Source organism: Halomonas sp. AOP25-F1-15 (genome assembly GCF_052378675.1).
GTDB classification, from domain to species: domain Bacteria; phylum Pseudomonadota; class Gammaproteobacteria; order Pseudomonadales; family Halomonadaceae; genus Vreelandella; species Vreelandella casei.
Window position 1 is genome coordinate 55,926 of record NZ_JBQSXV010000001.1, and the last position, 115,343, is coordinate 171,268.

Here is a 115,343-nt window from a genome sequence, read left to right on the forward strand (position 1 = left end):
CCGCGTTGCGAGACGAAGTCGTCAAAATGCGTCAGAAAATGCGCGATCATCTGGGCAGTAAAGCCACCAGCGATACGTTCAATGTTAAGCACGATGCGGGCGGGATGGTCGACATCGAGTTTCTTTGCCAGTACGCGGTGTTAGCGCTTGCTAACCAAACTCCGGCGCTGCTGACCTACAGTGATAATATTCGGATTTTAGAGAGTCTGACAGAGAGTGGGTACTTACCTCTCGATGAAGCAGAGCGTCTTCGAGAAGCCTACCTTGCCTATCGTAGCGCTACTCATCGTGCAGCGCTGACCGGTGAAAAAACGCGTAGCGATGGTGAGGAATTTAGCCGTCAGCGTGAAATAGTGACGGCCCTTTGGCAGCGTTTTCTTGAGCCGCCCATGGCTAACGATCTCTAGCCAGCCGTCGCTATCAACATAATCTGGAAGAATAAATGATGCTAAGGCGCAAGGCAGGGCGAGCCACATGATTGGGCATATTCTGGGCACGCTGCTGCCGGTGTTTTTGATCGCCGGCTGTGGCGCTGTTTACGGGCGCTACCGCACGCCAGATATTCGCAGCCTCAATACGCTAAACATGGAGCTGTTCGTCCCTCTACTAGTGTTTGCCGTGCTGGCCGACCGCCAGGCGCCGCTAGCCGAATACGCTTGGCTCGCCACGGCGGCAGTTGCGGTGGTGCTAGGGTCGGGGCTGGTACTGTGGCCACTGGCTAAATGGCTATCGTTAGACATCAAAACCTTCCTGCCTCCGATGATGTTTAATAATGCAGGCAATATGGGCGTGCCGCTATTGGTGCTGGCCTTTGGTCCTGAGGCGCTGCCCGCGGCGGTCGTGGTATTTATTGTCGAAATGCTGCTGCATTTTTCGATAGGGATTTACATGCTCAATCCGCGCACGTCGCTGTGGCGCATGCTGCGCATGCCGATTGTCTTGGCGAGTGTGGCGGGCTTAGCCGTGAATATTGGTGATTTAGCGCTGCCGGGCTGGCTGCTAGAGGCCATGCATATGCTGGGCGGGGTATGTATTCCGCTCATGCTGTTTGCATTAGGGGTCCGGCTGCTGGAAATCGACTTTAGCGATTGGCGCACGGGCATGCTGGGGGCGGTGCTGTGTCCGCTTTCCGGATTAGTGATTGCCTTGCCGTTAATGTGGCTGCTGCCACTGAATGCGCTGCAAACGGCCGTGCTGCTAGTGTTTGCAACGTTGCCACCTGCAGTATTGAATTACTTGGTTGCAGAGCAATACCAGCTGGCACCGCAAAAGGTAGCTTCGCTGGTGCTGATTGGTAATTTAGGGAGTTTGGTCGTAATGCCGCTAACGTTAGCCGCGGCATTTACCTGGATATACGCACCCGTATCATAAGGCCTATCTCATAAGCCCCGTGTCATAAAGCATCGCTGCAAGCACGATAACCAATAACAGCGATGCCTGACGCTTAGATGCTTAAAGTGACAGGCTAATTAGCGATCATCTTTTACTTCATAACTACCGTCTAATGCGTCCTGGTGGCCTGGGCGCTGTGATGGCGCATGTGGGTTAGCATAGCCGCCACCGATGTCTTGCGCTTGTTCTGCGCGCATTTGCTCCATACGCTTTTTCATCTTATGGCGCATAAACGGCATCATCGCCCAGCCAATCAATAAGAAAAACAGACCAAGCACCACGCCGACGATCATTAGCGCGCCAAACGCCAACCATGTAAAGAGCAGCTTTAAGCTGCCGGCTAAACCGGTGGGCTGAGTTTGCGTTGCGCGAGCACGCCATTGGTTAGCCGCTTGCCATGCAGCATTACGTTGGTCACGATTCATCTGTGGCATTAGAGCCTCCATCATTGACTTGCACAATTGAGTGCACAGTACGCTTTGGAGGCCAGCTTAGCGAATAAGTTCACCTCGGTATGTTGGGCGTATACACAGAGACGTTGCGTTTTACTGAGAGCGCAATTTTGCCAAAAGTTAGCCATTGCTATGTTTGTTTCCATGTGTGAATATAAATTGCTTGAGCTTATCTTGTTGCGAGTTGTTGACTAGCCTCAACGTTCTGGTTTCAGCATCGAGAGCTTTATCGATGTGTTGTGAACATAAGATTTGGACATTCTTGGGGGAAGAGAGCGATGAAGCGAGTAGTAGCTTTACTGGGGATGATGTCCTTTGCACCCTTAATTTCAGCCAATGAGTCACCGCTAAACGTGGTGACAACTATTGGCATGATTGCCGATGTTGCCCAAGAAGTGGGTGGCCAATGCGTTGAAGTAGAAGCGATGATGGGCCCTGGCGTTGATCCCCATCTGTATCAAGCGAATGCCAGCGATGTCGCCATGCTGAGACAAGCAGAGCAAATTCTCTATGCAGGCTATTCCTTGGAAGGCCAGTTAGGCGCTGTGCTGGAAAACTTTTCGCACAGTAAACCGACGCTAGCGGTAGGGCCCTCAGGTATTGATCCCGCTGAGCTTATGACGTCTCAAGATGTGTACGGCATTGACCCCCACTTGTGGATGGACGTTTCGCTTTGGGCGCAAACAATACCTGCAATCAGCGACGCTTTTACGACGGCAAGGCCTGAGTGCCAAGCATCTATCGAAGCCAATGCCACGAAATACGAAGAGCAGTTGAACGCGCTGCACGCGTGGGTGGCTGAAAGTATTGAAAGCATTCCAGAGCGTCGGCGCATTTTGGTAACCGCCCACGATGCCTTTGGCTATTATGGGCGCGCTTACGGTATTGAGGTGGAAGGCATTCAGGGGATTAGCACTGAAACCGAAACCGGTATCGCAGATATTCGGAGCATGACCGATGTGGTGGTGGAGCGTGAAGTCCCCGCTATCTTTGTAGAAAGCACGATTAATCCGCGTACCATTCAAGCGGTCATTGATGCAGCTCGCCAGCGCGGGCATGAGGTTGCTATCGGCGGCGAGCTGTATTCCGATGCAATGGGCGATGCCAATACCGCAGACGGTACTTATATCGGCATGATCTACGCCAACACTCGGCATATTGTAGAGGCGCTGGGAGGCACCTTAGCGCCCATGCCAGACGCGCTTTCTGAATGGGCAGAGCGTTGGGAGATAGCCGAGTGAAGGCACGCAACAGTTTAGCTGCGGAGAGCGTTTATGGTGCGTGATGAGCGTGTCGCGTTAAGTGTTAATGATTTGACTGTTAGCTATCACAGCCAGCCCGTGCTGTGGGATATCAATATCGATATTCCATCAGGTGTTATGGCCGGTATTGTCGGTCCTAACGGTGCGGGCAAAAGCACACTGATTAAAAGCCTGCTGGGATTGGTGCCTTCGCTTTCCGGGGAGGCCTTTATAGATGGAAAATCGTATAAGTCGCAGCGCAAGCGCGTGGGCTATGTGCCCCAGCGTTCAAGCGTTGACTGGGATTTTCCGACCACCGCACTCGATGTAGTGACGATGGGCCTATATGGTCGGCTGGGGTGGTTTAAACGGCCCGGACGCAAGGAACGCGAAGAGTCGCTTGAGGCGCTCGATATGGTGGGGATGCGCGCGTTAGCAGATCGTCAAATCAGTCAGCTATCCGGTGGCCAGCAGCAGCGGGTTTTTCTCGCTCGCGCCCTGGTTCAGAAGGCTGATGTTTATTTTCTTGATGAGCCAATGGCCGGCGTTGATGCGACCACCGAGCGTGCCATTATCGATATCTTGCGGCGTTTACGTGATGAAGGTAAGACCTTGATTGTGGTTCATCACGACCTGCAGACAGTGCGCCGTTATTTTGACTGGCTGCTGCTGTTAAATGTTAGCGTTGTGGCGATGGGTAATGTTGATGACGTCTTTACCGCCGATAACTTACGCAAAGCCTATGGCGGGCAGATTGCCCTGCTAGATGACAGCAATTCACTGATGTTTGCTGCCTCAAAAAGGGATAATTGACAGTGCAGTGGCTAAGCATTTTGCACGACTATACGTTTCAAAACGTGGTGATTGGGGCTGCGTTGTTAGGCCTGATTAGCGGACCGCTGGGAAGTTTTGCAGTGCTGCGACGCCAAAGCCTGCTAGGCGATGCTATTTCTCACGCGGCACTGCCGGGGGTTTGCCTGGGTTTTATTATCGCGGGCAGCCGCGAGATGGGCAGCATTATTGTAGGCGCAATGGTGACGGGCGCGTTAGCCGCGCTATTGATGCTCGTTTTAACGCGTATGAGCAGGCTTAAAACGGATGCCAGTATCGGTATCTGTTTGAGCATTTTTTTTGCGATCGGTCTGGTGCTGCTTACCTATATTCAGGGCAGCAATAACGCATCGCAAGGCGGGTTAGAGTCCTTTCTTTTTGGCCAGGCTGCCGCGACGCTGCGCTCAGATTTATGGCTGATGGGGGGCATTACGTTGTTTTCATTGACGCTGCTTGGCGCTCTATGGAAACAAGCCAAGCTGGTGACGTTTGACCCTGAGTTTGCGCATACCGTAGGGCTGCCAGTGTCGTTGATAGAAGTGCTACTGACCACCATGGTGACGTTGGCCGTGGTGGTCGGGCTACAAATGGTAGGCGTGGTGCTAATGGCCGCCATGATTGTGGCGCCAGCCGTTGCTGCTCGTCAGTGGAGTCGTCATTTGGGAGCCATGGTGTTTATTGCCGCCGGTGTCGGCGTGGTAAGCGGTGTTTCTGGGGCATCGATTAGCGCGCTGTCTCGCGGGCTAGCAACAGGGCCGCTAATTATCCTATCGGCGTCTATTATTGTGCTAATTTCGCTGGCGATAGCGCCACAGCGTGGATTGTTATGGGGGCTGCTTCAGCATCTTCGCCAAGTGTCTCAGCTGCGTCGGCGCCAAATTCTTTATACCCTCTATAAAACCCAGTCAACGCGTGATCAAGAGGTTCACAACTTGCCGTTTAGGCTGAATTTTTCCGCCGCGATAGCGCTTTGGCAGTTACGTCGAAAGGGGTTTTTGGTTAGTCAAAAAACGCCCTGCCTGCCAATGTCGGCAGGGAATCGGTGGCTGTTAACGTCATTGGGCGTTCGCGAAGCACAAAGCGTGATGGCTGAATTGAATGGGAAGACCACCTGATGCTGGACGTGTTTTTCAGTAGCATTGAGCTACAGATAATGGCCGTTGGCGCACTGGTGGGCATTGCATCATCCGCCGTTGGAACGTTTTTAGTGCTCCGCGGGAATAGCATGCTAACCGATGCGATCAGTCATTCCATTGTCTTTGGGATCGTCATTGTGTGGCTGCTGACGCATCAGCAAAGTGGCTGGTTTCAACTGGTGGGAGCTGCGCTGACAGGCCTACTCACGGTGTTTTTAACGGAACTTTTGGCCAATACTAAGCGCGTTAAACAAGATGCGGCCATTGGCCTTGTCTTTCCTGCGCTATTTTCGATCGGCGTGCTGCTGTTAAATCTGTATGCCAACGATGTTCATATCGATACCCACACGGTTTTGCTCGGTGAGATAGGCTTCATATGGCTGGATACCACCACGATAGCTGGCTACAACGTGCCGCAAGCCTTGGTGTCGATGGGTATAGTGACGGCTATTAATTACCTGTTTATTATATTGTTTTATAAAGAGCTAAAGCTGGCAACGTTTGACTCTGCATTGGCTAAAACACTGGGCTTTGCCCCGAGTATTCTTTTTTACGTTCTACTGATGCTGACCAGTACCACCGCCGTCGCTGCTTTTGATGCGGTAGGTGCCGTGCTCTTTATTGCCTTTGCCATCGTTCCACCTTCTGCCGCATATCTTCTAACCGACCGTCTGTGGCTAATGTTTCTAATCGGAGCCTTTATCTCGATTGCCTCGAGCGTTACCGGCTACTATCTCGCGGTGCGCTGGAACGTTTCGATTGGAGGCATGATGGCGGTAATGACCGGTGCTTTCTTTGTGTTGGCGTTTATTGGCGGCCCACGCTACGGCATTGTGAGTCAAAAAATTCGCCGCATGCACGCACGTCGCGCGAATGCTCTTTGATACAGGGCGTATCGCGTTACTAAGAAAATAGTGGAGCACGCCTCTTATAGAATGATTTCAGCTTGCCTTGCCTTGAAATGCGCCTGCCATCCTAAAATGTTAGCATTTAACTGTACAAGCACTCTCTTTGTGCACAATGCTTATCTAACAGGAAGGTTATATGGCCAATCATGGAGGCAAGTCGGTTTTCATCGCATCAGTGGTGATTATCTTGGGCTTGGTAATTGTGGGAGCGTCGTTTCCTGAAGGTTTTGCAAGCCTCGCAGAAAGGGCGTTATCCAAGGTTACCGAGATTTTTGGTTGGTTTTATTTATTTTCTGTCTTCGGTTTTGTGATTTTTTTGTTCGGCTTGGCGCTGAGTAAATATGGCAAGGTCCGCTTAGGGCCTCAGGACAGTCGACCCAGCTATAGCTTTTTCTCATGGATTAGCATGCTGCTGGCCGCGGGGTTTGGCGTAGGTTTGGTTTTTTATGGTATGGCCGAGCCAATGTCTCACTACATTGAGCCACCTTATGGTGATGTCACTGCGGAGACTGAAGCAGCGGCACGTTACGCCATCCAGTACAGCTACTTTAACTGGGGGATCCACCAGTGGGCGGCGTTCTCGATCGTGGGGCTAATCATCGCCTACTTTCAGTTTCGTAAAGGCCAGGCTGGGCTTGTTTCTTCAGTACTTTCGTCGGTCACCGCCAAAAATCCTAAGATACGCCCCTATGCCTCATGGCTAGACGTATTTGCGGTAGTTGCCACGGTAATGGGCGTTGCTACCTCACTGGGGCTAGGCGTGCTGCAGATGAACGGTGGCTTAAACGCCGTATTTGGCTTGCCTGAAAACGGCTTATGGCAGTTTGTTATTCTCTTCGTTATGTTCTGCGCCTATATGGCATCCACTTGGTCGGGTTTGGATAAGGGCATTAAGCGTCTATCTAACCTCAATATGATCTTGTGCATCGGGTTGATGCTGTATGTGCTCATTACTGGCCCTACGCTTGCGATATTGGAAACGATTACCGTCGGTATCGGCGATTATCTGCAGAATTTTATCGGCATGAGCCTGCGTATTTCTCCCTATAGCGATAATGAGTGGGCGAGCTCTTGGACAATTTTCTATTGGGCATGGGTTATCGCCTGGTCGCCCTTTGTGGGAACCTTTGTCGCCCGTGTATCCCGTGGTCGTACTATCAAAGAGTATGTGTTTGGGGTGTTGCTAGTACCGCCGCTGCTTGCCTGTTTATGGATTGGCGTATTTGGCGGTGCGGCGCTGCATATGGAACTTAATGGTACTAATATCGGCCTAGCCGCCGCGACGCAGAATAATATCACCGCCGCACTGTTTGAAATGTTTGATTTAATGCCATTTTCCGGCGTGCTTTCCGTTGTGGCAATGATGCTGATCTTTATTTTCTTGGTGACATCCGCTGATTCGGCCTCGTATATTGTGGCGCAAATGACGGATAATGGTTCCATTAATCCGCCGTTGTACAAGCGCGTGGTTTGGGGTGTATTGATTGCCGCTATCTGTTTCACCTTGATTGCGTCGGGAGGGTTAGCCGGGCTTCAGTCTGCTGCGGTGCTGTCAGCGCTGCCGTTTACCTTTATTTTGTATATGATGATCTTTGTATTGGTGAAAGAGCTGCGAGCAGATCGTAAAGCCATGTTGATGCAACTATACCGTCGCCATGGAGATACGCCAGTGGGTGCCGATGCCTTTGAAGCGGAGCTATTAGGTGAAGAGGAGCGGCTGCGTCGCGCGCCCAATGTGGTCAATCGGCGCATTAAATAGTCAGCATCAATAGAGATAAGAAAGCTTTCTATTGCGGGAGCTAGCGTTTAAAGCGCTAGCTATTCTAGGAGCAAACCCACATGCGGCAAAGATGCTAATGGCTCGGCAAGGACGCCACGGGGCGACTAGAAGGCAGCCTAAAGGGGCTGCCTTCTCTAAAGGAATAGCCTTTGATCGCTGGCTTGATCGAGTAGTGACCATTGCGGTCGTTACGGCGATGGCCATTGGTTTTGCCGCGGTTATTGCGCACTGGTTGCTCTAACGTTAGCGATAGAGCTTGTTCTCTTTGCCCATGCTTTTCGTGACGCCCAGCGATGCTGGGCGTTTGCGTAGCGCTGAAGAATGTTAATCAAACACCTGCTAGGCTTACGATTCCCCCTGCGAGAGAGACCCAATGCTGTCAGCTAACACTGCTAAGGTGACCGGTGCCTATGCGTCGCGCCGAGAAATATTCGGCTGGGCGATGTTTGATTTTGCTAACCAGGCCTACACGCTGCTGATTATTACGGTGGTATTTGGCGAGCTTTTTACCACCGTGATTGTCGGGGATCGTGGCGACAACTTCAGGCTGGCTAATTTTTTATGGAGTCTTGGCCTGGCGATCAGCTATTTAATGGTAGTGGTGACGGCACCACTGTGCGGCGCGATTATGGACTATCGGGCGGAGAAAAAGCGTTTTCTGCTGGTGAGCTACCTAGCCACCGTGGTGACCACGGCGATGCTTTACTTCGTTGAGCCAGGCTACGTCATTATGGGGCTGCTATTAATTGTGCTGTCTAACTACGCCTATTCTATGGGCGAATCATTTATTGCCGCCTTTTTGCCCGAATTAGGGCCACCTGAAGCGCTGGGCAAAATTTCCGGATTTGGCTGGTCGTTAGGGTACATTGGCGGGCTATTTGCCGCGGGATTTACGTTGGTGGTACTGGGTGAGGCCAGCGCAGAGAACTTTGAGCGCATCCGCTGGGTGGGTCCCTTTGCTGCAGGGTTTTTTCTGATTACCGCAATTCCTACCTTCCTCTGGCTGAAAGAGCGCGGCACGCCTCAGCCGCGTGGCGTGTCTTATCGCCACATTGCCCTGAACCGCGTGACGGTGACGTTTCACGAGTTACGCCATTTTAAAGACCTGACGACCTTTTTGATTTCACTGCTTTTCTCAATGGCCGGTGTGTACATCATCATTGCGTTCGCTTTCATCTATGGCGCTCAAGTGATTGGTTGGGAAGAAAGCGTGCGCAACATCATGTTCATTATTGTTCAGATCACCGCCGCCGCAGGGGCATTAGGGTTTGGCTGGCTGCAGGATCGGCTAGGCGCCAAGCGCACCTATCAAATCACGCTGGCGCTGTGGGTGCTGGCGATTATTGCTATTTGGGCAACGCCTGAGGTAACGCAATGGGTGAACGGGCATTTTGAGGTGCAGTGGCAGGCTCAATACGTCTTCCTGGTCGTCGGTTGCTTAGCGGGAGCGAGTCTAGGCTCTAGCCAATCGGCAAGTCGGGCGCTGGTAGGCTTATTTTCACCGCTGGAAAAGTCAGCGGAATTCTTTGGATTTTGGGGGCTGGCGAATAAATTAGCGGGCGTGCTGGGCATCGTAATGCTGGGCGTGCTGCAAGCGCTGATTGGCCTACAGGCATCTATTTTATTATGCGTTGCCTTGTTCGTTATCGCGATGTTGATTTGTGCCAGAGTCAACGAGCGCCGTGGCCGTGAAGCTGCGCTGGCTTGGGGAAAATAGCGGTAATGCCCATAACGACCAGCCTATAAAGGAGCCCTTCTTTCAGTGAGGAGGCATATGGTCTCGCAGTCGGCACAGCGCGGCGGCATTGGAATGATGCTGCTCTTTTGGATACTGTTAATGGCGGTTGGCACCTGGTGGATACACGGTGGTCTGGATGCAATGATGCGTCCTAATGCCAACATTGTGCACACGCTGCCTGCGGGTGAGCCTGTCACGTTAAAGCGAAATCGCGCAGGGCATTTCGAGTCCCCTGGGCGCATTAACGGCTCGCCCGTCACTTTTTTACTTGATACTGGTGCCACTTACGTAGCAGTGCCCGCCGACTTAGCGGCAGAGCTAGGTTTGGAGCCAGGGCGTAGCGCTTGGTTTAATACCGCCAATGGCAGAGTTGAAGGAGCGTTAACGGAGTTGGGCGAGGTGTCGCTGGGAGGGCTCACCGTACAAAATGTTCAAGGCTCGATTAGCTCGGGTATGGAGCGCGATACTGTATTGTTGGGCATGAGTTTTTTGAACCTTTTCTCGATTGAAATGCATGCAGGTGAGATGAGGCTGAGCCTTCCAGAGTAGTAATTTCCGCTTTATTAGGTAACGTTAATATGCGCTATAGTGTTACTATTTTTCCCGATGGTTGGCTTAATCTCGTGACTAAGTAAAAAGGCAGGCCTGTGATGGCCTGCCTTTTTAGTATTATGAGTATTCGTTACTCAATGGCGTCGCTTGCATCGCCCGGTGGTGATTTGTAATGCCCGGGAGTTTTTAATTTTTCCCCGTTGGGCAGATCGCGTACCTGGGCAGGCACATACACACGCTTAATGACACTTTTCGTATTATTACTTTTCATGGCAGGATCCTCCTGTCAGATTGTCGACAGTTAGCGCTTCTACATTAGCCCTCGTGGGTAGGGGAATCAAGTGCCCGGCCGCACGCATTCGCCAATAAGCGTAATGATTATGACATTAGAGGGCATTTTCATGGTTTTGAGTTATCCTTAGAGCCAACAATATATTATCTGTGCTGATGCTGGGTTAACCGGTGAAAACAGACAGCCTAAGTAGAGTGAGTAAAGAGGATGATTGATCACCTGGAACAGCAGTTCCAGGCGCTTGAGTCCCAAGCGCCTGTCGTGCCTGATTACCCCGATCAAGATCATGTTCTGATCATTGAAGATGATAAGCGCCTTGCCGAGCTAACCCGCGAATATCTGCAAGCGAACGGCTTCCAGGTCTCGTTGGAAGCCGACGGTGCTAAAGCGGTTGATCGTATTTTAACCTTGCAGCCAGACCTAGTTATTTTAGATTTAATGCTGCCTGGCGAAGATGGTTTAGCGATTTGTCGCCGCGTCAGGCCCAACTTTTATGGCCCTATCATGATGTTGACGGCACGCACCGATGACCTAGATCAAGTCTTGGGGCTTGAAATGGGAGCCGACGATTACGTACCCAAGCCCGTTCAGCCCAGGGTGCTGCTTGCCCGCATGCGGGCATTGCTACGCCGCGCTGAAGGCCCTGCGCCCAATGGCGAAATACGGCTACGTTTCGAAAATCTGGAAATAGACAATGCGACGCGTGAAGCGTGGCTCTCCGGTGAACGTATTGATTTAACCAGCGCTGAGTTTGATCTACTTTGGCTGCTAGGCCGCAACGCAGGTCGTGTCCTTACCCGCGAAGAGATATTCAGCGATTTGCGGGGAATTAAGTACGACGGCCAAGATCGGTCGATTGATGTGCGTGTATCACGAATCCGGCCCAAAATTGGCGATGATCCTCACCATCCACATCGCATCAAAACGGTACGCAGTAAAGGCTATCTCTTCGTTAAAGACAGTTAATTTTAGAGGCGGTGTCATGCGGCGGGTGTTCAGCAGCGGGTCGTTTTTGCGCTTCTATGTGCTGCTGGGCCTCGCGCTACTGGTGATGTTGGCGATGGTATTGGCCGGGTGCTCGTTTATCGAACAGGTGCGCCGCGAGGACTATCGCGAGCAGCTCGCCGCGCTGCCGATGTCACTGATGACGCGCCGGCTGGCCGACACGCCTGTAGAGCAACGCGGTGGCCTGCTGGATCGCTTTTCAGAGCGGCTGGATTTACAGCTTACGCTATTGCCCATCGCCGATGCTGATCTTGGCTACTTTGAACGCTCCCGCTTAGAACAGGGCAAAATACTGGTTGCAGAGGATCCTTGGCGGTTGCAGCAGCGTTTGCCGGAAAGTAACCAGCTGTTACAGGCTTGGCTGGCGGACGACTGGAGCGAGCACCAGTGGCACGGCAGCATTTCATTGCTAGGCGACTGGCTTGCGGTAACCCCCTTGAATGAGCGTGAAAGTCTTATAGAAGAGCTGCGTTCGGGGAGCTGGCCGCTGCAGCTACTGGCCACCGTGCCGGACCGGCTAACTGCTGAGCAGAAAACGCTGTTGGTTAGCGGTGGTATCGTGACGCAATTAGTGTCCGACAAGCTATCGATTACGCTGCTTTATCAACTGCCCGGTGAATCGGCGTGGCTACAGGCGGGCCCCATTTCCCGTGGCGATACCTTACCGCTGAATTTACACCTTCCCCTATTAGTTGGGCTGATGATCGTACTCAGCCTTATCATCTATTTAATTATGCGTAGCATTGAAGAGCGCATGGCAAGGCTTGAGCTGGCCGCTACACGGATTGCTAGCGGGCGTTTAGAAACCCGAGTAAAAGTTGAAAGCGGTGATTTTCTAGGCCGGTTGGGAATGGCCTTTAATGGCATGGCTAGTCAGGTGCAGAGCCTGCTGCGGGGGCAGCAAGAAATGATTCGCGCGGTTTCTCATGAGCTGCGCACCCCGGTGGCGCGCATTCGTTTTGCCGTCCAAATGGTCGAAGATATGACTGACCAGCCCGCTATCCGGCGCCAACTACAGGGTATTGATGCTGATATTACGGAGCTTGATGAGCTGGTCGATGAAATTCTGACCTATGCAAGATTAGGCGGCGAAACGATTAACGGCGCCGAGCTTGAAACCGGGCTGGTCGAGTGCCGGGCCATGGCAGAGCGCGTGATTGATACACTCTCGCCATTGCACGAAGGCTTAACATTCACACTACTGCAAGGTGACGAAGTCGAGCTTCTGGCGGAGCCTCGCTATTTACAGCGTGCGCTGCAAAACTTAGTGGGTAATGCCTGCCGTCATGCCACGGCTCAGGTGGTCGTCCGGCTATGGGATGAGCCCAGGCTCGTCCGCATTGATGTAGAGGATGACGGTCCGGGTATTCCACCTGAAGCGCGTGCCGATATTTTCAAGCCATTTGCCCGGTTGGATGACAGCAGGGCCAGGAGCTCCGGCGGCTACGGGCTGGGGCTTTCGATTGTGCAGAAAGTTATGGCTAGCCACGGCGGTAGCGTTACCGTCGATAATAGCCCCCACTTGGGCGGGGCGCGTTTTACGCTGCTGATTCCGCGTCGAGATCCGCCGGCTTAATCCCTGAGAGCACCGCAAAAGATGTCTCGCGAGCAGTGCGTAAGAAATCCTGCATCCAGGGTGCTTCCCGCGTTTCTTCGCGAATCGCCGCGTAAAGTGTGCTCCATACTCCGTGCTCGCCCAGTTTCACCGCGCTAACATAATCACGCTCCAGGTACTCGGTTAGCGCCCAGCTAGGCAGTGCGCATACGCCGCGTCCGCTCGCAACCAGCTGCATCATCATAATGGTTAATTCTGCTGTACGGATTTCACGCGGGCGGACGTTGGCTGGATGTAAAAATTGGCTGAAAATATCCAGACGCGACTGCTCGACGGGATACGTGATCAGCGTTTCATCCGCGAGCGCCTGAGGTTCAATAAACCCTTGGCCCGCAAAAGCATGCTGTCGAGCGATAGCCAGTAATCCTTCATAGCGGAACAGCGGGGCATAGTGAATGCCGTCAAGCGGCTGAGGATCAGCGGTGATGACGAGGTCTAGCTGCTCTCGGGCGAGCGCCGGTAGCGGGTCGAAATGATGGCCACTGGGGATGTCGATTTCAACTTCTGGCCAATGGTTGCGAAAGTAGTCCACCGTCGGCATCAGCCATTGGAAACAGCTGTGGCACTCGATTGCCATATGCAGCCGGCCCTGCTCGGTACCCGCTAAGCGCGCTAAGTCCCGTTCTGCCTTACGTACCTCAGGCAATAACTGATCAGCCAAGGCGAGCAGGCGCAGTCCCGCGCGCGTAAATTCCACCGGGCGCGTTTTTCGTATAAATAACGCGCTGTCGACACGGCCCTCTAAATCTTTGAGCTGGTGAGACAGCGCCGATTGAGTCAGATGGACGCGTTCGGCAGCATCGACCAGCGAGCCAGTTTCGCGCAGAGCAAGCAGCGTGCGAAGGTGGCGCAGTTCAATCATGGCTTAACCTGTTTGTGTGAATAGATTTCATCTTTGTCATTAAAAGCGTTAGTTTAGTTCATTTTTGTCTGGCGACCAGACTTTGTGAAATAATTCACGTTGGCAGATATCATCATGACAGTTTCTCATGTTCTCGGCTATCCCCGCATGGGGGCCTAGCGGCGAGCCCGCTGCGGCTGGGTGCAAAGCTATGGGGCACGGTGCGTAAGGCCGCCGGTTATCTTTGATGATGTGCCACGCACTACGCCAATGCGTTCGTTATCTAGCTTTTGACGCATAGGCGTAAAGCAGCGTTTCTTGAGCACTGATGGGGTTACTCTCGCCAGGGTTTTGGAGCTGGTAGCTGCCGTCGGTTTGTAGTAGCCAGCTCTGGCAGTTGTCGACCAGATAGGTTTCAAGGTCTTTGCGCACGCGGATAGCGAGTTTTTTATCTAGCAGCGGAAAGCAGGTTTCCACTCGATGAAACATGTTGCGTGACATAAAGTCGGCGCTTGAACACCATGTTTCTGATTTGCCGTCATTGTGAAAATGAAATACGCGGGTGTGTTCCAGCAACCGGCCAATAATGGATCGCACGCGGATATTGTCTGACACGCCGGGCACGCCGGGTTTCAGGCAGCACATGCCACGAATAATCAGGTCGCACTCTACGCCCGCTTGGGAGGCGCGATAGAGTGCTTTAATTAATTTAGGCTCGGTTAACGAGTTGCATTTGATAATGATGTGTCCGCGTTCTCCTTGACGCGCAATGTGCGCTTCACGGTCAATCATTTCGACTAACCGCTCGTGCAGCGTAAAGGGGGCGTGGAGCAGCGTATCAATTTTACGCGCGCGGCCCATTCCCGAAAGCTGCTGGAACACTTTATGTACGTCAGCGCACAGCAATTTGTTCGCGGTCAGCAGGCTATAGTCGGTATAGAGCTTGGCCGTTTTGGAGTGATAGTTGCCGGTGCCAAGGTGCGCGTAGTAGCACAGTTCGCCCTTTTCACGGCGCACGATATGCAGCATTTTAGCGTGGGTTTTATAGGCCATAATGCCGTAAACGACGATGGCGCCGGCTTCTTGAAGGCGTGAAGCAAGCTGCAGGTTGTCGGCTTCATCAAAGCGTGCGCGCAGCTCAATCACCACGGTGACCTCTTTACCTTGGCTGGCCGCCTCCACTAGTGCACTCACAATAGGCGAGTCTGCCCCGGTGCGGTAAAGGGTCTGCTTTACCGCCAACACATGGGGGTCGCGAGCCGCTTCGCGCAGCAGGTCTTCAATCGGTGAAAATGACTGAAAGGGATGATGCAGCAGAATGTCGTTCTTCGCGATGGCATCAAAAAGACTGCCTGCCTTGAGTGCTTTGGGAATGCTGGGAATGAACGGGCGATAAAGCAGCTCAGGGCGGTCAACGTCGCCTAAGGCTGACATCATGCGCGTTAAGTTGACCGGACCTTTAACGCGGTACAAATCATCATTTTCAAGCTCAAACTGGCGCAGCAGAAAATTGGCTAAGCCATCCGGACAGTTGTCGGCTACTTCCAGCCGTACGCCACTGCCATAGCGCCGCGCTAGCAGCTCACCGCGCAGCGCTGAGGCTAAGTCAGACACTTCTTCGGGGTCGACGCTCATATCGGCATTGCGGGTCAGGCGGAATTGATAGCAGCCGCGTACGCGCATGCCGGGAAATAGCTCATCGGCGTGGGCATGAATCATCGATGATAAAAACACATACTCTGAAAAGCCTTCTTCGCATAGCTCCTTGGGCAGTGCCATTAGCCTTGGTAGCGAGCGCGGAGCAGGCAAAATCGCCATGCCGCCTACGCGGCCAAAGGCATCCTTGCCTTCCAGTTCAACAATGAAGTTGAGGCTTTTATTTACCAGCCGTGGGAAAGGGTGCGACGGGTCAAGGCCAATCGGGCTGATGACCGGCATAATCTCGTTATCAAAAAAGGCTCTGCCCCAGGCTTGTTGCGCACTGGTCCACTGATCTCGCCGGCGAAAACGTAGCCCCTGAGCTTCCAGTGCGGGCAGCAGCATTTCGTTGAGAATTTGATATTGTCGGACAATTTGCGCATGGGCTAGCTGGGATATTTCCGCTAGCACTGCTTTGGGCAACCGGCCGTCGGCTGCCGTGGTTGTATCGCCCAAGGCAATTTGATGTTTGAGGCCTGCGACGCGAATTTCGAAGAACTCATCCATATTAGAGGAAAAAATAAGCAGGAACATCAGCCGGTTGAGTAACGGATGCGCATCGTCTAGCGCCTGTTCCAATACGCGGATATTAAACTGTAAATGCGACAGCTCGCGGTTGAAGTAGAGCTGGGTGTCGTCAAGATCGGTTTCAGGCAGCGCTTCACGCGCCTGGATACCGATGGGCGTACGATTTATACGTAGCGGTGTATCGCCGTCGCTGCTGGTTTGATCGGTAGATAATAATGGTGGACTGGAAACGTGCTCGTCCATGGTGGATCTCCCCGCGTCGATGGCTCGAACGTATCATAGCCTGATACTGATAGATCAGCGCAGTATGCGGGGAGAAGATGACAAATACGTGTCACTGGATTGTCATCTTGTTAAAAGCGGCACAAATAAGCAGCTTAGCGCCGCTTTACTTCATTAGCGTTGCTGCAATAGCCGCGCCGCCTCAAGCGCGAAGTAGGTCAAAATGCCGTCTGCCCCAGCGCGCTTAAAGCACATCAGTGATTCTAGTATGACGGGCTCTGCCTCCAGCCAACCGTTATCGAAGGCTGCGCGATGCATGGCGTACTCACCGCTGACTTGATAAGCAAAGGTGGGAACGTTGAGCTCCTCTTTTACCCGGCGCACCACGTCTAAATAGGGCATGCCTGGTTTGACCATGACCATGTCGGCGCCTTCGCTGATGTCCATGGCCACTTCATGCAGCGCTTCATCGCTATTGGCGGGGTCCATTTGATAGGTGCGCTTGTCCGCTTTGCCCAGATTAGTGGCCGACCCGACCGCATCCCGAAATGGCCCATAGTAGTGCGATGCATACTTCGCGCTGTACGCCATGATCCGCACGTTGTGTAAGTTTTCTTGCTCCAGTACTTGGCGAATTGCGCCAATGCGTCCATCCATCATGTCAGAGGGCGCCACCACGTCGGCACCGGCTTCTGCATGGGAAAGCGCCTGTTTCAACAGCGTTTCTACGGTGCGGTCGTTTTGCACGTAGCCTTGCTCATCTAAAATGCCGTCTTGACCATGAATGGTATAGGGATCAAGCGCCACATCCGTAATAATACCAAGCTCAGGCAGCGCTTCTTTTAGCGCGCGCACGCTACGCTGCACCAGTCCGCTGGCGCTATAGGCCTCTTCGGCTAGCTCACTTTTTTGCTCAGGGCCGACGACCGGAAACAGTGCCAGAGCGGGAATGCCCAATGCAAACGCTTCGCGAGCTTGCTCAATGAGTAGGTCGATTGAAAGCCGTTCCACGCCGGGCATCGAAGCTATGGGTTCACGCTGATTTTTACCTTCAAGAACAAAGACCGGCAGTATGAGATCGGAGGGCGTCAGCGTTTTTTCTTGCATTAAGCGGCGTGAAAAATCATCACGGCGCATGCGGCGCATGCGCGTGGCAGGAAAGTGGCGGGGAGTAAGTGCACTCAAAGGTTGTCTCCATTAAGGATCGCAAATGAGGGTGTTAAATAAGAGTGCCCGAAGGCCTGCCGGCAGTATATCAGCCATACCCTGCGGCGAAAGACGCCTTGTGGCAAACAACCACACTGACTAAAGTGGGCAACAGCTTTGCGGTAGTGCGTTCGGCAAACTCTACGTGGTTTCGGATAATAAGGAGATAGGCATGGCCAAACAGGTGGCAGTCATTTTAGCCGGATGCGGCGTTTACGATGGTTCTGAAATTTATGAGACCACGCTGACGCTGCTGCGCTTAGACCAGTTGGGTATTGAGTATCGCTGCTTTGCCCCCGATATCGATCAGCAGCATGTTGTTAATCATCTTACGCAAGAGGTTGTTGAAGGCGAGCAGCGTAACGTGCTGCTAGAGTCTGCTCGCCTAGCGCGGGGGGAAATAAGCCCCCTAGAGGCGTTGGATGCGGATAACTTCGATGCGGTGATTGTGCCCGGTGGTTTTGGCGTCGCCAAAAATCTTTCAGACTTTGCCAGTGCCAGCGATAATATGCAGGTGCTAGACGCGCTGAAAGAGGCGCTGGCGGGCTTTCGTCAAGAAGCCAAGCCTATCGGCCTGATGTGTATTGCTCCGGTACTGGTGCCCCGCCTGCTGGGGGATGGTATTGCCGTCACGGTGGGGAATGACCCGGCGGTATCCGGTGCTATTAGCGCCATGGGCGGGCTGCACCGCACCTGTAGCGTAGAAGATATCGTGGTTGATTTTGAGCACAGCGTGGTAACGACACCCGCGTACATGCTGGCAACGCGCATCAGTGAAGCTGCCACCGGCATCTTTAAGCTCGTCGATCGTATCGCAGAAATGATGGATTAAGGACTATTGCGAGGTTGTTAACGGTAGATATAAAAAGCCGCCGCCATGATTAATGGCGGCGGCTTTTCGATATCTACGTCATTAGTGCCTTCGCTATAGCATGTCTTCTTGCTCTTCCGCCGCCTCTTTCTCCGCTTTGCGCTTGCGTACTAGGCGACCAAACAGCAGACCAACCTCGTAAAGCAGGTACATCGGAATCGCCAGCAGGCTCTGTGAAATAACATCCGGTGGCGTAAGCAGCATGCCCACCACGAAGCAGCCCAGCAGGATATAAGGACGCTTCTTGGACAGGCTTTCTACTGTGGTGGCGCCAGAAAGAATTAGCAAAAAAGTCGCGATAGGAATTTCAAACGCTACGCCGAAGGCAAAAAATAGTTTAAGAACGAAGTTCAAATACTGGTTGATATCGGTCATCACTGCGACGTTTTCCGGCCCTGTCTGGGTGAAAAACTCAAACAGCAGCGGGAACACCACGTAATAAGCAAACGCCGCACCGCCATAGAAGAGCGCAATGCTTGAGACCAGGATAGGAATAGCGAGGGCTTTCTCATTATCGTAAAGCCCCGGTGCAATAAACGCCCACGCCTGATGCAGTACAAAAGGAATGGCAATAAACACGGCCACGACTAAGGTCAGCTTAAACGGTGCTAAGAAGGGTGAAGCCACTTCAGTCGCGATCATCTGCGAGCCTTCGGGCAGCAGCGCCATCAATGGCTCAGCGACAAAGGTATAAATGTCGTTGGCAAAGGCATAGAGGCCCAAAAAAATCACCAAAATAAGAGCCACGGCGCGTATTAAGCGTGAACGTAGTTCGATTAGATGCTCAATAAGAGGGGCTTGTGGTTGATCTTGCTGAGGCTCCTTTGAATCGCCAAACATACTCATTGGTGATTACTATCCTTATTAAATGCAGCCCGCTCAGCTTCAGTGGCGTCTGTTTTGACTGAGGATGCGGCCGGGGGAGGCGCTGGGGAGGATGCAGGTGCCTCTTCGCGCACCGTTTCCAGCGCGTCATCTAAGTGAGAGTTGGCCTGGGCAGCGCGCTGCTGCATCTCGCTCTGCGGTGTTTCAGGCTGTGATGTTTCGCGTGGCGTTGCTGCGCTAGTCGGTTTAGCCCGGGTTGTCGTGGGTTTATCGACAATGCTTTCTACATCCAGCTTCGCTTTGTGCAAGCTGTCGTTGAGCTTTTTCTGCTGATCGTTAAGCTTTTGACGCAGCTCTTCCGCTTCCAACTGGGCGCTGATTTCGCGCTGCATACCAGATACCGTGCGCTTGATTCTGCCGATCCATAGACCCGTCGTACGGGCAGCGCGTGGCAGGCGCTCTGGGCCAAGCACCAGCAGCGCAACAATGCCAATAAGCATGAGCTCAAGAAAGCCGATATCTAGCATGTGTTACTTGCGCTCTTCGTTGCGTTCAGCGGCACGCTTCTCTTCAGCCTGCACATCGTACGTATTGCCAGGCTCTTCGTGGCTGACTTTGGCATTCGGCTGATGGGGATCTTCGCTATCAGCCTCTTTGTTTTTTTCTTCGTCGTGCATGGCTTTCTTGAAGCCTTTGACCGCCCCGCCGAGGTCGGTGCCTACATTGCGCAGCTTTTTGGTGCCGAAAATTAGGATGATGATGCCCAGAACAATCAGCAACTGCCAAATACTGATACCACCTAACATATGCGTTTCCTCATGGGTACAGGTTAACTTTCTTAGTCACTATATGCTTAGGCGACTGAATGCTCAGTAGCTACATGCTTCCTGACTACTGGTGCCGGTAAGCTAAGCCTACGCCAAGCGTAGCCATAACGTCGATATTATTGCTAGCGAGAGGCTTTTTCATCGTGGCCTGAAATGCCAAAGCGTCGTGCCAACTCGTCTAAAACGGCTTGATGATCAAGATCCAAATGAGACAGCATCACCAGGCTATGAAACCACAGGTCGGCCGTTTCAGAAATCAGCGCTTGGCGCTCAGCCTCACCGCCGTGCTCTGCATCTTTGGCCGCCAGCACAGTTTCAGTGGCTTCTTCGCCCACTTTTTCAAGTATCTTGTTCAAACCCTTGTGATGCAAGGACGCAACATAAGATTCTTCTGCTGCTGCATAACGTCGCTGCTTGAGTACCCCATTGAGAGTATCCAGCACATACGCATTGCTAGTCGATGATGCGTCGGTGTCCATGAAAATCCTTATAATCGTTGAGTCACGCCGCTTTATTGCCAGACTAACAGCAATAGGCCGATACCGGCGGCGGCCAAGATCGGCCACTCCTGGAGCTCAATCCAGCCGCTTAACGGCTGCCAGGCGAGCGCCAGCGCCAGCACTATTAAACCTAACCGTAAGCGATACAGGCGCTTGCCTTGACGAGCCATGTGCTGGCGCATGGCGCTAATGGCATCGACCTGCTGATGCCGCTGGCGATGCTCATGCTCCATGCGGCTGAGCGCCTGATGGGCGAGTACGGGTAATTCAGGTAGCTGGCGCGAAAGCTCCGGCGCCTGGCGCTTTAACGACTCCCACAAGCCGCCGACGCCCGCGCGCTCTTTCATCCACTGCTCTAAATAAGGCTTAGCGGTGCTCCATAAATCTAAGTCAGGATAAAGTTGGCGACCTAGTCCTTCAATATTCAGCAAGGTTTTCTGCAGTAGGACGAGTTGCGGCTGCACTTCCATATTGAAGCGACGCGCGGTTTGAAACAGCCCTAGCAGCACCTGGCCGAAAGAAATATCTTTTAGCGGTTTCTCTAAAATAGGTTCACACACCGTCCGAATCGCGGCGGCAAACTCATTAGCACGCGTGTTTTCGCCCACCCAGCCAGACTCAATATGCAGGGCAGCGACTTCGTAATAATCCTGATGAAAAAACGCCAGCAGATTGCGCGCCAAATAGTCTTGATCTTCGCGTGTTAGGCTGCCGACAATGCCGCAGTCGATGGCGATGTACTGGGGGTCTTCGGGATTGTCACAATTAACAAAAATATTGCCCGGATGCATGTCTGCATGAAAGAAGTTATCGCGAAATACTTGCGTGAAGAACAGCTCAACGCCACGCTCGGCCAGCTTTTTCAAGTTGGTGCCGCGGGCGATTAGGCTGTCCAGGTCGGCGACCGGAATGCCACGAATGCGTTCTTGTACCATGACGTGTCGGCGCGTAAAAGGCCAATAAATGGTCGGTACAAACAGCAATGGTGAGTCTTTAAAATTACGCTTCAATTGCGAGGTGTTGGCGGCTTCTTTATACAGGTCAAGCTCATCAAACAGCGTCGCTTCGTAGTCACGAATGACTTCTACCGGACGCAAGCGGCGCGCATCAGGCACCTTGGACAGCAGTTTGGCGACTTGATACATCAGCGCCATATCTTGGCGCATCACGCGGTCTATGCTCGGCCGAATGATTTTAACCACCACGTCTTCGCCGCTATGCAGCCGGGCAGCATGCACTTGAGCAATAGATGCTGAGGCCAGCGGCACATGGTCAAATTCAGCAAACGCTTCCGCCAGCGACATTTCCAGCTCTTTCTCGACGCGAGCAGCAGCCTGGTCACCCGGGAAGGGGGGCACCTGATCCTGAAGGCGTTTGAGCTCATCGGCGATATCCGCCGGCAGTAAATCGCGGCGGGTCGAGAGCATTTGCCCAAATTTAATGAAAATTGGCCCTAAGGCTTCTAAAGCGAGGCGTAAACGCTCGCCGCGTGAGCGTTTGCCGATAGGCACTAAGCGTAGCGGCGAAAACCAAAGCAGCGCCCGCAGCCACCAAGGGAGACGCTCTAGCGGGAGTAATGTATCTAGCCGATGACGGCTTATCACCCAGCTAATTCGCAGCAGGCGCAGGCTCATGGGTGCGGCTCCTGCATCAGTGTCTGGTGGTGCTGTGTCAGTATCCGTTCTAAGCGTTTAAAGCGTGCTTCCAGGCGATCTGTTGCCACTTCTAGTTCGGTGAGGTGCTCGCGCAAAACGTTGCGCTGCTGTCGCCCTGGCAGCAGGCGCGCCTCTTCAAAGACGTACTCAGAAACGTCCTGGATCAGCTCATCTTTGGCGCGCAGCCCCCAGCGAGCCATGCGCCGCAAGCCCTCCGCTAGGGAGTGTGCGGGCATATCGCCCAGCCAATGGGCGAGTTCGTTTTCCCAATCAATATCCAGATCGAAAAGAAGCTCGCGGGTGGCTTCTAGCAGATGAATATGACCACGCACAGCAAGCTTACCGTCAAACATTAGCCGCTCAATTGAGGCGCCACTAATCCATTCGGACAATGTTTCGGGAGTAAGTTCGACCACCGCATTAGCGTCGGCTTCTTCAGTGTCGTCGCCCCGCAGTAGGTCTACCCCGGCATGATGATAGTGGATAACCACGGCCAGATGCGGCTGCTCGAAGCGTACCAGCAGGCGGCTGCCCGCAAGCTTCGCCAAGCGGCCAGGGGCTGCCGGGTCACGGGCAAGAAGAGCATTGAGCGTGCGTTCACAACCGGCCAGCAGCAAGGTTGGGGTTACCAGCATGCTGACCCCTTGATGGAAAACGCCACGGGAGAGAGCGTCATAACTTAATGCCGCGGTGCAGTGCAACAATGCCGCCGGTCAGGTTGGTGTACTCAACGCGTTCAAGGCCTGCGGATTCCATCATCGCTTTGAGCGTTTCCTGATCTGGGTGCATACGAATGGACTCTGCCAAATAGCGGTAGCTTTCGCCATCGCCGGCTACCAGTTCGCCCATTTTGGGCAGCAGGCGGAAAGAGTACTCGTCGTAAGCTTTGGAAAGCAGGGGATTATTTGGCTTGGAAAACTCCAGCACTAAGAGGCGACCGCCGGGCTTGAGTACGCGTGCCATGGAGCGCAGCGCGGCGTCTTTGTCGGTAACGTTACGTAGGCCAAAGGCAATCGTAATGCAGTCGAAACTGTTATCGGGAAACGGCAGGCATTCGGCGTTGGCCTGAACATATTCAACGTTGCCGCCCACGCCGTTGTCCATCAGCTTATCGCGGCCCACTTTCAGCATCGAGGCATTGATATCGGCCAACACCACTTTGCCACGTGGCCCCACCAGACGGGAAAACTTCAGCGTTAAATCACCCGTGCCGCCGGCAATATCTAGCACATGATGGCCTGGGCGCACGCCTGCGCGCTCAATCGTCATGCGCTTCCATACTCTGTGAATACCCATCGACATAAGGTCATTCATCACGTCGTAGCGGGCCGCAACGGAGTGGAAGACATCGGCTACTCGCGAGGCTTTCTCGTCAACCGAGACTTGCTGAAAACCAAAGTGAGTCGTGCGTTTTTCTGTGGGGCTCATGGCGTAGTAGCTCCCGAATTCGAGGCGGTGGCGAATCGACCCTGAGTCTTTTGACTGAGTGGCCGGTGCGATTAAAAAGTTAGCGCCATTGTAGCCTTGTCCGCCCTGGCTTGTCTGCCCAGACTGATGAGTGCCTTGGGTTGAGCGACGGTCACAGCTGCTTGAATTGAATACCCGCAGGCTCACGTGAGGCGCCGACGTCCTGCAGGCGCTGCAAGTAGTTGTTCCAGTAGTCATCTTGATGGAGGGCGAGATCATGCAGGTAGTTCCAGCTAAACAAACCGCTGTCGTGGCCATCGTCAAAATGCAGCTTAAGCGCGTAGTTGCCAGCTTGGCTAATGTTTTGCAGGCCGACGTCTTTTTTACCTACCTGAAGTACGGCGCTGTCGCCGCCATGACCACGCACCTCTGCAGAGGGAGAGTAGACGCGCAGCAGTTCCACCGGTAGGCGGAAGGTTTCGCCAGTGGCATAGCCAAGCTCTAGCTCGCGGGCCTGCTTATGGTAGTGAACGCGGGTAGGCGTAGGAGCAGTCATAACAAACCTCTAAACAGGCGGGGCGCAGGCAGCCAATCGCCACCTACGCCCCGCTTCGGTTATGTAAAGATGCGGACGCTTATAAGATATAGCGCGATAAATCTTCGTCAACTGCCAACTCGCCAAGCTGTGCATTGACGTAGTCGCCGTCAATCACCAGCGGGCCTTCCATGTCGCCACCTTTGAAGGAGGCCTCTTCTAGCAGCCGCTCCATCACGGTGTGCAAACGGCGAGCGCCGATGTTTTCAGTGCCTTCGTTGACCTGCCAGGAGATCTGCGCGATGCGCTCGATACCGTCTGGCGTAAACTCAATGTCGAGACCCTCCGTCGCCAGCAGCGCTTTATATTGCTTAGTCAGCGAGGCGGAAGGCTCGGTCAGAATGCGTTTGAAATCATTGGGCGTGAGTGCATCGAGCTCAACGCGGATCGGCAGACGACCTTGAAGCTCCGGAATCAGGTCCGACGGGCGCGCCAGATGGAAAGCCCCCGAGGCGATAAACAGAATGTGATCGGTTTTAACCATGCCGTATTTGGTTGAAACGGTTGAGCCCTCAATGAGCGGCAACAGATCACGCTGCACGCCTTCGCGAGACACTTCACCACCGCTAGACTGGCCGCTGCCTTTGGCAACTTTGTCGATCTCATCTAAAAACACGATGCCGTGCTGCTCAACTGAATACACCGCACGCGCCTTGATCTCTTCTTCATTGACCAGCTTGCCGGCTTCTTCGTCGCGCAGCAGTACGAGCGCTTCTTTTACCGTCACACGACGGTTTTCGCGCTTTTGCTGGCCCATGTTGGAGAACATGCTTTGTAGCTGATTGGTCATCTCTTCCATGCCCGGTGGGGTCATGATGTCGACGCCTTGGCTTTGAGCCGATACTTCGATATCGATCTCTTTTTCGTCTAACTGCCCTTCACGGAGCTTCTTGCGGAAGGTCTGGCGAGTGCCGTTATCTTCACGGGGCTTGTCTTCCTGACCACGCGGCGGCGGTAGCAGGGCATCGAGTACCCGGTCTTCGGCAGCATCGGCGGCACGGTGGCCTACGTCTTCTTTGGCCTGCTCGCGCACCATTTTGATGGCGTTTTCCATTAAGTCGCGAATAATCGACTCAACGTCGCGGCCAACGTAGCCAACTTCGGTAAATTTAGTGGCTTCGACTTTAATAAACGGTGCTTTGGCCAGCTTAGCAAGGCGGCGTGCAATCTCGGTTTTACCCACGCCGGTGGGGCCGATCATCAGGATGTTTTTGGGCGTGACTTCCGGGCGTAAATCATCGTCCAGCTGCATGCGGCGCCAGCGATTGCGTAGGGCAATGGCAACAGCACGCTTAGCATCCTGTTGGCCAATAATGTACTGATCGAGAGCGTGAACGATTTCGCGGGGTGTCATCTGAGTCATAACGGTAACCTTTGTGTTCTTTGAGCGGCGTGAAGAGGACGCGTGGGGCTATGAGCGCCCATCGATCGACAGCTCTTCGAGCGTCACGTGGTGGTTGGTGAACACACAGATATCACCAGCTATAGCCAGCGATTTTTCGGTGATTTCACGTGCCGACAGCTCGGTGTTTTCTAGCAGCGCTCGGGCGCTGGCCTCGGCGAAGTTGCCTCCGGAACCAATGGCAATAACGCCGTGTTCGGGCTCCACCACGTCGCCGTTGCCGGTAATGATCAGCGAGGTGGTGTGGTCGGCGACGACGAGCAATGCTTCCAGGCGGCGCAGCGCGCGCTCGGTCCGCCAATCTTTTGCTAGCTCAACAGCGGCTTTAGTCAGATGCCCCTGATATTTTTCTAGCTGCGCTTCAAAGCGCTCAAACAGCGTAAATGCGTCTGCAGTGCCGCCCGCGAACCCGGCAAGTACCTTGCCACGATAGAGGCGACGCACTTTGCTGGCGTTACCCTTCATTACAGTATTGCCCAGCGATACTTGACCATCGCCAGCGAGGGCGACCTGATTACCACGACGAACGGAAACAATGGTGGTCATGGAGATAACTCCTTGGGGGAGACACGCTCCCGATGACTGGCTGGTCGCTCAGCAAGCGACCGTTGTGTAAGCGTTCACAACAAAATGCGGGCGGCTGATAAAAAATCAACCACCCGCACGACATCGGAAGGTGGGTTTATCAGTTTTGCAGCTGAATAAGCAGCGGCTCAATACCTTGCGTAGCCATCAAATCCTGCGCGCGATTAAGCTCTCGGGTATCTTCATAGGGGCCAACCTGGACGCGGTGCCACGTGTTGCCATCGGCCTGTACTTCGCTAATTTGTGCCAGCAGGCTGAGGTTGCGCAGCCGGCCGCGTAGCTGTTCGGCATCGCTTAGCTGGCGAAACGAGGCTGCTTGAAGCATGTAGCGGCTGGGCGTGCTACTGCTGGCAGCACTCTCCTGGGCAGCCGACACTTGATCCTCAGGGCGCGTGTTGGCGGCAATCACTTGCGCAATAGGGTCATCGCCCGCAGCTGCATCGGATGCGGTGCTGCTCTCGGCTGTCTGCTCCGTCACTTCGGGGCGGACAACGCTTGACGGCAGCGTAACGCCAGGCGCAATAACTTCGGTTTCAGGCAGCAGCGTATAAAACTCGAAGGTGGGCATTGAGGGCTCGGCTGGGCCTTCGGTTGCTCGTGCAGCGTCGCGCTCCTCGCTACCGGAAGGCTTCGGTAGCACGGTTGCCTGAGGAGGCTCACTCTGCTCCTGCCACGGCGCAGTGCCGTGTTGGTGCTGAGCAAGAAAGAAGCCAATGGCCATGCCTGCAAGGCCCCATAGCCAACCGGGAATGCGAAAGCCGCCGCCGCTGGCGCCTGAGGAAGACTTGCGCTGTGAGGTGGCGCCTTGGCGGGTAGGCTTTTTGCGCGGGGTGGCCATGCGTTACATCTCCTCTGGGGCGCTAACACCCACTAAATCGAGACCGTTGCGCAGCACTTGGCGGGTCGCAAGACCTAGCGCCAGGCGCGTGTTGCGCAAGGTGTCGTCGGCTACCATCACTTTGACGGCGTTATAACAGGTGTGGAAATCGCCAGACAGATCGAGCAGATACTGCGCAACCTGTTGCGGTTCACGGTTCTTAGCCGCGGTTTCGACGACGTCAGGGAAGCGTGCCAAACGGTTCAGAACGGCTTTCTCCTGGTCGCTATCCAATAGCGCTAAATTGGCCAGCGCTAGCGGATGATCGAATGGCTGGTCGGCATCGTGTGCTTTGCGCAACATGCTGCATACCCGGGCATGGGCGTACTGAATGTAATACACCGGATTGTCGTTAGACTGCGAGCGGGCCAGGTCGATATCAAACGTGAGCTGGGAATCAGCGCGGCGAGCCGCGAGGAAAAAGCGCGTGGCGTCGCGGCCGACTTCATCGATCAAATCGCGCACGGTGACGTAGCTGCCAGCGCGCTTGGAGAGTTTTACCTCGACGCCAGAGCGGGTCACCATCACCATTTGATGAAGCACGTAGTCGGGCCAGCCTTTGGGGATGCCTACTTCTAACGCTTGTAAGCCAGCGCGTACGCGGGTCACGGTGGAGTGGTGGTCGGCACCCTGCTCATTAATCACGGTTTTAAAGCCGCGCTGCCACTTGTCTAAGTGGTAGGCCACATCGGGTAGGAAGTAGGTATAGCCGCCGTCACGTTTACGCATCACGCGGTCTTTGTCATCACCAAAGTCCGTGGTGCGCAGCCACATCGCGCCGTCGTCTTCATAGGTGTGGCCCGCCGCTATCAGTTTCTCAACCGTGGCGGCTACCTTGCCATCGTTATAGAGCGAAGACTCAAGAAAATAAACGTCAAACTCAACGCCGAAGGCTTTTAAATCTAAATCCTGTTCGCGGCGCAGCCAGGCCACAGCGAACGCTTGAATCGCCTCTAAATCTTCTGGATCAGCTTTTGCGGTCACTTCGCGATCATCCGCGCTCACCGTTTCGCCGGCCAAGTAATCCTTGGCGACATCGGCAATATATTCACCGCGATAGCTGTCTCCCGGCCAGTTGGGATCGTCGGGGCCTAAGCCTTTAGCGCGTGCCTGAACAGAGCGTGCAAGGTTGGCGATTTGCGCGCCTGCGTCGTTATAGTAGAACTCGCGAGTGACGTCATAGCCGGTCGCTTCTAGCAGGCGGCATAGGCAGTCTCCAATCGCAGCGCCACGCCCATGCCCGACGTGCAGAGGCCCGGTGGGGTTGGCGGAAACGAACTCCACCTGCACTTTTTCACCTTTGCCGATCAGACTGCGGCCAAAGGTATCGCCGCAGTTGAGCACCTGAGCAACAATTTGTGCCGCCGCATCGGCCGCTGCAAAAAAGTTGATAAAACCGGGGCCGGCAATGTCAGTTTTTTGAATAGCGTCGCTTTCAGGCAGCGCCGATACCAGCATGTTGGCCAGTTCACGCGGATTTTTGCCAGCGGGTTTGGCCAGCATAAGCGCTAGGTTGGTGGCGTAATCGCCGTGCGCCTTATCTTTCGTGGGGTCCACTTTGATGCTGGGCTGAAGGTCGTTCGGCAACACGCCTTGGTGCTTGAGCGCGGTAACGGCGCCTTCGAGCAAAGAAACTATGGTGTCTTTCATTTCGGTATCCAGTTACGTCCATGGCGGCGTGTGCTAATGCGCACCTGATTAGATTTTTGAAATCGCTAGTTACTTGAGATCGCTAGGTGTTTGAGATCGACAGGTAATTGAGATCGATAGATGCGCAGCTTAAGCGGCCATTATCAGCAATTGCGCCGCAGTTTCAAAGCCGTGTCACGGTGAAGGCCTCATTGTTAATGCTGTGAGTGCTAATTACGCGAGCGTTTGGGGGTCGATATCAATCGACCAGCGGACCTTGCGCGCATCTCGATTAGCTTCCAGCCATTGCACCAGCCAGCTGGCGGCAGGATGCAGCTGGCTGCGTTTATCGGCTGTCAGCATGACATGTAAATGATAGCGATTTTGGCGTCGCTCCATGGGGGCGGGCACGGGGCCTAAGCATCGTGTTGCCACACTTGTTTGTTTTAACCACTCGCGCAGTGCCTGGGCCGCCTGCTGTGCCATTGCTAACGCGGCTTGTTCATTGGGGCTTTCAATACGCAGCAGTGCCATAAAACAAAACGGCGGAAGCTTCGCGATGCGCCGCTCTTCCAGCATGTTGCGAGCCAGTGCCCCATAGCCGTGCTCAGAAAGCTGGCCTAAATGAGGGTCGTCAGGGTGCAGCGTTTGCACCAAGACACGGCCAGGGTGAGCGGCACGCCCCGCACGTCCCGCGACTTGTTCAAGCAGCTGAGCGCTATGTTCAAGGGCTCGAAAATCAGCGGCGTAAAGGCCGCCGTCAGCATTAACCACCACCACTAGCGTGACGTGGGGCAGGTGATGCCCTTTAGCGAGCATTTGGGTGCCGACTAACACGCAGGGTTCGCCGCGCTGAATTTCTTTCAGTACCTGCTCAAAGCTATCCTTGCGCCGGGTGCTGTCTCGGTCTATGCGATGAATCGTCGTTTTGGGGAGTAGTGTTTGCAGTGTCTCTTCTGTGCGCTCAGTGCCACTGCCGAGCGCGCGCAGGTCGCCGCTACTGCATTCTGGGCAGGCATCCGGCAGTGCTCGGCGGCTGTCGCAATGGTGGCAGGCGAGCAAGGCGGGCTGGCGATGTAGCGTCATACGTGCGTCACACTGGCCGCACTCAGCCATCCAGCCGCAGGCGTGGCAGGCTAACGTGGGGGCGAAGCCGCGCCGATTAATAAAAATCAGCACCTGTTTGCCCGCACTTAAGGTGCTTTTAATTGCCTTGATGGCATCGGGCAGCAGGCCGCCTTGGCGACGCTGGTGGCGTAGGTCAATCAGCTCTAACTTGGCCGGCGGGTGACGGCTCGGACGCTGGGTTAGCCGCAAATGGCGGTAGCTGCCGGAAAGCGCTTGATGCAGGCTCTCTAGCGACGGCGTCGCACTGCCCATCAGCAGCGGAATTTTATGGTAGTGGGCGCGCGTCACCGCTAAATCACGGGCGTGGTAGCGTAAGCCGTCGTGCTGTTTGTAGGAGCCGTCGTGCTCTTCATCGACAATGATTGCGCCCGGGTTAGCCAGCGGGGTGAAAATGGCTGAACGGGTGCCAATAATGATCAGCGCCCGGCCACTGGCAGCGGCTTCCCATACGTCCAGACGCTCAGGATCAGTGAGGCCTGAATGCAGTGCCACCACGGGGACGCGAAAGCGGCTTCTAAAGCGAGCAAGCGTCTGGGGCGTTAGGCCAATTTCCGGTACCAGCACTAGCGACTGCTTACCTTTACTGGCGACGGCTTCAATAAGCTGTAGATAGACTTCCGTTTTACCGCTGCCCGTGATGCCTTCCAGCAGGCAAGGGTGATAGCCGTCTAGTTTTTCATGTAGCGCCGCCAGCGCAGTGGCCTGCTCACGGTTAAGCGGCAGGCTGGGCGTTGCCAGTAGGCTGCCCGTAGGCGTGCTGGGGGCGGTGAGAATGACTTCACGGCTGATGGCTAGTGCTTTCTTTTCTAGCGCTAACAGCTGATCGCGGCCGAAACCGTGGGCGCTGACCGCTCGGCTGGGCAAGCCATGGGGGTGCTGGCGCAGTAGGGCGTGCAGCTCTGCTTGCTTGGGCGCACGGCTAAGCGTGTCCTCTGTGCCTTCGCCTTTCGCTAGCCACAGTGTTTGCGTGCGGCCTGCCATGGTGTGGCCCTGTCGTAGTCGGGCAGGCATGGCATGGTGCAGCGTGTCGCCCAGGCTGTGCTGGTAGTAGCGGGCGGCAAACCGGCATAGCCATAGCCAGTCTTCCGGCAGCGGGCTTTCGTCCAGCGTTTCGCTAACAGCGCGCAGCTGGCTGAACGGTAAATCGCTATGATCAGCCAGCTCTACGATGACGCCGACGACCTCACGCCGCCCAAAAGGTACCCGCACTCGAAGCCCCGGCTGCCAGCCGCAGGCGGGCACAGTGCTAGCAGGCAAGTAGTCAAATAGGCGGCGCAGCGGCGAGGGCAGCGCCACTTTGAGCACTTGAACGGGTATCTGACCGGGCACTTGCAAGGGCTCTTGAGTAGGCTCTTGAGAAAGCACGTGAGACGGTGCCCGTAAAGAAACAGGATCAGGCAATTGGCCTCCGGCATTAGTTTTGCTAGAATATGCGACCGCTCTCAATCTTAACGAGTTATCTTGAAGCTTGCTTTAAGGATATATCGTACCGACAGAGCGAATAACCGGTTAGTCATTTTTCCAAACCCGTATGCGGTGCCTGGCAAAAGATCAGGTGGCGGCATATAGCTTAGTGAGGCTCGAGATGAGACAAGGTATTCACCCGAATTACAACATGGTCACCGCCAACTGTTCTTGTGGCGCTACCTTCCAGGTCGGTTCTACCTCTGGTCAGGACTTTTCTCTGGACGTGTGTTCCAACTGCCACCCGTTCTACACTGGTAAGCAGAAGCAAGCGACCACTGGTGGCCGCGTAGAGCGCTTCAACAAGCGTTTCGGCGCTGCTGTTAAGCGCGGCTAATCCATACCGGATAGCCACATCGCCGGCACGAAGGTGCTTGTGAAAAAAAACCCACGCTTAGGCGTGGGTTTTTTGTTTTGTTTTTATGGAAAGTATTTTCAAAAATGCTGCGCTACAACATTGGAGCAACGTACTGTATGCGCATCATTTTTTGATAAGTGTCATTAAATATCGACGAAAATCGACGAAAGTGAAGGTAAAATTCAGTTAAACGAGCGTTTTTATTTGAGTTGACGACGCGCTTGAGACGCATAGGTTTTTTCTATATTCTCAAATGACTTATCTACTTTATGTTAACTGGACGCTGACCATGACGGATTCACTTAAGCAGGCTGCTTTGGATTATCACGCTAAACCGATTCCCGGTAAGCTGTCAGTGGAGTTGACTAAGCCCACCGCGACTGCGCGAGATTTGGCGTTGGCGTATAGCCCCGGCGTGGCTGAGCCAGTACTTGAAATCGCTAGGGATGCGGAAAATGCTTACCGCTATACCGGCAAGGGGAACCTGGTCGCCGTCATTACCGACGGCAGCGCTATTCTTGGTCTGGGTAATCTTGGCCCGCTGGCGAGTAAGCCGGTGATGGAAGGCAAGGGCGTGCTGTTCAAGTGCTTCGCTGGGATCAACTCGGTCGACATTGAAGTTGATGCGGAAAGCCCGCAGGCGTTTATTGATACCGTTGCGCGCATTGCCGATACGTGGGGCGGTATTAACCTTGAGGATATAAAAGCGCCGGAGTGTTTTGAAATTGAGAAGGCGCTCATTGAGCGTTGCAGCATTCCGGTTTTTCACGATGATCAGCACGGTACGGCTATTGTTACCGCAGCGGGCATGCTGAACGCACTGGATATTGCCGGCAAGCGCATTGAAGATGTGAAAATTGTGTGCATGGGCGCCGGCGCTGCCGCTATTGCTTGCATGCGTTTACTCGTCTCCTGTGGCGCTAAGAAAGAAAACCTGGTGATGCTGGACCGCCGTGGCGTTATCCACACTGATCGCGAAGGCATTAACGAATATAAAGCCGAGTTTGCCCGCGATACTGAGATGCGCACTCTGGATGATGCGATCGACGGTGCTGACGTATTTATTGGTCTTTCCGGCCCAGGCCTGCTCTCTGCCGAGCAGGTCAAGAAAATGGCGCCTGATCCGGTGGTGTTTGCCTGTACCAACCCAGACCCCGAGATTCATCCTGACGTTGCCCGTGCGGCGCGCCCGGATGTGATTATGGCAACCGGCCGCTCGGATTTCCCCAATCAGGTCAATAACGTACTCGGCTTTCCGTTTATCTTCCGCGGGGCGCTGGATGTACGTGCCACCCGAATTAATGAAGAAATGAAGCTGGCTGCAGTGCATGCATTGAAGGACTTGGCTCGCGAGCCTGTGCCAGAAGAAGTGCTGAGCGCTTATGAGCTCACTGAGATGAGCTTTGGCCGCGAATACATTATCCCAACGCCTGTGGATATCCGTTTGTTGGCGCGAGTGACATCGGCGGTCGCTCAAGCCGCGGTTGATTCGGGCGTGGCGCGTAAGCCGTTTCCTGCGCATTACCCGCTAACGTCAATCAATGATGTCTATGGCGGCTAAGGTCTGTACCTAAGTTCGGTAGCTAAGTAGTTCTTACCTGCTCACTTACGCCCGCCTCGCAGCGGGCGTAAGTGTTTCTGAACAGTATCAATTTAGCTTGGCGAGTAGCGCGTTAGGCCTTCTTGAGCCGTGGAGGCGATTAGGCGGCCATCGCGGCTGTAAATATGCCCCCGTGCTAGCGCGCGAGCCCCGTCTGCCCATGGCGAGTCGATGACGTAAAGCAGCCAGTCGTCTAAACGGGTGTCCTGGTGTAGCCACAGAGCGTGGTCGAGGCTGGCGATGCGCAGTTTGGGGTCTTTGAATTGGATGCCGTGAGGCGCTAGGCTCGTGGTCAGTAGGTTAAAGTCCGAGGCATAAGACAGTAAGTGGCGATGTAATGCTGTGTCGTTTGGCAGCGTGCCGGCTAGGCGAAACCAAAGGCATTGACCTACCGGCGTGGCGTTGTCGGGGTTGCCGGGGAGGTGCAAAAATTCAATCGGGTGGCCTGGGAAACGGTCGTGCTTAGCCTCGCCGTTGGCAATCAGCGTTTCGGGCGACGGTACATTTGGCATGTTGCGCTGATGGCTGAAGCTTGCTTCTTCGCTTTGAAATGAGGCGCTACAGAAAAAAATCGGCCGCCCTTTCTGTATGGCGGTGACTCGCCGCGTCGTAAAGCTGCCGCCGTCGCGAATAGTATCAACCTGGTAAACAACTGGGCGATGAGGGTCGCCGGGGCGCAGAAAATAGCCGTGCTGAGAGTGCGGGCGGCGCTCGTCTGGCACCGTACGCGCCGCTGCTGCTAGCGCTTGTCCCAGCACTTGGCCGCCATACAGTTGCGGCAAGCCTAGGTCTTGGCTCTGGCCGCGAAATAGCGTTTCTTCAAGGGGCTCAAGCTCTAATAACTCCACAAGTTTGTTCAGTGCGTCTGTCATTCTCGGTATCCTTGATGCTATTTCAATGTGGTGCTAACTGACTATGATGCTGGCGATGATGGCGAGCTACCGCTGCGGTGGGTAAGCCTTTCATACGAACGTTTTGCTACCTTAGCGGAGTTTAGCTTTATGCGCAGCGATGAATTTTACATGCACCGAGCGCTTGACCAAGCACATCTAGCCGCCGCGGCAGGCGAAGTGCCGGTGGGTGCAGTGGTGGTGGATACGCAGGGCGAGATTATCGGCGTCGGCTACAATGCGCCTATCGCTAGCTGCGACCCTAGCGGTCATGCTGAGGTTCGAGCGCTGCGCGAGGCCGCCAAGCAGTTGGGTAACTATCGCCTTGAAGGTTGCACGCTGTTTGTCACCTTAGAGCCCTGCATGATGTGCGCGGGTGCCATGATTCATGCGCGCCTAAGCCGCCTGGTTTATGGCGCCGCGGAGCCCCGGGCAGGCATGGTGGAGTCTAAAGCTAACTTGTTGGCGCAGCCTTGGTTCAACCATTCTATTGCGGTGTCTGGCGGTGTGTTAGCGCCAGCCTCGCAAAAGCTGTTGAAGCATTTTTTTGCCGCGCGAAGAGAAGTGCCCAGCGAATGAACGGCGGTTAATCAAGCGGTGGGACGAGCTCAAACAGTAGCAGCGGGTCATCATTCACCACCGTTTGTTCTAGTTGGAAAAACTGCTGCCGGCTACGCTCTACATATTGAATCATTTCGTAGTAACGCCGAATGTTGCGCACGTAGATAACCGGTTCGCCGCCGCGGGCGTAGCCATGCCTCGTTTGGCTGTGCCATTCACGCTGCTGTAAAAGCGGCAGCGCGGCGCGTACATCGTCCCAGCGATCAGAATTGCCGCCGCGCATTTCGACAATTTTTCGAGCGTCATACAAGTGACCCAGGCCCACATTGTAGGCGGCCATGGCCATGAATAGGCGGTCATCACCGGTAATGCTTTCCGGCAAGCGGTCTTTAATGCTGCGCAGATAGCGGGCGCCGCCATCAATACTTTGTGCCGGGTCGGTGCGATCACTTACGCCCATCTCGCTGGCGGTAGGGTTGGTGAGCATCATTAAGCCTTTTACGCCCGTCGGCGAGACGGCTTCTCGGTCCCAGTGAGATTCCTGATAGCCAACGGCGGCCAGCAGCTTCCAGTCAAATTCCGTCTCCTGAGCAGCCTGCTGAAAGAGTGCGGTGTACTGTGGTAGACGAGAATCTAAATGGTCGAGAAACGTGCGCGTACCGACATACTCTAAATAGTCGTCATGACCAAAGTAGCGGCTGATCAGCCTATCTAACGTGCCGTCTTCTTGCAGACCCTGTAGGAAGCTATTAGCAGCTTCAAGTAAGCCTAGCCCGCGCCCGCTCGGCACGGCCCATGCCATAGAAAGCGGGTCGCCCAGCGTAAAGCCGCGCTCGACATTGGGGAAAAAAAGCCTATTTAAACGAAACTGATGCTCAAAAATCACCGCAGCATCCAGCGTGCCGTTCTCTACGCGTGCCAGCAGTTCCGCGACTTCTAGCTCATGGGACTCTTTCCAGCTCAGCGTCGGGTAGCGGCGCTGCAGATCGCGTAGCGCATCGCTAGTGCCCGCTTCACTGAGCGTGCCTAGCTCCAAGCCAACAAGGTCGCCGGGTTCTCTAATGCCATTTAGGCCACGTCGATAAACCACCAGCGGCTGCATTTGAATAATCGGGCGGCTGTAGTGAATACCCGGTGTGTTGGGAAATAGCGGCAGTGTCGCTGCGCCTAAATCGCCGTTTTCACGCACGGCTGGCAGCACGCTTTCCGGGTGGTGGCTTGCATTTAGGTTAAGGCTTACCCCTAGGTAGTCGGCGAAGCGGTGCATCAGCTCATACTCAAAGCCAGTTGGCCCTTGGCGGCCTTCGTAGTACGTCGTAGGGGTATTACGGGTATGGGCGGTAATAAATTCTTTGGCAGTGATTTGCGTCAAATGCTCGCCAGGAGGAACCCTGGGCAGGGTGGGAACCATGACCAAAAATATAATGGCGATTAACGCAAAATAAGCGCTGGCACGGGTTACGAAATGTCGGCAAATCAACGTCAGCATGGCGTCTTGTCGGCATGGAACAAGCGGCCACGATACCCAGCCAGACTCATGCTGTCACCTTGTTGATTTCGTGTGGCGGCTGGTTTCCAGTATCATAGGCGTTTTCCGGTGACACAACTTAGGTTTTTCGATGCCGCGATATGGGGTTTTTGATACCACTATCTAGGTTTTCCAATGCCCCTGCTGTGGCTGTCCGGCACCACATTAGTACGGTCGCCATGGCGACCCGGTGATTTCCCTGCTCGAATTCCCTGCTCTAGAGGCTTCAGGATATGCTCGAACTGCGAGGCGCGCCCGCCCTTTCTGCCTTCCGTCATGCTCGGCTGTTAACGGTGCTGCGTGAACGTGTTCCCGAGGTGGAAGCGCTGTCTGCCCACTATGTTCATTTTATCAATGTTCATTCGAATGACCGTCACGACGAACTGGATGACGCCACTCTTGAGCGCTTAACGCAGCTGCTGGACTATGGCACTCACTCAAGCGTAGAAGTTCCCGAACCTGCCCAGCGCTTTTTAGTGGTGCCGCGACTGGGCACTCAGTCGCCCTGGTCCTCGAAAGCGACCGATATTGCTCACAACTGTGGGCTGCGCCAAATCAACCGCATCGAGCGCGGCATTGATTATCGCGTAAGCTTCACCGCTTCGCCGGACCGCGACAGCATGGCCGCCATTGCGGCACTTTTGCATGACCGCATGACGGAAACCGTGCTGGCCGATGCTGCTGCTGCGACCCAGCTTTTTGCCCAGCACGACCCGGCGCCGCTGGGCAGTGTGGATATTTTAGACGGCGGCCGCGAAGCGCTGGCGACGGCTAACCAAGCGTTAGGGCTGGCGCTGGCTGACGATGAAATCGATTACCTGGTGGATGCTTTCAATGAGCTGGGGCGTAATCCCAGCGACGTTGAGCTTATGATGTTTGCGCAAGCTAACTCAGAGCACTGCCGTCACAAAATTTTTAATGCAGACTGGGTCATCGACGGCGAGCCGCAGAGCCATTCGCTGTTCAAAATGATTAAGAACACGTTTGCGTCATCGCCAGACAACGTCCTTTCAGCGTATAGCGACAACGCCGCCGTTATTAAAGGCAGCCAAGCGGGGCGGTTCTTTGCAACGCCGCTAACGGGCGCTGACCAAGAGCGTGCGCTGTACGCCACTCATCAGGAACCGATTCATATCCTGATGAAAGTGGAAACGCACAATCACCCAACGGCAATTGCGCCTTTTCCCGGTGCGGCAACGGGCTCGGGCGGTGAGATTCGTGACGAAGGCGCCACCGGCATCGGCGGAAAACCTAAAGCCGGTCTGTCGGGCTTTACCGTTTCCAACCTGCGAATTCCAGAGTTCGTTCAGCCCTGGGAGGCGTTTGATTACGGCAAGCCCGAGCGGATGCAGTCGGCGCTTAATATCATGCTAGAAGGTCCCATTGGCGGGGCGGCGTTTAACAATGAGTTTGGTCGGCCAAACTTGACCGGTTATTTTCGTACCTACGAGCAAGAGTCGCTGAACGACGGCGGCATTGAACGGCGCGGCTTCCATAAGCCGATTATGCTGGCCGGTGGCTACGGCAACATTCGCGCGCATCACGTGCAGAAAGGCGATATTCCCGTTGGCGGTATGCTGATTGTCATGGGCGGCCCTGCGATGCTGATTGGCTTGGGCGGGGGCGCTGCGTCTAGCATGGCCTCGGGCGTTTCCAGCGCCGACCTTGACTTTGCTTCCGTGCAGCGCGAAAACCCTGAGATCGAACGCCGTGCTCAGGAAGTTATCGACCGTTGCTGGGCGCTAGGCGACCACAACCCGATTCGTTTTATTCATGACGTTGGCGCCGGTGGGTTATCTAATGCGCTGCCTGAATTGGTAAAAGACGGCAATCGCGGTGGCCGTTTTGATTTACGTGCGGTGCCCAATGCCGAGCCGGGTATGAGCCCGCTGGAAATTTGGTGTAACGAAGCGCAGGAGCGCTACGTGCTCGCGGTTGCGCCAGAGGACCTGGACACCTTTGATGCGCTCTGCCAGCGCGAACGCTGCCCTTATGCGGTTGTCGGTGAGGCATTAGAAGCGCACCACCTTGAAGTGCGCGATGGCCACTTCGACAGCAAACCGGTTGATTTGCCGATGAGCGTGCTGTTCGGTAAAGCGCCTAAAATGCAGCGCGAATTTGAGCGCCATGACCCCGTGCTCTCGGGCATGATGCTGGATAATCTTGATCTGCGTGAGGCGTTAGACCGCGTGCTTCGCCTGCCCACGGTGGCTTCGAAAAACTTCCTGATTACCATTGGCGATCGCTCAATTACCGGCCAAGTGGCGCGCGATCAAATGGTCGGCCCATGGCAAGTGCCGGTGGCCGATGTGGCTGTTACCACCGCAAGCTTTGATAGCCATGTGGGTGAAGCCATGGCGATGGGCGAGCGCCCGCCGGTGGCGCTTATCAATCCTGCTGCCAGCGCCCGCTTGGCGGTTGCTGAAGCAATTACGAACCTTGCGGCCGCGCCGATTGCTAAACTCAGCGATATCAAGCTGTCTGCTAACTGGATGAGCGCTGCGGACCATCCGGGTGAAAATCAGGCGCTTTATGACGCTGTTTATGCGGTGGGAATGGAGATGTGCCCGGCGCTAGGCATTGCGATTCCCGTAGGCAAGGACTCTATGTCCATGCGCACTTCCTGGCAGCATGAGAACGAGAAGGGCGAAGCCGAAGATCGCAGCGTAACCTCGCCGCTTGCGCTGGTCGTGACGGGCTTTGCGCCTGTCACCAATGCGCTGGCGACGTTAACGCCGCAGATCAATCTGGATCAAGATGAGTCGGATTTAATTTTGATTGATTTGGGGGGTGGCCAAAACCGCCTAGGTGGCTCTGCCTTGGCGCAGGTTTATGGTCAGGTGGGCAATGACTGCCCCGATGTCGATGACCCGGAAGATATCAAAGCGTTTTTCGAAGTCATTCAAGGTCTCAACCGTGACGGTAAGCTCTTGGCTTACCACGATCGCAGCGACGGTGGCTTGATCGTTACGCTGTTAGAAATGGCGTTTGCGGCGCATGCGGGCCTTGAAATCAAGCTTGACTGGATGATCGATGAGCCGGTGGAGGCGCTGAACGCGCTGTTCTCTGAAGAGCTGGGGGCAGTCATCCAGGTCAATCGTCAGCATACGGAAGAAGTGCTGGCGCAGTTTGCTGTTGCCGGTATCGAAACGTGCGGCGTCATTGCGCGCCCTCGTTACGATGATCAGGTACGCGTGACGTTGTTTGAAGAGCCGCTGCTGGAAACTACTCGCCAGCTTACCCAGCGCACCTGGGCGGAAACCAGCTATCGTATGCAGGCGCTACGGGATAATCCTGAGTGCGCCAAAAATGAATTCGATAACCTGCTCGATAGCCGTGATCCGGGGCTTTCTGCTACGCCTACCTTTGATATCAATGATGACATTAGTGCGCCGTTTGTAAATACCGCCAAACCCGCCATGGCCGTGCTGCGTGAGCAGGGCGTTAATGGTCAGGTCGAGATGGCGTGGGCCTTTGATAAAGCTGGGTTCGATGCGGTGGATGTGCACATGAGTGACATCCTTGAAGGGCGGGTCTCGCTTGATGAGTTCAAAGGGCTTGTCGCCTGTGGCGGCTTCTCTTACGGCGATGTTCTCGGCGCTGGGGGCGGCTGGGCAAAATCAGTGCTGTTTAACGAGCGTGCCCGTGAGCAGTTTGCGGCGTTCTTTGCTCGTGACGATAGCTTCTCGCTTGGTGTGTGCAACGGCTGCCAGATGCTTTCGCAGTTGAAAGCGTTAATTCCTGGTGCCGAAAATTGGCCAACCTTTGTGCGCAATGAGTCTGAGCAGTTTGAAGCGCGTGTATCGATGGTGCGGGTTGAGAAAAGCCCTTCGATTTTGCTGGCCGGTATGGAGGGCTCGCAGCTTCCAATCGCCGTGGCCCATGGGGAAGGGCGTGCGGAGTTCCGTGACAGCGCGCACCTTCGCAGTATGCAGTCGAGCAGCCAAATCGCGCTGCGCTATATCGACAATTACGGCCAGTCGACGACGCGTTATCCGGCTAACCCTAACGGCTCACCGTCTGGGATTACCGGCCTGACCACGCCTGATGGACGGGTGACTATTATGATGCCGCACCCTGAGCGCGTTGCTCGTGCGGTCACCAACTCTTGGCGCCCGACTGAATGGGTAGACGATGGCGCATGGCTGCGCTTGTTCCGCAATGCGCGGGTATGGCTTGGCTAACGTTTAAGTAGCCTATGGCATCAAACATAGCGGCGGCCTTGAGCCGCCGCTATGCGTTAAACGTAACGTTAATTAACAAGCTGTTTGAAAAAGATGTTTTAAAAAGCTGTTCAGCAATAGTCGTTCAAGAAATAGCTAATTGCAGCAACGTGCTAAGAGGGCTGCTCGTTAGCGGCAATCGGCGCTTCATCGGCTGTCGCCGGTGGCAGGCCAAGCTTAGCCTCAAGAGTTTCAAGCTCGTTACGATAGCGCTCTACCATGTATTCATAGCGGCCAAAATCATGCCCACAATCCATGCAGTAGACGTGGGTTTGGTCACGTCGTGTTGCGGGCAGGCGTTTTAGTCGGCTATCACATTCTGGGCATTCCGGGCTGAAATGGTTGGCGGTCATGGAAGAATCTCTTTGTTTCAGGGGCTCGCTTAGTGGCGGGCAAAGCCCAGCATGAATTAAGTATCGTCAATGATAAGATGGGACGAAAGTAGGAATAGTTCACTAGCGGACTAATTAATTTGTCGAACCCTGATTCTTCAACAACGCCCCAGCTGCGTCCTTATCAACAAGAGGCCGTTAGGCGTGTGGTTGTGCACTTTCGTAGCTCTAGCGATCCTGCCTTATTAGTGCTGCCTACCGGCAGTGGCAAATCGCTGGTGATTGCTGAGCTTGCTCGCCTGGCGCGGGGGCGGGTGCTAGTCCTTGCGCATGTTCGTGAACTGGTCGAGCAGAATCATGCCAAGTACCAAGCCTATGGCCTGAAAGCGGCTATTTTTAGCGCTGGATTAAAGCGTAAAGAGGCTGATCGGCAGGTGGTGTTTGGATCGGTGCAGTCGGTGGTGCGCAACATGGAGCGTTTTAGCGACGCTAATTTTACGCTGCTGGTCATTGACGAAAGCCATCGCGTATCGCTCAACGAGGACGCAAGCTACCGTCAGGTAATTGAACATCTGCGTCAGCACAATGCTGAGCTTAAAATCCTTGGCCTAACCGCCACGCCGTATCGGTTGGGGCAGGGGTTTATCTATTATCGCCATCATCACGGCATGGTGCGCGGCAGTGAGGACAGCTTTTTTCGTGATTGCGTCTTTGAGCAGCCGCTTCGTCTGATGGTAAAACAAGGCTATCTTGCTGCGCCTAAACGCCTGGATATGGCGGTGGAAGGGTACGACTTTTCAGCCCTCAGCCCGTCAGCAAGCGGGATTTTTCCGGAAGAAGCCCTCAATAGGATCGTTGCCGGCAGCCGTGCAACGCCCGGTATTATTAACGAAGTGATTCAACGCGCCCATGACCGCCAAGGGGTGATGATATTTGCAGCGACAGTGGCTCATGCAGAAGAAATTATGGGCTATTTGCCTCGCTTAGAGGCTGCGCTGATCACTGGCGCCACACATTCTCAAGACCGGGCTGCGCGAATCAATGCGTTCAAAGCGCGTGAGCTAAAATACCTGGTTAACGTGGCAGTACTTACCACGGGTTTCGATGCGCCTCATGTGGATCTGATCGCTATTTTGCGGCCGACCGAATCGGTTAGCCTCTATCAGCAGATGGTGGGCAGGGGGTTACGTTTGTCGCCGGGCAAAGAAGATTGTCTCATTCTGGATTATGCCGGCAATCCCTGGGATGTTTTCGCTCCTGAGGTGGGGGAGGCGAAACCAGACAGTGACAGCGAGCCTGTTCAAGTAGAGTGCCCGGCCTGTGGTCATGCCAATCTATATTGGGGTAAGCGTGATGGCGAGGTGGTTATTGAGCACTTTGGCCGTCGCTGCCAAGGGCTTATTGATAATCCTGAGGGGGGGCGCCACCAGTGCGAATTTCGTTTTCGTTTTAAGGTCTGTGATGAGTGCGGTGCTGAAAATGACATCGCTGCCCGGCGCTGCCACAGCTGTGAAAGGCTCTTGGTGGATGCCGATGATAAACTCAAAGATGCTCTAAAACTGAAAGATGCCAAGGTGCTGCGGGTGAGCGGAATGCAGTTGGAGTCGACGACTAACGGCCGTGGACTGCCGCGCTTAAAAGTTACTTATCACGATGAAGATGGCGCCCATTTGGCCGAATGGTTTGCGCTGGAAACGACGGCCCAGAGACGTGCTTTTTATGCCGCATTTCTGCGCTATCACCTGCGTGCGCCGGGCAATCAATGGCAGCCTGTGAGTGCTGATGAGGTCGTCACTGAGCAGCACCGCTTACGCCATCCTGATTTTGTCGTCGGGCGCAAAGTTGGTCGCCATTTCCAGGTGCGCGAGAAGCTGTTTGACTATGCCGGTCGTTATCGCAAAGCGAGCGATGCGGGTTAATACGCTTGCCTTTACCTCTAATAGAGTGACGCGGATGCTGCCAACTTTGCTAAACTGTGCGTTGATGCTAATACCCCTTTTTCAAGAGACCCGACCCGCGTGAGCGAGACGCCAAGTGCACCTGCAGACGTAGACAAGCTTAATGTACCGCCTATTGAGCCAGCGGAGCCCTCGCTTGGGCGGCTGTTTGATGAACAGATCACCCAGCTGCCGGAAGATCTGTATATTCCTCCTGAAGCGTTGCGGGTCTTTTTAGAGACCTTTGAAGGCCCGCTAGATTTGTTGCTCTATCTCATTCGGCGTCAGAATCTCGATATTCTGACCATCAATGTGGCGACTATCACCCACCAGTACATTGAGTACGTCGAGCTGATGAAGGCCATGGAGATCGAGCTGGCCGGTGAGTATCTACTGATGGCCGCCATGCTGGCCGAGATTAAATCGCGCACGCTGCTGCCGCGCCCGCCCAAAGCTGAAGGTGACGACGAAGAAGATCCGCGCGCGGAGCTCATCCGTCGCCTGCAGGAGTATGAGCGCCTCAAAGAGGCCGCAGAAACGCTAGATACGCTGCCGCGTATGGGCCGCGATTGGTTCAGCGTGCAGGCTGGCCTTCCGCCGCTGGAAGCTCGCGTGATTCATCCTGAAGTCGAGTTGGACGAGCTGCTAAGTGCTCTGTCCGATATTCTCAAGCGTGCCGAGCTGGTTCAGGCTCATCAGATTAGCCGTGAGGTATTGTCTACTCGCGAGCGAATGCTGAAGATTATGGCGCAGCTAAGCCAAGATGCTGCTAGCCAGCGCTATACTCCCTTTGAAGCGCTATTTACGCTGGAAGAAGGGCGCCCCGGCGTGGTGGTGACCTTTATGGCGATTTTGGAGCTAGCCAAAGAAGCCATGATTGAAATTGTTCAGAATGCGCCGCTTTCGCCGATTCATGTGCGTGCTCGGCTTGCCGCCCTGGCTGATGGCGAGGAGAGCGCTTTTGAAGAGGGCGATATAGCTATAGAAGACAGCGTCTATTCAGAGTCTGCCTTTGAATCTGACGAGGAGCCACCATGAGTAACGCGCCCACCGGGCTAGACGAGATAGTAGAAGCGGCGCTTTTAGCCGCTGGTGAGCCGTTACCGCTAGAGCGTTTACAAACACTTTTTGTTAGCGGCGAATGCCCATCTCCGCGCGAGTTTCGTCAAGTGCTCGAGCGGCTTCAACATCGCCATTCACAAGGCGCACTGGAGTTGTTAGAAACGGTTTCGGGTTATCAGCTGCGTATTCGTCCGCGTTTGTCGCAGTGGGTGTCGCGGCTGTGGGATGAGCGCCCTCAGCGCTATTCACGGGCCTTGCTGGAAACGCTGGCGTTGATTGCCTACCGCCAGCCGGTTACTCGAGGCGATATTGAAGAGATTCGCGGGGTCAGCGTGAGTAGTTCTATCATGCGGACCTTGATGGAGCGCGGTTGGATTCGAGTGGTTGGCCACCGAGACGTGCCGGGGCGACCGGCTGTCTACGCCACCACGCGTAGCTTTTTAGATGATTTTGGTTTGAAAACACTCGATGCGTTGCCACCGATGCACACCCTGGCTAATTGGGATGATAGCGAGCTGCCTGAAAAGTCTTCTGACGTCGCTCCTGAAGGGCTAGACGAGACGCTTAAAACGGTGCAGGATGCGCCACCCAAAGTGGATGAAATAGCCACTGCTGAGATCACCACGGCTGAAATAGCCGATACACACGCCGAGACGGCGTTAACCCAGCCGCTGAGTTTTGCCGATCTTGAAGCCCGGCTCGCGGCACGTGCGCAACGCGTTAACGACGATGATAGCGCGCGCACGCAGACTAACGATGTGAGGTCAGATGACCATGAGTCAGAATGATACGACGACGCCCCCGACCGGCGAAAAGCTGCAAAAAGTTTTAGCCCGTGCAGGCCTTGGCTCGCGGCGTGAAATGGAAACGGCGATTTCCGATGGCCGCGTTAAAGTGAATGGCAAGGTGGCTAAGCTGGGGGATCGCGTTGACGCGCGCAATAATGTCAGCTTTGACGATCGACCGGTAACGCTGCGCTCGGAAGAGGAAGTGCCGCGTCGAGTGATCATGTACAACAAGCCGGAAGGCGAGCTGTGCACTCGCAAAGACCCTGAGGGTCGACGTACCGTGTTTGACCGCTTGCCGCGCTTAAAAGGCGAGCGTTGGGTAGCGGTTGGGCGCTTGGATATCAACACCAGCGGTTTACTGCTATTTACGACGGATGGCGAACTAGCCAACCGGCTGATGCATCCCTCCACCCAGGTAGAACGCGAATACGCGGTCCGGGTGATGGGTGAGGTGAAGCGCGAGCATATCCTGGCGATGGCCGACGGTGTCATGTTGGAAGATGGCCCCGCTCGCTTTACCGATATACAAGAGTTTGGCGGTGAGGGGATCAACACTTGGTTCCACGTTGTCATTCTTGAGGGGCGTAACCGCGAAGTGCGTCGTTTGTGGGAGTCCCAGGCGCTGACGGTTAGCCGTCTGAAGCGTGTGCGCTATGGCAACATCTTTATCGATAAGCGCGCCAAAGCCGGCGAATGGATTGAGCTTACTCAGGGTGAGGTAGATGACTTGTCCACCTTAGCCGGTTTGGAAACCCGTAAAGTACCCGTGTTAACGCCGGACGAGAAGAACCGCTGGAATCGCGATAAGCATAAGCGCAAACCGGTACAAACAATGCGTAAGCAGCAACGTCGCTAATACGTCTTCTCGGTTTTGGGCTGTAAATGGATATTTACAGCCTATTTTTTATTACCTTACTTGACGTCACTCGCTCTTCAGTAGCGCCTGAACTTACTATGCCGACTTTGCTAGCTAGCTTTTTGGCATAAGCTGAAGGTGTTAATCCACCAAATCCTTTTTCAGGCCTTTCTTCGCTGTATTCTCGGCGCCACGCCTCGGTAACTGCTTTAGCGTGATGCAAACTGGTGAGCACCGTTCAGTCAGGCATTCGTCACGAAAGAGTCCGTTAAACGATTCTATACAGGTGTTTTGATTGGGCGTGTTCATGGTTTGGTCACTGACGCAGCCTCAGATAAATCATGCAAGCTCCATAGCAGCCAAAGCTAAGATTTGTTCATGTAGTCCAGGTGCGACCTGGCATTGGCTGGTAGTACTCATGCATATAACGAGTAGCGCTTAATGCTCACTCATGCTACGTGACGCCATGAAGCGTACCACGTCGCGGCGTGAGGATGCGTTCACCACCTGTTTCTCAACACCACGTAGGGGATCTCCATCTCCAGCAGGAATTTGGTAAGAAGTCCCTGTAATCACATATTTTCGGCTTTAAGTTCTTGAAGTCGCCCCCGGTACGCTCATTCCACCAAACTTGCTGTGCCAGAAGTAATTATTCGATTCTGAGAAGTCATACTAACGACATAGCTCCTTCAGGGGCGGAAATCCCCTTTTGCTTCACTGTTGCCAAGTTTGCTGCAACGCGCCTTCATATCCGCTCTCCTGGCTAGTAGGGCCTGACTCTAAAGTATAGTGCTACTAAAGTAGAGAAGACGCCGAATTTGTGGCGCATTAGTCGATAAATATAATATTGCGATTATCATTTAAATGATCTAATTTGAATGAGCTCTATAGGGGATAGTGCTATTCTAAATAATTAATTTAATTTTTTCTAAGAGGTTGATTGTTCGATAATAAATGCTCTTCGTGACGAAGTGCTATAGGAGTGTGAGTAACAGTAATTATTGGTTTTATTTCTGTTGCTTTTGGTAATAATAATTAGGGGACGGCTATGAAGAAACATAAAAAGTGGGGAGTTGTATTTTCAGCTGCAGGGTTAACCGTAGCAGGCATCGGTCTTGCCACCACGGTTGTTGCTGATGGTTTTACGAATGTAGAGGCGCCAGCATCTGGCTTAAATGAGCGCTTTCAACGATATGGGGCTGCTGTTCCCATCGCCAGCTTGCAACGAGTAGGAGATGGTACAGGCAAGCTTACCAAGCAAGATGTTACAGAGTTGCTTGGAACCCCAAATGATTCACTGGCTATCGAGCAAGATAATAGTTGGCAATATAACGTCAACTTACCTTTGAATGATGAAGACTACCTTGTTTGTCAATACCAAGTTTCATTTGCGCAACAAGTGCTTGCGTCTTCGGAGTGGCGGCGACCACAGTGTAACCGACTGTTTTCAGAGCTTTCTGAGCATGCTCAGCCTCAGGTAATAAGTTTCTCAGCAGATTTTCTCTTTGGGTTTGATAGCTATGCCATTTTTTCACAAGGCCGAAGGGAACTTCAGCAGGCTGTTCAGGATGCTCAGGCCAGGCTTGGGGCTCGCTCCGTTCTAGTGACGGGCCATACTGACCAAATCGGCTCGGCAAAATACAATATGTGGCTTTCTGAGAAGCGCGCGCAAGCGGTAGCCGATGTGCTGGTACAGGGAGGAGTCAATCCTGAGCAGGTTATCTATATCGGCCGTGGTGAGAATGATTCGGTTGTCAGTTGCCCAGATCTCGCAGGAGCTAGTTTGAAAGAATGCTTAGCTCCTAATCGTCGAGTTGAAGTTTTATTTAATAGAAATACTTGAAGGAAAACGGTGAGAACCTGAAGTCGTTAGCGGGCGAATTATGCTGCATGATTATTAATAGTGACTGGGGTCACAGTGTTTTAGGAGTACGAAAAGAGTAATTTGAGTCGATCGTTGAGCAGATGTTTCTTGTGTTTAGTCCGATAAGTTTTTAAGGAGGTGTTAACAGCATTAAAAGAAATGCTAAGGGAGCATCAAAGCATAGGGCATTAAAACTAAAAACTGAAAGTAACAAAAAAATAGGTGGAGCATGGACAATGCATTCATAGCCGTCACTGCTAAAGCAGGCGGCGAAACGGTAGAAATACCTTCAGGAAGTGCTGTCGATCTGCAGGTGCCCAGTGTAGTTAAGATTTCTGTCGGGCCTGAAGACATCGCATCTTTCGATCGGTCGGGAATGGATCTGATTATTAACCTGAAGTCAGGGGAGCAGATAACCATTGCCGGCTTTTTTAATGTTTCGGACGGGGAACGCAGCGAGCTGCTACTCGAAGATTCCGATGGGGTCATTTGGTGGGGGCAGTACGAAACTCCTTGGTCAGGGTTTTCGTTTGCAGAGATCCAAGAGGCTGGTGAGCTGGCTGGGGGTGGGATTCCACTCTGGGCCCTCGCCTTAGGATTGATAGGCTTAGGTGGCGTAGCAATTGCGGCGGCTGACTCTTCTTCGGATAATGACAGCGACAGCAACGCTGATACCAGCGCGCCCGGCGTTCCGACGGTGGACAATGTCACCAATACCTTTGATGAAAATGGCGACCCAGACGGCACCACGGTGAGTGGCGTGGCTGAGCCGGGCAGCACAGTTGAGATTCGTGATGCAGACGGCAACGTCGTCGGCACAGGGAAAGCAGACGACGACGGTAACTACGAAATCACCACCGATGAGCCGTTGGCGGACGGTGAAGAGTATGACGTAGTAGCCATTGATGATGCAGGCAATGTCTCCGATTCGACCACGGTAACGGGTGATACCAGCGCGCCCGGCGTTCCGACGGTGGACAATGTCACCAATACCTTTGATGAAAATGGCGACCCAGACGGCACCACGGTGAGTGGCGTGGCTGAGCCGGGCAGCACAGTTGTTATTCGTGATGCAGACGGCAACGTCGTCGGCACAGGGGAAGCAGACGACGACGGTAACTACGAAATCACCACCGGTGAGCCGTTGGCGGACGGTGAAGAGTATGACGTAGTAGCCATTGATGATGCAGGCAATGTCTCCGATTCGACCATAGTCGACTTTGGCGATGATACTGACGCGGATGCGGATGCGGATGCCGACGCTGATGCAGATGCAGACGCTGATGCGGATGCGGATGCGGATGCGGATGCAGATGCCGACGCAGATGCTGATGCAGATGCGGATGCGGATGCGGATGCGGATGCTGACGCTGACGCTGACGCCGATGCAGATGCAGATGCTGATGCAGACGCCGATGCGGATGCTGATGCAGATGCTGATGCTGATGCTGATGCAGATGCTGATGCAGATGCAGATGCAGACGCTGACGCTGATGCAGACGCTGATGCCGATGCAGACGCCGATGCAGACGCTGATGCTGATGCCGATGCCGATGCGGATGCGGATGCGGATGCGGATGCTGACGCCGATGCAGATGCAGATGCAGATGCAGATGCAGACGCAGACGCTGATGCCGATGCGGACGCTGATGCGGATGCCGACGCCGATGCAGATGCAGATGCCGATGCTGACGCAGATGCAGATGCAGATGCAGATGCAGACGCAGACGCTGATGCCGATGCCGATGCCGATGCCGATGCTGACGCCGATGCAGACGCCGACGCCGACGCGGATGCCGATGCGGATGCTGATGCTGATGCAGACGCCGATGCAGATGCAGATGCAGATGCAGATGCAGATGCCGACGCAGATGCAGATGCAGATGCCGATGCTGACGCTGACGCTGACGCTGACGCTGACGCTGATGCGGATGCTGACGCCGATGCAGATGCCGACGCAGACGCAGACGCAGACGCCGACGCGGATGCTGATGCTGATGCGGACGCTGATGCTGATGCTGATGCTGATGCTGATGCTGATGCTGATGCTGATGCTGATGCTGATGCTGATGCAGACGCGGATGCCGATGCTGATGCTGATGCAGACGCCGATGCCGATGCCGATGCCGACGCCGATGCAGATGCAGATGCAGATGCTGATGCAGATGCTGATGCAGATGCTGATGCAGACGCTGATGCTGATGCGGACGCCGACGCCGACGCGGATGCTGATGCTGATGCAGACGCCGATGCTGATGCTGATGCTGATGCCGATGCCGATGCAGATGCAGATGCCGACGCAGATGCAGACGCAGACGCAGACGCTGATGCGGATGCGGATGCGGATGCGGATGCTGACGCCGATGCGGATGCTGATGCCGATGCCGATGCCGACGCTGATGCTGATGCTGATGCAGACGCCGATGCCGATGCCGATGCGGATGCAGACGCTGATGCAGACGCTGATGCAGATGCAGATGCAGATGCAGATGCCGACGCGGATGCCGATGCAGACGCTGATGCCGACGCTGATGCCGACGCCGACGCCGACGCCGACGCGGATGCGGATGCTGACGCAGATGCGGATGCGGATGCGGATGCTGACGCCGACGCGGATGCTGATGCCGACGCTGACGCTGATGCCGACGCCGACGCTGACGCTGACGCCGACGCAGACGCAGACGCTGATGCCGATGCAGACGCTGATGCGGATGCGGATGCCGACGCGGATGCTGATGCAGACGCGGATGCAGACGCCGATGCAGACGCCGACGCGGATGCTGATGCCGATGCTGATGCTGATGCTGATGCTGATGCTGATGCCGACGCTGATGCTGATGCTGATGCCGACGCTGATGCGGATGCAGATGCAGATGCAGATGCCGACGCAGATGCCGATGCCGATGCAGATGCAGATGCAGATGCTGACGCGGATGCAGATGCAGATGCCGACGCAGACGCAGATGCCGATGCCGATGCCGATGCAGATGCTGATGCTGATGCAGATGCAGATGCAGATGCAGATGCCGATGCTGATGCCGACGCCGACGCCGACGCCGACGCTGATGCGGATGCGGATGCGGATGCAGATGCGGATGCTGATGCTGATGCCGATGCCGATGCCGATGCCGATGCTGACGCCGATGCTGATGCAGACGCAGACGCAGACGCAGACGCTGATGCCGATGCCGATGCAGACGCCGATGCCGACGCCGATGCAGATGCAGATGCAGATGCAGATGCCGATGCAGATGCTGACGCCGATGCTGACGCCGATGCGGATGCTGATGCAGATGCCGACGCCGACGCCGATGCCGATGCCGATGCCGACGCGGATGCTGATGCTGACGCAGATGCCGACGCCGACGCGGATGCTGACGCCGATGCAGATGCAGATGCAGATGCCGACGCCGACGCCGATGCAGATGCCGACGCGGATGCTGATGCTGATGCCGACGCGGATGCTGATGCGGACGCCGACGCCGACGCCGATGCGGATGCTGACGCCGATGCCGATGCGGATGCTGATGCTGATGCTGATGCGGATGCGGATGCTGACGCCGATGCAGACGCAGACGCAGACGCTGATGCCGATGCCGATGCCGATGCGGACGCTGATGCGGATGCGGATGCCGATGCTGACGCCGATGCCGATGCCGATGCCGATGCCGATGCAGATGCAGATGCAGATGCAGATGCTGACGCCGACGCTGACGCGGATGCAGACGCAGATGCAGACGCAGATGCAGATGCAGATGCAGATGCCGATGCAGACGCCGATGCAGACGCTGATGCCGATGCAGATGCAGATGCAGATGCCGATGCAGACGCCGATGCAGACGCTGATGCCGATGCAGATGCCGACGCAGATGCTGATGCAGACGCTGATGCGGATGCGGATGCCGACGCAGATGCAGATGCAGATGCAGATGCAGATGCAGATGCTGATGCTGATGCTGATGCCGATGCCGATGCCGATGCCGATGCCGATGCCGATGCGGATGCCGATGCGGATGCGGATGCGGATGCGGATGCCGATGCAGACGCTGATGCAGACGCGGATGCTGATGCTGATGCTGATGCTGATGCGGACGCCGATGCCGATGCCGACGCTGATGCTGATGCTGATGCCGACGCCGACGCCGACGCCGATGCAGATGCCGACGCGGATGCAGATGCAGATGCTGATGCCGATGCAGATGCAGACGCTGATGCCGATGCCGATGCCGATGCCGATGCCGATGCCGATGCCGATGCTGACGCCGATGCTGACGCCGATGCCGACGCGGATGCTGATGCCGACGCTGATGCGGATGCCGATGCGGATGCCGACGCCGACGCTGATGCCGACGCTGATGCTGATGCTGATGCTGATGCTGATGCTGATGCTGATGCTGATGCTGATGCTGATGCCGACGCCGACGCCGACGCCGACGCTGACGCCGATGCAGATGCTGATGCCGACGCCGATGCGGATGCAGATGCAGATGCCGATGCAGATGCAGACGCCGATGCAGACGCTGATGCGGATGCGGATGCAGATGCAGATGCTGACGCCGATGCTGACGCCGATGCGGATGCTGATGCAGATGCCGACGCCGACGCCGACGCCGATGCCGATGCCGATGCCGATGCCGATGCCGACGCGGATGCTGATGCCGACGCAGATGCTGATGCCGATGCCGACGCAGATGCAGATGCAGATGCGGATGCGGATGCGGATGCAGATGCGGATGCTGACGCCGACGCGGATGCAGATGCTGACGCCGATGCGGATGCTGACGCCGATGCCGATGCCGATGCTGATGCTGATGCCGATGCCGATGCCGATGCCGATGCCGATGCCGATGCTGACGCAGATGCAGATGCCGACGCAGATGCCGACGCAGATGCCGACGCCGATGCCGATGCGGACGCAGATGCCGATGCCGATGCCGACGCTGATGCGGATGCGGATGCAGATGCAGATGCAGATGCGGATGCTGACGCCGACGCGGATGCAGATGCAGACGCCGACGCCGATGCAGATGCCGATGCAGACGCTGATGCCGATGCAGACGCTGATGCCGATGCAGACGCGGACGCGGATGCTGATGCCGACGCGGATGCTGATGCCGACGCGGATGCCGATGCCGATGCTGACGCCGATGCGGACGCCGACGCCGACGCAGATGCCGATGCGGACGCTGATGCAGATGCCGACGCAGACGCAGATGCGGATGCGGATGCAGATGCCGACGCCGATGCAGACGCCGATGCTGATGCCGATGCCGATGCCGATGCTGATGCCGATGCTGATGCCGATGCTGATGCTGATGCCGACGCGGATGCTGATGCTGATGCGGACGCCGACGCCGACGCAGATGCCGACGCAGATGCCGATGCGGACGCTGATGCTGATGCTGATGCGGATGCAGATGCCGACGCCGATGCAGACGCAGACGCAGATGCCGATGCCGATGCGGATGCCGATGCCGACGCGGATGCTGATGCTGATGCGGACGCCGACGCGGATGCTGATGCTGATGCCGATGCGGATGCTGACGCCGATGCCGATGCCGATGCCGATGCGGACGCAGATGCCGATGCAGATGCCGACGCTGATGCGGATGCGGATGCGGATGCAGATGCGGATGCGGATGCTGACGCCGACGCGGATGCCGATGCAGACGCCGACGCCGACGCCGATGCAGATGCAGATGCCGATGCAGACGCTGATGCCGATGCAGACGCTGATGCCGATGCAGACGCGGACGCGGATGCTGATGCCGACGCGGATGCCGACGCGGATGCCGATGCCGATGCTGACGCCGATGCGGACGCAGATGCCGATGCGGACGCTGATGCGGATGCCGACGCAGATGCCGACGCAGATGCCGATGCCGATGCAGATGCTGATGCAGATGCTGATGCAGATGCTGATGCAGATGCTGATGCAGATGCCGACGCAGATGCCGACGCAGATGCAGATGCAGATGCAGATGCAGATGCAGATGCCGATGCCGATGCCGACGCTGATGCTGATGCTGATGCTGATGCTGATGCTGATGCTGATGCTGATGCGGATGCGGACGCCGATGCTGACGCAGATGCCGATGCCGATGCTGATGCTGATGCTGATGCAGATGCAGATGCCGATGCTGACGCCGATGCAGATGCCGACGCAGATGCGGATGCGGATGCCGACGCCGATGCTGATGCCGACGCCGACGCCGACGCCGACGCAGATGCCGACGCAGATGCCGATGCGGACGCTGATGCTGATGCGGATGCAGATGCAGATGCAGATGCCGACGCCGATGCAGACGCAGACGCAGACGCAGACGCAGACGCAGATGCCGATGCGGATGCGGATGCGGATGCCGATGCAGACGCGGATGCTGATGCTGATGCTGATGCGGACGCCGATGCCGATGCCGATGCCGATGCCGACGCTGATGCTGATGCTGATGCCGACGCCGACGCCGACGCCGACGCCGATGCGGATGCAGATGCAGACGCTGATGCTGATGCCGATGCAGATGCAGATGCAGATGCAGACGCAGACGCAGACGCCGATGCCGATGCCGACGCCGACGCCGATGCTGACGCAGATGCAGATGCAGATGCAGATGCCGATGCCGATGCCGATGCCGATGCTGACGCAGATGCAGATGCAGACGCCGATGCCGATGCCGATGCGGATGCAGACGCTGATGCCGATGCCGATGCCGATGCCGATGCCGATGCCGATGCCGATGCCGATGCTGACGCTGACGCCGATGCTGACGCCGATGCCGACGCGGATGCTGATGCCGACGCTGATGCGGATGCCGATGCGGATGCCGACGCCGACGCTGATGCCGACGCTGATGCTGATGCTGATGCTGATGCTGATGCTGATGCCGACGCCGACGCCGACGCCGACGCCGATGCAGATGCTGATGCCGACGCCGATGCGGATGCAGATGCAGATGCCGATGCAGATGCAGATGCAGATGCAGACGCTGATGCAGACGCTGATGCGGATGCGGATGCAGATGCAGATGCAGATGCAGACGCAGACGCAGACGCAGACGCAGACGCCGATGCCGATGCCGATGCCGACGCCGATGCCGATGCTGACGCAGATGCAGATGCAGATGCCGATGCAGATGCCGATGCCGATGCCGATGCTGACGCAGATGCAGATGCAGATGCAGATGCAGACGCCGATGCCGATGCCGATGCTGACGCTGACGCTGACGCTGACGCCGATGCTGACGCCGATGCTGACGCAGATGCCGACGCGGATGCTGATGCCGACGCTGATGCCGATGCCGATGCCGATGCCGATGCCGATGCGGATGCCGACGCCGACGCCGACGCGGATGCCGATGCCGATGCCGACGCAGATGCCGACGCAGATGCAGATGCAGACGCAGATGCCGACGCGGATGCTGATGCTGACGCAGATGCAGATGCCGACGCCGACGCCGACGCCGACGCCGATGCTGATGCCGACGCGGATGCGGATGCGGATGCTGACGCAGATGCAGATGCCGACGCAGATGCTGATGCTGATGCAGACGCCGATGCTGATGCAGACGCCGATGCGGATGCGGATGCGGATGCGGATGCGGATGCTGACGCCGATGCAGACGCAGATGCTGATGCTGATGCAGACGCCGATGCGGATGCGGATGCTGACGCGGATGCGGATGCGGACGCCGATGCCGACGCTGATGCTGATGCTGATGCTGATGCTGATGCTGATGCTGATGCTGATGCAGACGCGGATGCTGATGCTGATGCGGACGCCGACGCCGATGCGGATGCGGATGCTGACGCCGATGCCGACGCAGATGCAGATGCAGATGCAGACGCCGATGCGGATGCTGACGCCGATGCAGACGCAGATGCTGATGCCGACGCCGACGCCGACGCCGACGCCGACGCAGATGCGGATGCGGATGCGGATGCGGATGCGGATGCCGATGCGGATGCTGACGCGGATGCGGACGCCGATGCCGATGCGGATGCTGATGCTGATGCTGATGCTGATGCTGATGCTGATGCAGATGCAGATGCAGATGCCGACGCAGATGCCGACGCAGATGCGGATGCCGATGCGGATGTCACCGCCTACGATGACCTGGCATATGCCGATGTAGGCCTTGCGCCTGATGTATCAACCAGCGCGGACTCTGGCAGCCAATTCTTGCTGCTTAATCTATTCGGAGCTTCAGAATTCTACGAGTTCACAGTCGAAGAAGGCTCAGTGGGTGGTTTGAGTTTCGATGCTAATGTCGGCTCCCTGGTTAGTTTGTTCGATGGTGCTTTCATCGACTTGCAAGTCATGGAGAACGGCGAATGGGTATCTCTGTCAGACTCGGATAGTGGTTTAGGCTTGATCGATGTGCTCGGGATCTTCGGTTCGTCTGCTCAAGTTGAAGCAAGCGAGTTAGAAGCTGGTGAATATCGTGTGGTATATGGAAGCACTAATGTTCTGGCTGCTGGCTCGACCATCAACTGGGCGGTAGAGGTCACTGATACTAGCTTGACGGATTTTTCCGGTTTGCCGGGGGATCCGATCAGCGGGAACGTGATTACTGACCCCAGTTTCGTCGAAGGCGAGCAAGACCAGCTGGGTATCGATGACCTGGCGGAGCTGAATATCTTAGTGGATGGCGTGTTCGTTGACGCGGGCACTGGAACGGTGGTTGAAGGCGAGCATGGGCAATTGACCATCGATGCTGATGGCAACTACACCTATGAGCCCAACGGCGATGCCGAGAGCGTTGGTCAGGTTGAGGTCTTCGAGTATCAGTTAGTGCATCCTGATGGCACTACCGATACGGCAAATCTGTACATCCGTATTGATAGTGAGGATGCAGATCTGGTCTGGGATGATAGCGATCTGTCTGCACCAGCTGTCACAGTGGAGGCGAACGACGATTTAGATAGTGCTCAGATCGAAGTAGTCAACATAGTGACCACAGAAGAAGTGCCAACGGCGATTCAGTATACCTCTGTACTGGTGTTTGGTGGTTCTGGCACTTTCGACTTCTCTATCAGCGATGAGACGGTATCGGATGTCACTATCGATGTTAGCTCAAGCGGTTTGGCCAATCTGCTGACGAATATGAACTTCACGCTGTCTGAGATGATTGATGGCCAATGGGTTCAGTTTGCAGATGGTAGTGATGGTGGCCTAATCGATATCATTGGTATCGGAGCGGACTCTATTCAGGCAACCATGGAAGCTCTGGCCGCGGGTGAGTATCGGTTGGAGGTCAGTAACGCTGGTCTTGGACTGCTTACTAACATCACTGCCGGCGTGTCCTTCGAGACGACTCACCTGACAGAAGTTGTGGCGGGTGATGTGTCTGGTGCCTCGGGTAATGTCATCGTTGACGACCATCTTGGGTCCGATAACACTGCGGTTAGCGTGATGAATGGGGATGGTGTGTTCGTCATGCCAGGGCATGGTGGTCTGGTGGTCGAGGGCGAGTATGGTCAGCTGACCATCATGTCCAACGGCGATTACGAGTACGTACCCAATGGCGACAACCTCAATGGGATTGGTCAGACTGACAGCTTTACCTACAAACTGACCCACCCGAATGGTGATGAGTCGGAGGCAACGCTCACCATCGACATTGAGGCGCATCCAGATAGTGTCGAAGGATGGGAGGACGTGCTGGCTGAGCTTGATGTTGTGGCCAATGATGATAACGGTATTGCAAGCATTGACTCGACTTTCCGCGTGGAGAGTGGCGGCCCCGATGCATCAGCACCGGATGAGAGCATTGCTGCTAATGTCAATCCGTTTGGTGGAAGCTTAACCCGTTCGACGTCTCTAACGTTTACGGTGGATGAAAACAGGGAAGCAGGCATCACACTAACAGCATTGTCGCCAGACATAGCACTGTTAAGTGATTCACTGGTGGTCACGATTACGGGGCCTGGCGGCTTCACTCAGAGCTTTAACGGTGTGGGAGGACTCCTTGGGTTGGGAGGATTGGGCGTTGCGCAAGAGCTAAGTGGGCTTCAGGAAGGCTCTTATGACGTAACCGCCACCTACGCGCGTCCAAATGGCATTAGCACTGGCGGTACGCTGTCGCTCTCTTACGAAACTGACAGCACCACATTCCTTGATGAGTTTGTGGCCGCAGACACTAGCTCGGCTATAGGAAATGTGTTGGCTGATGACAACCTTGGCTCGTCATTTACTGTGCTGCAGGTTGAGCAGAATGGTGATTGGGTGGAGGTGGTCGACGGCACGACTGTTATCGGGGATCACGGGACACTGACCATCAATGCTGATGGCAGCTACTCGTATGAACCGAATTCGGATCTGGAGGATATTGGTGGAGTTGATAGTTTCACTTATCGCCTTGAGCATCCGAACGGCACCGTCGACGATGCAATGTTGTCGATTGATGTTGAGCATGGTGATGGTCCTTACGTGCCACCAATGATGCTGAGTAGCTTTAGTCTTGGAGATATGGACTTCGGTGATAATGCCGATGAGCTGGTATTCCCCGAGTCTGAGGACAGCAGCGAAGAGAGTGGGCTAGCAGCAAGTAGTGCTGAAAGCGCGGAGGAGGTGCCGATGGATGACTTCTTCGAACCTCAGGATCCGCTATCCGATGAGTTGGATCAGAACACGCATGTGTACTGATTAGTACTCTAACGTTGGCATAAAACCCGCCAAAGCACCGGGCCTTCGGGCCCGGTGTGTTTTCAGGGAACTACGGCAATTAGCATCTACGGCTAGTTCAAACTGTAAGCAAAGTTTTTTGCCATCTATATCGCTTGACAGTGGCGGTGTTTTTGGGAAAACGCTTGAATCAGATTTAAAACGTCAGCCAAGCAAGAAAAAAACAAACAGAAAGGGGTAGGGAGTGAGGCGAGATATGAGAGTGCCTAATGCTGACAAACGAAACAACAAGGCCCCGTATATCGTACGGGTATTGACGGTCAGTTTTTTGACGTGGGGCGGGATGCACAATGCTTGGGCACAGGTGAGCGACCAGCAAGCACTGGATGGTGTAATTAGCCAACAAACACATGGTGTTCAAAATCTGACAATGAAAGATGCCGTGCAGCAAGCAGTTGCGTGGTACCCCTCTATAACGGAAACGCTGGGGCGTTTATATCAGCAAAATGAGCAGGTGGCCGTGGCGCGTTCGGGGTATCTACCCCAGGTCAATGCGGGCATATCATCGGAGTACAGAACGTCTAGCAGCCAAACCGAAGATGCCTTTAATGTTACTGCTTCACAGCTTCTCTATGATTTCGGTAAAGTGTCTAATGACGTGAAAGCCGAACTGTTTGGTGTGGAGCGTGACCAAGCCAGGGTACTTTTGGCGATAGACCAGCTAGCACTTGAGGCAGGGCAAACAGTTGTTGAAATTCTGCGTTTTGAAACATTACTAGGTATTGCAGACGAACAAGTGAGTGGTGTAAGTGACATTCAGGCACTGGCGGCCAAGCGTGCAGAGCTAGGTGCTAGCACACAGTCGGATGAGATACAGGCACAGTCACGCGTGGAGGCGGCTCGAGCGACACGCGAACAGTTTCAGTCTCAGCTGAATATTTGGCGCAATAATTTAAGTAGGCTTATAGGGGCTGAAGGCCTCGTCAGTGTTAGTGACTCTCTTCCTAATGGTTTAACGCAGCTATGCGAATTAGCTTCGGATCAATTTAACAACGTGCCAGAAATTATGGTGGCCGATGCGCAGCGTGAAGAAGCAAGAGCACAAATCGCGAGGCGCCAAGCAGATTTTTACCCAACTATTTCGGCGCAGGCAAGGTTCAACCAATTCATTAACCAAACGGGTGATGGAGACGATACTGATGTCTCGTTGGGATTGAATTTATCCAGCAGTCTTTATCAAGGAGGAGCTACTCGTGCGCAACGGCGCTCCGCAGACTATGTGCTACAAGCACTGGAAGCATCTAAAGATAACATTTTAATTGATCTACAAAGAAGTATTCGGGATGCCCAGGAGCAAACACGAAGCGCCATAAGTCGTATTAGTATTTTAGAGGCAAGGGCTAGCAGTATAGTGAGAACGCAGGAGTTATATCGCCAGCAATACCTGTCATTGGGAACTCGCTCGCTGCTGGATTTGTTAAACGCAGAAGAGGAAATACACCAGTCACGCTTTGATCAAGAAAATGCGCGTTACGACATGTATTCTGTTCAACTTGATTGCCTTTATGCGTCGTCAGGTTTTCGCAGTATGTTTGAGATAAGTGATGAAGCTGTTCAAGGGGTTAGTCTTTCGCCATAGCGTTAAAACCTCATCGACGGGTTTTTTACTTCAATCTTTTTAGAGTTTAAGGTATATATAATGTCAAGTGAGTACACTGAAAGCATTCGTGAGGCGAAAGAAGTAAATTTTGATCATTGGATAGAAGCGTTAGTGATGGTAGCCCGTCATTACCGTCTAGATTACTCAGCGGAAAACGCAAAAACAAGCTCGGCCTGGAATCAAGGAATAGCACTGCCAGACGCACTTCGCAGCATTGCTTATCAACTTGGTATGACGCTAACTATCCAGCCTTTTAAAGCAAAGTATATTACTCCTTGGCAATTGCCGGTTGTTGTTCAGTTTGAAAATGGGCAGTTGGCGGTTGTTGAAACACTCAGCAGTCAAAATGAGGTGGGATTAGTCTATTGTGGGGATGGGAGTGTCAAAAATAGGCTTGCCCTGAGTGTTCTTGAACAACATGCCGTCGGCGTTTTTATACCTCGTCCGGCACGTTCGGTGCCAGATTCACGTGTAGATGAATATGTAAAACCATACGAGAAAAACTGGTTAAGAAAAATTGTTCTTCGAGATTTAAAGCCGTACGGTCATATTATGTTGGCTGCCTTGATTGCCAATGTCTTAGCTCTAGCTGGCATCATATTTACACGCCAAGTGTATGATCGCGTTATACCCGCTGAGTCACTCTCGACACTTTACGTGCTCTTTAGCGGTGTTGTCGTTGCACTGATTTTTGATTTCTTTTTGAGACGAATACGAGTGCGAGTGACAGACTTGCTTGGGAAGCGTGCCGATTTACGCATGTCTGATAAAGTATTTGGTCATGCGCTTAGAATTAAAAACTCACAGAGGCCTACTTCAACGGGTACGTTTATTTCTCAGATTCGTGAATTGGAACGTGTCAGAGAGATGATGACATCTACAACTGTCACCGCTTTTTCAGATATGCCTTTTTTTATTCTTTTTTGTTTTGTTTTTTGGTATGTTGCAGGTTCTTTAGTATTCGTTCCTATAGTTGCTCTTTTTGTTATGCTACTGCCTGCATTTATAGCTCAGCGTAAGTTGAAAAAATTGGCTAATGAATCAATGCGTGAATCGTCATTGCGAAATGCAATGCTGGTTGAATCTGTTCAGGGCATAGATGATATAAAAGCTCTTCAAGCAGAGCCGCGATTTCAAAATCAATGGAACCATTATAATGCAGAGGTGGCAGATTCAAATCTTAAGTTAAGATATATTACAAACTCTTTGAGCGTCTGGGGGCACACTGTTATCACGGGTGTGTTTGCTACAGTGGTGCTATTTGGGGCGCCAATGGTAATGTCTGGCGATCTAACCACCGGTTCGTTAGTAGCAGCTTCTATTTTGTCTTCTAGAATGCTTTCACCTATGTCAGGTTTGACACAAGTGCTTGGAAAATGGCAACAAGCTAAGGTGGCCACTGAAGGGCTTAACAAAATAATGCAGCGCTCTACTGACTACCCTGAAGCAGAAAAAAGCGTACATCGACCGGTGGTGAACGGTGAATTCCATTTTAATGAAGCCATCTTTAAATATAGCGATGATGCCAAAACTCCTTCACTGTACGTTAAGGCGCTACGGATAAAGTCTGGGGAAAGAATTGCTGTGCTTGGCCGTAATGGCGCGGGAAAGTCTACTCTACTGCAGGCTTGTTCAGGCATGTTAGAGCCCCATGAGGGCGAGCTGACGTTAGATGGCATCCGCCTTTCACATATCGACCCTGCTGATGTAAGACGCGATGTTTTTTTCCTTAGCCAGCATGCGCGATTGTTTCATGGCACTATCCGTGAAAACTTATTGATGGCTAAGCCATTAGCATCTGATCAAGATCTAATTGATGCTTTGGAAATGTCTGGTGCGATGGGTTTCATTCGGAAGCTTCCTGATGGTTTGGATCATATTGTTCTAGAAGGTGGTGCAGGCCTTTCGGGGGGGCAGAAGCAGGTACTACTACTAACACGCAGTTTTCTTCGCCAGCCCAACGTATATCTTTTTGATGAGCCCACTGCTTCGCTGGATGAAGGTTCCGAAAAGCTAATTATTCAATCGCTTAGCTCACTGTCTAATAGTAAGACACTCGTTATTGCAACGCACAGAATGGCGTTATTGAGCCTGATGGAGCGAATTATTGTGATTGATAATGGGCGTATCGTGATGGACGACAAGAAAGATAAAGTACTTGCCCAACTGACGCGTAAACCGGCTACTGCCAAAGATAGGGCAGGCTCACCGCAAAATCGGCAAGGTAAGGGTGGGGAGGAGCCATCATGATGCAGCCAAGTAATCGCCAAACAGGTTCAGAAGATGCGCTCTTTCTTGATTTTGATGGGGACACGCGCTACAGCCAAGAGGTTGATGATGCGAACGTGGTTCGATCAACGCGTATTATCTGGTGGGTATTGGCCGTTTTTTTGGGGTTGGGTGTATGGTCCTATTTTGCAGAGCTTGTCGAAGTGTCTTCGGGTAGTGGCAAAGTGATTCCCTCCTCCAGAGAGCAAGTTGTTCAGTCACTTGAGGGTGGTATCTTGACTACCCTTAATGTAAGGGAAGGGGATATCGTGGAGGTTGGGCAAGTACTTGCTCAGCTAGACCCGACACAGTCTGAATCAAGCGTTGGTGAAACGGCGGCTAGATACCACGCAGCCTTGGCACGAGTCAATAGGTTAGAGTCGGAAGTAAATGAAGAACCTTTGATCTTTTCGGAAGAGCTTAATGCTTATCCCTCCTTACTGACCAGTGAACGATTGTTGTACGCCACAAGAACGAGAGCATTAGGGCGCTCGCTTGAAGGTATTGAAGATACGTTAGCGATAGTGCGTGAAGAGCTAGGCTTAACAAGGTCGCTGGTTCAGGTTGGGGCAGCAAGTAATGTGGAAGTGCTAAGGCTACGTCGCCAGGAGTCAGAGCTACAGCTCCAAGCTGCTGATGTCAGGTCAGAGTACTTTGTTTTAGCGAGGGAAGAGCTATCAAAAGCTCTTGCTGACGTTGAGGCCTTTTCTTCTGTGGTCCGGGGGCGCTCAGATACGCTCTCTCGGCTCACAATGCTCTCACCAGTAAGAGGAGTGGTAAAAGATGTTGAGGTGACAACGACCGGCGGAGTTATTCCACCCAACGGTCGATTAATGACCATTGTACCTTTGGATGACCAACTGCTAATTGAAGCGCGTATCTCGCCACGAGATATTGCTTTTATTCATCCACAACAATCTGCCAGCGTTAAGATAACAGCTTACGATTATAGCACTTATGGTGGTATGGAAGGGGAGGTCGTGACAATTTCCCCTGACACGGTACAGGATGAAGTGGACCCCAATATTTTTTATTACCGAGTATTTGTCAGAACTGAAAGCGACTCGTTAGAAAATGATACAGGTACGAAATTTGCTATTGTGCCAGGCATGATTGCAACTGTGGATATACGTACGGGAAGCAAAACGGTCTTGGAGTATTTGATAAAACCAATGAATAAGGCCAGAGAGGCAATGAGGGAAAGGTAGTGGTGAAATCCCCCAATACCTTGCCTTCATTACTTAACGCTTTATATCGCTCATGATGCTATATAAAGCGTTAAGCAGCAGCGCGTCATTTGTTGAATCGCTGCGGTCTGTATTGGACCATGACTTTGGTCTTCGCCTCGTATTGCTACTGATTTGGCGATCAAGTCTGTCAAAGGATGCTAAAGCATTAATGATTGCTGTGGCACCATGTGTGCTTGCCTGACTGTGTATAACCTGGCTTCCATCGAGATAGCGCCGCGCCATTAAATTTTCAGAGTAGTTCCGCTCTCCTGGCGTTGACGGCGAGATAATGCCTATAAATGTCATCCAAAAAGGAGCGGCGTTATAGGATTTCGCAAACAGTTCGGCCTCTTCTTCCTGTGTATCTGGTATATGGTCCATTTGGTACTCTCGCTCGCCTAATAGGCCTTCCGCCCAGCGCGCCATTCCTTCTAAGTACCAACTATTTTTGAATACAGTATAGCCATATTGATAAAGGTGGAATAATTCGTGGGCAGGTGTGAGGTTACCTGTTTGAAGTTCATTGGAAAGTCCTATCAGTAGTACGCAGGGCTTATTTAGGGCTGTTAGATCGCGATGTGGCGGATCGAATGCCACTCCATTGGCACGCAGGTCACGCATGCCTATATAAATCTGATTAACGCTCGCGCGCTCATAGCGATCTTGATCAAACGGATGTGTAAAGCCTAAAGCCTCCAGCACGTCACGCATGGTAATTAGTTGCAACATAGTGTCTTCAACAATATCCGGGATATCGTTATTGTTGAAATCTGTCTGATCGGCAAGTGTATTGTCTCCGCTCAGATCATAGAAAATGACAAATTCTTCGGCGCTATAATGCTGTTGGTAGTGATCAGACGATGTGCGGTTAGAGCATTCATGCTGCACCGTACTTAGCGCGAATACTGGGCAGGGCAACAAAAAAGACAGTGTTACCGCAGCTATCATTCGCGTGTTGTTCATATCAGACCTTTCATGGCTTTCTATCGTTCTATATAGGAGATGTTTTTCATATCTTCACTGATCATAGCAAGCCGAATGTTATTGATGTCTTTTCCCTTTGCTATCAATGCAGCGGCTTTCTTGCCGTGCTCACTTAGTGCGTGACGTTTAGGCAGGGGGGCGTGAGCGTAAATATGGTGAACAGTTAGCCCTTCTTGTTTCAACTTATTGACATAGATTACTTGGGAGTAGAAAGGGATGGCCTGGTCTCTAGGGTCTGAAATAATTATAATAGTGGGCTGCGGATCCTTGGGTATCTCTTTTATTGCAGCCGTCGGATCATATAGCATTTCTAGTGAGTATTTTTTCACACCAGGAGTACGACGGATTTTTCCCCATCGTTGTGTTAAAAGATGTACTGGTAGAAGTCCTGCAGTGATTACTGCGGCAGATACGTCCTTGCGAAGATTTAGCATGGCGGCTGTGATTTGCCCTCCGCCTGACTGCCCTACGATTATAAAATCTTTAATTTGATGCTTTTCTTTCAATAGGTTGAGTGACTGATTTAGCAGCTCAATTTCAGAGGTTTGGCGTCTTTTTTCATGGTTTCCTGATGAACCAAAGGTGCCAGGGCGGCCTATATGAATAGCTGGGATGTTTGCATCGTCAGCCCACTGTTGCATCATTTTTAAGACTTTTTTAGGCGAATTTGATTTGTATCCTGGTGGAACTAAACGTTCACCCTTATTCGTCCTCAGAAGCAGATCGCCCGGAATGAAAACCATCACTTTTGGGTTTCCTGAGGCGCTTAGCCCTGCAGGGTAATAGCGAATGCACTCGCTAGCTTGCTGTGTTTCTGCCCACAGTGAAAAGGGAATGCTGGCCGCATGTTCTGCAGTGCAAAAGGTGCCATGTAAAACGTCGCTAGCGCTGAAGTATTCATCTTCTAGTGGTACTGAAAGTAGCTGCGGCTCTTGGGGAGTATAGGCCGGTAAGTGTCCTCTACGCAGGATTTCGGCATTGCCTATGCCTAATCTGGCTTTGATGACAGTGATGTACCATCGTAGTTTTTTTTTGATTTTTTTGATGATGCTCATAGCTTGTCTCTAATGGTTTTCATTGCTATTGCTGTCACGTCAGTGATGCTGTTTCCGTTGGGATAGCCCGATCATATGATGGTGAATCCACTCGCATTCAGCGGCTCAGCGTTAGGAGCTATGGATACGCAGGAGACCTGGGCTTTTGCTGGCCCTTTGTGGAGTGCCAGTTCTATGCTCGCCAACGCTGTTGGTGTCCCTTCTAGTACAGCTTCAACTCGGTCGTTAGCTAAATTTCTTACCCAACCAGAGATTGCTTTTTGGTTTGCGATTCTCCAAAGCCAGTTTCTAAATCCGACATTCTGCACTTTTCCTTCAATGATCGCTCGCACTGTCCTGCGTTCGGGTTGGTTCTCCAGTTTGCCTGCAAAGATGTGTGCAAGAAGAGCCCCTGCAACATCGCGGCCTTGTCCATACATGGGGAAGTGGTTAACTCCAAAGTCGGGATTCAGGTTGATTTCGATAATCGTCCACTTCTGGGTAGATGGCGCACGGGCAATGTCCTCAGCCATGATGTCTAGACCCGCATAAGGTGCGTTAAATGCGGCCTTTCGGGCATTGACTGCTATTTCTGCCCAGTCGGGGTGAACGCTATCGGTAACATCGATACTTTCACCTCCGCTACCAATATTGGCCACCGCATGCAATTGCACGTATTGGCTTTTTTCTGGCACGCTATGTGGTGTTAGCCCAGCTTGATCGAGGTGTGCCAGTATATTTTCGGTAAGTTTGATCGTTTTGGCACCGTGGTACGGGTTATATTTACGTTGCTGGTTTTTTGTCGCGATTAGCTTGTTAATGGTGGATGTTCCATCGCCAACAACGTGGGCAGGTTCTCGCATGGCGGCGGCAACCAATCTGTGTCCAACGACGACGACTCTATAATCATTGCCGTTAATCTGCTCTTCAACAAGGATTGCAGGTGTTTTATCGACGGATGCTTGGCTCCATGCACTACAGAATTGTCCAGATGTGTTGATATTTGTCGTCACCCCGCTGCCGCCTGAGCCTGCAATTGGCTTAACCACTACAGGTAGGCCGAGTTCTTGCGCATATGCCCAGGCCGGCTCTGAATCTTTAGATGAAAAGCTTTTCCCTCGGGGAGCGGGGAGTCCTGCATCGGCCAGTAACTGCTTGGTCCAGCGCTTGTCGTTGGTTGAGCGCCGGGCAACCCTTAGTGTTCCTTGAGGTACACCATAGAGGAATAATTGCTGGCAAGAGCTGCTGGATATTAGTGTTGTAACGCCATCAATCACCCCGACGCCGAGACCGAGTACATATGCTGCCTGACGCAATAGGAGTATTTGCGTTGCATATTGACGGGGAAATGACCTTCCTTCACAGGCAGGGCGATAGATTCTTGCTGGCCTTAGGGAAGGAGCAGTCTGTTTGGTTAGTGCTAGCTGCTCTTTTCTCTCTTGATGCGTTCGGTGTATATAGCTGATGACTTGTTTGGCGATGGCTTCAGCTGGTGGCCCGAAGGAGGCAAAGCGTGGTGTGCCTATGGCAGGATCTGAGTTGACTTCAATGATCATGGCACCCTGTTCCCAGGCATCTGCTGTAAAGTCTTTGGCTATAATATCCAGACCCAACTGAGTCGCTCCGGGTATTGCATTAAAAATTCTTCGTGCGAGTGCGAGAAAGGATGGGTGGAGAACATCAATTAGGCTGACAGCTTCACCGCCGAGGCCAACATTGGATGTAGTTGCTAGGCGTACGTATTCGTCACTGGTAGGTACTTCGTCTAGAGAGCGGTTTTGAATTTTGGTGAGATAATCGAACGCTGTTATGGGATATACCTTCAACAATGGATTTTTTTTGCGTACCTCATTTTTACGGTTGATAAGCTCGCGTATACTGTCTATTCCGTTACCTACTACATAGGCAGGGATACGGCAGACTGCTGCCAGCGTTTCCCCGTTGAGCACTATTATGCGCAACTCATCGCCCTCTGCGAAATCTTCAACGAGTATGTACTTGCCATATAATGTCGCCTGGAACCAAGCGTACTTAAAGGTTTCAGGATTGTTGATATTCGAAGTTACGCCTTTTCCTCCTCCTCCATTTAGCGGTTTCACTACTTGCGAACGATTGCACGTTGAGAAGTATACTTGTGCTTCATCTAGGCTTTTGAACACCCTACCAACGGGCGTTGGTAGTCCTGCTGTTAGCAGAATTTTTTTTGTTCTGGCTTTGTTTTTTGTGGTATTGAATGATGCAAACGCAGTATTAGGCGAATTAGGTGATGTGCAACCGATAAGGCTTTTCTCGTGATAGACCTCAACGTGAGTGTTGTTTACTAATTTTGTGGTAAGGCCTTGATTTAATGCTTCTTTTTTTAACATGAGATAGCAGGGGTTTCCCAAGCCCTTGATGAGAAAACCAGAGTTGGAGTAGTTGTTTTCTCCTTGAGATATGATATCGGCAAGGCAGAGCTGATTCTCTTTGGTGGTTGCAAAAGTGAGAGAGTCTATCTTTTTAATAATATTTTTCTTTTGATGCAGTAGTATATTTTGGTTATTGCTTTTAATTAAATTTGACTGTCTTTTTAGCATAGTCAAAAATTGATAGTACTCTGCTTTTGCGGCGGCAGCTTCTTGCAGACAGCCTTTAATGCCGGGGTATGCATTAATCTCAAAAAGATATATTTTTCCTCGGTCTATCCCAAAGTCGCAGCCCAGGGCATCAATAGTGAAGTTGCTATGGTTTTGGATAGTTTCAGCTACAGCGTAGGCGATTTTTTCCAGTTTTCGAATAACTGATGTGGCTGTTTTGGCTGAAAAATTTTCCTGAAGAAAATCATGAGTATTTAGCGCCTTACCGCCGGTAGCAAGGTTGGAGGTGACTTCACCTTTCCCCAGACGGACATAATTCTTTGCTATACGCCATTCGCCATTTTTTGCTCTGAACAATGGCACCCTTATATCAAAGGCATTATTTTCAGAGTCTTGGGACTTTATATATTGTTGTAGCCACCAGTGCGCAGCTGGTTTTTTATCGATTAGCTGTTGCATTGCCTCGTAGCGTAGCTGTTGGCACTCCTGATTTGTTTTGACGAGGTAATTACCGGCATTGTCCTTTTCAATCAATAGTATGTTTTTTCCTCGTTGCCCGCGGTGGGGTTTGATGATGGCTTTCTTGCCTTTATTAAGCAAGAGATCCAGGCTCTTCATTGACAGTTCTTTCGATGGTATGAGGTTTTGGCTTATTGCTGTGTTTTTTGACAGAATATCTGTTGTGACCTTTTTTCCTTCTAGCTTTTGACATAACGAAAACGATAGTGAAGAGATGTGGTCGAGGATTGATTCCTCTGTTTTGTTCCGGGCAGGAGCGTTATCTATAATCGGTGGGATATGGCAAGTAGCTTTTATCCATTTACCATTTTTATAGACGTAGCTGGGGAATATGTCATCGGTTGAGTTAATTGTCTTATATGAGAAATAAGCAATTGAAATTCCATGTGAAACTGATTCTCTTGCGATTGCCTCAGCTTCTGGGAAGTTCTGGGGTGAGGCCGGATACATCAATAAACCGACGTCAGGCTTAAGAGCATCGGGGGAGCTTGTTTTGTCAAGTGATTTGCTTGGGCTAGAGGTTAGCACTACTCTTTTTTCCGGTGGACTATTTAGATAGTGCATCAGGAGTGCCACGTACCCTGATAGATAGTGCTCTACATCATCAATCCGTACGCGGAAGCTATGATGACGAATGAAAAAGCTGCCTAAAATGCGCTGTGGATTTTGGAAGTACATGGCTATTTCGGGCCAGAAAAAACCATTCAGTAGGTAGTGTGCTCTCGCCTCTAGTGCGCGATAAAACTTTTTCAGATCAATCTGGTTCAGCAAGTGCCGGTGTTGGTCGCTGTTTTTCAAGCGTGTAATCATTTTGTGGGCTGCCATCATTAACTCAAGCAACGTGGGGAAGGTGGTAATGCGGCCCATCACAAAATCAAGATGTCCAGAAACATTTTTGATACCAAACTGGTAGTAACGCTCTGCTGGCCGATACAAAGTTAGTTCATTGACGCAGTAGCTAAGCCAGTGGTCGTGAATTTTCCAGTGTTCTTGTTCGATAAAATACTCGAAAGCGTTTTCAACCGTGTTTAGCCAGCGTTCGTCTTTAGTGAGACCGTATAGGCGCATTAGTCCGAAAGCAGCTTCACCATCGTAGTAGATAATGCGGAACTCCTCTTTGATGCTGAGATCGTCTGCATTTAACACGTGATAGAGCTGGCCGTTTTTTTGATTTTGCATACGCTGTATGCCGAGCGCTAGCTGCTCCATGAGAGACAAATACTGCTGGTCGTTTGTCAGTTCTGTGTATTTAACGAGTGCCAGCAAGCAGACCGCGTTGCCACCAAGCTTTATTTCGTTATTCTCATCCTGCAAATAGGCGAGCGTTTCGCCCGAAGGAAGCACGTATTGGTGTATCAGGTCATTAACCAGATATTGAATCGATCGGTCTATTGCAGACTTTAACTCGCTGCTTTGCGTGACTTCCCATGCTTCAAGCATCGAATAAGTGGTACTGGTGTGGCGCAGAGTATTGTAGGCCTTGATTTCTCTGTCGAAGCAGGGGTGTATGCCATAGATAAAGCGGCCTTTAGGATCTACTTGTTCGGCCAGAAACTGGCTGGACTGCTGGATTAATGAGGTAACCTGTATTGGGTTGAGCTCCTCGATAACTCGTCGGCCGGTATTGCGGCCTTCTTGTCCGCCGCTATAGCCGTGCAGGAGCTCATATGGCTGGTCGGGTTGCACTAAAATAGCTTGCGTAGTGAAAAGTAAAGCTTGGTTCTGCAGGGCGGGTAACGAGAAATGTTTGCCGTAGCGCTTTACGCCATAGCTGAGAAAATTTTTCTTGTTAAGTGCGGCTTTAGGCTGATTGGCGCCCAGGTAGAGCATGGCATTAGCGTTGAGTTCTTGTTCAAGAAAGGCGTAGCGGAAGTTGGCGTCTAGGGAGACGCCATAGCGGAAGTAGTTGCGCTTTACGCTGTGCATTTCCTTTAGGCAGTCTGCCCATGGCATGGCCCTTTTTTCAGTGACCCAGTCGATGCGTAGCCAGCGTACCTTCGGTGATTCTTGAAACTTTCGTTGTTGCCAATCAGCCAGTTTTTTCCATACTTCTGCGAGGTTTTTACCTGAGAACTGCACAACAGTTGCGCGTTGTAAGCCATCCGTAAATGAGAAAAATAATGTAAGTATTTTATCTACTGACAAGAGGGCCGTTGAAAGCTCTGCTTCCAGGGGGGCTTTTGCCTGTACAAGGAGCTCTGAGAGCTTTTGCGCGGAGTGCTGGCTAATTAAGCTACGCACCTGAGGCTGACTGGCCTTTGGTGTGGCGCCAGGTGTAAAGATAGGCTTGTTGGGTGTTGAGTGTTGGCGCATGCTTGGCGTCTCTTTTCAATATCACCGATAAATCAATAGGAGCGTAAAGTGTTAGTCGTATCGCCGCTCCGGGCCTGGCTAGAGGGTCGCTACGAATAAGGTGTGCAGCGCAGCGCATTACCTCTTATTCGATGATGGCGGCGCGCCCGCTTACGCTAGATATTTTGACCTAATATCACATTTTAATTAGCTCGTGTCATTAGTGTGCCGAGCGATACCTTGGCTCGTCGGGTGGTTTAGTTACAAGCTTCAAAAACACTTGTCAGATGCTGATGGTCTCTGTAGTATATGCATCCGTTCAGGCGGGTCGTTAGCTCAGTTGGTAGAGCAGTTGACTTTTAATCAATTGGTCGTAGGTTCGAATCCTACACGACCCACCATTCAAGCAGCAGATCGTTTGAATCAGTGGCTGAACAAGCGGTAGCGGTAAAGAAAGCAAATTTGGGTCGTTAGCTCAGTTGGTAGAGCAGTTGACTTTTAATCAATTGGTCGTAGGTTCGAATCCTACACGACCCACCAAATTCAACGCCCCTGGCAGCTATTGCCAGGGGCGTTTTGCTATGTCAGCAGAAAATATAAATGAAGGGCTGCTGTTTGCAGCTTGCAATATTTTTCTCCCAAAATGACCTAAGATAGTTTTTTTAAAAGCGGATTAATTTTTTCCAAGGCTCTATTCGTCACAGCGGTAGACACAATGACTATGATGACTTTGCAGGCCGAGCGTGAAGTGCCGTTGCCCCTTGCTTATTGTCCGACCCGTATTCCCGCGGAAGATCAGGCTCGGGTTGAGGATATTAAGCGGCTACTGAAAACCCATAATGCCGTTTTGGTCGCTCACTATTACACCGACGACGCGATACAGCAGCTTGCCGAAGAGACCGGCGGCTGTGTTGCTGATTCACTAGAGATGGCCCGCTTTGGTGCCCGCCACCCCGCAACAACGCTTGTTGTCGCCGGTGTCCGCTTTATGGGCGAAACCGCCAAAATACTTTCGCCTGAAAAGCGCGTTTTAATGCCGACCTTAGAGGCGACCTGTTCACTGGATATTGGCTGCCCGGCTGATGAGTTCAGCGCTTTCTGTGATGCGCATCCTGATCGTACGGTAGTGGTCTATGCCAATACGTCGGCTGCGGTTAAGGCGCGAGCAGACTGGGTGGTGACTTCTTCGATTGCGGTAGAGGTCATTGAGCATCTGCAGGCTCGGGGCGAGAAGATTTTGTGGGCGCCCGATAAACACCTGGGCGGCTATATTCAAAACAAGACCGGCGCGGATATGCTGATGTGGGACGGTGCTTGCATCGTTCATGAAGAGTTTAAGGCCAAAGGCATTGAGGATCTTAAGCGTATATATCCGGATGCAGCGGTGCTGGTGCATCCCGAGTCCCCAGAGCCGGTGGTGAGGCTTGCCGACGTAGCAGGTTCCACGTCTCAGCTAATCAAGGCGGCCAGAGAGCTGCCTAACGAGAGGTTGATCGTGGCAACCGACAGAGGCATTTTTTTCAAGATGCAGCAGGCGGTGCCGCATAAAATGCTGTTTGAAGCGCCGACGGCCGGTAACGGCGCGACCTGTCGCAGCTGTGCGCACTGCCCTTGGATGGCGATGAATGCTTTAGAGAATTTGTCGGGTGCGTTGCGAGAAGGCGTCGGGGAGATTCGAGTGGATGAGCCGCTGCGGCTAAAAGCGTTAAAGCCTCTTGAGCGAATGCTGAACTTCAATGCTTAGTTTGAGTGGCTTAGTTTGAATGTCTTAGCTTGAATGTCTTAGCTTGAGCGCCCGTGCTGGTAGCAGTGCGGGCGCTTTTCATTTATATCGAGACGCTTTAATTAAAATCCTCAAGTGCCTTACGATATTCAATGAAGTCTTCACGGCGCTGCTCAATGCGCGCTAGCGCTCGATCATCGTACTCACGTTCAGCGGCATCTTTGGCGATGGAAAGCTGTCGAATGCCGCGGTCTACACTGCCGGTTAGTTGGAGATACTCAGCGCGGGCTAAATGCCCCCAGTCGTTGTGTCCGCTTCTGCCCGCAGCTTCGGCGAGCAGATTAAAGCCCTGGGGGTCTTCGGGGTTCTGAGCCGTAATGTCGTTAAGTAATTGATAAGCCGCCTGAGGGTCACGCTGCAGCTGTGCTTCAGCCAATACCAGTTGAGCCGGCAGGTAGCTGGGCATAAAACGCAGCAATCGCTGACTGCGCTGAATGGCATCATCGTAACGGCCAGCTTCTAGCGCGACGGTCGCGGCAGAGGCGGGCAGCATGGCAAAGTCGGGGTGCTCGCTGGCAAGCTTATCCAGCTGCGCTAGGGCGTTATCGTTCTGGCCGTTGCGGGCGGCGATCAACGCGGCTAGGTAGTCCTGTGCAGCTTGTTCGCCGCCTTCCTGGGCAAGGCGTGTGGCTGCACGCTGAGGTGTGTTGGCATAGATGCTCAGCAGCGCGCGGGCGCGTATCATGTCGTAGAGCGTGTTGCTGGTGTAAGCGTCGGCAACATTCAGCTGGGCGGCACGAGCTTGGGCGGCACTTAATCGGCTGTCTGAAACGGGGTGAGTCAGTAAAAATTCGGGCGGCGTGTCACCCTGCAAGCGAGACATGCGCTGCATGGCTCTAAACATGCGCACCATGGCTTCTGGGTCGTAACCAGCGCTAGCCATCGCCTGTAAGCCGATGTTATCGGCTTCTTGTTCAAACAGGCGAGAGTAGCTTAGCTGGTCTTGAATGAGCGCCGCTTGAGAACCCATGGCGGCGGCCATGCCGACATCGCCGCCGCCACTCGCAGCGATGAGCATACCCGCCAGCATGGCGGCCATGGCGGGCAGTTGAGTCTGCGACGCGCGAGCGCTGCCCCGAGCATAGTGGCGTTGGGAAAGGTGGCCTAGTTCATGGGCTAGCACCGAGGCAAAGGCGCCCTCATCCTCCGCGAATGCGAAGAGCCCCGAATTGATGCCCACCACGCCGCCGGGTACGGCAAAGGCATTAAGTGAGCCGTTATCAACCATGACAGTGATCGTGCGCAGTCCGCTAATTTGGCTATGCGGGGCTAGGCGGGCAATGAGGCTTTGTAAATAATCATTGGTAATAGGGTCTTGCCACTGGGGGGCTTGGGCACGAAACTGGCGCAGCCAGGCGCGTCCCAGGCGATACTCTTCATTGCTCACCGATGTAGACGCTGCGCCTAGGCTCGGCAGGCCGTAGTCGTTGATAGCTGCGCTTTGCGGGCTAAACAGTAAGCTGCCGCAGGCGCAAGCGAACGCACATATCCAAGCTGGGTAAGCGGTACGAAGGGGCGGCATGGCATCCTCATCGGTAGTGGTTAAGCGCAGTGGTGGCAGTGTGGTATTGATTAGAGCTGTGACATTGCTAAAGGCGGGGAAGTGCCGTTAAATCGATAGCCTATGAGATCAGCCGTTAAATAGACAGTTTATGCAGTAGTCTACATAACAGTCTATGCAACAATGCTGCGAATATGCAGGTTCTTTTAAAGGAGGGGCGATGTCTAAGCAAGAACGGCCTAAATCAACGGGGGGCTTTCAGCCCGACACGGTGCTAGACGCTAGTGGTCTACACTGCCCGCTGCCTTTACTAAAGGCCAAGCAGGCCTTGGTCGGCCTGTCAGCAGGAAAGCTGCTTGAGGTGCGTTCAACCGACGCAGGCTCGTGGCGCGATATGGCGTCATTCACCGAGCAGAGCGCGCATACGCTTGAAGGGCGAGAGCAGCGTGACGATGTTTATGTTTACTGGATACGTAAAGCGGGAGACGCGCACCGATGACTCTGCGCACAATTCTAAAAAGCTGGGTTGAGCGCTACTTCTCTGATGAGGAAGCGCTCATTCTGCTGGTGGTTCTAGTAGCCGGTTTTGCTGCGATTATTTGGTTCGGACGCATGCTGGCGCCGTTTTTTACGGCTCTAGTCGTTGCGTTTTTACTGCAAGGTGTGGTGAGTGCGCTTACTCGCCGAGGCGTGCCGCATCTGCTCGCGGTAATAATAATTTTTTTAGCCTTTATCAGCGTATTGCTGACGCTGGCGTTTATTTTGATGCCGCTGATTTGGAATCAGCTGGTAGGGCTGGTGCAAGAGACGCCGCGAATGTTCGCGAGTGGCCAGGGCTGGCTGGATGAGCTACAGGCGCGCTACCCGAATATTATCACGCCGGATCTTATGCAGAACTGGATAGGCGTGGCCAGTCGTGAGATTAGCCAACTGGGCCAGCGTGCCTTAACGCTATCGTTGGCTTCGCTGGGTAATATTATGTCGCTGATTATTTACCTGGTGCTGGTGCCGATTTTGGTTTTCTTTATGCTGAAAGACAGCAAAGTATTGGTAGGTTTTATGCTTTCGCTGCTGCCGCAGAAGCGCACGTTGCTGTCGCGGATATGGCGTGAGATGGATAATCAAATAGCCAACTACATTCGCGGCAAGTTCATCGAAATTATTATTGTAGGCACAGTCACGTTCATTATATTCACTCTTCTTGGCGTGCCGTATACGGCGCTGCTCGCTGTGCTGGTAGGGTTTTCAGTGCTGGTGCCCTATATAGGCGCGGCGGTGGCTACGTTACCCGTTGCGGCAGTCGCTGGTTTTCACTTTGGCTTTAGTGAAGAGTTCATGTATGTGCTGGTGGCTTATGGCGTCATCCAGGCGCTGGATGGCAACGTACTGGCACCGATCCTATTCTCTGAAACGAATAATATTCACCCCGTTTCGATCATTGTAGCGGTACTGTTTTTTGGCGGTATTTGGGGCTTCTGGGGCGTGTTCTTTGCGATCCCACTGGCGACGCTGCTTAAAGCGCTGGTCTACGCCTGGCCGCGCAGTATACAAGGGCGTGATCAGTCTATCGTTTTGCAAGGCCGAGGGCCGCAGGATGAGGTGCTGCAAGCCACTGGCCCAAGAGAATAAGTAGCATAGCCTGTTGCGCCCGCCCAGGTGGCTCAAGTAGTCAACGCGCGGGCGCAACCAGGTTTTACGAATTAGCTGGCCGCGTTGAGCGCTTCGGCCGCGGCCAGCACCTCGTCGACGTGACCCGCTACTTTAACGCCGCGCCACTGGTTGGCGAGCTTGCCGTCTTTGTCGATTAGGAAGGTGCTGCGTTCAATGCCTAGATGTTCTTTGCCGTACATTTTCTTTAGCTTGATAACGTCAAAAAGCGTGCAAACGCTTTCATTTTGGTCAGAGATAAGGTCAAAATTAAAATCCTGCTTGGCTTTGAAGTTTTCCTGAGCACGCAGACTATCGCGAGAAACCCCGAGAATAACCGTGTTGGCAGCATCGAACGCCGGTTTGTGGTCACGGAAGTCTCCGCCCTCGGTGGTGCAGCCGGGCGTACTGGCTTTCGGGTAGAAGTAAACGATGACGTTTTTGCCGCGCAGTGCCGACAGCGTCACGGTAGTGTCACCGGTAGCGGTGGCGGCGAAATCTGCAACGGGTTGGCCGACTTCAATAGGCATAATGCGTCCTTTTTCAGTATGGGTGTTAAGATCGATTATTGAGTGTGATTACACGTAAGCCAAGGGGCGTTGTCAAAGCTCAAACTAGGTAAGCGGAAAAATCACGCAGTTTTGCGCTGTACAGGCTTGAGTCGCCTGAGTACCATTTGCATCTCTGTACGATGTGGTTGCTTGATACAGTGGCTCTGCATAGCGCTTGTTGTCGAAAAAAAACATTTGTTGTCGAAAAAATATAGTTCGGTACATATGCCGATAGGTGATAACACAATTTTTGGCTGGTGAGGAATAAACGGATGATCACAGGCAGCATCGTCGCCCTGGCGACGCCAATGAAAGTCAATGGCGACATCGACTGGGAGGCGCTTCGTCGTCTGGTGAATTTCCATCTCGAGAATGGCACCGATGCCATTGTTGCTGCTGGCACGACAGGCGAACCAACGACTATGTCGTTTGCGGAGCACTTTGATGTGATTCGCAGCGTCGTGGAAGAAGTGAATGGCCGTATTCCTGTGATTGCAGGGACTGGGGCCAACGCAACGTCTGAGGCCGTTGAGCTGGCGCGCTACGCCGGTGAAGTAGGGGCCGACTACTGTTTGTCCGTCTGTCCTTACTACAATAAGCCTACCCAAGAAGGCCTTTATCAGCATTTTAAAGCGGTCGCCGAGGGCAGCAAACTGCCGGTGATCCTATATAACGTGCCGAGCCGTACCTGCTCCGATTTGTACAATGAAACGGTCTTACGCCTGGCCGAAGTAGATAATATTATTGGTTTAAAAGACGCCACGGGGAACCTCGAGCGTGCGGAAGATCTAATCACTCGTCTCAAAGGCACTGGCTTTATGCTCTACTCCGGTGACGACGCGACCGCCTGTGACTTTATGCTGATGGGTGGGCATGGCGATATTTCTGTAACGGCCAACGTTGCGCCCCAAGCCATGCACGACCTTTGTGCGGCCGCTGTCGCTGGTGATGCCGATAAAGCGCATCAAATTAATACGCTGCTGATGCCGCTGCATACCAATCTAGGGATAGAGTCCAATCCTATTCCGGTAAAATGGGCATTGAACCGCATGGGCTATGCCGACGCGGGCATTCGTTTGCCGATGACTTGGTTGTCAGAAAAATATCACGCCACGGTTAGTGAAGCGCTTCAGCTCGCGGGTGTGGTGGAGGAGTAATCTGACGCGATACCTTTTTATCCAGCGCGCTCATGCGGCGCTGGATACCTGATTTGTTGACTTAAGGTGGCTTGATGAGCTCTGTGCTTGAAAAACGTGCGCTTAAATGGATACCGCTGGCTCTTGCAACGGCCGTTACACTAACAGGCTGCGCGCGGGATGGTTTTTACGATGACCGCAATCTGGACTATACCGAGGCCACTTCGGCACCGCCGTTGGTATTGCCAGAGACCCGTAATACCCAGCGCTACCGCGACGCACTACCGGTGCCACAAGCCGCTTCCCAAGGTACACGGCTTGGTGAAGTCGCCGATATTCGCCCTCCGCAGTCACTGACGATTGGCAGTGGGCTAGAGCCTGAGTATGTTGAGCGCCGCGAAGTGGGTGATCAAGTCTGGCTAGTGGTCGCGGCTGATACAGGTACCGTGTGGCCGCAGCTCGAAGAGTTTGTGCGTAGCCGCCAACTGGCCGTGCAGGACAGCAGTGCTTCGCAGGGCATTATCGTTACATCCCAGGCGGACATACGGCTACAAAGCGCACTCCGCGCCGGTAGCAGTGAAGTACGCTGTGAGCGTGGCGGGCAAACCATGGCAAGCTGCTTGGATGCATTGGAAAGCCATTTGAGCTCGCGCAGTGCATCTGCGAGCGTGTCTTCTTCGTGGACTGCGCAGCGCCTTACCGATGAGCAAACATTACAAATCCGCCAGCAGGGCGACGAGTGGGAAGTCGTTATTCCACAGTCAATAGACCGCGTGTGGGCTGAGTTGAACCATTATCTCGAGTTGGATTTTGCCCAGAAAGGCCAGCGTGATTTGCTTGCCGCTGACCCCAATGGTTACGCATTCCTAGTCGAATATATGACCAAAGCCGAGAGTGACCGTAACCCGTTACAAATTGTCTTCAGCCGCGATGTTCGCAAGACGCCTCAAGAAATTCGCTTGGCGCTGCAATCCAATGGCGATCAGACCGTTCTGCGAGCTGTCAACGCCAGCGAACGTGCATTCAGTGCCGATGATCAGCGCGAGCTGCTTGAGCGTGTTTCCGGCTATTTACGTTAATTTGACTACCCTTGCCCCCTTTCGGAGCCCCCATGGAAAAGCGCCAAGAACTCTACGCCGGTAAGGCGAAATCTGTGTATACCACCGACGATCCGGATTTGTTGGTGCTCAATTTTCGGGATGACACCAGTGCCTTTGATGGCAAAAAAGTGGAGTCGTTGGCCCGTAAGGGAATGGTCAATAACATCTTTAACGCCTTCATTATGGAGCGGTTACAGGAAGCCGGTATCCCAACCCACTTTGAAAAGCAGCTTTCTGATACGGAAAGTTTAGTTAAAAAGATGCAGATGATTCCCGTCGAGTGTGTCGTGCGCAATATCGCCGCTGGGGGCCTCGTTAAACGGTTAGGCATTGAAGAGGGGATAGCGCTTACCCTTCCAACCTTCGAGCTGTTCTTGAAGAATGACGAGAAAGGCGACCCGATGATAAACGAGTCGCTAGCGGAGACATTTGGCTGGGCAACGCCTGAGCAGTTAGCTCAAATGAAGGCATTAACCTTTAAGGTTAATCATGTCCTCAAAGCACTGTTCGCAGAGGGCGATATGCTGCTGGTAGATTACAAGCTGGAATTTGGCGTGTTCAAAGGTGAAATAGTGCTGGGCGATGAGTTCTCACCGGATGGTTGCCGCTTATGGGACGCCAATACCCGTGAAAAGCTCGATAAAGATCGCTTCCGTCAGGGGCTGGGCGGTGTGATTGAGGCTTACGAAGAAGTTGGCCGCCGTCTGGGGATTACGTTTCCCGCTTAAATCTTCAGCATTGCTTCATGGCGTCTCGTAAGATTCGATAGCCACCACCTCTAGTGTGGTGGCTTCGCTGTTTTGGTATGGCTGAAACTTAACGTCCACATCACGCAGGCGCACGCCATATAGGCGGCCAGAGGCAGCGCCTTTTTGCTGATAAGCTGGTCTCGGGTCTTGTCTCAACACTTGTTCTATTAGTGCGTGTAAGGTAACGCCATCTTGCCGTTGGGCAAGCGCTGCTAGGGCCGTTGGATGGAAAGTGACTTCAATCAATGGCGGCGTACTAGGCGCAAAGCCTGAGCGCGCATCAGGACATGCTTCGGCCCAGGGCAGGTAGGGCTTTATATCCACTACCGGAGTGCCGCTGACCAAGTCGCAGCCTGATAGCGTCAGCGTCACGCCGTTTTGAGTGTTAATGCCTGTTAAAGCTACCAGTGAAAGCCCTAGGCGATTCGGGCGGTGCGTGCTGCGGCTGGCAAAAACGCCCACCTTTTTGTTGCCTCCCAGGCGCGGTGGTCGTACTAACGGCGACCAGCGCTCAGGGCTCTGGTGAAAAATGAAGGTTAACCAGAGATGGCTGAAATCTTCTAGGCCACGCACTGTTAACGGGTCGTTGTAAGGGGCCGTGAGTACAAGTCTGGCCTGTGAGGCTGGTGCGAGCCCGGGCTGGCGCGGAATGCCGAACTTGTCCGGGTAGTCGCTCACCACATGGCCAATGGGAGATAGCGTAAAATGCTCGTTGTGCAGGGCGTCGTCCATCACACTGCCTTTTACTGGAAACTGGCCGCGTAGTATAAAGCAGGCCGGTAAATTAAGTGTGATCGAATGATCCTTTATCGAAAGAACCTTTTTCAAATGTACGCCGAACAGCTCAGAGGTGACGTATGACCAATACCGAGGAGCACAAAACGGTAGTGCCCACAGGCGCGCGAGTGATTTATCGCGCAGCGTTGGCACGCGACGCGGCTGATCAGGCTGAAGTCTTTTATCATGCTGTGATGCAGGGCGCGGCGGCTCATTACACGCTCTCCGAGAGGCGTGCGTGGGCTCAGGCCCTGCCACGAGAGGGCAGTGCGTGGGCGGTGCGCCAAGCGCTGTATACCACGCTAGTAGCTACTTGCGATGGCCGGTGCGTCGGGTTTCTGGAGTTGGGCTTATCCACAGGGCGAATTGAGACGCTCTATGTATGGCCGTCATTAGCAGGCCGCGGCATTGGCGCGACGTTGCTTGTCCACGCAGAGCGAATGTTGCTTGAAGAAGGCAAAGGGCGCGTGGAGATAGAGGCGAGCCTGGTGCTATATGAGCGCCTGCTGCGCCGCGGCTGGGAGAGCCACGGCGAACAGTGGGTGGAGCGCAGTGGAGAGCGGCTCCAGCGTTACCGGCTATCAAAGTCTCTTAGCGCCATTGAAACGTAGGTCGATTCATAATGAGTCCTTACACGCTATAGCTGCGTGTAATGCGCATCGATAAATCAATCGAGGCGATATCCTTGGTGAGCGCGCCGCTAGAGATACAGTCGACGCCGGTGTCGGCAATCGCCCGCAACGTGTTGGCATCCACGTTGCCTGAGGCTTCCAGTGTGGCGCGGCCACCGTTAATTTCGACCGCAACGTAAAGGTCTTCAATGGCGAAGTTGTCGAGCATCACAATATCGGCGCCGGCAGCCAGCGCCTGGTCCAACTCCTCAAAGGTTTCGACCTCAACTTCCACAGGCAGGTCGCTGGCAAGCTGTCGTGCCTGGGCGACCGCCGCTTGAATACCACCGCAGGCGGTGATGTGGTTTTCTTTGATCAAAAATGCATCCCACAGGCCAAGCCGATGATTGTGGCCGCCGCCGCAGGTAACCGCATATTTCTGCGCTAGGCGCATGCCAGGCAGTGTTTTGCGAGTGTCGAGCAGGCGTGCGCTGGTGCCTTCAATCAGGTCCACATAGGTACGTGTGGCGGTGGCCGTGGCACACAGCGTTTGCAGCACATTGAGAGCCGCGCGTTCGCCGGTGAGCAGCGTGCGGGCGGGACCTTCTAGGGTTAAGAAACGCTGGCCCGCCTCAAGCTTATCACCGTCGGCGGCGTGCCAAGTTAAGCTTGCGCGGCTATCTAAGCGGCGAAAGATTTCGTCCACCCAGGCTGCGCCGCATAGCACGGCGGCTTCGCGGGTAATAATATCTGCCGTGGCCCACTGGTGTTCAGGGATTAATTGCGCGGTAATATCGCCAGGGCCAACGTCTTCTGCTATCAGGCGAGCAGCGCTGGCGCGGATTTCTTCGGCAAGAGCAGATTGATAGTGCATAGCGTTGGGTTCTCTGGGCGTCTTCAAGTGTGTGCGGCCAGTATAATGAAAGAAAGCGGTGAATGAGAGCGCTAACGAAAAGGAGGTCCGCGCGTGGAAAACCAACAAGCGCTTAGCGGCTGGTGGGGAAGTGCACGAAAAGTCGTCTCGCCTAACGTTGATAATCGGCCTGACGGCGAGGTGTCGCTGCTGGTTATTCATGCGATCAGCCTACCGCCGGGCGAGTTTAGCGGTGCAGCGATCGAAGCGCTGTTTACCAATCAGCTGGTAATCGATGAGCATCCTTTTTTTGCCGATATTGCCCACCTGCGCGTATCTGCTCACTTGTTGATACGCCGCGATGGCGAGTGCGTCCAGTTTGTTGATACCGATCAGCGTGCCTGGCATGCAGGGCGTTCTTGCTGGTGGGATGCGCGGCAAACTATTTGGCGCACAACGCTTAACGATTTCTCAGTGGGTATTGAGCTAGAAGGTGATGATGTAACACCGTTTACCAAGGCGCAGTATCAAGCGCTGGCACGGGCAACAAAGTGGTTAATGAGCCGCTACCCGCAGCTGGATAGTAGGCGTATCACCGGCCATGCGCATGTTGCGCCACTGCGTAAAACAGACCCTGGCCCAGCATTTGATTGGGCGTATTTTCATCGGCTGATAGCAGAGTGTGGTAAATGCTAACGTTTATAAGCGCATCCATATAAGTACTTCATTAATTAAATAATAAAACGGTAGTTTAATTACAGGATGCAGGCATTTAGTCATACTAGCTGATGTTCTATAAAATGCTTATGTTGCAGTGCAATAGTTTGTTTTCGATAGGCTTTTACGTTGATCTAGAATTGGCAGCGTGGCGACTTTGCGGTATCTTCACCTATACAAAAGGCTAACTTTTACGACATTTGTGTAGCTTTACTACATCAAGATGTACGTAGCTTGTTGAATGTAGAGCGAAAACCTATCCGGCAACCATTTGCCGGCTGAATGTTGGTGCGTAGTGGTATGCCACACCACCGCCCCAGGCCCTACCGGGTAGCGGGGATTATTGTCATTTATCGTCATTCGGAGAGACCTCTATGAGTCTGAAGACAAGAGAAGATCTCGATCCGATCGAAACTACGGAATGGATAGACTCCTTAGAATCGGTGTTGGATCGTGAGGGCGAAGATCGTGCCCGCTACCTAATGACCCGCCTGGCGGATCGTCTGCGCCGGGATGGGATGAAGGTACCCTTCTCGGTGACAACCCCGCACCGTAATACGATCCCGGTTCATCGCGAAGCGCCGATGCCTGGCGATTTGTTCATGGAGCGCCGTATCCGCTCTTTGATTCGTTACAACGCTATTGCGCAGGTTATTCGCAATAACCGCGCCAAGCCGGGCCTGGGTGGCCATATTGCCAGCTTTATGTCATCGGCAACGCTGTATGACGTAGGCTTTAACCACTTCTTCCGCGCTGCTAAAGATGATTTTGCCGGTGACTTGATTTATATCCAGGGTCATGTGGCACCAGGCATCTATGCCCGCTCTTTCTTAGAAGGGCGTCTAAGCGAAGCGCAGATGGACAAGTTCCGCCAGGAAGTCGATGGCGATGGCCTTTCTTCTTACCCGCACCCGTGGTTAATGCCCGATTACTGGCAGTTCCCCACGGTATCGATGGGACTAGGGCCGATTCAGGCGATTTACCAGGCTCACGTGATGAAGTATCTGCATCATCGCGAGCTGAAGGATATGCACGACCGTAAAATCTGGTGCTTCATGGGTGACGGCGAGTGTGACGAGCCGGAATCGCTGGGCGCTATTTCGTTGGCGGGCCGTGAAAACCTCGACAACCTGATCTTCGTGATCAACTGCAACCTCCAGCGTCTTGACGGTCCTGTTCGCGGTAACTCTCGCGTCATGGACGAGTTCGAAGGCGTATTCCGTGGCGCTGGCTGGAACGTTATTAAGGTCGTTTGGGGCCGCCACTGGGATCCGCTGTTCGAGAAGGATAAAAAAGGCATCCTTCAAAACCGCATGGACGAAGCGGTCGATGGCGAGTACCAGAACTACAAAGCCAACGGCGGTGCCTACACCCGTGAGCACTTCTTTGGTAAGTATCCAGAAACCGAAGAGATGGTTAAAGATCTCTCTGACGATGATATCTGGAAGCTCAACCGCGGCGGCCACGACCCGTTCAAGGTCTATGCGGCGTATAACGAAGCGGTTAATACCTCTAACGGCAAGCCGACGGTCATTTTAGCGCATACCGTAAAAGGCTACGGTATGGGTAGCGGCGATGGTGAAGCTGAAAACGGCGCGCACCAGGTCAAGAGCATGGAACACGAAGCGCTCAAGACCTTCCGCGACCGCTTTGGCATTCCGCTGACCGACGAGCAACTGAAAGACGTGCCTTACTACAAGCCGGATGATGAATCTCCCGAGCTTAAGTACATGCATCTTCAGCGTGAACGCTTGAATGGCTACCTACCTAGCCGTCGCAGTGATTTCGAAGCCTTAGAAATTCCTTCGCTGGAAGATAAGACCTTTGCCTCGCAAATGGTTGGTTCGAAAGGCCGTGAAGTCTCCACCACGATGTCTTTTGTGCGGATACTCAACGGTTTGGTCAAGGATAAGAAGCTAGGCAAGTATGTTGTGCCGATTATCCCTGATGAAGCGCGTACTTTCGGCATGGAAGGCATGTTCCGTCAGCTAGGTATCTATACCGCTGAAGGTCAGAAATATGAGCCGGTCGATAAAGGCCAGATCATGTTCTACCGCGAGGATCAGAAAGGTCAGATTCTTGAGGAAGGTATTACCGAGCCGGGCGCCATGTCTGCCTGGATCGCCGCGGCAACGTCCTACAGTAATAACCATGTGACGCTATTGCCGTTCTACATCTATTACTCAATGTTTGGTTTCCAGCGTATTGGCGACCTAGCTTGGGCGGCGGGTGACCTGCAGGCGCGCGGCTTTATGGTCGGCGGCACGGCGGGGCGTACCACGCTGAACGGCGAAGGGTTACAGCATCAAGATGGCCATAGCCTGCTTCAGGCGTCGCTCATCCCTAACTGCCGTAGCTACGACCCGACCTATGCGCATGAAGTGGCGGTGATTGTTCAGGATGGTTTGAAACGCATGTTCACCGATAAGGAGAACTGCTTCTACTACCTGACCGTGATGAACGAGAACTACGAGCACCCTGTGTTGGAAGACGTACCGGCCGACGATATCGTCAAAGGTATGTACCTGCTGCGCGAAACCAAGGGTGACAAAGGCCGCGTTCAGCTGCTTGGTTCTGGCACCATTCTGCGTGAAGTGGAAGCGGCAGCCGAGCTGCTTGAAAACGAGTGGGGCATTGGCGCCGACATTTGGAGCGTGACCAGCTTTAACGAGCTGCGTCGTGAAGCGCTGCTGCTAGATCGTGAAGCCTTCCTAAGCCCAGATGCTGAAGCGCTCAAGCCGCACGTCACGAAGTGCTTGGAAGGTCGTGAAGGGCCGGTGATTGCCTCGACCGATTACATGAAGCTCTACGCTGATCAAGTGCGTGCTTGGGTACCGGGCGACTACACTGTACTAGGTACCGATGGCTACGGTCGTTCGGACACGCGTGAGAAGCTGCGTTACTTCTTCGAAGTTGACCGTTACTTCGTCACCGTCGCCGCGCTGCGTGCGCTGGCAGACCGTGGCGAGATTGATCGCAAACTTGTCGGCGAAGCGCTGAAGAAGTACGGCATTGATGCCAGTAAGCCTAACCCGCTGACTAGCTAAACCGCTGCCCGGTGGGCAAGTGCCCACCGGCTCGATCCGATTTGGAAGGAGCGCGACCTTGAGTAGCGAAATCATCAAAGTTCCCGATATCGGTGGTGATGCCGATGTCGAAATCATCGAGATTGCGGTGTCAGAAGGCGACGTCATTGAAGCGGAAGACACCCTGATCACTCTGGAATCTGATAAAGCCAGCATGGATGTGCCTGCCCCGAAAGGCGGCAAGGTCATTAAAGTGTTGGTCAAAGAAGGCGACACCGTTTCCGAAGGGGACGATATCGTTGAGCTAGAAGTTGAAGGCGGCGGCGAAAGTGGTGACGAGGGCGACGATGCGCAGCCAGATGCTGACGCTGAAAGCCAGCCAGAGGCCGCACCGGCGAAAGAAGATAAAGCTGAAAAGCCGTCCCAAGAGCAAAAGCCTGCTGCTAAAAAGTCGGCCGGTGGTAAGCAAGCGGTCGATATCATAGTGCCTGACTTAGGCGGCTCTGATAGCGTAGAAATTATTGAAGTCGCTGTAAGTGAAGGCGACGAAGTAGAGGCTGAAGACACGCTGATTACCTTGGAGTCTGATAAGGCCTCCATGGACGTGCCGAGCCCTTATAGTGGCAAAATCGTTACCTTCACTGTGAAAGAGGGCGATACCGTTTCCGAAGGCGATGTTATTGGCCAGATGGAAGTCGCGGGTGAAGGCGGTGAAGAAGAGACTGAGGAAGCCTCTGACGAGGAAGCTTCTAGCCAAGCCAGCAGTGAGCCTGAAGAGTCGTCTGACGAAGATGATGATCAGGAAGAGGCTACAAGCGGCGAGCCGGAGCGCAAAGAAATTCGCGTGCCGGAGATGTCGGGTGCCTCTGACGTGCCGATTATTGAAATTGGCGTGGCCGCAGGTGATGAAATCAACGTGGAAGATGCGCTGATTACGCTGGAATCTGACAAAGCCTCGATGGACGTGCCCAGCCCCTATAAAGGTAAGCTCATTGAGTTAACCGTTAAAGAGGGCGACACCGTCTCTGAAGGCGATGTGATTGGCTATATCGAAGTGGCTGCCAGCGGTAAAAAAGCCGCGCCGAAAAAGGTCGCCCCTGAGAAAGCTGCGCCTGAAAAGGATAAAGGCAGTGCTAGCCCAGCCAGCGATAAAGCCTCTGCCTCACCAGCGGGTACGCCAAGTCCTGAAGCACAGATGGCGGCCCACAAACCCCGTGATGGCAAGCTAGTTCATGCCGGACCTGCCGTACGTATGCTGGCGCGTGAGCTGGGTGTCGATATCGGGCTAGTGAAGCCTAGCGGCCCGAAAGATCGCGTGCTCAAAGAGGACGTGCAGTCTTACGTCAAGCAGGCAATTGCCAATCAGGGAGCTGCTCCGCAAGGCGCAGCAGCGGCGACTGGCGGCGCGGGTATTCCGCCAATCCCCGCCGTCGACTTCAGCCAGTTTGGTGAAGTGGAAGAGAAGCCGATGGGGCGTCTGCTCAAGATGGGCGCTACTAACCTGCATCGCAGCTGGCTCAATGTTCCTCACGTCACGCAGTTTGACGAAGCGGACATTACCGAGCTTGAGGCTTTCCGCAAAGCCATGAAGGCTGAAGCCGAAGCGCAGGGGGCTAAGCTCACGCCGCTACCCTTTATGGTCAAAGCCTGTGCTTTTGCACTGCGTAAATTCCCGCAGTTCAATGTCAGCTTGAAGGGCAATGGCGAAACGCTGGTATGGAAGAACTATGTTCATATTGGTATCGCTGTTGATACCCCTGATGGCCTGATGGTGCCTGTGCTGCGTGATGCTGATAAAAAGTCCTTGATTGAGATTGCTAAGGACATGGCTGATCTGGGCAAAAAAGCACAAAGCAAAAAGCTCAAGCGTGACGAAATGACCGGTGGTTGCTTCACTATTTCGAGCCTCGGTTCGATTGGTGGTACGGCATTTACACCGATCGTCAACGCGCCGGAAGTTGCTATTCTGGGGGTGTCGAAAGCGCAGATGAAGCCGGTATGGGATGGCAATGCTTTCCAACCGCGTTTGATGATGCCGCTTTCGCTCTCTTATGACCACCGAGCGATCAACGGAGCTGATGCAGCACGCTTCACCGCCTTCTTGGCCGACGTACTGACTGATATTCGTCGTTTACTTCTGTAATCGATAGAATTAAAGTTTCGCAAGCGGCGCCCCTCGGGGCGCCGCTTGTGTTTGGTTTGAATGCGTCGCGCAGATATTGGCATTTTCAGTTCTAAAGGCGACCAAAGTAGAGTTTTAAACGGCTATTTGTGCTCACCTAGCTGTTTTAATTTAAAAAAGTGGAATAAAAACGGGTCTCTCAGGCTTTTGGGGAGTTGTGTCGTCTGGTGGGCACGGTTATTGTCGGGTAATACATTTTTTCATATTTTTAAACTTCAAGGAGCAGTGCCATGCGTTTAATCCTGTTGGGTGCCCCCGGCGCCGGGAAGGGGACTCAAGCTCAGTTTATTTGTGAGCAATTCAAGATTCCTCAGATTTCCACCGGGGATATGCTGCGCACGGCCATTAAAGATGGCACTGAGCTGGGCCTAAAAGTAAAAGAGATCATGAACAGCGGCGGCTTGGTATCAGACGACATTATTATCGATCTGGTTAAAGAGCGCATTGGCCAGCCAGACTGCGAAAACGGCTTTCTATTCGATGGTTTTCCACGCACGATCCCCCAGGCTGACGCGATGAAAGAAGGCGGCGTTAAGCTGGATCATGTAGTGGAGATTGCCGTGCCCGATGAAGAAATCGTCAATCGTTTAGCCGGGCGTCGCGTTCATCCAGCCTCTGGCCGTGTCTACCACGTTGAGCATAATCCGCCCAAAGAGCCGGGCAAAGATAATGTCACCGGCGAAGCGCTTATTCAGCGTGAAGATGATCAAGAGTCCACGGTGCGTAATCGTTTATCGGTTTATCATGATCAAACGGCCCCGCTGGTCGACTACTATCAGCAATGGGCAACGGAAGATGCTGAAAGCGCCCCGCAATACCACCGTATTGAAGGTGTAGGCAGTGTGAGCGACATTACCCGCCAAGTGAAAGAAGCGCTGAGCTAAGTCGCAAAACGCACTACATTGGCTATACATAGAACTTTGATGATGGCTCGCTTTAAGCGGGCCATCGTCGTGTTAGCGTGGTGTGGGTATAATGTCGCAATGTTTCTTTCGAGTGGCCCTTTGCTATGCCGTTATATTTGCTTGCCCTTGACGCCTCATCGAGCGCTTGCTCCGTCGCTCTGCTTCGCCAAGAAGACGCCTCTGACACTGGGCATCTAGCGCCCGAGAACCTAACGCCCGAACATCCGGAGGCCGAATGTCTGGCACGTTTTGAAATGACGCCTCGAGCCCATACGCGTCGATTACTGCCAATGGTAGATGAAGTGCTTGCCGAAGCGCAGGTAACCCCAGCTCAGCTTGACGCCGTAGCGTTTGGCCGCGGCCCAGGGTCGTTTACCGGGCTGCGCATTGCCGCGGGTGCTGCCCAGGGGCTTGCCTTTGGTTTGGACCGCCCGCTCCTGGGTATTTCTACGCTGGAAGCCCTTGCCCTTCAGGCACACCGGCGCTATCACCTGCGCCATGTTGTGACGGCTATCGATGCCCGCATGGGCGAGATCTATGCCGCAACGTGGCATTGCCTGAAAGACACTATTACGGTGATGAGCGCGGAGGCCGTGTTAGCCCCAGAGGCGATGCGACTGCCCTGCGGAGAAACCGACTGGGTCGGCGTCGGCAGCGGCTTTACATTATGGGAACGCTTCACGACCGATGTGCAGCTTAGTATGCCCCAGCACTTGTGTGACCTTGAGCCTCGCGCTGAAGAAATGGCATGGCTAGCGGCGCGTGACTTTGCAGCTGGGCTTGGCCAAGCGGCGCATTTGATTCAACCGGTTTATCTGCGTAATGACGTTGCTTGGAAAAAGCCCGCGTGATCGGTGTGCAGAGTGATCTTGAGAGCGATATTAATAATATCGCTTTGCCAGCGGGTTTGCGCCTAATACAAGGCGATGAAGGGCTGGCACTAGTGGGTGATGAGGTTCGCTACGGGAAGCCGCTAAGCGTTGATTTTACGGCGGGCAAGGCTGCCCATCGGCGCCGCTTTGGCGGTGGGCGTGGTCAGCTAGTCGCCAAAGCCTGCGGGCTGAGCAAAGGCGTATCGCCTAGTATTGTTGATGCGACTGCAGGGCTGGGGCGCGATGCCTTTGTACTCGCAAGCCTCGGTGCACAGGTGCTGTTAATTGAGCGGGTAGCGGCGATTGCAGCGCTGCTGGAAGATGGCCTAAAGCGGGCATTGAAGCATAGCGAGACAGCAGATATTGCTGCACGCATGATGCTCGCACACGGCGATGCTGCTCAATCGTTGGCGCAGTTGGTTGCCAGCGCCTGTTTTACCCCGCAGGTCATACATCTTGATCCTATGTTTCCCCATCGTGAGAAGTCCGCGCTGGTGAAAAAAGAGATGCGCCTGTTTCGCGAGCTCGCCGGTGATGATAACGATGCCCCGCGGCTGCTTGAAGCAGCGCTGGATGTGGCGACTCATCGCGTGGTCGTTAAGCGTCCGCGCAAGGCGCCGCCTATTGCTGGGCCTGCACCTCAGCACACGCTAGAAGGCAAAACCAGTCGCTATGATTTATACGTCCATCGTTCGTTAGTACGGTAGCTCACCGGTAACGCAAGGAGTACCCATGCATAATGCGTGGCGGGAAGGAAATCAATTTACGTTGCTGCCAGAAGCCACGCGCTTTCTTCCGGCCATGTTTGAAGCGGTCAATGCCGCGCAGCACTATGTGCTGGTCGAACTTTATCTGATGGAGTCTGGCGAGCTTGCTAGTCAAGCTATTGATGCGCTCATTGGCGCTGCAGGGCGCGGCGTCTGCGTCTGTTTGCTACTCGATGGCTATGGTTCGATGGGGCTATCCCGTGCTGATCGACAGCGGTTGAAGCAAGGCGGCGTTCAACTACGTTTTTTTAACCCGCTAGGCTTTCACTCTTTAGCCCTGAACTTGAGCCGCGATCACCGTAAAATTGTCGTTATTGATGGTGAGCTGGCGTTTACCGGTGGTTTTGGTGCGGTCGATGAGTTTCTCAATGCTTGGTACGAGATTGCGCTGCGTATTGAGGGCCCGGTTGTGGCTGACTGGGAGCTGCTATTTCGGCGGCTGTGGTATTCGCGGCTAACCCGCGCTGAAAAGGGTGACGAGCGTGCGGTCGGGCTGCCTGAAAGACGCGAGCCGCGGGCGCAGCTTAACGGCATGCCTGGGCGAGCGATGTCGGCATGGGGCTATCGCTATCAAGCTATTCGCCATTCATTGCACGGGCGTGTGAGTAATGCCAAAACGCAGCTATGGCTATGCACGCCGTATTTTGTGCCAACGTTTGCCCTGCGCCGCCGCTTAGTTCGAGCGGCGCGTCGAGGTGTTGATGTGCGCTTACTGCTGCCCGGTGCCAAGCATGATCATCCCGGCGTTCGTTTTGCCGGCCAGCGTTTTTATCAGACAATGCTTAAGGCCGGGGTGCGCATCTTTGAGTTCCAGCCGACGTTCATTCATGCCAAGTTTGTGCTCGCCGACGAGTGGGTCAGTATCGGTTCGTGTAATTTTGATCACTGGAACTTGCACTGGAACCTCGAGGCCAATCAAGAGGTAATGGACCCACGGCTGGCAACTGAAGTACGCCAGCTTTTTGAGCGCAACTTCGCCACCAGCCAAGAAGTGGATGCGAAAACGTGGGCAGCGCGCCCCTGGGGGCAGCGCGCCAAAGAGTGGGTCTATGGGGTCCTAGATGCGATGGTGACGCGTCTTAAATAGCGCTTGAAACTGACTCTTGAAGCCTGCTCTTGAGACCTGTTCTCGGGACCTGTTCTTGAAACCCGCTTTGAAAATTAGCACATGGAAGTTTGCAAGAGCGCCTAGCGTTTTTTACCTTTAGCGGGCGTCTTCTTGCGTGGTTTAGGCTTAGGCGTTTCCGGCGGCACGCGGTAGTGCAGGTAAAGATCCAGCACCAGCTCTGGCAGCTGTACCACCAGCGACTCTTGGCGCTGCTGGTCCTTGGCTAGTTCGACCATGTCTGGCTCGTCGTCGAACAGGCCCGATAGCAGCATGAACGGCAGTAGTAGTGTGGCCGCAGCCTCTTCATCGTCCTGGAACCAGGCGCTCTCATCGCTGAAAACGCCTTCCATGAAGCCCGCACACCAGTCGCCAATCGGGGTGTCTTCAGCAGGTTCGCCGCCTAGCGTCAGCTCGAAAGGCAGTTCCGTTAAGCCGCCTTGCTCCAATACCGCCACTGCATTGTCACGCAGCAGGGTGAGTAGTGTAATAATCTCATCGCGCTCGGCGTCATCGGCGTAACGCGGCTCTCCTTGGAACAGCTCGGCCAGCCACTGGCCGGGCGGCAGCTCACTAGGCGCGACGGCAAGCGCGACTAAGAATCCATGGGCGGAGATTAGATCCAGGGCGTCTTCATCCACTTGATCTGAAGCAAGGAAGTCGTCCAATCTATCCAACTGCTCATCGTCGAGCAGGGGGTGCGGTGGCGTGTTCGGTTCTTGGGTGTCGCTACGCTCTGCCATGAGTAAAGCCTCATTAATGCGAATCGGTCATCATCGGATACTATGTATCCCTATCAACGTGTACCTATTACGGCTAGTTTATCACTAATGAGTACTATACCTCTGCCTCCATGGCCTGCTGCCGAACTGGCCGCCATGACGACAACCGATTTGCACCATGCCGCGTGCACGCGCGTAGAGCAGGCGTGGCAACGCTGCTGTGAGGTATGCCCGCCGCTGCCCGCTCCGAAGGTTTGGTTTGACTTACGAGGCGCCTGCGCTGGCCAGGCGCATCTCAGCCGTGGCGGCTTACGCTTAAACCCGGTGCTGCTAAGTGAAAACCGCACGGCTTTTTTTGATGACGTTATCCCACATGAAATGGCCCACTGGCTGGTATTTCATTTAGATAATGGCCCACGCTTGAAGCCTCACGGACGTGAGTGGAAAACGGTGATGCGGGATCTGTTCGGTTTGGCGCCACGTGTGACGCATCAGTTCGATATTCAGCAGGCGCAGTCGGCACCTTATCGCTATCAGTGTGGCTGTCGAATTCATCGTTTTACACCAAGACGCCACGCGCTAGCGGCAAGCGGACGTGGGTATCGCTGCCGACACTGTGTTAAGACCTTGGTCTACGCACCAGAAGATGTGCTTTGATTCTATTGTAAATATATGTTTTTTAAGTAAAAGTTTTTAATACCAATGTCTAAAGGGAAGCTTGCTCACGGAGGTTTATGCTAGAGGAACCTTATTGGCAGTCGATAGGCCTGATAATACTCAGCCCACGTCATAAAGACAGATGTCGACGACAGTTTCTTTAGCACGATCATTTATTTAGAAAGTGCATTTTCACGCACAGAGGCAATGTCATGAGCAATCAACAGAAAGTCTATCCGGTGCGCGACGATTTCGCCGCCAAAGCATGGGCCGACAAAGCCAAGTATGAGGCCATGTATCAGCAGTCGCTGGACGATCCGGAAGCCTTCTGGGCAGAGCAGGCCCAGCGCCTTGACTGGGTTAAGGCACCTACTAAGATCAAAAACACTTCCTTTGCGCGTGATAACGTCGATATCCGTTGGTTTGAAGATGGATTGCTTAACGTCAGCGCCAACTGTTTGGATCGCCACTTAGACAAGCGTGGCGATCAAACTGCGATTATTTGGGAGGGCGATAATCCCAATGAATCCAAGCGCATTAGCTATCGCGAGCTGTACGCACGTACGAACCAGCTAGCCAACGCGCTAAAAGAGCTAGGGATTGGTAGGGGCGATACCGTCACGCTGTATATGCCGATGATTCCTGAGGCCGCTATGGCGATGCTTGCTTGCGCGCGCATCGGTGCGGTGCACTCGGTGGTATTTGGCGGATTCTCTCCGGATGCGGTTGCCCAACGCGTGATTGGTTCGGACTCCAAACTTGTAATCACCGCCGATGAGTCGGTACGGGGTGGCAAGCACGTGCCGCTTAAAGAAAACGTGGATTCCGCACTGACCCGCGAAGGCACTGACGTATGCAAAAACGTACTGGTGGTGAAGCGCACCGGCGGCGACATTGACTGGAACGATGGTCGTGATATTTGGTTTGATGCGCTTGTCGACAAACAGTCAAGCGAGTGCGAAGCCGAAGCCATGGGAGCGGAAGACCCGCTATTTATTCTGTATACCTCTGGCTCTACCGGCGCGCCGAAAGGACTCAAACACACCACCGGCGGCTACCTGACCTACGCCGCTATGACTCACCAGTATGTGTTTGACTATCAGGATGGTGAAATTTACTGGTGTACAGCGGATGTGGGCTGGGTAACTGGCCACAGCTATATCGTATATGGCCCGTTAGCGAACGGCGCGACGACCCTTATGTTTGAGGGCGTGCCGAACTATCCGACCCACGGTCGGATGGGCGAGATCGTTGATAAGCACAACGTTAATATTCTTTATACTGCGCCCACGGCGGTGCGTGCATTAATGGCGCACGGCGACAACGTTATGGATTCGAGCAAGCGTGACAGCCTGCGCCTGCTTGGCTCTGTGGGTGAACCGATCAATCCGGAAGCCTGGGAATGGTTCTATCGGGTTATCGGCAATGAGAATTGCCCAATTGTCGATACCTGGTGGCAAACCGAAACCGGCGGGATCATGATTGCCCCGCTGCCAGGTGCCACGCCGCTTAAACCTGGTTCTGCGACCGTACCGTTCTTTGGCGTGAAGCCGGCCTTGGTCGACAATGAAGGCAAGATACTTGAGGGTGCCACTGAAGGTAACCTGGCTATTCTCGATTCTTGGCCGGGGCAGGCGCGCTCTATCTGGAATGATCACGAGCGCTTTATCCAGACTTATTTTTCGACCTATGACGGTATGTATTTCACGGGTGATGGCTGCCGCCGCGATGAGGATGGCTACTATTGGATCACCGGGCGCGTTGATGACGTGCTTAACGTGTCTGGTCACCGCATGGGGACAGCCGAAATTGAGTCATCATTGGTAGCACACAGCGCCGTTGCTGAAGCGGCCGTGGTAGGCTTTCCGCATGATATTAAGGGGCAAGGGATCTACATCTATGTCACCTTGAATGACGGTATCGAGGAGACTGACGAGCTCAAAAAAGAGCTGACGCAGTGGGTTCGGAAAGATATCGGCCCGATTGCATCGCCGGATGTCATTCAGTGGGCGCCAAGCTTGCCGAAAACTCGTTCCGGTAAAATCATGCGGCGCATTCTGCGCAAGATAGCCGCAAACGAGTGCGATGGGTTAGGCGATACCAGCACCTTGGCTGATCCATCGGTGGTCGACCAGTTGATTGAACATCGCGCGAATCAATAGCGGCGATATTTTTCTTTCAACAACATTCTTTTAATAACATTGGCGGTAATGCGCCGTTTTAATTAAACAGTGCCGACCCGAGTAGGTCGGCACTGTTGTGTTGGTTGATATGAATTTTTCTTTGTATGAGTTTTCAATGGTACGATCGATCGATTACAAATTATGCATGTGATGCTTGGGCATGATGAGGCCCATGGGGTACCATGCTTCACAACCGCAAGAGCCTAGCGTCGGGGTAGCAGACAGCCCCGCTGTTCAAGGAACCGGAGAAATATCCATGGCAGTAGCTCATAAGTTTATCGTCGCTGACGATCACCCGCTGTTTCGTGCAGCGCTGACCCAAGCGTTACGCCAGTTAGCTCCCCAGGCGGAAATTGTCGAAGCGGATACCATGGAAGCCACTAATGAAGTGGTGAATCGCCACCCGGATGCTGACTTGATTCTCTTGGATCTGCATATGCCTGGGGCCCACGGCTTCTCTGGCTTGATTCAGTTACGTGGCCAAATGCCCGATATTCCTGTTGCTGTCGTATCTGGAAGCGACGAGCCTTACGTCGTTCGTCGTGCTATTGACTACGGCGCGTCGGGTTTTATCCCTAAATCTTCGTCTCTACAACTAATTGCTGAGGCCGTCGGTGAAATTCTTAAGGGTGAAGTATGGTTGCCCGAGGCATTAGCCAACGTGCTGGAAGAAACCAGTGAAGAGGAGTCGCGCTTTGCTGAAGCGATTGCTTCGCTAACCCCCCAGCAATTTCGCGTATTGAATATGCTGACGGAAGGGCTGCTGAACAAACAGATCGCCTACGAGCTAAGCGTTTCGGAAGCGACGATCAAAGCTCACGTGACCGCGATTTTGCGTAAGCTGGGCGTGCACTCACGTACCCAGGCCGTCATTGCTGCACAGAAGTTGGAAGTTGAGCCACCGAAGGTTGCATCGTAAGCGCTTGCTAGCACGTTACGCGGCGCTTAACGCGCCGCGCGATTGGCCTGTAACGTACGTGTCAATAGCGCCCGCAGCGCAGCTGGTTTAACCGGCTTTAACAGCAGTTGGTAACCCGCCCGTTTGATTTCTTCAGCAACAGCTTCAGTTCGGTCAGCGGTGATCACAATGCCCGGCACGGCTCCTTCAAAGCGCTCGCTAAGCGCCTCCAGTGCCATCAAGCCAGTCACTTCATTATCCAGGTGATAGTCAGCCAGAATAGCATCGGGCTCACCGTCCATATTACGCAGAATGGACTTCGCTCCCCCAATGCTAGTGGCCGTAAATACTTCGCAGCCCCACCCGCTTAGCATGGCCGTCATGCCTTCTAGAATCAGCGTTTCATTGTCGATACACACGATACGCGTACCGTTCAATTTATGACCACCACGGCGCATTTGAGGCTCTAGATCGGATGCGTTAGCTTCCCGGGCCGCCACTGTTGGCACGCTGACCGAGAAAACTGCGCCTTTGCCTACCGTAGAGCGCACTTTGATAGGATGATCCAGCACACGGCTCATGCGATCAGCAATCGAGAGACCTAGCCCCAGCCCCTTTTCGCTTTCTTTATGCCGCGAGACTTGATCCAAGCGACGGAATTCTTGGAAAATTTCGGTCAGTTTAGATTCAGGAATGCCAGGGCCGCTGTCCCACACTTCAATAGAGAGCCAGCCATTTTGGCGGCGACAGCCCAGCAGTACCCGGCCCTCTTGGGTATAGCGAATAGCGTTAGATAAGAAGTTTTGTACGATACGCCGCAGCATCTGAGGATCTGAGTCGACCCACAGCTGGGTCGGCACTACTTCTAAATCCAGCCCTCTGTCGTCAGCCATTACCTCAAACTCGGCGCGCAGTGGGCGAAAGATATCCGCCAGTGGGAAGTGATTGCGACGTGGCGTTAAGGCGCCAGCATCTAGTTTAGAGATATCCAGCAGGGTGCTGAGCAGCTCCTCGGCCGCCTGGAGCGAGTTATCGATATGGCCAACGATGCGCTGGGTATCTGGGGTAGTGACATTTTGCATTAGCGCCGATGTAAACAGCCGGGCAGCGTTAAGAGGCTGCAGTAAATCATGGCTGGCCGCGGCGAGAAAGCGCGTTTTAGAGGCGTTGGCATCTTCCGCCAGCTGTTTAGCCTGGCGCAGGGCGAGCTCTGCCTCCGCGCGCACTCGGTTCTCCTGGCGCAGTGCTGCGTTGGCCTCCGAAAGCGCCTGAGTTCGCTCACGAACGCGCTCTTCAAGCGTTTCGTTGGTTTCCTCTAGGGCAATCTCAGCTTGGCGGCGCTCGGTAATATCTTGATAAAGGGCAAAGAAACCCAAAATAGTTTGGCTGTCGCCAAAGTGGGGCGTGTAGGTCACGAGCATATAGCGCATGGCCTCGTTAACGCGCAGCGAGACTTCAAAGCTCACGCGCTCTCCGCTTAGTGCACGGGTAACCCAGGGCGTGCGCTCCTCGGCCTGTTTGACCTGAAGCACGTCCTCAAAACGACGGCCAATGACCGCGTTGCGATCAATATTAAAGGCCTGCTCGTAGGCGCGGTTGGTAAATAAGTAGCGACACTCTTTGTCGAAATAGGCGATCAGCGCGGGCACGTTGTCAGTATAAATACGGATATTGTTTTCCGAGCGGATCAGCGCCTCTTCGATACGCTTTTGCTGGGTAATATCCTGATAGGTATAAACAAAACCGCCACCCGGCATCGGGTTGCCCTGAACTTCCAGCACGCTGCCGTCCTGGCGATAGCGCACGTAGCGATGGGGCTGGCCTTCGCGAATATTGTCGAGCAGAAGCTGGACATGTTCTTCTGGATCTCCCGGGCCATATTCACTGTTGTGGGCGTTGTAGCGGAAGATGCGATCAATCGGCGCCCCGACGCGAATGAGATGGTCAGGGAAGCGGAATAGTTCCAGGTAGCGCTGGTTCCAGACCACCAGGCGCAGATTCTGATCGACTACGCTGATGCCCTGGTTGATATTTTCGATAGTGGCTTGCAGCAGCGCTCGGTTGAACTCCAATACCTGTGATGCTTCATCGACAATTGAAATCACGTCCGAAATGCCGATGCCGCGGCCTTGAAGCGCCGAGTTGACCACAATTCGAGCAGATGATGCGCCGAGCACTGAGGCCAGAAAACGCTCGGTAAACTGAATGATATCAATCGATGCGCGGGTGCCGTCATCCAGCGGTTTGCCCGTGCGGCGGGCGTAGTCTTCAAAAGCGCGACCCACTTGGCTGGCGCCTAGAAAACGCTCACAGAGCACTTTTAAATCGCCCACGGTGGTTGCCCCGGTCCAGGGCCGGTTGACCGAGGTCTGGCGTGTTTCCACGCTATCGACAAACAGTGATGCCTGAATACGCTCAACTACTCGCTGAGAGGTGACCTGGGAGACAAAAATGTAGCAAAACAGGTTAATCCCAAGGGACAGCATCACACCGTGGGTAAAGCTATCGCCCAAATTAAGCCCAAAGAGTGCCGTTGGCGATAGCCAGTTAAGCCCAAGCGGTCCACCTTCAAGCCACAGGGTTGGCAGCACGCCGGCATTGATCATGGCGGGCATTAGCAGGCTATATACCCAGATCGCGAAGCCTGCGTTCATGCCGACGATAACCCCGAACCGATTGCCGCGCTTCCAGTAAAGCCCGCCAATCACTGCGGGTGCAAACTGCGCTGCGGCCGCAAACGACAGCATGCCAATAGAGGCCAGCGAGGTGAACTCAGCAAGTAGCTGGTAAAACCCGTAGGCCATGGCCAGTACAGCGACAATCGTCAGGCGACGAGTGCGCAGCACCAGACGGCCATAGTCGCGTGCTTTGGTATCAAACCAGCGCAGGCGGAACAGCGCTGGAATGATAATTTCGTTGGAAATCATGATAGATACCGCCACCGCAGCGACAATCACCATGCCCGTTGCAGCAGAAAATCCGCCAATAAAGGTGAGTAGCGTCAGCCACTGGTGTCCTGACGCCACCGACAGCGCCAGGACGTAGGTGTCGGGCTCTACGCCGGTTTCAGAAAATAACAGTAGCCCGGCCGCGGCTAGGGGCACTACAAAAAACGCAATGGCTAGCAGATAAAGTGGAAACAGCCAGCGGGCTTTGGAGGCATCGTCAGGGTGGATGTTTTCCACCACCGCCACGTGAAATTGGCGCGGCAAGCAAAGAATCGCCAGCATGGCGAGTAGTGTTTGCGCCCAGAAGCTTTGGCCAAAGTCCTGATTGGCGAGCTGGCGCTGGAGCTGAAGCTGGCTCTCGGCATGGCCCATTAATTCCCCTAGACCGCCAAACATACCCCAGGTGACAAAGGCACCGAGCACCACGAAAGCCAGCAGCTTGACCAGCGATTCAAATGCGACCGCATGAATTAATCCTTCGTGATGTTCGGTGGCATCAGTGTGCCGGGTGCCGAATAAAATCGCGAAGATAGCCATGACAATGGCGACATAGAACGCCGTATCGCCAAACAACGGCGTATGAGTTACATCGGTGGCGTCGGTGAGTACGCTAAACGTGGTGGAAACCGCTTTCAGCTGTAGAGCAATGTAGGGAAGGGTTCCAACCAGCGCAACGAGACTGGCAAAGGCGGCCAACGATTGAGTTTTGCCGTAGCGGGAGGCAATAAAGTCGGCAATAGACGTAACGTTTTGGTGCTTAGCAACACGGATCATTTTGGCCAGCACGGGCCAGAAAAGTAAAAACGTTAATATGGGCCCAACAAAGATACTGGCGAACGACCAGCCGGCTGTAGCGGCTTGCCCTACGGCACCGTAAAAGGTCCATGAAGTGCAGTAAATCGCCAACGCTAAGCTATAGATAATCGGACGCCGGCGGGTGGCGCCATGCGTGCGCGCTCGGCGGTCACCGTACCATGCTATGCAAAACAAAACGGCAATATAGAGGAACGATACCGCGACCAGTAGCCCGCCGTGAAACATGCTTTTCTCCCGCCAGAGTTTGCGATCCGCTTAACGTGCGCTGCTGATAAAAGGCTTTATTCTAGGCGAAATATCGCGCGCTGTACGATCATTGATACGCAGGTTTGCTGGCGACAGTTAAAGCCTATGTGGCACAGACGTTGAGAAGCAGGGGGGAGCTATCGCGCAACGTGCGTATCTGCTCAAGGATGGGGGCGCGTGTCTCTTTATCGAGTGGGACTAATTCGCGGTTTTCGCAGTTAAGCAGATAAGGCTGGGTGATGATGATGTCCGTGTAATGGCGTTCAAACTGATAAAGGATAAACTCTGCTAAGCGGGCGCCATTTTGCTCGCTGAGACGAATGTTTTCGCTGTCGATCACGCTAAACTTCGTGGTCATGGGGATCGCAAACGTCCATGGGCGCCATACTGCCGTGGAGGTGTCGCTGGAAATCACCGTGGTGGTAGCGGGAAGCTGGGCCTGCTTATGCTCAAACCAGCTGTATTCCACCTGAACCTGATAGCCCAACATCCCCAGCCCGCCAAATACTGGCACTATCCATTTGGGTAGCCGTTTGCCGCTCAGCGTACGCAGTATTAGACCGATCCCTGCGGTCGCCAGGCCCGCAAACACGGCGGCGATCAAATGCCATATCATAAATTATCCTTATTAAAAGACATCGGGCCTCCCTGAGGAAGCCCGATGGTGGGTCGATTCCAAGGCGTGATCACCGCATTACGCTAACACGCCAGGAACGATTATGACTTAGTGATCTATTGCCATGCCAGCACCTTTCGGATAGCGAACGCTTTCCACTAGGTCCTGAATTTCTTGCGGCGGAGCTTTTGTCACGCTAGAGACCGCAAAGGCAACGGCAAAGTTAATCATTGCACCTACTGCACCGAAGGAGAGTGGCGAGATGCCTAGGAACCAGTTGTCAGGCGTGTTTGCCAGCATGTTGGTACCCGAAACAAAGAACCAGCCCAGATAGGTGAAGATATACAGCAGAGTGCTGATTAAGCCTGCCAGCATGCCGGCAATCGCGCCTGAATTGTTCATCCGCTTAGAGAAAATACCCATCATCAGCGCTGGGAACAGCGATGCACCGGCAATACCAAAGGCCAGGGCGACTGTTTGTGCTGCAAACCCAGGCGGGTTGAGCCCCAAATAGGTGGCCAACAATATCGCACCGCCCATTGAAATCCTTGCCGCCAGCATCTCGCCTTTTTCGCTGATTTTTGGGTTGATCATCGTTTTGATCAAATCGTGGCTGATGGCTGAAGAGATGGCCAGTAGCAAGCCCGCCGCGGTAGAAAGCGCCGCTGCGATGCCGCCTGCTGCAATCAAACCGATTACCCAGCCGGGTAAGTTGGCGATTTCAGGGTTAGCGAGTACCAGGATGTCATTATTCACACTGAGCTCGTTACCTTCCCAACCACGATCGGTGTAGTCAACGGCATCATTGTAAAACTGAATGCGGCCATCGTTGTTGATGTCGTTGTAGGTGATCAGCCCAGTGTCTTCCCAGGTACGGAACCACTCAGGGCGCTCTTCGTATAGGATCGGCGTTTGCGCCGCTTCTTCGTAGTTCTCAACCTGCCCCGCCATCTCTGGATAGACCGTGGTCATCAGATTCAAGCGAGCCATGGAACCTACCGCTGGTGCGGTGAGGTAAAGTAGTGCAATGAAGACTAATGCCCAGCCGGCAGACCAGCGCGCGTCGGCCACTTTAGGCACGGTGAAAAAGCGAATAATAACGTGAGGAAGACCGGCAGTACCGACCATCAGCGACAGAGTGAACAGCACCATGTTGAGCTTGTTATCTACGTCAGCGGTGTAGTCTTGAAAGCCAAGTGCGCTTACGACGCTGTCCAGTTTCTCAAGCAGCGGCACGCCGGATTCGGTATGCGTACTGAACATCCCGAACATCGGAATGGGGTTGCCAGTTAACTGCATGGCAATAAACACCGCAGGGATAGTGTAGGCAACAATCAACACCACGTATTGAGCAACCTGGGTGTAGGTGATGCCTTTCATACCGCCAAATACGGCGTAGAGGAAAACGATTAGCGCGGCAAGCCAGATACCCCAAGTGTTGCTAACTTCCAAAAAGCGAGAGAAGGCAACGCCTGCGCCGGTCATTTGACCGATAACGTAAGTAACGGAGGCGATAATCAAACATACAATCGCGACGAGACGCGCAGTATTGCTATAGAAGCGGTCACCGATGAAGTCTGGCACGGTGAACTTACCAAACTTACGCAAATAAGGCGCTAGCAGCATCGCCAGAATCACGTAGCCGCCGGTCCAGCCCATTAAGAAGGTGGAGTTCGCGTAGCCTCCAGAGGCGAGCAAGCCAGCCATAGAGATAAACGACGCCGCTGACATCCAGTCCGCCGCGGTAGCCATCCCGTTGGTGATAGGATGAACGCCGCCGCCGGCCACATAGAAGTCTTTCGTCGAGCCTGCTCGTGCCCAAATCGCGATGCCGATATAAAGGGCAAAGGAAGAGCCGACGAACAGTAAGTTAATTGCAAACTGGCTCATACCGGCTTACTCCCCAAGGCCATATTTTTGATCGAGCTTATTCATCTTCCAGGCATAGAAGAAGATCAGCACGATAAAGGTCAGAATTGAGCCCTGTTGTGCAAACCAGAAGCCTAAGTCAGTTCCGCCAACCGGAATGCCGGCCAGGAGAGGGCGAAAAAGGATAGCGCATCCGTAAGAAACGAATGCCCAAACGGCTAGGCATCCATAAATTAAGCGGACGTTAGCTTTCCAGTATTCAGCAGCATTGCTTTTGTCGTCTGCCATTGTGTTTCTCTCCACTTGTGATTTTTAAGGTTGGGAAAGTTCACGAGAAATAGCGTGTAATCCATCAAGGTAATCGTACGTCGAAAACTACTCAGTTTTAGGGCTGACGAACTGATATTTTTTAGTAAGTCAGCTTATTGTCAAGAAGACAAAGTTGAGTGAGTTAGTAACGTGCGATTACCCTGCATGGCTCAGTGCTAATAGTGGCTAATAAATGCAAAAAAATAAATCCCAGACTTTGGTATCAATGTGCAGCTAGATATCGATGGGTGATGTGCATGTTCTTGAAAATAAGAATTTTTAACCGCTATTTGAGCGAAGTTGGTCGGCGTTCTGAGAACTATAGGACGATAGTCTAGTAGGTAAGTAAGTGGTGCGTTATTGGCTGCTTTAAATAAATACTTTGTTTTTAGTCTAATGCTGATAGAAACATATCAATACTTTGGTCGCGTCGCTAAAGTCGCTTCGACTTTAGCGTGATAGCTAAAGGTATAACAACCTTCTGCTTGCCTATTGGGAAGTGAATCCTTTATACCCGTATAGCGCGTTTCAAATAATAACAGCGGGTTTTTTATCGCGTAGAAGTAAGGATTGACTACCTCGGGTCAGCGCTGAGCGTTATGCCACGTTTTTTAGCCCACCTTTTAGTTGAATGAGGTCATGCACAATGGTTGAGGTGGACTTATCCCAACTGCCGTTTACGCTTCTTGATGATGAAGGACGTGACCACATTCGCCGTGGCATTGATCTCGCCTATTTTGATCGCGACGAAATTATTTTAGAGACAGGCCAAGTGGGTGAGTTTGTTTTCCTAATCCATAAAGGGGAAGTGGCTGAAATAGATGCGACCCTTCCATCGACTACCTCGCGTATCGGCCACTACACGCCAGGCGATATATTTGGCGCGATCAGTATTTTGAACGGTAAAAGCCGCTATCGCTTTAAGGCCGAGCAGGAGTGCTTTTGCTATTTATTGCCCAAAGCGCTGTTTCAGCAGCTTTGCCATCGCTACCCAGCCTTTAATGACTTCTTTCGTCAATCGTTGACCCTCAAGGCGCGCTTGCTGACTGAAAAGCGCGCCGGAGGGGGCGTCGCCATGGCGGGTTTCATGCTGGCTAAGGTCAGCGAGTGCATGCGCGAGCCGCTGCTGGTTGCAGCATCTACCGATATTGCTAGTGCCGTGAAGCAGCTTAACGATAGCCATGCCGATAGCCTGCTGGTGGACACCCAGGGTACGCTGGGAATGGTGACTAAAACCGATCTGCTCAATGGCTTGGTACTGGGTAGTTGCGATGTGACATCGCCGCTTAATGAGATTGCCCGCTTCAATTTAGTGACCGTTGAGCCGGGTCAGTACTTGTTTGAAGTATTGGTGCTAATGACACGGTATCAAGTAGCCCGAGTAGTGGTGATGGAAAACAGCGTTTTAACCGGCGTTGTCGAACTTACCGATGTACTTAGCTACTTTTCAAGCCGCAGTTTTGTTGTGAGCCTGCAGGTTGAGCAGGCGATCAGCTTGGCGGCGCTGGCGGCGGCTAGCCAGCGCACTCCAGAGCTTGTTAAGGCGCTCATGGCTCAGGGCGTTAAACTGCGTTTTGCGATGGATCTACTCGCTGCGTTAAACGGCCGCATCATAAGTAAAGCCTGGGAGTTTATCGTCGACGAGCGATATCGTGAGCATAGCTGCATGATGGTGATGGGTAGCGAAGGGCGCGGCGAGCAAGTTCTGAAAACGGATCAAGATAACGGGCTTATTCTTGCTGATGATGTCCAGTGGCCTGATCTTTCAGCCGATATGAAAAGGCTTACTAGCAGCTTGGTTCAGCTCGGTTACCCGACATGTCCCGGCAATATTATGGTGTCTAATGCTGAGTGGGTGGGCACCGTATCGCAGTGGAAAGCCAGTATTGCAAAGTGGGCCCGTGAGCGCGATGGCGATAGCCTGATGAAGCTGGCGATTATGCTTGATGCTCACGCCGTCGCGGGCAATCCAGGTCTACTTGAAAGCGTCAGAGAAGAGCTGTTTGCACGTTGTTCAAATGACGAGCTGTTGCTGTCCTATTTTGCCCGTACGGCGCTGCGCTTCTCAACGCCCTTGACTCTATTTGGCTCGTTAAAAAAGCCTCAGCACGGTATCGATATTAAAAAGGGCGGTATTTTTCCTATTGTTCACGGTGTGCGCACCATGGCACTTGAGCGGCGTATCAACGCGACCTCGACGCTAGACCGACTTGATGCTTTGGCTTCAGATGGTCGCTTGGATCGTCGCTTTGCTGAGGATCTCGGAGAGGCGCTATCGCTGTTTGCCGAGCTGCGTCTTAAGCAGCAGCTTGATGCGTTAGAAGCGGTGGGTGACCAAAGAACGCTTCACGGAGCTCAAGAGGCAAGCCGAGCTAATCGTGTCGTGGTGCAATCGCTTTCATCACTAGAGCGCGACCTACTGCGTCAGGCGCTGCACATTGTTAAAGACTTTAAACAGCGTCTTTCGCATCGTTATCATTTGGAGTATTCGTGAGTGGAATATGGCTGCTAGACCGGCACGTGGCGCTGTTTAGCGGCTCGCTACGCACGTTGCTGCGTCGTGAAAGCGACCGGCGGCGTTGTGCTGGCTCCCCTTACGCCTGGCTATTTCAACCCTACATGGGAGAAGAGCTGGTGGCGCTCACCTGTTGTGTAACGCCAACAGGGTCATCACCGGTCATTAGCTTGGCGGCTATCGTGTTTAATCAGCAACGGATACTGACCAGCCAGGCCTTTGTGCTGACGTTAGGCACGCCGGGCCAGGCTGATAATGCGTCGCTGCGCCGCCATCGCCTGCTGTGGCAAGCAGGTGAGATAACGGCGCCAAGCAGCGGTAACTTAAGTGCGTTAGTGGAGTTCATCGGTAATCGCCCCGTTGTGGGCTGGCAGTTGGATCAGCGAATTGGAGCGCTCAATGCGCTGCTAAGCGCGCGCCTAAACTTTGAGCTGCCTAATGCCCAGGTCGATGTGGCGAAATTACACCAGCGCCAGCTACGGCGCGTGCATCCTGAGGTTGACGCGCCAAGCAGCTTTGCCCAGGCGCTGGCCTGCTGGCAGGTGCCCGCAATGGGGGCTGCCCAAGGCATATTAGGTGAGGCCACGGCTAGCGCACTGCTGTACATGCGCCTGCAGCGCGTTATGGCAGAGGCTATTTAGACAAGGGTTGGCGCCGAGCGGCGAGGTTGAATGTTGGGTCAATGCAGCGAGTGTTGCTAGAATGGCAGCTGCTTTTCATTTTCAGCATCTTTCACCCTCGGTAGTGCCTATACCATGCAATCTCTTCATCATTTTGATCCTCATCTTTCCTCGGCTCACGTTAATCCTGCGCAGGGCGCCTCAGAGGATTTTGCTGGCGCCAAGAAAAAGCGCGAATTTAACAAACTGCAAAAGCGTTTACGCCGAGAAGTGGGCAATGCGATTATTGATTATCAAATGATCAATGAGGGTGACCGCATAATGGTGTGCCTGTCTGGTGGTAAAGACAGTTACACCATGCTGGAAATTTTGCGCAATTTACAGCGCAGCGCGCCGATCAATTTTTCGCTGATAGCGGTCAACTTAGATCAAAAGCAGCCGGGTTTTCCTGAGCACGTGCTGCCTGCCTATCTGGATAAGCAAGGCGTGGAGTATCACATTGTGGAGCGTGATACCTACTCGGTGGTGAAGGAGAAAACGCCCGAAGGTAAAACCACCTGCGCACTGTGTTCACGCCTACGGCGTGGTTCGCTGTATGGTTTTGCTGAAGAGATTGGGGCCAATAAGATTGCTTTAGGGCATCACCGCGAAGATATTCTTGAGACGCTTTTTCTGAATATGTTTTTCGGCGGCAGCTTGAAGGCAATGCCCCCTAAGCTCCTGTCCGATGACGGTAAAAACATGGTCATTCGGCCGCTGGCCTACTGCAAAGAAGCCGATATTGCTGAATTCTCGCGACTAATGGAATTCCCGATTATCCCCTGCAATTTGTGTGGCTCTCAGCCCAATATGCAGCGCCAAGTGGTCAAAGAAATGCTCGCCGAATGGGATGAGAAATTCCCCGGCCGCCTCGAAAGCATGTTCAAAGCCGTTACCAACATTGCGCCATCACAGTTGGCAGACCGCAGCCTTTTCAATTTCGAAGGCTTAGAGGCCAAGCAAGCGGAGTTGATGGCGGGGCGTATCCAGGCCTTTAACGTTGGCTAGCCTAATTGAATAGCTAGGAGCCGTGCGTGTCACACTATGCGTTATCTGGATATAACACGGTACGCCCTGAGGCTTTGAGCGACGCGTTTCGCCGCCAGCCAGCGGGGCGTTTTTTGGTGCAAGATAGGGGGCCGCTCTCAGTACATGGCGAGGCCAAGGTAGGGCGATTACTGTTTGCCCACGGGGCGGGGGCCGGCCAGCAGTCAGCGTTCATGCAGCAATTTGTCACTTCTTTGGCCCAGCAGGGAGTGCAAGTGCTGTGTATCGACTTTCCGTATATGCAGCAGATGCAAGAGTCGGGTAAGCGCCGACCGCCTCCGCCAATTGCCCAAACACTTGTGCAGTTGACTGAGTGGCATGCATTGCTCAGCCCACTGTCGGCGCTTCCTTTGTGGGTCGGGGGGAAATCAATGGGAGGGCGTGTGGCAACGCTGCTAGCGAGCCAGCAGGCATGTCCTGGGGTCGTGGTGGCTGGCTATCCGTTTCATCCGCCTAAAGCGCCTGACAAGCTTCGACTGGACCACTGGCCAGCCATTGAGTGCCCTTTGCTTGTTTTACAAGGCGAGAGAGACCCGTTCGGCACCCGCAATGACGTCGCAAGCTATGATTTGCCAGCCAATGCCCACCTCGCATGGCTAGAAGATGGCGACCATGATTTCAGGCCTCGCCGCTCTTCTGGCCAAACGCATAAGGTTTTGATTGACGAAGCGACCCAAATTGCGGCATCCTTCGTCCGCGCTTACGGCTAAGGCTTCACAGAAGCAGAGCAGCACGCGGGTTTAAAGCATCGTTTTAAGAACAGTTTTAAACGTAGCATGTTGACATTGAACAAGTCTTCTGTAGAATTCAGCGCCACGTGTCCAGCGGGTGGTTAGCTCAGTTGGTAGAGCACCAGCCTTACAAGCTGGGGGTCACTGGTTCGAACCCAGTACCACCCACCATCTTAGATGGTAAAGATACGTTGTAGGAAAAGCAGTAATAGCGTAATAGTAAGACAAGTGAAATTAAGTATTGATGTGCATAACGGACCGGTAGTTCAGTCGGTTAGAATGCCGGCCTGTCACGCCGGAGGTCGCGAGTTCGAGTCTCGTCCGGTCCGCCAACATCACATCGCTACCCAGCTTGCATACTGTTTCACTGATGCTGTTGTAACAAAGATGTTCTAGAATAGATGTTGCAGTAAAAGTATGTTATCGCACTTCGGACCGGTAGTTCAGTCGGTTAGAATGCCGGCCTGTCACGCCGGAGGTCGCGAGTTCGAGTCTCGTCCGGTCCGCCACGATAACACTGATGGATAGTAAGCTAGATTGGGTGGTTAGCTCAGTTGGTAGAGCACCAGCCTTACAAGCTGGGGGTCACTGGTTCGAACCCAGTACCACCCACCATTATCGCTAAGATTTAAGAGCGCCTCTGAACCGCTTGCAAATAGTAGCTGTGTAATGGGTATGATAGAAGTGTCTTAACGTGGACCGGTAGTTCAGTCGGTTAGAATGCCGGCCTGTCACGCCGGAGGTCGCGAGTTCGAGTCTCGTCCGGTCCGCCATTAAAGCACTTAAGATGTCGTAATGATGTAAAAGCTATATCGGCATTAGCCGAACAAATTCAAAAAAGCCCGGATCATTGATCCGGGCTTTTTTATTGCGTCTACCCGCTTAGCGGCGCGCGAGTATTAAGCAATGGCGCTAACGGCCGCCTTAGCAATTTGCACATCTTGCTCAGGTTTGACGCCTGAAATGCCGACGGCACCCACTACATGACCATCGACAATAATCGGCACGCCTCCTGAGAGAAGACCTTGCAGCGGCGCAGAAATAAACGCAGTGCGTCCGCCGTTGATCATCTCTTCGAATACCTGTGTCTCTTTACGGCCTAGCGCTGCGCTGCGCGCTTTCTGCGTAGCTACTTCAGCGCTGAAGGGGGCAGCACCATCTAAACGGCGCAGGCCCAGCAGGTGGCCGCCGTCGTCAGTTACCGCGATGGTCACGGGCCAGCTATTGCTATCGGCTTCTTTCTGTGCAGCATCCAGTACGCTAATCACATCGGTTTGGGCAAGAATGGCTTTTGTTTGCATGGTGTAATCCTTTTTAAGGAAGGGAGTGAGTCGCCGCGCTATTAAGTAGCAGCGCGGCGCAGGGGTTAAGTTTTAAAAGCTAAGGGTTAGGGAAGTGCTGCATCGACGATTTCTACCCAGTGGCGCACTGGGGTTCGGTTTGCGCCGGCAAGGTGCGTCTGGCAGCCGATATTGGCCGTGACAATAACGTCCGGCTTGCCTGCCTCAAGTGCATTGAGTTTATTGTCCCTCAGCTGCGTGGCAAGCTCAGGCTGGGTAATAGAATATGTGCCCGCCGACCCACAGCAAAGGTGCCCATCCTGAACAGGCGTTAAAGAGAAACCTAGCTTAGTAAGCACGCCTTCGACCGCTCCATTGAGTTTCTGAGCGTGCTGTAGCGTACACGGGCAGTGAAAGGCCAGCCGCTTTGAGTCGTTAACGTTCAACGCCTCTAGCGGCTCATCGCGCAAGATTTCGACAATATCTTTAGCCAGAGCGCTGACCTTTTCCGCTTTCACCGCGTAGCTGGGGTCATCCTTGAGCATGTAACCATACTCTTTAATAAAGGCGCCGCAGCCACTGGCGGTTTGTACAATAGCTTCGGTGCCTTGTTCAATGTACGGCCACCAGGCGTCGATGTTGGCGCGCATGCGGGTGCGGCCGTCGTCTTGGGCGTTGAGGTGAAAATCCACCGCGCCACAGCAGCCTGCTTCAGAAACAGGCGTTACGCTAATACCTAAACGATCAAGTATGCGCGCGGTAGCGGCATTGGTATTCGGTGACAGCCCCGGCTGTACGCACCCTTCTAGCATTAATACTTGGCGAGCGTGGCTGTGGGCATCGGGGCGAGTACCGGCATCCACGGGGGCCGGAGGCATTTTACTGCGCAGCTTGGCAGGCACCAGCGGTTTAAAGGTTTGCCCAAGCTTCAAGAGCGCTTGAAAGCGTTTAGGATCAACCATCATCTTGCGCAGTACGTAGCGCTGAGCCCGCTCACCGGGCGGGCGGGGTACGCGGCGCTCAATTTCAGCACGCCCAATGTTAAGCAGCTTATGGTACTCCACGCCCGAAGGGCAGGTGGTTTCACAGTTAAGACACGTCAGGCAGCGGTCAAGGTGTAGGCGAGTCTCATCGGTGACCTGGTCGTCATCGTCGCGGCTTTCGAGCAACTCCTTCATTAAATAGATGCGTCCACGCGGGCCGTCGCGCTCATCGCCTAGCAGTTGATACGTTGGGCAAGTGGCGTTGCAAAAGCCGCAGTGAACGCAGGTGCGTAAAATGCGCTCCGCTTCCTGAATATGCGGCTTTTGACGATCGGCATCGGTAAAGTGCGTCTGCATATGTCAGCTCTCCTGATTAAAACGCCGCATAAAGACGACCGGGATTAAATATGCCATGGGCATCCAGTTCCGCCTTCAGGTTACGATGATATTTTTCCACTACCGCGTTTAGCGGTGTGAAGGGATCTACGGCGCCGCCCTGGGAATGAGGTGTGTAGCAGGTCGCATGGCCGCCCGCGGCGTTGCAGGTAGCGCGCAGCGTGTTTGCATCCAACGTTGTCTTTACCCAGCGCTGGCTGCCCGCCCAGTCGTAAAAGATATTTGTTTTAGGAATATCCAAGGCTAGAGGCGCCGTGTTCGGCGGCAGCGATAGGCGCCACAGCGCTTGATCATCGTCGGGCTGAAAGAACGTGTGAGTATGATCGCGTAGCTCGCGCCAGAAACTGGCATCAAGCGACTCACCGCCCAAGCGTTCCTGCGTCGCTTGAACCGAGCTTTTGCCGCCCTCTAAGCGTAGAAACAGCTCGCCGTGATGCCAGGCAGCCGCCGTGATTGGCAGCGGCTGACGGCCCAGTTCGGCGAGTTTTTTGAGCGCATCATCAAGACTGTACGTTAACCGCAGGCTGTGAGTGGCTGTGGGGATCGGCAGCACTTTAAAGGAAATGTCGGTCAGTACGCCTAGAGTGCCCTGTGCACCAGCCATTAAGCGCGAAAGATCGTAACCGGCGACATTCTTCATCACTTCGCCGCCAAAGCGGAGCAGCTTGCCTTCTTGAGTGATCACTCGCGTGCCCAGCACGAAGTCGCGCACCGCACCCGCCCAGGGGCGGCGAGGTCCGGAAAGCCCAGTGGCGACGGCGCCACCAATGGTGCTGCTTTCAGCGAATAGTGGTGGCTCGAATGCCAGCATTTGATTCTGCTCTGCTAGTACGGCCTCTAAGTCATTAATACGCGTGCCAGCGCGCACGGTTACCACTAACTCTACCGGGTCATAGCTCACAATGCCTTTGTGTTCGGTCATTTGCAGTGTTTGGCCTTCCACGGGGCGGCCATAAAAAGCGCGGGTGTCTCCGCCTACAATACGTAGCGGGGTGCGTTCGGCATACGCGCTGCGCACCTGTTCGCACAGGGCATCAGCGATATCGCGGTCGGCGGCATGCATCGCTCGTTCGGTCATGGTCTTTCCTAGTTTTGGGTCTTGCCTAGTTATTATCGTGGCTAGGGTAAATGTTAAAAACGTGGCAACTCCGGGTGTGGTAACTCGTTGTTATGCACATGCATCGCACCAAATTCAGCGCAGCGTGCCAGCGTCGGAATGTTCTTACCTGGGTTCAGCAGCCGCTGTGAATCAAAAGCCGCTTTTAGCGCATGAAAAACACTAATTTCATCCGGCTGGAACTGGCTGCACATTTGGTTGATTTTTTCGCGACCAACGCCATGCTCGCCGGTGATAGAGCCGCCCACGGCCACGCAGAGCTCAAGAATCTTGCCACCCACCTCTTCGGCAAGCGCCAGCTGGCCCTCTTGGTTGGCATCAAATAGGATCAGCGGATGCATATTGCCGTCGCCTGCGTGAAACACATTGGCCACGGCTAACCCGCTTTCTTGTGAAAGGGCGGCAATGCCTTTAAGCACCCGGGGAAGTTCGCGGCGTGGAATCGTGCCATCCATGCAATAGTAATCCGGCGACATACGGCCCACTGCGGGAAAGGCATTTTTACGCCCCGCCCAGAACTTGGCACGCTCGACTTCATCGCGAGCCTGCTGGATGTTGGTGGCCCCGGCATCTTCCAATACTCGGCGTACGGTAGCGCAGTCGTCGTCGACATCAGCCTCAACGCCGTCTAGCTCGCAGAGTAAAATTGCCTCGGCGTCGAGTGGGTAGCCAGCTCTGACAAAATCCTCAGCGGCTTGGATGGCGAGCTTATCCATCATTTCTAGGCCGCCGGGAATAATGCCTGCGGCAATGATGTCACCAACGGCCCGACCGGCTTTTTCGATGTCATCAAAGCTTGCCATCAGCACTTTAGCCGTTTCCGGTTTGGGCAATAGCTTGACGGTAATTTCAGTAACTACCCCCAACATGCCTTCTGAACCGTTCATTAGTGCCAGCAGGTCAAAACCGGGCGCATCTAGCGACTCAGCCCCCAATGTCATGTGCTCGCCCTCAATGGTGAGCACGTCAACGCGCATTACGTTATTCACCGTAAGACCATATTTTAAGCAGTGCACGCCGCCGGCGTTTTCAGCCACATTGCCGCCAATAGAGCAGGCAATTTGCGATGAAGGGTCGGGCGCGTAGTAGAGCGAGTAGGGCGCGGCGGCTTCAGAAATAGCCAGGTTGCGCACACCGGGTTGAACACGCGCTAAACGAGCATCAGGGTCGACTTTCAAAATCTTGTTAAAGCGCGACATCACTAGCAGTACACCTTGCTCCAGCGGCAGCGCGCCGCCTGAAAGCCCGGTGCCTGCACCGCGGGTGACAACGGGTACGCTGAGTGCATGACAGCGTTTGAGCAGCTTTTCCACCTGATCAAGCGAGTCAGGCAGCGCCACCAACATGGGCAATACGCGATAGGCTGCTAACCCGTCGCACTCAAAAGGTCTCAGGTCTTCCTCACGATGCAGAAGTGTCATTGCGGGAATGGATTGCTGCAGGTCGTTTAAAACCTCTGCTTTATCACGGCTAACGAGCGGACCATCTAGGCGCTCATCAAAGAGGATATTCATGATGACATCCCATGCTTATTGTCATTAAAGGATAACGCTGGCTATTTTCACGAACATATTTCAGGCACGTGCATATTTCACGTACAGCGCGTTTGCGCCACGTGGTTTCAATTTGGGCTTTTTTTGCGCGTCTGTCTAGACCGTGGTGCATTGGTCTTACCATTCATTAGTCGACAGAACGCTTCCTGTGCTGCTGAGTGGCGCTAGGTCCGCTCAGCCGTTAGCGATACTCTTGTCATAATCAGGGTTAATCACGCCCGCTAACGTGGCTACCTCAATTTTATTGCACAAGTGGTCACGCAGGATTTGGCCTAACAGCGCACCGTCACGCTTTTCGAGCGCCGCCATCATGTTTTCATGATCCTTGACCGCCTGGCTCCAGTAACGCTCGGTCATTTTCTTGGAGTAACGCACGCGCTTAACGCGTTGATTTAAGTTGCTATAGGTTTCTTGTAAAACGTCATTATTCGCCGCGGCCAGAATGCTTTCATGAATCTGGCGATTGACCTTGAAATAGGGCAATAGATCGCGATTACGGTAGTGCTCTAGCATCGTATCGTGGAGCTTTCGAATGGCGCTAATTTCAGCGTCACTTATGTACTCACAGGCAAGTTCACCGGATAGCCCTTCTAGGGCCGCCATTAAATCGTAAGTGTCTTTAACCTTTTTGAAGGTCAGCTGTACCACCCGTGCGCCTCGGTTGGGCAGCAGCTCGATAAGGCCTTCGGTGGCGAGCACCTTCAGCGCTTCACGCAAAGGCGTGCGCGATACGCCGAAGCGATCACACAGCTGCTTTTCAGATATTCGTTCTCCGGGGGAAAGCTCGCCGTGCTCAATGAGTTCGCCAATTCTATCGGCCACTTCGCGATACAAGTTGCGCTGCAATATCTTTGTCATTCTTCAGTTCCTTGTCAGTGGCGCACTTGACTTGTTGCCAAGCTACCCAGACCACTTGGATCGTTTGAGCACGATACCATTTGCTTAAACCTAGCGCCGAGTACAGCCGACTTTGCTTAAAACCGTCTTTGCATAGTGGCTATTATTTGCATGATCTGCAAAAGTAATTATGAATTCAGTATTCACGATGTCAGCATTTTGCTGGCGATATTGTCATCTTAACAATCACAAAGGTAAAACCGATGGCCGGACAAGTATTCCACTGCAGCGTGCAGCTTCCTAGGGAACAAAGTAGAAAAGTAATCGAAGGCGCTATAGCGCTGGCCCGCGAAGCCAGACTCCCGCCGCTAACCATCGTGGTATTAGATGGCGGCGGTAATTTAGTGGCAGCAGAACGGGAAGATGGCTGTGCACCGTTGCGTTTTCCAGTGGCGCAGGGGAAAGCCTATGCTTCACTTGGCATCGGGGTTGCCAGCGGCGTGTTAGGAGTTCGCAACGCTGAACGCACGGCGTTTGTTGCCAGCGTTTCGGCGGCTTCCCAGGGGCATTTTGTGGCCGTGGCGGGCGGAGTCCCCATTTTGAATGATCAGCAATGTGTGATTGGCGCGGTAGGCGTAAGCGGTGCCTCGTCTGATGAAGACCAGCAGGCCGCTATAGCGGGTATTGAGCTAGCAGGTTTACGTTGGGGGCTTGAGCCTAGCTAGCAATATAGCGGGATAATTGTGATTCAAGAGCGGGCTGTGTGGCTTATTCGAGCCACTGCCCGTTTTTTTATGTGTGAAGGTTATTAGAGAGAGCTTAAAAAACAACGCGTTGCAGTTTTGTTTTTGCGACAAGACGAAAGTTTAATACCTAATTTTGAATTTTGAATTCAAATTGATGTGGGGAAAGCCTTTGCTGTAGATGCCTATTAGCAACGCGTTGGTCTATTCAAACAGCTTCCCATGCAGGTTCCATCGTGAGCTAACGCTGCGGTGGCGACATAGCCAACAACAACAAATGCTTCACTTGGAGTTCACTATGAAACTGCTCAAAACAGCGCTGGCAACGGCCATTGTATCGCTTGGCTTGCAGGCCGCCGCCGCTAACGCCGCTATTGAAGTGCGCCTTGGTCATGTGGGTGGCCCTGGCTCGTTATTTGAAATTAGCGCCAACCGTTTTGCTGAACTCGCCAACGAACGCTTGGAAGGCGTTGCCGAAGTAAACGTTTATGGCAACAGCCAGCTGGGCAGCGATGAATCAATGATGCGTCGTTTGCGTTTGGGTTCACTGGATCTCTCGATACCCTCCACGGTCATGAGTTCGGAATCAGATCAGTTTGCGCTGTTTGAAATGCCGTATTTAATCGCTGACCGCGAGCACATGAAGCGCGTGCGCGATGAGGTCGTACGTGGGCCCATGTATGACGCCGCTGAAGCCCGTGGTTTTAAAATTATCGGGGTATGGGAAAACGGTTTTCGTCAGATCACTAACAACGTTCGGCCGATTGTTGTTCCTAGCGATCTTGAAGGCATAAAGCTGCGCACGCCCAGCGGTGTATGGCGTATTGAAATGTTCCGTAGCTACGGTGCGGCGCCTTCCCCGATGTCGCTTTCTGAAGTGTTCGTGGCGCTACAAACCGGGGCAATGGACGGCCAGGAAAACCCATTAATTCAAACCTACTCCTCGCGCTTCCAGGAAGTGCAGGATTACCTCTCCATTTCCAACCACGTTTACACCCCTGCCTACCTAACCGCTGGTGCTAGCTGGAGCCGTCTACCGGAAGAAGTGCAGCAAGTGCTCGAAGAAGTGGCCGTTGAAATGGAAGACTTCGTGTTAGAAGAAGGTCAGCGTCTCGATGATGAAACCCTGGCGAAAATGAAAGAAGAGGGAATGGAAGTCAACGACGTCGATTTCGATGCTTTCGTTGAGGCCTCACAAACTATCTACAGTAAGTTTGCCGATGAAGTAGACGGTGGTCAGGACTTGATTGACTCAGTGGCTGCGCTACGCGAGTAAGTCCCGCGCCAATCTATCAGAGGTGCAGCGCTCGATACGCGGCACCTCGTCTCTCGGAGGTCTCAATGAGTACTTTTACAAAATTCAAGAACGCCTATTTTTCGTTTCTTGAAGGTATCGTCGTGATTTTGGTAATTGCGCTTGCGGGCGTGGTCACCGTCGGCTTCGTGACCCGCTATCTAGGTTTTCCCTTAAGCTGGTATGACGAGCTGGCGGCTGTGTTGCTGGCCTGGGTGACCTATTACGGTGCGGCGTTGGCCGCCGCGAAAGGCG

At 53.6% G+C, this 115,343-nt stretch carries 88 protein-coding genes, 7 tRNA genes and 4 pseudogenes (2 of these 99 cut by a window edge); 60 read left to right on the forward strand and 39 right to left on the reverse strand.

Annotated features, from left to right (window positions below):
• Together glnE and ACT3TF_RS00285 are read left to right on the forward strand one after the other, a co-directional pair.
• Positions 1-407, forward strand: the 3' portion of a protein-coding gene (gene glnE / locus ACT3TF_RS00280) for a bifunctional [glutamate--ammonia ligase]-adenylyl-L-tyrosine phosphorylase/[glutamate--ammonia-ligase] adenylyltransferase (RefSeq protein WP_444671366.1). 2,566 nt of this gene lie to the left of the window's left edge; only the last 407 of its 2,973 coding nucleotides appear in the window; its start codon lies beyond the left edge, outside the window; it ends in the stop codon at positions 405-407.
• A 67-nt stretch (positions 408-474) separates the two neighbouring features.
• Positions 475-1,371 (forward strand): AEC family transporter, encoded by an 897-nt coding sequence (locus ACT3TF_RS00285; RefSeq protein WP_096278138.1) that lies wholly within the window; start codon positions 475-477, stop codon positions 1,369-1,371.
• Positions 1,372-1,469: 98 nt separating this feature from the next.
• Here ACT3TF_RS00285 and ACT3TF_RS00290 read toward each other — a convergent pair whose 3' ends face one another.
• Entirely contained in the window at positions 1,470-1,826 is a 357-nt protein-coding gene (locus ACT3TF_RS00290; RefSeq protein ID WP_096278140.1) for a hypothetical protein, read from the reverse strand.
• 296 nt (positions 1,827-2,122) lie between these two features.
• On the opposite strand from ACT3TF_RS00290, the gene ACT3TF_RS00295 reads away from it, so the two are divergent.
• The 8 genes from ACT3TF_RS00295 to ACT3TF_RS00330 all read left to right on the forward strand — a co-directional run bounded on the left by ACT3TF_RS00295 (position 2,123) and on the right by ACT3TF_RS00330 (position 10,027).
• Complete coding sequence (locus tag ACT3TF_RS00295) at positions 2,123-3,085, forward strand: metal ABC transporter solute-binding protein, Zn/Mn family (protein ID WP_096278142.1); 963 nt, start codon at positions 2,123-2,125, stop codon at positions 3,083-3,085.
• A 33-nt stretch (positions 3,086-3,118) separates the two neighbouring features.
• Entirely contained in the window at positions 3,119-3,898 is a 780-nt protein-coding gene (locus tag ACT3TF_RS00300; RefSeq protein WP_096278144.1) for a metal ABC transporter ATP-binding protein, read from the forward strand.
• Between the two features lie 2 nt (positions 3,899-3,900).
• Positions 3,901-5,031 carry a metal ABC transporter permease gene (locus ACT3TF_RS00305; protein WP_096278146.1) on the forward strand — a complete coding sequence of 377 codons (1,131 nt, stop codon included), beginning with the start codon at positions 3,901-3,903 and terminating at the stop codon, positions 5,029-5,031.
• The gene (locus ACT3TF_RS00310) at positions 5,031-5,936 is read left to right on the forward strand and encodes a metal ABC transporter permease (protein ID WP_441684171.1); all 906 of its coding nucleotides are present in this window, start codon (positions 5,031-5,033) and stop codon (positions 5,934-5,936) included. Before ACT3TF_RS00305 ends, ACT3TF_RS00310 begins: the two co-directional genes overlap by 1 nt.
• 160 nt (positions 5,937-6,096) lie before the next feature.
• Positions 6,097-7,719, forward strand: a complete 1,623-nt coding sequence (locus ACT3TF_RS00315; protein ID WP_444671367.1) for a BCCT family transporter — start codon at positions 6,097-6,099, stop codon at positions 7,717-7,719.
• Positions 7,720-7,816: 97 nt separating this feature from the next.
• Entirely contained in the window at positions 7,817-7,981 is a 165-nt protein-coding gene (locus tag ACT3TF_RS00320) for a hypothetical protein (protein WP_176483371.1), read from the forward strand.
• Between the two features lie 132 nt (positions 7,982-8,113).
• Positions 8,114-9,457: an MFS transporter gene (locus ACT3TF_RS00325; protein ID WP_096278152.1), complete on the forward strand. Its 1,344-nt coding sequence runs from the start codon at positions 8,114-8,116 to the stop codon at positions 9,455-9,457.
• 57 nt (positions 9,458-9,514) lie between these two features.
• The gene (locus ACT3TF_RS00330; RefSeq protein ID WP_096278154.1) at positions 9,515-10,027 is read left to right on the forward strand and encodes a retropepsin-like aspartic protease family protein; all 513 of its coding nucleotides are present in this window, start codon (positions 9,515-9,517) and stop codon (positions 10,025-10,027) included.
• A 133-nt stretch (positions 10,028-10,160) separates the two neighbouring features.
• Here the strand turns inward: ACT3TF_RS00330 and ACT3TF_RS00335 are convergent, their stop codons facing one another.
• A complete protein-coding gene (locus ACT3TF_RS00335) occupies positions 10,161-10,301 on the reverse strand; it encodes a hypothetical protein (protein ID WP_176483372.1) in 141 nt (46 codons plus the stop codon).
• A 228-nt stretch (positions 10,302-10,529) separates the two neighbouring features.
• On the opposite strand from ACT3TF_RS00335, the gene ACT3TF_RS00340 reads away from it, so the two are divergent.
• Positions 10,530-11,288 (forward strand): response regulator, encoded by a 759-nt coding sequence (locus tag ACT3TF_RS00340; RefSeq protein WP_096278156.1) that lies wholly within the window; start codon positions 10,530-10,532, stop codon positions 11,286-11,288.
• A 16-nt stretch (positions 11,289-11,304) separates the two neighbouring features.
• Positions 11,305-12,903, forward strand: a complete 1,599-nt coding sequence (locus ACT3TF_RS00345) for an ATP-binding protein (RefSeq protein ID WP_444671368.1) — start codon at positions 11,305-11,307, stop codon at positions 12,901-12,903.
• On the opposite strand, the gene ACT3TF_RS00350 is transcribed toward ACT3TF_RS00345, so the two are convergent.
• Positions 12,866-13,804: a LysR family transcriptional regulator gene (locus ACT3TF_RS00350; RefSeq protein WP_096278160.1), complete on the reverse strand. Its 939-nt coding sequence runs from the start codon at positions 13,802-13,804 to the stop codon at positions 12,866-12,868. The genes ACT3TF_RS00345 and ACT3TF_RS00350 overlap by 38 nt on opposite strands.
• 168 nt (positions 13,805-13,972) lie before the next feature.
• On the opposite strand from ACT3TF_RS00350, the pseudogene ACT3TF_RS00355 reads away from it, so the two are divergent.
• A pseudogene (locus ACT3TF_RS00355) lies at positions 13,973-14,056 on the forward strand (hypothetical protein); the annotation flags it as partial.
• Positions 14,057-14,062: 6 nt separating this feature from the next.
• Here the strand turns inward: ACT3TF_RS00355 and ppk1 are convergent.
• Positions 14,063-16,252: a polyphosphate kinase 1 gene (gene ppk1 / locus ACT3TF_RS00360; RefSeq protein WP_444671369.1), complete on the reverse strand. Its 2,190-nt coding sequence runs from the start codon at positions 16,250-16,252 to the stop codon at positions 14,063-14,065.
• Between the two features lie 153 nt (positions 16,253-16,405).
• A complete protein-coding gene (gene hemB, locus ACT3TF_RS00365) occupies positions 16,406-17,416 on the reverse strand; it encodes a porphobilinogen synthase (RefSeq protein WP_444671370.1) in 1,011 nt (336 codons plus the stop codon).
• A 193-nt stretch (positions 17,417-17,609) separates the two neighbouring features.
• On the opposite strand from hemB, the gene elbB reads away from it, so the two are divergent.
• On the forward strand, positions 17,610-18,269 hold the full coding sequence (elbB, locus tag ACT3TF_RS00370) for an isoprenoid biosynthesis glyoxalase ElbB (RefSeq protein WP_192536094.1): 660 nt from the start codon (positions 17,610-17,612) through the stop codon (positions 18,267-18,269).
• A gap of 93 nt (positions 18,270-18,362) precedes the next feature.
• On the opposite strand, the gene tatC is transcribed toward elbB, so the two are convergent.
• The 13 genes from tatC to ACT3TF_RS00435 form a co-directional block, all read right to left on the reverse strand.
• The gene (tatC, locus tag ACT3TF_RS00375; protein WP_096278168.1) at positions 18,363-19,154 is read right to left on the reverse strand and encodes a twin-arginine translocase subunit TatC; all 792 of its coding nucleotides are present in this window, start codon (positions 19,152-19,154) and stop codon (positions 18,363-18,365) included.
• On the reverse strand, positions 19,151-19,660 hold the full coding sequence (gene tatB, locus ACT3TF_RS00380; protein ID WP_441684175.1) for a Sec-independent protein translocase protein TatB: 510 nt from the start codon (positions 19,658-19,660) through the stop codon (positions 19,151-19,153). Before tatB ends, tatC begins: the two co-directional genes overlap by 4 nt.
• 3 nt (positions 19,661-19,663) lie before the next feature.
• Positions 19,664-19,939 (reverse strand): Sec-independent protein translocase subunit TatA, encoded by a 276-nt coding sequence (gene tatA, locus ACT3TF_RS00385; protein WP_441684176.1) that lies wholly within the window; start codon positions 19,937-19,939, stop codon positions 19,664-19,666.
• A 143-nt stretch (positions 19,940-20,082) separates the two neighbouring features.
• Complete coding sequence (locus ACT3TF_RS00390; protein WP_441684177.1) at positions 20,083-20,439, reverse strand: phosphoribosyl-ATP diphosphatase; 357 nt, start codon at positions 20,437-20,439, stop codon at positions 20,083-20,085.
• Between the two features lie 32 nt (positions 20,440-20,471).
• Positions 20,472-22,094: a ubiquinone biosynthesis regulatory protein kinase UbiB gene (gene ubiB / locus ACT3TF_RS00395; RefSeq protein ID WP_444671371.1), complete on the reverse strand. Its 1,623-nt coding sequence runs from the start codon at positions 22,092-22,094 to the stop codon at positions 20,472-20,474.
• On the reverse strand, positions 22,091-22,750 hold the full coding sequence (locus ACT3TF_RS00400; RefSeq protein ID WP_441684179.1) for a ubiquinone biosynthesis accessory factor UbiJ: 660 nt from the start codon (positions 22,748-22,750) through the stop codon (positions 22,091-22,093). Before ACT3TF_RS00400 ends, ubiB begins: the two co-directional genes overlap by 4 nt.
• Before the next feature lie 37 nt (positions 22,751-22,787).
• Positions 22,788-23,543, reverse strand: coding sequence for a bifunctional demethylmenaquinone methyltransferase/2-methoxy-6-polyprenyl-1,4-benzoquinol methylase UbiE (gene ubiE / locus ACT3TF_RS00405; RefSeq protein WP_441684180.1), 756 nt, complete (start codon positions 23,541-23,543; stop codon positions 22,788-22,790).
• Between the two features lie 151 nt (positions 23,544-23,694).
• Complete coding sequence (locus tag ACT3TF_RS00410; protein WP_441684181.1) at positions 23,695-24,078, reverse strand: gamma-butyrobetaine hydroxylase-like domain-containing protein; 384 nt, start codon at positions 24,076-24,078, stop codon at positions 23,695-23,697.
• 79 nt (positions 24,079-24,157) lie between these two features.
• Positions 24,158-25,480, reverse strand: coding sequence for an ATP-dependent protease ATPase subunit HslU (hslU, locus tag ACT3TF_RS00415; RefSeq protein ID WP_235040260.1), 1,323 nt, complete (start codon positions 25,478-25,480; stop codon positions 24,158-24,160).
• Between the two features lie 48 nt (positions 25,481-25,528).
• A complete protein-coding gene (gene hslV, locus ACT3TF_RS00420; RefSeq protein ID WP_096278186.1) occupies positions 25,529-26,065 on the reverse strand; it encodes an ATP-dependent protease subunit HslV in 537 nt (178 codons plus the stop codon).
• 139 nt (positions 26,066-26,204) lie between these two features.
• The gene (locus tag ACT3TF_RS00425; RefSeq protein ID WP_444671372.1) at positions 26,205-26,942 is read right to left on the reverse strand and encodes an SPOR domain-containing protein; all 738 of its coding nucleotides are present in this window, start codon (positions 26,940-26,942) and stop codon (positions 26,205-26,207) included.
• A gap of 3 nt (positions 26,943-26,945) precedes the next feature.
• Positions 26,946-28,631: an arginine--tRNA ligase gene (gene argS, locus ACT3TF_RS00430; protein WP_444625095.1), complete on the reverse strand. Its 1,686-nt coding sequence runs from the start codon at positions 28,629-28,631 to the stop codon at positions 26,946-26,948.
• A gap of 213 nt (positions 28,632-28,844) precedes the next feature.
• Positions 28,845-31,067, reverse strand: coding sequence for a primosomal protein N' (locus tag ACT3TF_RS00435; RefSeq protein ID WP_444625390.1), 2,223 nt, complete (start codon positions 31,065-31,067; stop codon positions 28,845-28,847).
• Between the two features lie 256 nt (positions 31,068-31,323).
• On the opposite strand from ACT3TF_RS00435, the gene rpmE reads away from it, so the two are divergent.
• Together rpmE and ACT3TF_RS00445 are read left to right on the forward strand one after the other, a co-directional pair.
• Complete coding sequence (gene rpmE, locus ACT3TF_RS00440) at positions 31,324-31,539, forward strand: 50S ribosomal protein L31 (RefSeq protein WP_096282286.1); 216 nt, start codon at positions 31,324-31,326, stop codon at positions 31,537-31,539.
• Between the two features lie 310 nt (positions 31,540-31,849).
• On the forward strand, positions 31,850-33,121 hold the full coding sequence (locus tag ACT3TF_RS00445) for a malic enzyme-like NAD(P)-binding protein (protein WP_301735976.1): 1,272 nt from the start codon (positions 31,850-31,852) through the stop codon (positions 33,119-33,121).
• A 92-nt stretch (positions 33,122-33,213) separates the two neighbouring features.
• Here the strand turns inward: ACT3TF_RS00445 and ACT3TF_RS00450 are convergent, their stop codons facing one another.
• On the reverse strand, positions 33,214-34,032 hold the full coding sequence (locus ACT3TF_RS00450) for an acyl-CoA thioesterase (protein ID WP_441684184.1): 819 nt from the start codon (positions 34,030-34,032) through the stop codon (positions 33,214-33,216).
• A 129-nt stretch (positions 34,033-34,161) separates the two neighbouring features.
• On the opposite strand from ACT3TF_RS00450, the gene tadA reads away from it, so the two are divergent.
• Positions 34,162-34,629: a tRNA adenosine(34) deaminase TadA gene (gene tadA, locus ACT3TF_RS00455; RefSeq protein ID WP_441684185.1), complete on the forward strand. Its 468-nt coding sequence runs from the start codon at positions 34,162-34,164 to the stop codon at positions 34,627-34,629.
• A gap of 7 nt (positions 34,630-34,636) precedes the next feature.
• On the opposite strand, the gene mltF is transcribed toward tadA, so the two are convergent.
• Positions 34,637-36,100 carry a membrane-bound lytic murein transglycosylase MltF gene (mltF, locus tag ACT3TF_RS00460; protein ID WP_441684186.1) on the reverse strand — a complete coding sequence of 488 codons (1,464 nt, stop codon included), beginning with the start codon at positions 36,098-36,100 and terminating at the stop codon, positions 34,637-34,639.
• A 272-nt stretch (positions 36,101-36,372) separates the two neighbouring features.
• On the opposite strand from mltF, the gene purL reads away from it, so the two are divergent.
• The gene (gene purL, locus ACT3TF_RS00465; protein ID WP_444625096.1) at positions 36,373-40,323 is read left to right on the forward strand and encodes a phosphoribosylformylglycinamidine synthase; all 3,951 of its coding nucleotides are present in this window, start codon (positions 36,373-36,375) and stop codon (positions 40,321-40,323) included.
• Positions 40,324-40,475: 152 nt separating this feature from the next.
• Here purL and ACT3TF_RS00470 read toward each other — a convergent pair whose 3' ends face one another.
• Positions 40,476-40,715 (reverse strand): hypothetical protein, encoded by a 240-nt coding sequence (locus ACT3TF_RS00470; RefSeq protein ID WP_444625097.1) that lies wholly within the window; start codon positions 40,713-40,715, stop codon positions 40,476-40,478.
• Positions 40,716-40,834: 119 nt separating this feature from the next.
• On the opposite strand from ACT3TF_RS00470, the gene ACT3TF_RS00475 reads away from it, so the two are divergent.
• The 4 genes from ACT3TF_RS00475 to rluB all read left to right on the forward strand — a co-directional run bounded on the left by ACT3TF_RS00475 (position 40,835) and on the right by rluB (position 45,337).
• On the forward strand, positions 40,835-42,613 hold the full coding sequence (locus tag ACT3TF_RS00475; protein ID WP_444671373.1) for a DEAD/DEAH box helicase: 1,779 nt from the start codon (positions 40,835-40,837) through the stop codon (positions 42,611-42,613).
• 99 nt (positions 42,614-42,712) lie between these two features.
• A complete protein-coding gene (locus tag ACT3TF_RS00480) occupies positions 42,713-43,669 on the forward strand; it encodes a segregation and condensation protein A (protein WP_444625098.1) in 957 nt (318 codons plus the stop codon).
• Entirely contained in the window at positions 43,666-44,481 is an 816-nt protein-coding gene (gene scpB / locus ACT3TF_RS00485) for an SMC-Scp complex subunit ScpB (protein WP_444625099.1), read from the forward strand. The genes ACT3TF_RS00480 and scpB overlap by 4 nt, the downstream gene beginning before the upstream one ends.
• The gene (rluB, locus tag ACT3TF_RS00490; RefSeq protein ID WP_192536106.1) at positions 44,468-45,337 is read left to right on the forward strand and encodes a 23S rRNA pseudouridine(2605) synthase RluB; all 870 of its coding nucleotides are present in this window, start codon (positions 44,468-44,470) and stop codon (positions 45,335-45,337) included. The genes scpB and rluB overlap by 14 nt, the downstream gene beginning before the upstream one ends.
• 34 nt (positions 45,338-45,371) lie before the next feature.
• Here the strand turns inward: rluB and ACT3TF_RS00495 are convergent.
• Positions 45,372-45,637: pseudogene (locus tag ACT3TF_RS00495) on the reverse strand (integrase core domain-containing protein); the annotation flags it as partial.
• Positions 45,638-46,385: 748 nt separating this feature from the next.
• Between ACT3TF_RS00495 and ACT3TF_RS00500 the strand changes: the two are divergent.
• The 7 genes and pseudogenes from ACT3TF_RS00500 (at position 46,386) to ACT3TF_RS00530 (ending at position 62,961) form a co-directional block, all read left to right on the forward strand.
• A complete protein-coding gene (locus tag ACT3TF_RS00500; RefSeq protein WP_444625100.1) occupies positions 46,386-47,180 on the forward strand; it encodes an OmpA family protein in 795 nt (264 codons plus the stop codon).
• Positions 47,181-47,430: 250 nt separating this feature from the next.
• A pseudogene (locus ACT3TF_RS00505) lies at positions 47,431-47,703 on the forward strand (BapA/Bap/LapF family prefix-like domain-containing protein); the annotation flags it as partial.
• Positions 47,704-48,427: 724 nt separating this feature from the next.
• The gene (locus tag ACT3TF_RS00510; RefSeq protein ID WP_444671374.1) at positions 48,428-55,333 is read left to right on the forward strand and encodes a hypothetical protein; all 6,906 of its coding nucleotides are present in this window, start codon (positions 48,428-48,430) and stop codon (positions 55,331-55,333) included.
• A 98-nt stretch (positions 55,334-55,431) separates the two neighbouring features.
• Positions 55,432-57,846, forward strand: a pseudogene (locus tag ACT3TF_RS00515) (BapA/Bap/LapF family large adhesin); the annotation flags it as partial.
• Between the two features lie 235 nt (positions 57,847-58,081).
• On the forward strand, positions 58,082-59,464 hold the full coding sequence (locus ACT3TF_RS00520; protein ID WP_444625101.1) for a TolC family outer membrane protein: 1,383 nt from the start codon (positions 58,082-58,084) through the stop codon (positions 59,462-59,464).
• 60 nt (positions 59,465-59,524) lie between these two features.
• Positions 59,525-61,735 (forward strand): type I secretion system permease/ATPase, encoded by a 2,211-nt coding sequence (locus tag ACT3TF_RS00525; RefSeq protein ID WP_444625102.1) that lies wholly within the window; start codon positions 59,525-59,527, stop codon positions 61,733-61,735.
• On the forward strand, positions 61,732-62,961 hold the full coding sequence (locus tag ACT3TF_RS00530; protein WP_444625103.1) for an HlyD family efflux transporter periplasmic adaptor subunit: 1,230 nt from the start codon (positions 61,732-61,734) through the stop codon (positions 62,959-62,961). Before ACT3TF_RS00525 ends, ACT3TF_RS00530 begins: the two co-directional genes overlap by 4 nt.
• 33 nt (positions 62,962-62,994) lie before the next feature.
• Here ACT3TF_RS00530 and ACT3TF_RS00535 read toward each other — a convergent pair whose 3' ends face one another.
• The 3 genes from ACT3TF_RS00535 to ACT3TF_RS00545 all read right to left on the reverse strand — a co-directional run bounded on the left by ACT3TF_RS00535 (position 62,995) and on the right by ACT3TF_RS00545 (position 70,408).
• Positions 62,995-63,945 (reverse strand): hypothetical protein, encoded by a 951-nt coding sequence (locus ACT3TF_RS00535; RefSeq protein WP_444625104.1) that lies wholly within the window; start codon positions 63,943-63,945, stop codon positions 62,995-62,997.
• Positions 63,946-63,965: 20 nt separating this feature from the next.
• Positions 63,966-65,021, reverse strand: a complete 1,056-nt coding sequence (locus ACT3TF_RS00540; protein WP_444625105.1) for a hypothetical protein — start codon at positions 65,019-65,021, stop codon at positions 63,966-63,968.
• A gap of 71 nt (positions 65,022-65,092) precedes the next feature.
• The gene (locus tag ACT3TF_RS00545) at positions 65,093-70,408 is read right to left on the reverse strand and encodes a YheC/YheD family protein (RefSeq protein WP_444625106.1); all 5,316 of its coding nucleotides are present in this window, start codon (positions 70,406-70,408) and stop codon (positions 65,093-65,095) included.
• A gap of 304 nt (positions 70,409-70,712) precedes the next feature.
• On the opposite strand from ACT3TF_RS00545, the gene ACT3TF_RS00550 reads away from it, so the two are divergent.
• The 3 genes from ACT3TF_RS00550 to nadA all read left to right on the forward strand — a co-directional run bounded on the left by ACT3TF_RS00550 (position 70,713) and on the right by nadA (position 72,131).
• A tRNA-Lys gene (locus ACT3TF_RS00550) sits at positions 70,713-70,788 on the forward strand.
• Between the two features lie 63 nt (positions 70,789-70,851).
• Positions 70,852-70,927 (forward strand) — tRNA-Lys (locus tag ACT3TF_RS00555).
• 175 nt (positions 70,928-71,102) lie between these two features.
• Positions 71,103-72,131, forward strand: coding sequence for a quinolinate synthase NadA (nadA, locus tag ACT3TF_RS00560; RefSeq protein ID WP_444671375.1), 1,029 nt, complete (start codon positions 71,103-71,105; stop codon positions 72,129-72,131).
• Between the two features lie 97 nt (positions 72,132-72,228).
• Here nadA and ACT3TF_RS00565 read toward each other — a convergent pair whose 3' ends face one another.
• On the reverse strand, positions 72,229-73,692 hold the full coding sequence (locus ACT3TF_RS00565) for a M48 family metalloprotease (protein WP_444671376.1): 1,464 nt from the start codon (positions 73,690-73,692) through the stop codon (positions 72,229-72,231).
• Positions 73,693-73,891: 199 nt separating this feature from the next.
• Between ACT3TF_RS00565 and ACT3TF_RS00570 the strand changes: the two genes are divergently transcribed.
• Positions 73,892-74,170 carry a sulfurtransferase TusA family protein gene (locus ACT3TF_RS00570; RefSeq protein ID WP_444671377.1) on the forward strand — a complete coding sequence of 93 codons (279 nt, stop codon included), beginning with the start codon at positions 73,892-73,894 and terminating at the stop codon, positions 74,168-74,170.
• Positions 74,167-75,300, forward strand: coding sequence for an AI-2E family transporter (locus ACT3TF_RS00575; RefSeq protein WP_444671378.1), 1,134 nt, complete (start codon positions 74,167-74,169; stop codon positions 75,298-75,300). The genes ACT3TF_RS00570 and ACT3TF_RS00575 overlap by 4 nt, the downstream gene beginning before the upstream one ends.
• 71 nt (positions 75,301-75,371) lie before the next feature.
• Here ACT3TF_RS00575 and ACT3TF_RS00580 read toward each other — a convergent pair whose 3' ends face one another.
• Positions 75,372-75,848: a peroxiredoxin gene (locus tag ACT3TF_RS00580; RefSeq protein ID WP_441686813.1), complete on the reverse strand. Its 477-nt coding sequence runs from the start codon at positions 75,846-75,848 to the stop codon at positions 75,372-75,374.
• A gap of 293 nt (positions 75,849-76,141) precedes the next feature.
• Between ACT3TF_RS00580 and dapA the strand changes: the two genes are divergently transcribed.
• The 3 genes from dapA (at position 76,142) to purC (ending at position 78,833) form a co-directional block, all read left to right on the forward strand.
• Positions 76,142-77,026: a 4-hydroxy-tetrahydrodipicolinate synthase gene (gene dapA, locus ACT3TF_RS00585; RefSeq protein ID WP_235040241.1), complete on the forward strand. Its 885-nt coding sequence runs from the start codon at positions 76,142-76,144 to the stop codon at positions 77,024-77,026.
• A gap of 74 nt (positions 77,027-77,100) precedes the next feature.
• Positions 77,101-78,084 carry an outer membrane protein assembly factor BamC gene (gene bamC, locus ACT3TF_RS00590; protein ID WP_441686811.1) on the forward strand — a complete coding sequence of 328 codons (984 nt, stop codon included), beginning with the start codon at positions 77,101-77,103 and terminating at the stop codon, positions 78,082-78,084.
• Between the two features lie 32 nt (positions 78,085-78,116).
• On the forward strand, positions 78,117-78,833 hold the full coding sequence (gene purC, locus ACT3TF_RS00595) for a phosphoribosylaminoimidazolesuccinocarboxamide synthase (RefSeq protein WP_441686810.1): 717 nt from the start codon (positions 78,117-78,119) through the stop codon (positions 78,831-78,833).
• Positions 78,834-78,848: 15 nt separating this feature from the next.
• Here purC and tsaA read toward each other — a convergent pair whose 3' ends face one another.
• A complete protein-coding gene (gene tsaA, locus ACT3TF_RS00600; protein WP_441686809.1) occupies positions 78,849-79,586 on the reverse strand; it encodes a tRNA (N6-threonylcarbamoyladenosine(37)-N6)-methyltransferase TrmO in 738 nt (245 codons plus the stop codon).
• A gap of 125 nt (positions 79,587-79,711) precedes the next feature.
• On the opposite strand from tsaA, the gene ACT3TF_RS00605 reads away from it, so the two are divergent.
• Complete coding sequence (locus ACT3TF_RS00605) at positions 79,712-80,242, forward strand: GNAT family N-acetyltransferase (protein WP_441686808.1); 531 nt, start codon at positions 79,712-79,714, stop codon at positions 80,240-80,242.
• A gap of 19 nt (positions 80,243-80,261) precedes the next feature.
• On the opposite strand, the gene nadC is transcribed toward ACT3TF_RS00605, so the two are convergent.
• Positions 80,262-81,116 (reverse strand): carboxylating nicotinate-nucleotide diphosphorylase, encoded by an 855-nt coding sequence (nadC, locus tag ACT3TF_RS00610; RefSeq protein WP_444671379.1) that lies wholly within the window; start codon positions 81,114-81,116, stop codon positions 80,262-80,264.
• 93 nt (positions 81,117-81,209) lie between these two features.
• On the opposite strand from nadC, the gene ampD reads away from it, so the two are divergent.
• The 7 genes from ampD to ACT3TF_RS00645 all read left to right on the forward strand — a co-directional run bounded on the left by ampD (position 81,210) and on the right by ACT3TF_RS00645 (position 90,651).
• The gene (ampD, locus tag ACT3TF_RS00615) at positions 81,210-81,791 is read left to right on the forward strand and encodes a 1,6-anhydro-N-acetylmuramyl-L-alanine amidase AmpD (protein WP_444625112.1); all 582 of its coding nucleotides are present in this window, start codon (positions 81,210-81,212) and stop codon (positions 81,789-81,791) included.
• Between the two features lie 395 nt (positions 81,792-82,186).
• A complete protein-coding gene (aceE, locus tag ACT3TF_RS00620) occupies positions 82,187-84,859 on the forward strand; it encodes a pyruvate dehydrogenase (acetyl-transferring), homodimeric type (protein ID WP_441686310.1) in 2,673 nt (890 codons plus the stop codon).
• Positions 84,860-84,917: 58 nt separating this feature from the next.
• Positions 84,918-86,981, forward strand: a complete 2,064-nt coding sequence (aceF, locus tag ACT3TF_RS00625; RefSeq protein ID WP_441686308.1) for a pyruvate dehydrogenase complex dihydrolipoyllysine-residue acetyltransferase — start codon at positions 84,918-84,920, stop codon at positions 86,979-86,981.
• A gap of 269 nt (positions 86,982-87,250) precedes the next feature.
• Positions 87,251-87,904, forward strand: a complete 654-nt coding sequence (gene adk, locus ACT3TF_RS00630) for an adenylate kinase (RefSeq protein ID WP_441686306.1) — start codon at positions 87,251-87,253, stop codon at positions 87,902-87,904.
• 125 nt (positions 87,905-88,029) lie between these two features.
• A complete protein-coding gene (gene tsaB, locus ACT3TF_RS00635) occupies positions 88,030-88,776 on the forward strand; it encodes a tRNA (adenosine(37)-N6)-threonylcarbamoyltransferase complex dimerization subunit type 1 TsaB (protein ID WP_441686304.1) in 747 nt (248 codons plus the stop codon).
• A gap of 5 nt (positions 88,777-88,781) precedes the next feature.
• On the forward strand, positions 88,782-89,504 hold the full coding sequence (locus tag ACT3TF_RS00640) for a class I SAM-dependent methyltransferase (RefSeq protein ID WP_441686314.1): 723 nt from the start codon (positions 88,782-88,784) through the stop codon (positions 89,502-89,504).
• 25 nt (positions 89,505-89,529) lie between these two features.
• On the forward strand, positions 89,530-90,651 hold the full coding sequence (locus tag ACT3TF_RS00645; RefSeq protein ID WP_441686302.1) for a phospholipase D-like domain-containing protein: 1,122 nt from the start codon (positions 89,530-89,532) through the stop codon (positions 90,649-90,651).
• Positions 90,652-90,752: 101 nt separating this feature from the next.
• Here the strand turns inward: ACT3TF_RS00645 and ACT3TF_RS00650 are convergent, their stop codons facing one another.
• Complete coding sequence (locus ACT3TF_RS00650; RefSeq protein WP_441686300.1) at positions 90,753-91,412, reverse strand: YecA/YgfB family protein; 660 nt, start codon at positions 91,410-91,412, stop codon at positions 90,753-90,755.
• 87 nt (positions 91,413-91,499) lie between these two features.
• On the opposite strand from ACT3TF_RS00650, the gene ACT3TF_RS00655 reads away from it, so the two are divergent.
• The 3 genes from ACT3TF_RS00655 to ACT3TF_RS00665 all read left to right on the forward strand — a co-directional run bounded on the left by ACT3TF_RS00655 (position 91,500) and on the right by ACT3TF_RS00665 (position 95,150).
• Complete coding sequence (locus ACT3TF_RS00655) at positions 91,500-92,048, forward strand: SprT family zinc-dependent metalloprotease (protein WP_441686298.1); 549 nt, start codon at positions 91,500-91,502, stop codon at positions 92,046-92,048.
• Positions 92,049-92,260: 212 nt separating this feature from the next.
• A complete protein-coding gene (gene acs / locus ACT3TF_RS00660; protein WP_441686296.1) occupies positions 92,261-94,210 on the forward strand; it encodes an acetate--CoA ligase in 1,950 nt (649 codons plus the stop codon).
• Between the two features lie 277 nt (positions 94,211-94,487).
• Complete coding sequence (locus ACT3TF_RS00665; protein ID WP_096278245.1) at positions 94,488-95,150, forward strand: response regulator; 663 nt, start codon at positions 94,488-94,490, stop codon at positions 95,148-95,150.
• Between the two features lie 26 nt (positions 95,151-95,176).
• On the opposite strand, the gene ACT3TF_RS00670 is transcribed toward ACT3TF_RS00665, so the two are convergent.
• The 4 genes from ACT3TF_RS00670 to ACT3TF_RS00685 all read right to left on the reverse strand — a co-directional run bounded on the left by ACT3TF_RS00670 (position 95,177) and on the right by ACT3TF_RS00685 (position 101,912).
• Positions 95,177-99,118, reverse strand: coding sequence for a hybrid sensor histidine kinase/response regulator (locus ACT3TF_RS00670; RefSeq protein WP_441686294.1), 3,942 nt, complete (start codon positions 99,116-99,118; stop codon positions 95,177-95,179).
• A gap of 124 nt (positions 99,119-99,242) precedes the next feature.
• Complete coding sequence (locus ACT3TF_RS00675) at positions 99,243-99,755, reverse strand: hypothetical protein (protein WP_441686292.1); 513 nt, start codon at positions 99,753-99,755, stop codon at positions 99,243-99,245.
• A gap of 108 nt (positions 99,756-99,863) precedes the next feature.
• Positions 99,864-101,645 carry a sodium:solute symporter family protein gene (locus ACT3TF_RS00680; protein ID WP_096278252.1) on the reverse strand — a complete coding sequence of 594 codons (1,782 nt, stop codon included), beginning with the start codon at positions 101,643-101,645 and terminating at the stop codon, positions 99,864-99,866.
• A 6-nt stretch (positions 101,646-101,651) separates the two neighbouring features.
• A complete protein-coding gene (locus tag ACT3TF_RS00685) occupies positions 101,652-101,912 on the reverse strand; it encodes a DUF4212 domain-containing protein (protein ID WP_096278254.1) in 261 nt (86 codons plus the stop codon).
• Between the two features lie 667 nt (positions 101,913-102,579).
• Here ACT3TF_RS00685 and ACT3TF_RS00690 point away from each other — a divergent pair.
• From ACT3TF_RS00690 to ACT3TF_RS00730, 9 genes are all read left to right on the forward strand, one after another.
• Complete coding sequence (locus ACT3TF_RS00690; protein WP_441686289.1) at positions 102,580-104,427, forward strand: DUF294 nucleotidyltransferase-like domain-containing protein; 1,848 nt, start codon at positions 102,580-102,582, stop codon at positions 104,425-104,427.
• Entirely contained in the window at positions 104,424-105,089 is a 666-nt protein-coding gene (locus tag ACT3TF_RS00695) for a DNA polymerase III subunit epsilon (RefSeq protein ID WP_255249090.1), read from the forward strand. Before ACT3TF_RS00690 ends, ACT3TF_RS00695 begins: the two co-directional genes overlap by 4 nt.
• A 114-nt stretch (positions 105,090-105,203) precedes the next feature.
• Positions 105,204-106,115: a tRNA 2-thiocytidine(32) synthetase TtcA gene (gene ttcA / locus ACT3TF_RS00700; protein ID WP_096278258.1), complete on the forward strand. Its 912-nt coding sequence runs from the start codon at positions 105,204-105,206 to the stop codon at positions 106,113-106,115.
• Between the two features lie 26 nt (positions 106,116-106,141).
• Positions 106,142-106,864 carry an alpha/beta fold hydrolase gene (locus tag ACT3TF_RS00705; RefSeq protein ID WP_096278260.1) on the forward strand — a complete coding sequence of 241 codons (723 nt, stop codon included), beginning with the start codon at positions 106,142-106,144 and terminating at the stop codon, positions 106,862-106,864.
• Between the two features lie 116 nt (positions 106,865-106,980).
• Positions 106,981-107,056, forward strand: a tRNA-Val gene (locus ACT3TF_RS00710).
• Positions 107,057-107,140: 84 nt separating this feature from the next.
• Positions 107,141-107,217, forward strand: a tRNA-Asp gene (locus ACT3TF_RS00715).
• A 100-nt stretch (positions 107,218-107,317) separates the two neighbouring features.
• Positions 107,318-107,394, forward strand: a tRNA-Asp gene (locus ACT3TF_RS00720).
• A 30-nt stretch (positions 107,395-107,424) separates the two neighbouring features.
• Positions 107,425-107,500 (forward strand) — tRNA-Val (locus ACT3TF_RS00725).
• A gap of 81 nt (positions 107,501-107,581) precedes the next feature.
• Positions 107,582-107,658: transfer RNA gene (locus ACT3TF_RS00730), tRNA-Asp, on the forward strand.
• Between the two features lie 126 nt (positions 107,659-107,784).
• Here ACT3TF_RS00730 and ACT3TF_RS00735 read toward each other — a convergent pair.
• The 5 genes from ACT3TF_RS00735 to ACT3TF_RS00755 all read right to left on the reverse strand — a co-directional run bounded on the left by ACT3TF_RS00735 (position 107,785) and on the right by ACT3TF_RS00755 (position 113,072).
• On the reverse strand, positions 107,785-108,186 hold the full coding sequence (locus ACT3TF_RS00735; protein ID WP_441686223.1) for a heme-binding protein: 402 nt from the start codon (positions 108,184-108,186) through the stop codon (positions 107,785-107,787).
• 86 nt (positions 108,187-108,272) lie between these two features.
• The gene (gene glcF, locus ACT3TF_RS00740; protein WP_441686225.1) at positions 108,273-109,505 is read right to left on the reverse strand and encodes a glycolate oxidase subunit GlcF; all 1,233 of its coding nucleotides are present in this window, start codon (positions 109,503-109,505) and stop codon (positions 108,273-108,275) included.
• 16 nt (positions 109,506-109,521) lie between these two features.
• Positions 109,522-110,622: a glycolate oxidase subunit GlcE gene (gene glcE / locus ACT3TF_RS00745; protein ID WP_441686227.1), complete on the reverse strand. Its 1,101-nt coding sequence runs from the start codon at positions 110,620-110,622 to the stop codon at positions 109,522-109,524.
• A gap of 53 nt (positions 110,623-110,675) precedes the next feature.
• A complete protein-coding gene (glcD, locus tag ACT3TF_RS00750) occupies positions 110,676-112,175 on the reverse strand; it encodes a glycolate oxidase subunit GlcD (RefSeq protein ID WP_441686229.1) in 1,500 nt (499 codons plus the stop codon).
• Between the two features lie 213 nt (positions 112,176-112,388).
• Positions 112,389-113,072: a GntR family transcriptional regulator gene (locus ACT3TF_RS00755; RefSeq protein WP_096278271.1), complete on the reverse strand. Its 684-nt coding sequence runs from the start codon at positions 113,070-113,072 to the stop codon at positions 112,389-112,391.
• Positions 113,073-113,314: 242 nt separating this feature from the next.
• Between ACT3TF_RS00755 and ACT3TF_RS00760 the strand changes: the two genes are divergently transcribed.
• The 3 genes from ACT3TF_RS00760 to ACT3TF_RS00770 form a co-directional block, all read left to right on the forward strand.
• Positions 113,315-113,776, forward strand: coding sequence for a GlcG/HbpS family heme-binding protein (locus tag ACT3TF_RS00760; protein ID WP_096278273.1), 462 nt, complete (start codon positions 113,315-113,317; stop codon positions 113,774-113,776).
• Positions 113,777-114,092: 316 nt separating this feature from the next.
• The gene (locus ACT3TF_RS00765) at positions 114,093-115,070 is read left to right on the forward strand and encodes a TRAP transporter substrate-binding protein (RefSeq protein ID WP_096278275.1); all 978 of its coding nucleotides are present in this window, start codon (positions 114,093-114,095) and stop codon (positions 115,068-115,070) included.
• 65 nt (positions 115,071-115,135) lie between these two features.
• Positions 115,136-115,343: the 5' portion of a TRAP transporter small permease gene (locus ACT3TF_RS00770; RefSeq protein WP_096278277.1), read on the forward strand. The gene runs 353 nt beyond the window's last position; 208 of the gene's 561 nt are visible here — the first part of the coding sequence; its start codon is at positions 115,136-115,138; the stop codon falls past the right edge of the window.

Bases quoted from the DNA above. Each gene is read 5' to 3' on its own strand.
- tsaA (WP_441686809.1), bottom strand. From the start codon at position 79,586: ATGGACGACGCCCTGCACAACGAGCATTTTACGCTATCTCCCATTGGC.
- tsaB (WP_441686304.1), top strand. From the start codon at position 88,030: ATGCCGTTATATTTGCTTGCCCTTGACGCCTCATCGAGCGCTTGCTCC.
- ACT3TF_RS00330 (WP_096278154.1), top strand. From the start codon at position 9,515: ATGGTCTCGCAGTCGGCACAGCGCGGCGGCATTGGAATGATGCTGCTC.
- ACT3TF_RS00675 (WP_441686292.1), bottom strand. From the start codon at position 99,755: ATGATATGGCATTTGATCGCCGCCGTGTTTGCGGGCCTGGCGACCGCA.
- nadA (WP_444671375.1), top strand. From the start codon at position 71,103: ATGACTATGATGACTTTGCAGGCCGAGCGTGAAGTGCCGTTGCCCCTT.
- glcE (WP_441686227.1), bottom strand. From the start codon at position 110,622: ATGACCGAACGAGCGATGCATGCCGCCGACCGCGATATCGCTGATGCC.
- argS (WP_444625095.1), bottom strand. From the start codon at position 28,631: ATGAAAGACACCATAGTTTCTTTGCTCGAAGGCGCCGTTACCGCGCTC.
- ACT3TF_RS00565 (WP_444671376.1), bottom strand. From the start codon at position 73,692: ATGCCGCCCCTTCGTACCGCTTACCCAGCTTGGATATGTGCGTTCGCT.
- ACT3TF_RS00510 (WP_444671374.1), top strand. From the start codon at position 48,428: ATGATACTGACGCGGATGCGGATGCGGATGCCGACGCTGATGCAGATG.
- tatC (WP_096278168.1), bottom strand. From the start codon at position 19,154: ATGAGTATGTTTGGCGATTCAAAGGAGCCTCAGCAAGATCAACCACAA.
- ubiB (WP_444671371.1), bottom strand. From the start codon at position 22,094: ATGAGCCTGCGCCTGCTGCGAATTAGCTGGGTGATAAGCCGTCATCGG.
- ubiE (WP_441684180.1), bottom strand. From the start codon at position 23,543: ATGAGCCCCACAGAAAAACGCACGACTCACTTTGGTTTTCAGCAAGTC.
- ppk1 (WP_444671369.1), bottom strand. From the start codon at position 16,252: ATGGACGAGCACGTTTCCAGTCCACCATTATTATCTACCGATCAAACC.
- hslV (WP_096278186.1), bottom strand. From the start codon at position 26,065: ATGACCACCATTGTTTCCGTTCGTCGTGGTAATCAGGTCGCCCTCGCT.
- ACT3TF_RS00500 (WP_444625100.1), top strand. From the start codon at position 46,386: ATGAAGAAACATAAAAAGTGGGGAGTTGTATTTTCAGCTGCAGGGTTA.
- ACT3TF_RS00285 (WP_096278138.1), top strand. From the start codon at position 475: ATGATTGGGCATATTCTGGGCACGCTGCTGCCGGTGTTTTTGATCGCC.
- ACT3TF_RS00295 (WP_096278142.1), top strand. From the start codon at position 2,123: ATGAAGCGAGTAGTAGCTTTACTGGGGATGATGTCCTTTGCACCCTTA.
- ACT3TF_RS00340 (WP_096278156.1), top strand. From the start codon at position 10,530: ATGATTGATCACCTGGAACAGCAGTTCCAGGCGCTTGAGTCCCAAGCG.
- ACT3TF_RS00325 (WP_096278152.1), top strand. From the start codon at position 8,114: ATGCTGTCAGCTAACACTGCTAAGGTGACCGGTGCCTATGCGTCGCGC.
- tadA (WP_441684185.1), top strand. From the start codon at position 34,162: ATGCGCAGCGATGAATTTTACATGCACCGAGCGCTTGACCAAGCACAT.
- ACT3TF_RS00525 (WP_444625102.1), top strand. From the start codon at position 59,525: ATGTCAAGTGAGTACACTGAAAGCATTCGTGAGGCGAAAGAAGTAAAT.
- glcF (WP_441686225.1), bottom strand. From the start codon at position 109,505: ATGCAGACGCACTTTACCGATGCCGATCGTCAAAAGCCGCATATTCAG.
- elbB (WP_192536094.1), top strand. From the start codon at position 17,610: ATGGCCAAACAGGTGGCAGTCATTTTAGCCGGATGCGGCGTTTACGAT.
- ACT3TF_RS00530 (WP_444625103.1), top strand. From the start codon at position 61,732: ATGATGCAGCCAAGTAATCGCCAAACAGGTTCAGAAGATGCGCTCTTT.
- ACT3TF_RS00545 (WP_444625106.1), bottom strand. From the start codon at position 70,408: ATGCGCCAACACTCAACACCCAACAAGCCTATCTTTACACCTGGCGCC.
- ttcA (WP_096278258.1), top strand. From the start codon at position 105,204: ATGCAATCTCTTCATCATTTTGATCCTCATCTTTCCTCGGCTCACGTT.
- ACT3TF_RS00580 (WP_441686813.1), bottom strand. From the start codon at position 75,848: ATGCCTATTGAAGTCGGCCAACCCGTTGCAGATTTCGCCGCCACCGCT.
- hslU (WP_235040260.1), bottom strand. From the start codon at position 25,480: ATGACTCAGATGACACCCCGCGAAATCGTTCACGCTCTCGATCAGTAC.
- dapA (WP_235040241.1), top strand. From the start codon at position 76,142: ATGATCACAGGCAGCATCGTCGCCCTGGCGACGCCAATGAAAGTCAAT.
- ACT3TF_RS00315 (WP_444671367.1), top strand. From the start codon at position 6,097: ATGGCCAATCATGGAGGCAAGTCGGTTTTCATCGCATCAGTGGTGATT.
- ACT3TF_RS00765 (WP_096278275.1), top strand. From the start codon at position 114,093: ATGAAACTGCTCAAAACAGCGCTGGCAACGGCCATTGTATCGCTTGGC.
- ACT3TF_RS00540 (WP_444625105.1), bottom strand. From the start codon at position 65,021: ATGAGCATCATCAAAAAAATCAAAAAAAAACTACGATGGTACATCACT.
- ACT3TF_RS00665 (WP_096278245.1), top strand. From the start codon at position 94,488: ATGGCAGTAGCTCATAAGTTTATCGTCGCTGACGATCACCCGCTGTTT.
- tatA (WP_441684176.1), bottom strand. From the start codon at position 19,939: ATGTTAGGTGGTATCAGTATTTGGCAGTTGCTGATTGTTCTGGGCATC.
- ACT3TF_RS00575 (WP_444671378.1), top strand. From the start codon at position 74,167: ATGACTCTGCGCACAATTCTAAAAAGCTGGGTTGAGCGCTACTTCTCT.
- ACT3TF_RS00605 (WP_441686808.1), top strand. From the start codon at position 79,712: ATGACCAATACCGAGGAGCACAAAACGGTAGTGCCCACAGGCGCGCGA.
- adk (WP_441686306.1), top strand. From the start codon at position 87,251: ATGCGTTTAATCCTGTTGGGTGCCCCCGGCGCCGGGAAGGGGACTCAA.
- ACT3TF_RS00680 (WP_096278252.1), bottom strand. From the start codon at position 101,645: ATGAGCCAGTTTGCAATTAACTTACTGTTCGTCGGCTCTTCCTTTGCC.
- ACT3TF_RS00655 (WP_441686298.1), top strand. From the start codon at position 91,500: ATGAGTACTATACCTCTGCCTCCATGGCCTGCTGCCGAACTGGCCGCC.
- rpmE (WP_096282286.1), top strand. From the start codon at position 31,324: ATGAGACAAGGTATTCACCCGAATTACAACATGGTCACCGCCAACTGT.
- purC (WP_441686810.1), top strand. From the start codon at position 78,117: ATGGAAAAGCGCCAAGAACTCTACGCCGGTAAGGCGAAATCTGTGTAT.
- ACT3TF_RS00290 (WP_096278140.1), bottom strand. From the start codon at position 1,826: ATGCCACAGATGAATCGTGACCAACGTAATGCTGCATGGCAAGCGGCT.
- ACT3TF_RS00390 (WP_441684177.1), bottom strand. From the start codon at position 20,439: ATGGACACCGACGCATCATCGACTAGCAATGCGTATGTGCTGGATACT.
- acs (WP_441686296.1), top strand. From the start codon at position 92,261: ATGAGCAATCAACAGAAAGTCTATCCGGTGCGCGACGATTTCGCCGCC.
- ACT3TF_RS00685 (WP_096278254.1), bottom strand. From the start codon at position 101,912: ATGGCAGACGACAAAAGCAATGCTGCTGAATACTGGAAAGCTAACGTC.
- ACT3TF_RS00320 (WP_176483371.1), top strand. From the start codon at position 7,817: ATGGCTCGGCAAGGACGCCACGGGGCGACTAGAAGGCAGCCTAAAGGG.
- scpB (WP_444625099.1), top strand. From the start codon at position 43,666: ATGAGTAACGCGCCCACCGGGCTAGACGAGATAGTAGAAGCGGCGCTT.
- ACT3TF_RS00520 (WP_444625101.1), top strand. From the start codon at position 58,082: ATGAGAGTGCCTAATGCTGACAAACGAAACAACAAGGCCCCGTATATC.
- ACT3TF_RS00345 (WP_444671368.1), top strand. From the start codon at position 11,305: ATGCGGCGGGTGTTCAGCAGCGGGTCGTTTTTGCGCTTCTATGTGCTG.
- ACT3TF_RS00570 (WP_444671377.1), top strand. From the start codon at position 73,892: ATGTCTAAGCAAGAACGGCCTAAATCAACGGGGGGCTTTCAGCCCGAC.
- purL (WP_444625096.1), top strand. From the start codon at position 36,373: ATGCTCGAACTGCGAGGCGCGCCCGCCCTTTCTGCCTTCCGTCATGCT.
- ACT3TF_RS00645 (WP_441686302.1), top strand. From the start codon at position 89,530: ATGCATAATGCGTGGCGGGAAGGAAATCAATTTACGTTGCTGCCAGAA.
- ACT3TF_RS00335 (WP_176483372.1), bottom strand. From the start codon at position 10,301: ATGAAAAGTAATAATACGAAAAGTGTCATTAAGCGTGTGTATGTGCCT.
- ACT3TF_RS00400 (WP_441684179.1), bottom strand. From the start codon at position 22,750: ATGCTGGTAACCCCAACCTTGCTGCTGGCCGGTTGTGAACGCACGCTC.
- aceE (WP_441686310.1), top strand. From the start codon at position 82,187: ATGAGTCTGAAGACAAGAGAAGATCTCGATCCGATCGAAACTACGGAA.
- ACT3TF_RS00450 (WP_441684184.1), bottom strand. From the start codon at position 34,032: ATGACAGACGCACTGAACAAACTTGTGGAGTTATTAGAGCTTGAGCCC.
- ACT3TF_RS00670 (WP_441686294.1), bottom strand. From the start codon at position 99,118: ATGTTTCACGGCGGGCTACTGGTCGCGGTATCGTTCCTCTATATTGCC.
- nadC (WP_444671379.1), bottom strand. From the start codon at position 81,116: ATGCACTATCAATCTGCTCTTGCCGAAGAAATCCGCGCCAGCGCTGCT.
- ACT3TF_RS00300 (WP_096278144.1), top strand. From the start codon at position 3,119: ATGGTGCGTGATGAGCGTGTCGCGTTAAGTGTTAATGATTTGACTGTT.
- mltF (WP_441684186.1), bottom strand. From the start codon at position 36,100: ATGCTGACGTTGATTTGCCGACATTTCGTAACCCGTGCCAGCGCTTAT.
- ACT3TF_RS00760 (WP_096278273.1), top strand. From the start codon at position 113,315: ATGGCCGGACAAGTATTCCACTGCAGCGTGCAGCTTCCTAGGGAACAA.
- ACT3TF_RS00535 (WP_444625104.1), bottom strand. From the start codon at position 63,945: ATGAACAACACGCGAATGATAGCTGCGGTAACACTGTCTTTTTTGTTG.
- bamC (WP_441686811.1), top strand. From the start codon at position 77,101: ATGAGCTCTGTGCTTGAAAAACGTGCGCTTAAATGGATACCGCTGGCT.
- ACT3TF_RS00650 (WP_441686300.1), bottom strand. From the start codon at position 91,412: ATGGCAGAGCGTAGCGACACCCAAGAACCGAACACGCCACCGCACCCC.
- ACT3TF_RS00445 (WP_301735976.1), top strand. From the start codon at position 31,850: ATGACGGATTCACTTAAGCAGGCTGCTTTGGATTATCACGCTAAACCG.
- ACT3TF_RS00690 (WP_441686289.1), top strand. From the start codon at position 102,580: ATGGTTGAGGTGGACTTATCCCAACTGCCGTTTACGCTTCTTGATGAT.
- tatB (WP_441684175.1), bottom strand. From the start codon at position 19,660: ATGCTAGATATCGGCTTTCTTGAGCTCATGCTTATTGGCATTGTTGCG.
- glcD (WP_441686229.1), bottom strand. From the start codon at position 112,175: ATGAATATCCTCTTTGATGAGCGCCTAGATGGTCCGCTCGTTAGCCGT.
- ACT3TF_RS00410 (WP_441684181.1), bottom strand. From the start codon at position 24,078: ATGACTGCTCCTACGCCTACCCGCGTTCACTACCATAAGCAGGCCCGC.
- ACT3TF_RS00425 (WP_444671372.1), bottom strand. From the start codon at position 26,942: ATGGCCACCCCGCGCAAAAAGCCTACCCGCCAAGGCGCCACCTCACAG.
- ACT3TF_RS00735 (WP_441686223.1), bottom strand. From the start codon at position 108,186: ATGCAAACAAAAGCCATTCTTGCCCAAACCGATGTGATTAGCGTACTG.
- ACT3TF_RS00470 (WP_444625097.1), bottom strand. From the start codon at position 40,715: ATGACCGCCAACCATTTCAGCCCGGAATGCCCAGAATGTGATAGCCGA.
- ACT3TF_RS00350 (WP_096278160.1), bottom strand. From the start codon at position 13,804: ATGATTGAACTGCGCCACCTTCGCACGCTGCTTGCTCTGCGCGAAACT.
- rluB (WP_192536106.1), top strand. From the start codon at position 44,468: ATGAGTCAGAATGATACGACGACGCCCCCGACCGGCGAAAAGCTGCAA.
- ACT3TF_RS00755 (WP_096278271.1), bottom strand. From the start codon at position 113,072: ATGACAAAGATATTGCAGCGCAACTTGTATCGCGAAGTGGCCGATAGA.
- ACT3TF_RS00310 (WP_441684171.1), top strand. From the start codon at position 5,031: ATGCTGGACGTGTTTTTCAGTAGCATTGAGCTACAGATAATGGCCGTT.